Below are 112,612 nucleotides of genomic sequence, written 5' to 3'. Positions count from 1 at the left end.
CCGGTGCCGTCGCGCCGGTGCTCGCCGATCTGCTGCGCTCCGCTGTGGAGGCATCGGCGACCGGATCCGCGCGCGTGGTCGCGGAGGTGTGGACGGCGCTCTGGCGGATCGCCAACCTGTCGGCCGGGACGGATTTCGAGCGTGGCACCCACCCCGCCGTCGCCACGGCGATCGCCTACATCGAGGCCAACCTGGCCCGCCCGCTGACCGTCCCCGAGCTCGCCCGCGAGGCCGGCGTCTCGCACAACCACCTCACCCGGCTCTTCCACGCCGAAACTGGTACGACGGTGATCGCGTACCTGCGGCGCCGCCGGCTGACCCGCGCCCGGCACCTCCTGGTCGCCTCGACACTCTCGATCCCGGCCGTGGCCGCGTCGGTCGGCATCCCCGACCTGCAGGCCTTCAACAAGGCATGCCACCGCGAACTCGGCGGCTCACCCCGCGCCGTACGAAATGCAGTGGTCGCGAGCGGCGGCACGACCTAGCCTCGGCCGCATGCTGATCCCGGTCGCCGACGCTCCTGAACTCGACGAGGAGGCCTCGACGGTCTTCGCCGAGGGATGGCCGGAGTTCATCTTCCACGACGCAGTGGCCAAGCAGTACGCCGAGCGTCGGGACCGGTACTTCGCGGACTGGAACTTCTACTACGTCGCCGAGCCGCCTGCCGCCTCTCCTCGCGCTGGCTCTCCCGCTCTCGCCGCCGCTCCTCCCGCGGCGCAGCCGCGGTTGATCGCGGGGTGCTGGGGCGTTCCGCTGGCGTGGGACGGATCGATCCCCGACCTCCCCGGCGGCTACACCGACGCCCTGGCCCGGAGCGTCACGTCGTACGAGTCCGGCATCCAGCCCAACACCTTCGTCCTCATGGCCGCCGCCGTCCGCGCCGACCAGCAAGGCCAAGGCACCGCCGCCGCGCTCATCACCGCCGTCCGCGACCGAGCCGTCGCCCACGGCCTCACGCAAGTGATCGCGCCCCTCCGCCCCACCCTGAAGACCCGCTACCCCCTCACCGACATCGCGACGTACCAGACCTGGACCCGCCCCGACGGCCTCCCGCTCGACCCGTGGCTCCGCACCCACGTCCGCCTCGGCGCCACGATCCTGGCCCCGGCTCCGACCTCCCAGACCATCACCGGCTCGGTCGCCGACTGGGAGAAGTGGACCGGCATGCCGTTCCCCTCAGACGGGACCTACACCATCCCCGCCGGCCTCTCGACCCTCACCATCACCAACGGCGTCGGCACCTACACCGAGCCCAACATCTGGGTCCGCCACGCGTAGCAGCCCGCCTGGACCGAGAACGCCGCGCAGAATCTCCAGGGCCTGCTCGCGATCCGGGCCGGTGATGACCTGCTCGGCCCAGAGCCCGACCTCTTCCTGGACTCGGGCGCGCCGGTAGTACCGCAGGTTGACGCGATCCAGCTCGACCTCGCCGTACCCGGCGAAGAACGCGTCGAGCTGCACGGCCGTGGTCGGCCCGAGCGTGCCCATCCCGCCGAGGAGGAACATCAGATCCTGCTCGCGCGGCGCCAGTACGGCGTCGTCCCAGTCGATCAGCTGCACGCCGTCGCCGCCGACGATCACGTTGCCCAGATGCGGATCCGCGTGACAGATCACCGCTCGACCGCGCGGCTGGTCCACCGCCTCCAGCAACCTGAGAATCGCCTCACGATGCCCGAGCCAAAGCTCCGCCAGCTCAGCCTCGATCGCATCGGCCTCCCCGCGCCGCCCGGTCAGCCGCGCGTCCAGATCCCGCAGCAACCCGGGCATCCGCGCATTCACCGGATTCAACCGCGGCAACACCCGCCGCAACTCCTCGGACGGCTCCACCGAGTGCACGCCGGCCAGCAGTACGCCGTACGCCGCCCACTGCTCCTCACTCACCCCGACCGCGGCCGCCGACTCCCCATCCACCCAAGGCGCCACCGTCAGCCGCCGCCCACCCCGCACACTCCAGAGCCCACCCGCCCGAGTCCGCACCGGCCCGGCGACCCCAAGAACCCCCGCCAACTCCGCACTCACCAGCGGCCCGGCATCCGTCCCGCCACCGGACCACTTGACGGCGTACGAGCGAATGCCACCCCGACTCTGCGAATCCGCCCTCCACACCTCGGCCGCGAGGTCCGCACCCCCGTGAACCCGCGTGAGTTCGACCACACGGAGCCCGTAGTCCTCGAGCAGCCAGTCCCGCAGCGCCGGTGTGTTCACGGCGCTCAGGATGCCCGGCCAAGGGCGGTTCGGCGAGCGATTTGGCCGGGCGTCTCCCGCGCGCGATCAGCGGTAGTTGACGAACTGCACCGCGAAGTCGAGGTCCTGGCCCTTGATCAGCGACTGGACCGCCTGCAGGTCGTCGCGGCTCTTGCTGGAGACCCGCAGCTCGTCGCCCTGGATCTGCGCCTTGACGCCCTTCGGCCCCTCGTCGCGGATCAGCTTGGACAGCTTCTTCGCGTTCTCCTGCGTGATCCCCGCGCTGATCGTGGCGTTGATCTTGTAGATCTTGCCGGACAGCTTCGGCTCGTCGGCCTCCAGCCCCTTGAGCGAGATCTGCCGCTTGACCAGCTTGTCCTTGAGCACGTCCAGTACGGCGTTGACGCGCTCCTCGGTGTTGGCCTGCATGTCGATCGCCTCGCCGGACAGCTTGATCCCCGCGTCGACGTTCTTGAAGTCGAACCGCTGGCTGATCTCCTTCGCCGCCTGGTTCACGGCGTTGTCCACCTCCTGCTGGTCGACCTTGTTCACGATGTCGAAGGAGGACTCCGAAGCCATGGGCACTTCCCTTCCGATTTGCTGTGAGGGGCACTGTCTGTTGTATCGTCTCTCACGCCGCTCCTCGGAGCAGCACCACCCTGGCAGGTTGCCCGAGCGGCCAAAGGGAGCAGACTGTAAATCTGTCGGCTTATGCCTACGCAGGTTCGAACCCTGCACCTGCCACAGGGCAAGAAAGAGCCCCTGACCTGCGGAAACGCAGGCCAGGGGCTCTTTCGCTGTGTCCGGCCGTCACCGGCCGTCATTGGCGATCTACGGCTGTCCGTCCCGAATGCGTCCCAAACTCTCAGGCGGCCACCGCGGGCAGCGGCGCTAGGGCTGCCTCGATCCGCCGGCGGGCAGCTTCCTCCTGGCCGTCGATGCAACCGGCGTAGACGTCCAGCAGGACCTTCACGCTGTGTCCGGCCCATTGCGCCACCAGCGTCGCGGGAACCCCGGCGTTGAGCTGCAGGCTGACGCCGGCGTGCCGGAGGTCGTACGGCCTGCGAGCTAGTGGTGAGAGGAACTGTTGTTCGGTCAGCGCCTTCTTGCGAGCCTTCGCCCAGGTGCGCGAGAGCGTGTTCGGATGCACTGGGTTGCAGTACGCCTTCGGAGGGACGCGTCCGAAGCGACCGACGCGGGTCACGAACAAGCGACCACCCGGGCCGGGCCCATGGACTTCGAGGTGTCGCCTCAGCAGGGCAACCAGCTCGGGGCAGATCGGCACGCGCCGCGTGCTGTTCTCGGCTCGGTGCTTCAGCGGTCGTTCTTCCCGGACCTCTCCGGTGTCGCTCCAGGTCTGACCGGTCTGCTGCGTCGAACCGTCGAGCAACATTTCGCCCCAGCCTTCCTCGGGCAGGCTCAAGAGGTGTGATTCTGCGAGGTGGCGAACTTCTGCTGGACGCATCGCCGCGAGGTACATGCAGCCGTAGTACGCCTCCAGTGACGGATAAATCTCCCGGACTGCCGCCAGCAGGGAACGGACTTGTTCCGGATTCGCCAGCACGCGGGGATCGACCTTTTCGTCGTGCTGTGGTGCCTTCCAACTGACCGTGTCGAATGGATGCGTTTGGAGCAGCTTCAGTTCTACGGCGTACCGCAACGCGCCGTGCAGGGTCGCCCGGCGTCGGGTGATTGTGCTCGGTGCCGCCGCCTTGCCGTTCTGGCGAATGGCCAGTTTGTCGAGGACGTTCCGCACAATCTCGGCGTCCTCGAACTTCGACAGTTCCAGCGTGCCGGTCATTAACCAGTCGATCGTGCCCGCGAGGGCAGCGGGCGGCTGGGCGTGATCGAGCGACTGGCCGTCGCGTGCGGCTTTGCTGAATGCCCAACCGTGGAGTGCTTTGCGGATCTGCGCATCGGAGGGGCGATTCCGTTGGTCGGTGAGCAAGGCGAAGGTTGCCTGCGTCAGGGTCTCGGAGATTCCGCGCCGGTGGCCAGGGGAAACGTGCGGCCACTTGACGTCCACGTACTGGCAGGCGTGCTGGAACCAGGTCCGGCTGTACAGCTTCCGCGCCATCGGTGCGGGCAGCCCGCTCTTCTTGTCGAACGGAACGCCTTCCCGGGCTGCCGCGAGCAGTGAGGCTTCGAACGATTCGGCGAGCTTCTTGTGAGTGAAGCTCTCTCCGAATCGCTCGCCGGCGACGACCCAGCGAGGACGGTAGGTGGTCTTGGTCTTTCCCTTGTAGACCTCCATCTTGTGAAAGCGCACGTCGTAGGTGAGGTCCATCTTGTGGCCGCTGTTCATGCTGCCTCCTGCAAAGAATCGAGCCAGCTGTCGAGGTCGGTACGACGGACTCGCAGCTCACCGTTAGGGAGCTTGAAGCAGCGGGGAGCCTTCTTGGCGGCCCGCCAGTCGTAGAAAGTCGAGCGGGCTACGCCCAGCTCGGAACACACGTCGGCGATCGTCAGGTGTGCCCGCTGTATCGGGGTTGCCATCGTCACGCAGGTGTCTCCTTCGGAGTTGAGATGTGGCCTGACAGAACTGACAAAACTGACAAAACCGGTATCTGGTCAGGAGGTTGTGTGGGTGGCGGGGTGGACTTCGTAGGTGGTGCTAGGGCGGCCTCCTTTGCTGGTGGTCTGGGTCAGTCGGGGGCGGATGTGGCCGTGTTCGGTGAGCAGGGTGAGTGCGGGGTCGAGGTCTTTGGCGGTGGCGAATCGGTTGCCTTGGAGGCCGCGTAGTGCGTCGCGGCGGGTGAAGATGTCGAGGCCGCGTTTGCGGATCCAGTCGAGGACGGTGCGGGCATCGTCCAGGTCGGGGTCGGAGCGGCCCATGAGGTCGTAGACGGCCAGGGCGTGATCGAGGTAGTAGCGGCCGACGGCTTCAGCAGCGCGCATGGTGTCGTCGGTGATGGGCTGGGCGTAGCCGTGGTGGAAGGTGTGCGCGACGTGCAGGAGTGCGGAGAGGCGGACGGTCGCGCCGGCGAGCTTGGAGGCCCAGTCGGTGATGGGCGCGAGCTGTCCTGTGCGGGGGTCGAGTCGGGGTTCCAGCCAGTCTTGGAACTCGAGCAGGACCTGTCGGGCGTCGGGTGTCAGGTCCAGCTGGCGCGGGCCGTCGTCGGGGTTGCTGTACTGGTCGCCCGCGAGCACCAGGACGAGGGTCCGCAGGGCATCGGCGTAGGTGGTTTCCACGGCTTCGGAGACCGGTTCGGCCTGGTTGTTGCGCGAGCCGACGGTGTTGGCCGGGAGGCTGTACAGGATGCGTGCCAGCACGCCCCGGTCACGGAATCCGGGCATCGCCGCGAGACCGGCCAGGGTGCCGGGCTGGGTGGTGACTCCCAGCGTCAGCGCAGGCCGCTCGATCGTCTCGGCCGGGCGGCCCTTGCGGTCCACCTGGAGCTTGTCGCCGGCGTGGCCCTTGAGGAACACCCCGAGGTTGGGCGCGGCTGAGTAGCGGGTGCCGGTGAGGGTGGCGAACACGTCGCCCTCGGCCGACAGGACCGCCATCCGGCCGCCGTGCGCGGCGAGCAGGGAGATGCAGGACTCCGGGGTGACGTCGTCGGTCATCAGCCGGGGCAGCTCCGGTACGACGATGCCGGTGGCTTCCTTCGCGGCGGCGGTGGCGTCGGCCAGCGCCTCGGTCGGGTTGGCCTGCGCGACCTCGGCCTTCTTGGCGAGCTGTTCGGCGCGCGCCCAAGCGACCCGCGACGCCAGCTCGGCCTCGACGCGCTGCTCTGCGACCAGCTCGCGCAGGGCGTCTTCGGCGGCCGACAGCGGAGAGGTCATCGCCCGGAACACCGGCGACTTGCGCGAGCCGGGCGGCAGCGCGGTCACCGTGTACAGGTTGACCTGCTCGGTCCACGACCGATCGACCTTGACCAGGACCCGGCCACCGGCGGCGGTGGACAGGCACGCCAGCGCCACCGACGCGGCCAGGTCCAACGGCGTCTGGGTCGCCTCGGCCACCGCGGTCACCTGGTCGGCCAGCCAGCCGGGGAACACCTCGACCGGGAACGGGCGCAGCAACCGGTCGGTGCGCAGCGGCACCGGCGCACCGTCCCAGACCGGTCCGCCGGCCTCGGCCGGGGACGCCATTTGATCGTGATGCCTAGGTGTGTGCTGAGTTTTTCCGGGTCGGTGGAGTTGTACCGGTGCGGCCGGTTCAGGGGTCCAGGGGTCGTCTTCGGGCGGCTCGGTGATCGGGGGCAGCCAGTCGGGGAGTTCAGCGGCGCTCATGCGGCTTGGCCCTCCTGTGCGGCGTTCTGCGCGGCGTCGGCGGTCGGGTGGGGCTGGTAGTCGCCGGGGCGTGGTCTGCGGGCTTCTGCGACCCGTTGCGCCTCGGTCATCGACAGCCGCCTGCCGAGCTCGCGCATCGACGGGTCGAGCAGGCTGCGGACCATCCGCCGGGCCATCGCGGCGTGCTCGCCGGCATGGTCGCTTCGCCAGTGCTCCCACGCGGTCTGGTCGGCCGCGCGGTGGGCGTCCAGCTCGGCGGCCAGCCGGGCGGGCAGGTCGTCGCGGGCGGTGGCCCAGCATTCGGCCGCGACGATCGCGGCGGCGAGCTTGCGAGGGTCGGTGTCGGCCAGCCGCGCCCACGCAGGACTGCCGTAGCGCGGCCGGTCGTTGATGTGGGCAACCATCGTCTTCGCCCATGACGTGCGCTCGTGGGTGAGGGCCGGTTCGGTGGGGGTGAAGCGTGGGGGCAACATCGGTCGGACTCCTTCGCTCGCGTCGCGTACTGGCTTGGTGCTGGGTGCCGGGAGGGCATGACACAACTGACAGAACTGACACAACTGGGGGTTCTGTCGGTTTTGTCGGTTCTGTCAGGAGGTGCGCGGCCCTCCCGGCGGGGGCTGTGTCGGTTTTGTCAGTTGTGTCAGGGCGCGGCGTGCTAGGCGGCCTGGTCGCCGAACAGGTCGAGCTGGTCGGGGTCGATGGCGGTCTGGGCGTTGATCGCGGCGCGCCGGGTGGCGGTCTCGCAGCCTGCGCACAGCGCCACCAGGGCGGCGGTGGTGACGGCGGCGGTCAGGGTGACCGTGGGGTCGGCGGGGACGGCGGCGAGCCGGTGCGCGGCACCGTGGACGGTCCCGCAGCGGCCTTCGGTCTTGCGATGGGGCTTGCCGCACCGGCCGGTGCATTCGCAGCGCCATCCCGCGCCGGACAGCACGGTCTGCCAGGTCGCAGCGCCGATCATCGGCGGACGGAACGGGTCGAAGCTCACCGCGCCGACGCCGGTCATGCGGCGGCCTCGTGGACGTAGTGCACGGGCTTGCCAGTGCGGTGGGCGTGCTCGATCTCGCGGCGGGTGGATGTGCCGATGTAGCCGCCGGGGTTGACGATCAGGACCCAGCAGGCGAGGTCGATCTTGGTCAGGTGCAGCGCGTCGAGGCGCTGCTTGTCGTCGTCGGTCATGGCGTCGCCGGCGTGGGCGAACACGCCGGGCGCGAGCACGATGTTCCCGGCCAGGGTCAGCTCACGGTTCGCGGCGGCGATCTGGTCACGGAAGCGGGTGGACCCGCAGATGGTCACCACGTGCGGCTGGGTGGTGGGGGTGTTCATGGCTGGGTTCTCCTTGCGGTTCAGTGGTTGTCGCGGTGGTCGAGGAGGCGGCGGCCGATGCGCTTGCGTCGGCCGGTGCCTTTGCAGCGGGGGCAGTTGCGGAACTTCTTGCCTGACGGGGAGCGGGACTTGCCCGCGCCGTCGCAGCGTCCGCAGTTGGCGTATGGCCAGACGGCGCAGGCCAGCAGGTACAGGCCCCCGACGATCAGCGCGGCGACGGCCAGGACCGCGACCTGTTCGGGGCGGCTGAGCGCTTCGGTCGCGTCGGCGGCGGTCGTCGCGGCGAGCATCAGGCCGGAGCTGGCGAGCAGTACGGCGTGAACGGGATCAGTCACGATCATCACTCTCTGTAGCATCGGGTGGGCGTGGTTAGGGGAGGCGATCGCCTGCTGGCGGGCCGCCGGGTCGGTTGGTCTGGGTTGGTTAGCTGGCGGTGACCGGGTTAGGTCTCTAACCCGGAGCCGTTTCGGCGGTTAATCCGCCTCTGACCTGCGGTTAGTTAGCGAGTGAGGTGGGTTAACCGGAGGCCGGAAACCGCTGGTGGGAGCCGGTTCGGAGCGGTTGGCGGCCCCCGGTTGCCGAGCTAACTGGCGATCGGGTCGGCGTCGTCTTCGGTGTCGTCGGCCGCGCCGGCGTCGCGCTCCCGCAGCACGATCGCGTCACGCACGGTAGCGGGATCGAGCGGGTAGCGGTTCCCGGTCGAGGGCACCTTGATCCCGTGCTCGGCCGCGAGGATCTCCCGCAGGGCCTTGCCGGTCAGGCTCTGGTAAGGCGTCCAGGTCGGCGCGAGCCGCTTGAGCAGGGCGGGCACGTCGGCGATCGCGACAGGATTGGTGTCGAGGACCTCGTCCAGGTCGGCGAGCAGGTCGCGGCTCTCGATCTCGGGGCGTCGGGCCTCGCTCGGCGCGGGCAGCTTGCGCTTGGCGATCGCGGCCAGAGCACGGTCGATGATCGGCGTGATCTGGTCGTTGCCCTCGGCACCGTCCAGGAAGTACCACTGCAACGTCTCGTACTTCGCGGCGCTGAAGCCCTTCACGATCGCCGTGCCGCGGTTCTCACCGGGGATGAGGTCGGTGGCCCGTACGCCCTGCTTGAAGGCGCCCTGGCCCAGCAGGCCGTCGTTGGCGACGTAGTCCTGCACGTAGAACGCGCAGTTGTTGGTGACGTTGCGGGTCACGTCCTTGGGGAGTGAGGTCGCGGTCGGGGCCTGGGTCGAGACCCGGAAGTGCATGCCGCGCTTGCGGCCGAGCTTCACCAGACCGATGGCGTACTTGGCGATGTCCGCGCCGTACTCCTCGTGCTGGAACGCCACGTGCGCCTCTTCGAGCAGACCCACCAGCGGGTGCAGGCCGACGTTCTTGTCCGCGAGTTCGCGGGTGACGTGCTCGACCTGGTAGGTCTTGAGCAGCTCACCGCGCCGCTCCATCTCCTCGAACATCTCCTTGAGGTCGTCGCGGATCTGGCGGATCGACTCGTCGTCAGCGCCCATGACGTAGCGCGAGCAGCGGCGCTTGAACCGCTCGAAGTCGAAGTTCTGGTCCGGCACCCAGATCCGCATCTCGACGGTCGGGTCCAGCGCGCAGCCGGCCATGAACGTCTTCGACGCCGACGACTTGCCCTGTCCCGGCGCGCCACCCACGATCGAGTTGCGGCCCATCACCGGTTCGCGCAGATCGTCGCCGCGCAGCGTCTTGCCCGCCGGGACGCCCTTGAACACGTCCACCAGGCCCTCGGTCAGCAGCGGGTAGCTACCGGGACCACCGGCGAGCGCGCCCTTGTCGGCAACCCACAGGTCCAAGATCCCGGCCTCGTCACCGGTGGTCGGCCACACCTCGGAGCCGGCGCGGTGCAGGCTGGTCGCCAGCGCGACGCGACGCTTGGAGATCTCCTCTGCGGGCACGCCGCCAGGCAGCCGGATCAGCGCGTGCGTGCCACGGCCCTGCTGGCGTGCCGGGGTGATGAACTGGAGCTTGTAGCCCTGCTTCAGGTAGCGGGTGATGTTCGGGATGCGCAGCGAGTCCAGCGCCTGCGCGATGGTGGACTCATCGATCGCCATGTCCAGCTCGGTGTCGGCCGTGGTGACCATCCACGCGGGCGGTTCAGCGATGCGCTTGCCCTCGCGGAACAGCGCGATCACGACCAGCACCGGCAGCGCGAACGTGAGCACCGTCCACGCCACCCCACCAACCGCGATCACGAGACCGATGAGCGCGAAGAATCCGGCCCACACGCCGCTGAACGACCCCGACCCGGTGAGCTTGGCGAACACCGCGATCACGAACACGATCACCGGCGTCGCGAGCGTCGCACCGACCGCGACCTTCAGCACACCCCACGCGAGCTTGGGAGCGTCCATCAGCCGGTTGTGGCGGCGCTCGGTGGCCAGCTCCTTAGCGGCGGTCCACTCCTTCAGCGCCTCGCGGTCACCAGCGGCCTCAGCGGCCTTGATCTGACGCCGGTAGACGCCCATCGTCCCCGCGTCCCATGCCCGCTTGGCGTAGGACTCGCCACCCTTGACGACCGTGTACGCAGCCCGCGCGGTGACCTTGCCCGTCGTCTTGGTCCGGTCGTGGGTCGCGACCCGCTTGGCGACCTGCCCGGTACTCACCGCGCGCCGGACCAGCGCCCCGCGGCTGGCCAGTCGCTGGTCGAGCGCGGCCGACTCCTCCTCGCTCAGCACCTCGCCTTCGATCACCTCGGCGTCCACGACTTCGTGAACGTCGCCGTGAATGTCGGTCGTGTCGATGCGCTCGGAGGTTTCGTGAACGATGCCCTGGTCGGTGTCGTGAACGTCGCCGTGAACGGGCTCGTGAACCTCGGCGTGAAGCCGGTGCACGTTGTCGCGGCCGGTGTCGTCGTGACTGGTCATGCGTTCCTCCGGTCGGTGTCCGGGGTGGTCTGCGAGTTGGCCGGCCGGGCGATCAGGTAGACCCGGATCGCCGTCGTACGGCGGTTGCGGAAGGGACGCGACGGCATCGAGACGATCTCGACTCCGGCGGCGGTCAGGTCGGCCAGGACGGCGGCCACGTCGGTGGCCTGTCCGATCAGCCGGACCCCGACCGTGCCGCTGGCCGGTGCGCCGTTGATGGTGCGGTGGCTGGTCATGCCGCGCTCCGCTCTGTCAGCTCAGCGGTGCCGTCCCAGCCGCCCAGATCGTGGCCGACGCACACGGCGGTGGAGGCGACCAGGTCGCGGGCGTTCGGCGGGCAGACGGCGTTGCCGATCATGCGGGCCTGCTCGCGCTTGGTGCCGAGCACGACGTAGCCGGGCGTGAACGCCATCCCGGCGGCCTGCTCGCGCGGCTCCAGCATCCGCAGCTCGCAGTCCTCGACGTTCGGGGTGCCGTACTCGAGAACCGACTGATGCCCGGCGGTGGTCAGCGTGCGCAGCGGCTCGTTCACCGGCGTGCTCATTTCCGATCCGTCGCCCCGGCTGGAGTTGTTCCGCATCACCAGCGCGAACCGGTCGCGGGTGGTGAACGTGCCGTGCGGCTCGTCGGTGGTCCGGGCGGTCGCGTTGCCGTAGTACGGCACCAGCAGCGCGTGATGGTTGCCCGAGGCAGCGAAGGTGTCGAACACCTGCCCGGTCGTCTTCGCGGTGTTGTTGGCCCGCAGCGGCACCACCAGCGCCTCGGATTCGGTCGTGGTGCGGGTCCGCATCACGTCCAGCACCGAGCTGGCGTCGTTGTTCCAGGTGCCCCCGGCCGGGACCAGCAGCGCGTTCTCGTTGCGCGTCGTCTGGGTCCGCAGGACCGCAGTGACCGGGAACGGGCGCTTGCCGTCGCGGCCCTCCATCGGGATCACCATCGGCACGCCACCGCGCGCCTGCTTCTCCAGCGCGGCCACGATGCGTTGCATGGTCTTGGCGGCCAGCGGGCGCGTCCGGTCACCGATCCGCGTCCCCCGCAGGCTCCAGTCGATCGCCGACCCGGCAGGCAGCCAGCCCGGCTCCACGACCGCGTTGCGGCAGGTGACGCGCGGGCAGCGCCACACGTACTGGGCGCGGTAGCGGCCCCACGCCTTGGCGGGGTTCTTCCAGGCCTGCATGGCCCGCACGACCTCGTCGCAGCCGGGGCAGTAGGCCAGCGGGCGGGTCCACCGGTCCAGGTCCGGGTGCGGGGTGCCGCGCTGGTGGCACACGACGTACACGCGGTCCCTGGACTGCGGGGCGGGCAGCCCGCCGGCCTGGGCGTGCATCGAGTTCTGGTAGACGACGTGCAGGCAGTAGTCGATGGCCTCCATCGAGTTGCGCCACGTGCCCCACAGCACCCACTTGGCCACGTCCACGACGTTCTCGACGATCACGACCGGGTAGCGGTGGAACTCGGCGAACCGCACCACGTCCCACATCGTCGCCCGCGACCGCTCAGCGGCCTCGTCCGGCAGGACCTCGCCGAACAGGTCCGGCGTCCGGTCGACGTTGCGCTTGCGGGCCTTGGCGATCGAGTGGTTCGTGCACTCCGGGGAGAACCACGCCGCCATCGTGCGGGGGTAGCGGCGCGGATCGACCTGCGACAGGTCGGCGCAGTCGTGGTCGGTGGTCGGGTGATTGGTGTTGTGGGTCTCGACCGCGAGCCGCCAGTGGTTCGCGGCCATCACGATCTCCACACCGGGAACCTTCTTGGCGCCCGAGCTGGTACCGCCGGAGCCACAGAAGAAGTCAGTCCAGTCGTACATGGGTCAGGCCTCCAGAGCGCGCAGGTCGAGGTCGTTGAGCAGGTCGAACAACTGGCCGGGCTCGACGGCGATCAGCCCGCGGTACAGGCCGTCTTCGGGATCGAACGTCGGCCGCGCGGTGATGCCGAAGTCGGCGAGCTTGCGGCAGGCGCGCAGCGCGTAGTCGCGGGTCGCCTGGTCGTCGTCGTCCTGGCCGGCGGGCCACGTGGCGCGGTCATCGGGGTTGGGGTACGGGGTCGGCATCACGCGGCCTTCCTCTCGATCGACTCCGGCGCGTTGGAGTCCTTCCATGTGCGGTGTTCGGTCGCCATCTCCAGGATTTGGCGGACCTGTGCGGCGACCTTGGGCGACAGGCCAGCCGAGCAGCCGGTGGCCTTGCGCGCCCACGCCGGCGTGATGGTGCTCGAGTCGGTCTCGCCGTCGAGTGCGAACACGGCGTCCTTGACGTAGTCGCCCAGCAGCTTGCGGCCGGGCTTCGCCGTTGCCTTCTTGCGCGGCTTCGCCGACGCCTTCCGTGGCACATGACCAGCAGTGGCCGTACCGCTGGTGGTCTGCCCTGTCGCGGGCGGCTGCGCGGTGATCTGAGCGGTTCCTCCGACCGCGAGAGCCGTCAGTGCTTCCGGGGCGCTGACGATCGGCTCAGCGGCCTTCTGCGGGTCGGCCAGAGCTGCCGCCTGCTCGGCCCGCAGGACGGCTTCGGTGAGCCGGTCGCGCAGCACCGGCGCGGTCTCGGCCGCGCAGAACACCAGCAGCGGCGGGACCGAGTGCAGCACGATCCCGGCCAGGTCGCGGGTCGCGAAGGAGTGCCAGGTGTTCATCACGAACGTCGCGCCGAACGCGAACCGCTTCGTCCGCGAGATCCACTTGCCGGTGTCGCTGACCTGGTACCGGGCGGTGATCTGCTCAGCCCGAAGAACCGCGATCAGCACCAGCGACACCATCGGATCCAGCAGCCAAGCCGCGACCCACGGCAGCGACCCGACCGGGGCACCGTCGGCGGCGAACGCCTGAACATTGACCATCGTGAACGCCAGACCGAGCACGATCCCGACCCACATCAACACGTCCACCTGCGTGCGGATCGACTCCACCCGCAGCGCCACGACGTCGGGATGGGTGGACAGCGCCCTGACCTGCGACGCCTCGGCGGCCGCGGTGCGCAGCCGCGCAACGCTCGACTTCTGCTCGGCCTGCTCCACCGCGGCCGGCGCGGTCACAGCAACGTCGGTGCTCATCGGGTGACCTCCTGCGTCATCGCCGTACGGGCATCGGCCAGGAACCCGGCCAGCACCCACAGGTCGCCGTGCGCGGTCGCGGCCTCGGCCGACACCGCACCAGGGCGCGGCATCTCACCGGTCAGCACGAACCGCGTCAGGTGCTCGAACCGTGCGGCCAACTCCTGGGCCACGTCGGCGGTGGCGTCTATCCCCAGCCGCGCGGCCCAGGCCTCGGGGAGGCTCACGGTGCGGCGGCTCATCGCTTGCCCGCCTTGCTGGCGTGGGTGTTCGAGCGGTTCGTGTGCAGGTGCGGGCAGCAAACCGGTGACCCACAGAACCGGTAGTGCTTCGGGCTGCACCACGCGGCGCAACCGGTACGGACCCCGGTGTTGCGCGGCTTGCTCGGCTTCCTCATCACGCCGCACCGTCCTCGACCTGGTCGGCGGTCAGCTCGCGGCGGGCGGCCAGGGCGCGGCGCTCGGCGCGGCGTACCCGGCGGCGGTCCAGCGCCGACGCGGCCGGCCCGGCGGTGATCAGCGCAATCTCGGCGTCCAGTACGTCCAGCTCGGCCGCGATGACCGGCCATTCGGCGTCGATCGCCGCCAGGTCCGCCGCGCTCGGCTCGTCGTTCGGGACGGCCTGAAGGTGGATGATGTTCACGGGTTGTGCTCCTGTCTCAAGCAGATGTGTGCGACCCAGACGCCTCGGCGGTAGCCGCCGCCGGGGCGTCATAACAACTCAGTTGCGAAACTGTGTTGCGCAACAAACTAGCGGATAGATTCAGGGTTGCGCAAGTGGGGCGCGGTACTCTTGTTGCGTGGCTGATCTACGAGATGACCTGTCGGCGGCTACACGCCGCTATCGCGAGACCGAGGCTGCGCACGAGGAGGCCCGGCAGGAGGTACTGGCCGCGGTTCTGGCCTCTCTACGAGCTGGCGTGACGCCGACTGAAGTCGAGCGGCTGTCGCCCTTCACGGCGGCCTACATTCGGAAGGTCGCGCGAGCTGAGGGAGTTCCGCCCGCGCCGCCTGGTCCGAAGCGGGCCGCGGTGGGGGAGTCGGGGCGTTCATGACCTCAGCGTCGGGCCGATTTTGGGGAGCGGGGCGCACTCGCCAGGCTGCGTACTTTTGTGCGCAATGGCCTGGCCTTCAGGGGGTTCACTAGAGGAACCACGCGAGCTGAGGGGAAGTGCAGATGCACGTAGGAGAGCGGATCGGGGCTTACCGCAAGCGACGCGGTATGTCCCAAGACGCCTTGGCCGGCCTCATCGGAATGTCGCGGTCCTGGCTGTCGCAGGTCGAGCGCGGTATCCGGGGCGTTGACCGACTGTCCACCCTGAACGACCTAGCCACCGTCCTGCGCATCGACGTCGCCGACCTCATCGGTCGTGACTGGGTGCTCGCTCCAGATGCCTCGGAGCAGGTCGGGGCCGTGGATGCCGTCCGCAGCCAACTTGCGGGCTACCACCACCTGCTGGGGGAGCGGGCAACTCCCTGGCCGCTCCCGCAGCTCCGCACCGGTGCGGTGCAGGTGAACCAGGCCTACCAGGCGGCGAAGTACCAGTCCGCGACGGCGATGCTCCCCGACCTCATCCAAGCGGCCGACGCGTACGACGGCTACCAAGGCCGCGACGGCCGTGAGACCCACCTCGCGCGCTGCTCTGTCTACTCCGCAGCGGCAAAGCTTCTGACCAAGGTGGGGGAGCATCAGCTCGGCTGGCTTGCTGCGGACCGAGCAACTCACGCTGCCATGGCAGCCGAGTCGAAGACCGCTCAAGGGATGGCGGCCTACCAGGTCGTCTGCGCCCTCCTGCGCAGCCAGCGGACCGACGACGCCGAACGGATCGCGGTCCGGTCGGCCGAGGGGCTCATGTCGATGACCGGTTCCGACGCGCCAGACGCAGTCTCGCTCGCTGGGTCGCTTTGGCTGATCTCGTCAGTCATCGCCGCCCGCCGTTCTGACCGGGCGACCTCAACCGAACGCCTAGCGACGGCTGACCAGCTTGCCGGTCTACTCGCTCACGACGGCAACCACTGGTGGACCGCCTTCGGGCCGACCAACGTCATGATCCACAGGGCGTCCGTCGCCTCGGAGTTCGGCGATCCGTCCGGAGTGCTGCGCGTCGCAGCCGAGATCGACACCGATTCGCTCCCGGCGGGTCTGCAAGGTCGCCGCTCGCGCCTCCACATCGACCTCGCGTGGGCGCAAGCGCAAGCCAAGAACGACATGGAAGCGATTCTGCATCTCAAGCAGGCCGAGCGAGTTGCTCCCGAGTCGATTCGCTATCACACCATCGCGCGCGAACTGGTCCGCGAACTCCTCAAGCGCTCTCGCAGACCCACGCCAGCCCTAACCGCCATCGCTACCCGCGCAGGAGTTCTTTCGTGACCCGACGCACCCTGTACCTCGTTACCTGCGGGGCACCCTTGGCAAGTCGAATCGGAGACGGTGTGCGCGCCGCCCGAGACCAGGGCTGGGATCCTTACGTCATCCCCACAGATGCCGCCCTTCCATGGCTTGAAGGTCAAGACCTCGATGGGGTTCGAGTTTTGACCGACAATCGCAAGCCCGGCGAGCCGAAGCGTGCCCCAGCGGCGGATGCGGTAGCCGTGGTCCCCGCCACCTTCAACACTCTTAATGCGTGGGCCAACGGCAACGCAAACACCTACCCGCTAACTACTCTGTGCGCTGCCCTCGGTGCTCGGACGCGCACTGTCGCGGTTCCTTTTGCCAAGCATGATCTCGCCGGCCATCCGGCATGGCTGGCCTCGATCGCTGTTTTGCGATATGCGGGAGTTCGACTAGTTGATGCCCACGACGGTTCGGTCGCATCGCTCGAACCTATCTCGTCTGGCACAGGAGATCGTGTTGCCGAAGACTTTCGTTGGGACTGGGTCCTTGACCGACTCGGCATCAGCGCCGAGTAAGGAGCCGGGTCGATAATGCGGTAGCAGCCCGTCATGCGCCGTTCCCTGATTGACGAGATGTGTAAGGAGCTTGCTGTCAGTCTCGTTCCTGCTCGGCGTGCAGGGGATAGGCGACACCTGATGACGCCAGGTCGTTCCGCCAGCAGCGAGCGGTCCGCTAGGGCAGTGGGACCGCCCTGGGTCTAAGTCGCGCCGGCCGCACGGCGAGCTGCAACGGAAGATCGGATGGATCTATAAGCCTGATACGCGTTGGGGTTGAGGGACTTGTCTCCGGTGGTTCGGTTGCTCTCGATGTCACCGGTCGACTTGAATAGCTCCCACAAAGCTGTAAACGAGGAAGCATCATCAGACCAAGAGCCGGACATGTGGTTCTGATCTAGCCATTCCCGGAGAATGTTCTCAAAAAGGGTCTGATTAAATGATCGCAATGTCGCGACAATGACGCTGGTGATGTCGTAGATTGCCTGTGGAGACCCGAATGATATCCACGTGTTCGGTGGCACCTTGAGGACCCTTGCGTTCCTTGTCGACACTTGCCCACCCGCATGCATGGCTGCGTGGCGAATATGGCAAATACGCTCGAACTCATCAAGAAGCCGCAGTAAGGATCGAGAATCCTTAAACGCGGTTCCAGCTATCTTCTTCGCCCATCCCGTAACGTTCTCCTTGCTGGACAGGCTTGACGTATCCAGAAGTCCCCGAACGGCCTCGGCTACTGAACCCGAAAATACAAATTCCATCCGGGTTTCCAAAGGTTCAACCCGCTGCGCACAATACTCGCAGACGTTGACGATCTCAGTCAGGATGGTACGAAAGTAGTCTTCGGCCGCGGCTACCGCTGAGGAGCTCAAAATGAGGCCATGCTGAGATTTCCATTTAGGGGTCAGATCGAAAGTGAGTTGAGTCACGACGAGTAGTGAATCAAAGGCATTATCGATCGGAGATCTTCCGGCTGAGCCGTGTCGAACCGATGAAATCGAGTTGTTCGCCAATTGTGCAATACTCGTCCCACCCAAGGCGGATGTCGAGGCAAGGCAAACCTGTGGGAATGAGTGCGGCATTCTACAGTGTCACAAACTCTTCGGCGCGAGTCTTAATTCGGGCAGACCAGGTCTTCCCGATACTCGGAACGGTTCGTAATTGGCTACCAGATTCGTCCAGGATGATATCCTGGACGGTCTTCATGTTGGTGAACTCAAGAATTCTTTCGGTCTTGACGGTTGTGAGGTTGAGTCTTTCGATGGAAGATGACAAGAGTTCCAGATAGACAGACTGCTCTTGCAGTGCATGCCCGCATTTATAACAGAAGACAGCATCGTCAGAGATGCGCGGCGTGCCACATTTGGGGCATGGGGAGAGATTCAACTGGCATCGTTCTGCCTGATGTTCCGAGAGTATGCGGCGTGGTTGCCGGCGAACAAAGTCGTCGGCGTTTTGTCGATGCAATGCGGCATTGAACTGCGCTGCGGAAGGCGTTTGGGCGAGCCCCAATGCGTTCTCGGATATGAGTAGCGAAGTGTGGATTTGGACTTTCTCATACCGATCGCTTCCTCGTGATACTGGTCCAATCCTGCGCACAACTCCGGCGTACTCGAGCAAAGAAATGACCTGCGTGAGATCCGAGTCCCATGGCTGCGCTACTGCCACGCCGATATACTTCGCGCCGCCTACCTCTCGGTTGCGATTGGTCGTTCTGATTTCGGAAATCATTGAACTTTGGACTTCAAGACCAACCTGAATGAAGTTCTCGTACCGTGGAAGCTTCCTAGATATCTCCTCAAAGAGTGCCCTGACGCGTCGCGCATTCTGGGTTACTGCGTCCCTCATCATTCGTAGAGTTGGTGCCGTCGGGACGAGCGCACCGTCATCTTCCTCCGCGTCTCCGAGAGAGTCCGACAGGATATTGAGAAAGTTTCGCGGCAAGCCGAATGCGGCTTGTGCTGCGATGTCCACATGCGATGGGCGCATTTTTTCCTGGAGATTGACCGGGAATCTAGCCGTGAAAATTGCCCGCATGGCCTTAAGATATTCGGTATTATCAGGTCGAATCCAAACCTCAATCTCCTCAGCCTCGTGTCCCACGTTGAAGAATGGACTGTAGGAGGTCACGCCAGGGTAAATAGCCGCTTTGCATGCGACGGTGCGCGATCGAAGCGCTCGGAAAACTTCAAAGAATTCTCGCTGTTGCTGCTGCATAAATGCGTGCGCGGCGTCATCCATGAGGAGGACGGCTCTAGTTCGGCCAAGTTGCTCGCACCAGCCTTCGATGCGCGACAACAGTTCTGCAGGAGCTATAGGAGGGGGCGTGGACGTGGGCGTCCTGCCGATCGAGGTCTGCAGCTCGTTTACGAATTTCGTGCCAGCGTCCGCGAGCTGGCGCATATCCTTCGGGCAGTCCGCGCCGAGACTTTCTGCAAGCCCTAGGATGATCTTGTATACGAGCCACTGTCGAAAGTGCTCCAGCGCCCGCTCGGATCGGAGCATCAGTGGTTCGAGCGCCAGATGCTGCGAGTAGTTGATGTAGGCGACTAGCACGTTGTCGCGCTCAAGGAGCTTGTAGTAGGCGCGCTTCAGGTAGTTGGACTTTCCGGATCCCCGCGGGCCTTTGAGCAACTTCGGCCCAGGCCCCATCAGCCGGCGCAGCACAGACTCATCGCCAGGAACGGTCGCGGTGAGGCGTTCGAGATCCTCCTGGGTAAGGTCTTCGGCTCTGAGGGTATATAGCGCTTCGAGGTCTAAGCCCTCTGCCTTGGCTTGCATAACCGGACAGGTTACTGGACGTTCCCTGGTCTCGACAGCACCCAGACCGTTGTCGTCGCCGATGCGCCGTCGCTTTCGCCGTGCTGAACGAGGCCAGATGGCCGCTACTTCAGTGTGATCGCCACCTGGCTTGCTGGAACGATGACGGTTGACCGGCCATCTCGGAAGACTGCTGCACCGTTCGCCGTTCCGAGGCATCGAAGCTGTGGCGATCTCAACCCGGCAGGCCGAGTGTTCGGGCTACCTAGCCATTCAACAGCGCACGGCTCGGATTTGATGTCGAGGACTCGGATTCCAACGAATGTCAACGGAGTGACCGACCGGCCCTCCTCGGCGGCATCAGCTGCCCTCTCGACCCGCGCCCACCCAGCCGTGAGGGCGATCGTTAGCCCGATGCCCCCGACCATCGCCCATCTGAGAGCGAAGTCCAACCTGCTGGGCCAGGGATAGCGGCTCAACCCAAGGACGGCCGGAATCAACAGGGTCAAAGGGAAGACCGATATCGAGCGATCGAATCGCTCGATCCACTCGCGACCCCGCACTTGGCTCCACTCGTCTTCCCAAAGTTTGCCGAGCTGCACGCGCTGGTGCTGGGGTAGCCACGAGCGGTAGAGCCAGACGATAACCCAGGCTACGAACAGGCCGATAAGACTGAGGAAAACGATGGCTAGCGACACAACGACAATGAGGCCCAGCAGGATCACAACGCCAGCAACAGCGCGAGAAACGATCGCGGTCCGGTCCAGGCCTACGTCACTTGGTTCGATGCCGAGCCGCGAATAGTACTTCTCGTAGTAGAGCGACAGAACGAGGTAGAGCACCAGGGCAGCTGTGCCTCCAAGTTGCAGCAGCAACTGGAGGTTGACCTCAGTCGTGGTTGACGGTTTCGCGCGGCGCGCTGCGCGACGCTCTGCGATGGTCGACTGTGACCTACCCGCGAGGCCGCGTCCTCTCGGCTCACTTACTTTCACAAAGCTATTAGATCCGATCGTCACATCGTTGGGGGCCTTTCGCGGCGCGCTCTTTCAGTCGCGGCGGCGCTTTGGCAGCTGACCCTGCGAGGAAGCTCTCCCCACCGGCCTCCCAAAGCTCGGACAGTCGATCGTGTTTCCGCAGGTCAGGCGCGGGTGCGGATCTCGACTGTAAATCTGTCGGCTTATGCCTACGCAGGTTCGAACCCTGCACCTGCCACAGGGCTGAAAGCGCCCCTGACCCACGGGTCAGGGGCGCTTCTCGTTCTCCAGGGTTCGGCGGGGTGCCGGCGGCCCCTGCCGCGGCTAGCGTCGTCCGTGACGAAGGGGTTGGGGATGACGGTCGAGGACGAGGTGCGGGCGGTGTCGGCGGCGTTCGACGCGGCGCTGGTGGGGAACGACGCGGAGGCGGTCGGGCGGTTCATGACCGACGACTGGGTGTACGTCGGGCCGTTCGGCGCGACTCCCCGGAAGGACATCCTCGGCTGGATCGCGTCCGGGCACCTGGTCCACGACACCATGCGCGTCGTCGGCGCCGAGCGGCTCGCCCGCGTCGGCGACGCCGTCGTACTGACCGCCCGCAAGGCCAGCTCGGGATCCTGGGCCGGCACGCCCTACACGGCAGACGAGTGGATCAGCGAGGTCTATGTCCGTGTCGACGGCAGCTGGCAATGCGCCTTCAGTCAGAAGACCGACGCTTCCGGCTGAGACGCGTTCACCAGAGGAACGTCAGCTCCGCCAGTACGACGTGCGGCCGCGCGGCCAGCCAGGGGTCGAGGCAGGCGCGGAGGTCGGCCTCGGAGCCGGCCAAGCCGAGGATCGTCGCGTCGGATGCGGCCGGGGCGTGATCGTGGGCGCTGCCGGGGGAGCCGTGGGAGCAGTCGGCGCACAGGAGTCGGACGCCGGACCAGTCGTCGAGGCCCAGGCCGGCGGGTCCGAAGGTGTCGGCGAGGGTCACGAGATCGCCAGGGGTGGCGCCGGTGAGTTGGGCCTGCCAGGTCGGCAGGTCTGACGACTCCAACCGGGCGAGCTCGTCGAAGACCGAGATCTCCTGCTCGCCGTACCGGCGGGTGCCCTTCGGCTCACCGTCGTGCAGGACGACGTCGCGGAAGCGGTGGCCCGAGGCGGGGAACGGGACGTTCGAGATCACCGCGTGGGCGGGGCTGCGGCGCCAGCACCAGACGACCTCGGTGTCGCCGAAGTCGGGGACCACCTGGTGCGGCAGGCTCGGGCGGTCCGGGTTGACGCGGATCGGCACGGAACCGAAGTCCAGGTCGATCGGCTCGGAGCCGGCGTCGATGCCGTCGATCCCGTACGCCGTCCACGCGCGCCGCGCGGTCGCCCAGTCACCGAGGGCGGTCGCGGCGATGCCGAGGTTCCACGCGGCCGGGTTCACGCCGTCGAAGGCGGCCGCGTTCTCCGGGGTGAACAGCTCGACCGCGCGCTGGTTCCGCGCTGCCGACTCGGCCCAGTCGGCCCGGGCCTTGGAGTGCATCCCGGCCTCGAACCAGATCTCGAAGAACCCGGGCACCAGTTCGAGCATCTCCGCCGCCGCCCGGCTCGCCGCCGCGGCGTCCCCGGCCTCGTCGGCCTGCTTCCACTCGGCCCAGACCGTCCCCGCCGTCCGGCCGTTCGACGTACCATCCCCCTGCGCAGTCATGCCGCGCATCCTGCCGCACGATCCCGGGGAATAGGCGGCGGCCGGACCGGAGTTGCTGGTTGTGGAAGACCCATGAAGTGATCGAGGAGAAGAGCGGGCGATGAAACCCACCGAGTTCGTCAAGGTGAACACTCAGTTCTGGGGCGAGCACCTGAAGAGTGTCAGCGAGCACCTGCCCGTCAGCCACTCCCGCGAACTGCCCGGCCCGCTGCTCTACCCGCGGCTGATGATCCTGACCGAGACCCCCGACTGGAACATCCTGGAGCTGGCCGGCGTCAGCCGCGAGTACCGCTCCCTGGAGGTCCGCCGGCAGAAGGCCGCCGGGATCGACGAGTACTTCGGTACGACGCCCGGCGCGAACGCCGTCGTCGCGCTGCCGAACGAGAGCGTCGTCAAGGACGCCACGATCGCCAGCGAGCGCGGCAAGAACGCGCTGTCGGACTCCTTCCCCGCGACGCAGGGCCTGCTCGGCAACGAGATGGTCGGCCCGAGCGACCGCCTGCTGGAGTTCCAGCCCGGCAACTACGCCGTACTGGACCGCGTGCTGCTGGCTCAGTCGGCCGGCCTGGCGGTCCGGCTGAAGTGGAACTTCTTCACGATCGCGATCCACCGCTCCGAGCCCGCGGACAAGTACCGCGACTTCCTGCAGCGCCTGGTCAGCAACTCCGAGCACCTCGACCCGGTCGGCACCTTCGCCGTACCGCGGGGCGAGGGCGTCGAGAAGGCCCTGAAGGCGGACCAGTTCGCCAGCACGTACCTGCACGGCATCGCGAAGCTGACCACGGCCGAGTTCCTCGCCAAGCACGAGGACGTCCTGCTCAGCGCGTTCGATGCGACCCGCCTGATCGTCCAGCCGTCGCTGGAGTCGCCGGAAGGCGCGGTCACCCCTGACTTCATCCTCGAGCGCGAGGACGGCACGCACGTCGTCGGCGATCTCGCGCTCCCGCTCCGCGAGACGGGCCAGAAGCACCGCCGCTCCCTCGACCTTGCGTCCGGCGCGACCCGGTTGGCGGCGTACCAGAAGTACTTCACCACCGCGGAGAACCAGGCCTTCGCCAAGACCAAGTACGACGTCGAGATCACCGACGCCCGCACGGTCCTGGTCGTCGGCACGCAAGACCCGGCCGCCGATTTCCCGGAGGCCGCGAAGACGGCGTCCTCGCTCGAGGTCGTCGACTACGACACCCTCCTGCGCCTCCACCTCGCGTCGAAGTCCGCCACCCCGGCAACTCCGGCGGACTCCGGTCCGACCACGATCGCCCGGATGCCGTAGGTCTCAGATGTCGCTGCGGACCTTCTCGAGCGCCAACGCGAGAAGGTCCCCGGCGAGATCCAGCGCCCCCGGCAGACCGAGCGAGCTGTTGACCCCGTACACGGGGTTGGCGAGCACGCCCACCGCGGGGTTCTCGGTCAGGTCCGTCGCCTGGAGGGCGAAGTCGATCCGCCCGGTCCAGTGCACGTACGCCACCACCCGGGTCGGCTCTCCGACAAGCGCGTCAGGCAGCGCCGTACGTGGTGAGGAACCCTCGCAGTTTCTGCACGTCCCAGGGGGCGTACACCGCGCCAGGGCTCAGGGGTGAGTGGCTGACAGGTCCAAGCTGCGCGGCGTCAGGTACAGGACCAACCCCGCGACGGTCAGCAGCAGAAGCCCTCCGGCCAGGCCGAACCACGTCAAGGAGTCGGCGAAGGCGGTCTGGGCGGCGCCGGACAAGGCCGGGTTGTCGAGGGTCAGCGCACCGGCGAGGGACTCGCGGGCCTGGGCGGGTGCGTCCGCGGGGAGCCCGGCTCGGTAGACCGCGGCGGCGAGGCTGCCGAGGACTGTGATGCCGAGGGCGGCGCCGATTTCGTAGCTCGACTCCTCGATGGCGGCGGCGCTGCCGGCCTGGGACACCGGAGCGCCGGCCATGATGACGGCGGAGGCGACGGCCAGGGGAGCGGTGCCGATGCCGATCAGGGTCAGCGACGCGGCGATTCCGGCGTACGACAACGGCTGGGGTAGCACGAACAGCAGCAGGAAGCCCGCCGCGCCGACGGCCAGGCCGGCGACCAGGACCGTGCGGGGACCGATGCGCTGGGCAACGATCGGGGCGAGCGGCGAGCCGACGAGACCGCCGACGGCCATCGGCAGCAGCGCGACGCCGGAGGCGAGCGGCGACCAGCCCTGGACGAGTTGCAGCCACTGGGCCATCAGCAGCAGCGCGGCGACCATCGCGAAGCTGGTGATGAGCGCGGTCAGTACGCCGGCGGTGAAGCCGCGGCCGCGGAACAACCGGATCTCGAGCATCGGCTCGGCCGCGCGCAGGCAGCGCAGTACGAAGCCCGCGAGCAGCGCGGCGCTCAGCAGACCGATGACCAGCACCTCCAGGGAGATGCCGTCCTTGCCGAGCTCCTTGATCGCGTAGACCAGCCCGACCATTCCCACGATCGACAGCCCGGTCGCGAGCGGGTCGAGCCGTCCCGGCCGGTCCGACCGGCTCTCCGGCAGCAGCACCAGCGCGGCGACAACGGCGACCACCATCACCGGCACGTTGAACAGGAACGCCGAGTGCCAGCTGAAGTTCTGCAGCAACGCACCGCCGACGATCGGCCCGAGCGCGCCACCCACAGCAGCGGTCGCGCCCCAGATCCCCAGCGCCGTCGCGCGCTCCCGTGCATCCGGGAACAGCGACCGGATCAACGACAGCGTCGACGGCATGATCATCGCGCCACCAACCCCGAGCAGCACCCGGATCGCGATCACGGCCCCAGGACTGTCCGCCAGCAGTACGCCGAGCGAAGCCGCTCCGAAGATCACGAACCCGGTGACCAGCATCCGCCGCCGTCCGAGCCGATCGCCGAGCGCGCTGGCCGTGACCAGCAACCCGGCGAGCACCAGCGAGTAGATGTCGACGATCCACAGCTGCTCCACCGAGCTCGGCCGCAGGTCCTCGGCCATCGCGGGCAGGGCGAGGTTGAGGATCGTCATGTCCATCACGACCACCAGCAGGCTGGCGGACAGCACCGCCAGCCCGGCCCAACGCCGCCGCGTGCTCGGCGTCGAAGGCGGCGAGTACGTCGTACCGGCGGTCATCGCGAGTCTCCGGTGCCGACGAGCAGGGTCGAGAAGACCAGCGCGTCAAGATCGCGCCGGGCCACGTCGCCGCGGCGCAGCGCCTCGCGGGCCGCGATCATCAGCCCGTACACGGTGTGCTCGATCCAGCGGGCCGGCAGATCGGACCGCAGTACGCCGGCCCGCTGCGCGCACGCGTAGAACTCGACCTCGCGGTCGATCAGCTCGTTGGTCCGCGCCATCAGTTCCGGCATCGCTTCCATCCGGTTGTTGGCCAGCGCGTACGCGAACTCGTCGGCGTTCTCGACGAACCACGTGGTCAGCTCGCGCAGGCAGTTCCGGATCCGCTCCGGGTCCCCGGACTCGCCGGCCGCGACCATCCCGGTCTCGTCCTGCGACCGGGACCAGTGGTCGAGGGCACGTTCGCCGATCTCGCGCAGCAGCGCGTCCCGGGAGGCGAAGTGCCGGTTCAGCGTCGCCCGCCCGATCCCGATCGCGGCCGCGAGGTCGGCCATCGAGGTGGTCGGGTCGGAGTTCAACCGCCGCAGGGCGGCGTCGAGCACCTGGGAACGAGTCAGCATACTCCCAGTAGACACGAATGTCCCAGATGAGACAAGTTTGCCTCAGTCGAGACGGCTATGCCCCGACGATCACGCCTACGGCCGAGACGACGGCCTTCCGCTGGGTCGCCGGGAGAGCCGCCGTCAGTTCGGCGATCCGGTCCGTGTACGTCGTGTGCGCCTGGTCGGCGAGCTTCGTCCCCGCCGCGCTCAGCCCGATCCGGCAGGCTCGCCGGTCCGCGGGGTCGGGCAGGCGCTCGACCAGTTCCCGCCGTTCCAGCCGGTCGACCATGCTGGTCAGGCTCGACCGTTCGATGCTCATGATCCGGCTCAGCTCGGTCATCCCGAACGGCCCGGCGAGCAGCACGCAGAGCAGGTGCGCCTGCTGCGGTGTCAGTCCGAGCGGCCGGCTCGACTCGGCGTACAGGTCCTGCAGTTTGTGCATCAGCTGGACGAGCGAGCCGACCAACTCCGTGTCCTGTGCGGCCATGGAGCCATCGTAGTCCGTCCTTCGGATTGTCAGCAGGCCGAATAGTTCGGTGTACTACTATTTAGATCTACGAACTACTTGGGAGGATCCGCGATGACCGTCAGATTCGGAATCGGCGCCCCGTCGGCGCTGCCCGAGCTGCTCCACACCGCCGAGCAGGCCGATCGGGACGGGCTCGACCATCTCTCGATCGCCGATCACCCGTACGGCGCGCACGCGCTCGACGCGTACGCCGCGATCGCGTTCGTGCTCGCGCGCACCGAGCGGATCAGCGCGCTGGTCAACGTGACCAACCTGCCGTTGCGCCCGGCACCGATCCTGGCGCGGACGGCGTCCACGCTGGCGACGGCGTCCGGCGACCGGTTCGTGCTCGGCCTCGGAGCCGGTGGTGCGCCGGACCGGATCACCGCGATGGGCGGCCGGCAGCAGACGCCGCGCGAGGCCGTCGACGCGTTCGAGGAAGCGATGGTGCTGATCCGGGCGCTGACCACGCCGGGTCCGGCGGTGACGTCGGCGGGGCCGCACTACCCGGTGAAGGGCATCCCGCCGGTCGCGGCGCCTGGACTGCAGATCTGGACCGGCTCCAACGGCCCGCGATCGCTCGCGGCGACCGGACGCCAGGCGGACGGCTGGATCCCCGGCCACGCGGCCGACTGGCTCAACGCGGTCTACCAGAAGTCGCGGCCGATCATCGACGCGGCCGCTCTCGAGGTCGGCCGCAAGCCGTCCGACGTCGCGACGATCTACAACTTCCCGGGCGCGATCACCGACCGCCCGCTGGATCGCACTCGCGACGACGAGGGGCGGTGGATCGGTGGGTCGGTCGGCCAGTGGGTCGAGGAGCTGACCGGCGCGGTGCTCGAGCACGGCGCCGCGGGGTTCACCTACTTCCCCCGCGGCGACGCGTCGTACGAGAGCTCGCTCAGCCGCTGGTCCCAGGAGATCGCACCGGCGGTCCGGAAGAGGATCCAGCGACCCTGATAGCCGCGGACGCGGACCTGCACCACTCACCAACCCCGCTCAGCGGGGCCGGCTCACGCTCACGCACTCGCCGATGCGGCGGAGAGCGGGTGGTTGGTGAGTGGTGGAGATCCGGCTGCTCAGCTCAGCTCGGCGAGTTCCTCCGGCGACAGCTCGATCGCGCCGGCGGCGATGTTCTCCTCCAGGTGGGCCGGGTTGCCCGTGCCGGGGATCGCGAGCACGTGCGGGCCCTGGTGCAGCGTCCACGCGAGCCGGATCTGCTGTTCCGACACGCCCTTCGCCGCAGCGATCCGGCGTACGGCGTCGGAGGGCTCGGTCGTTGCCGTGCCCTCACGGGCGGTCCCGGCGATCGCGAAGAACGGGACGTACGCCATTCCGCGCTCGCCGCAGACCGGCACGAACGAATCGTCGTCGCGATGCGTGTCGAGCGCGTACGAGTTCTGCACGCAGACCACCGGCGCGATCGGCTGCGCCTCGTCCAGGTGGTCGACCCGGATGTTGGACAGCCCGAGATGCCGGATCAGCCCGGCGTCGACCAGGTCGGCGAGTGCGCCGAAGCGGTCGGCGATCGAGTCCGCGCCGGGCTTCTTGATGATGCGCAGGTTGACCACGTCGAGCACGTCCTTGCCGAGCTGGCGCAGGTTGAGCTCGACCTGCTCGCGCAGCTCGGCAGCGGTCGCCGCGTTGTAAAAGTTGCCGGAGGCATCGACTCCGGGCCCGACCTTGGTCGTGATCACCAGGTCCTCCGGGTACGGCGACAAGGCCTCGCGGATCAGCTCGTTGGCGTACCGGATCGGCCCGTCGCCGACCTGAAGCGTCCCGCCCGGCGACGCGTAGAAGGCGGCGGTGTCGATGTGGTTGACGCCGAGCTCGACCGCCCGGCGCAGCACGCGGATCGCGACCGAGCGATCCGGGTTCGGGGTCGTGCGCATCGCGCCGAACCCGAGTCGGTTGATGGTGAAGTCGCCCAGCTTCCAGGTACCCGCGGCAGCCGCGGAAAGGTTTTCAGGCATCCACCCACGTTATTCCTCGATCGCACCGCTCTTGGCTCGCAAGTGCGCCCGGAAGGTCAGCTCCGGGTTCGCGGCCCGCGCCGCCAGGTACTCGTCGAACCCGACCTGCTCGCGCAACGACGTACCGGCTGCGATCAGCGCGGACTGCCGCCGCTCGGTGTCGCGGATCGACTCCGCCAGCGCGAACAGCTCCTCGACCTGCGCGGCCGGGACGAAGATGATGCCGTCGTCATCAGCCAGTACGACGTCCTCGTTGCTCACGGCCCATTCGCCGACCGTTGCCGTGGTCAACGCGTCGGCCGGCAACGGATCGAGCCGCAACGGTCCGGTCGGCAACGATCCGAGGCTGTAGACCGGCAGCCCGATCGCGCGGATGTCGGCCGTGTCGCGGTGCAGTCCCCACACCACGAGTCCGGCCAGCCCGGCGGTCTTCGCCTCCAGTACGACGAGGTCGCCGACGCAGGCCTCGTCCAGCCGGCCGCCGTTGTCGGCCACCAGCACGTCGCCCGGCTCGGCCTGGCCGAACGCCTCCAGGAAGATGTCGACGCTGCCGACGTGCTGCGCCGGCAGCACCCTCCCGGCCAGCCGACCGGGCAGCGCGGCTTTCAGTCCCACGCATCGCACCGGCACCTTCGCGCGGACGCACGCGTCGGCGACGTGGGCCGTGGTCAGTTCGGCGAACCGTGCGGTCAACTCGTCCGGCTTCATCAAGCGCCTCCCCTGGGTCGAGCCCCGACCCTAATCAGCCGATCGATACGCCGCCAGACATCCGCCGTACTCAACGCGCCAGACTCCAGCGGCCCAGACTCACCGGTCCGGACTCAGCGGGCCAGGAAGGCCAGGATCTCCGGCACTGCGGGGGAGTAGCCGTCGCTCGTGTCGACGGTGAGGGTCGGGACCGGCAGCGTGATCGGGTCGAAGGACTCGTGCACGGTACGACGCCGCTGCTCGTCGTACTGGCTGTCCTCGTGCGCCGCCCGCGACGGCGTGCTGCCGGACCGGTCGGTGATCCGGCCGAAGGCGACGTCGGCCGGGACCGTGCAGTGCACGATCCGGATCTCGGCCTGGCCGATGAGCGGGGTCAGTCCGGGCCGCCAGAGCCGGTCCTGGAAGGCGGCCTCGCCGACGACCGACGAGCCGCGGCCGATCAGCAGTCCGAGGACGTCGAAGAACGTCGCCAGCGTGCGCATCGTCAGGGGATCGGCCGGGCCGGGCACGAAGTCGGGGGTGGCGTGCGCCATCCCCTCCTTGATCTCGTCGCGGCAGATCGCCGGGCAGCCGACGCCGGCCGCGATCCGGTGCGCGAGCGTCGTCTTGCCGGTTCCCGGCGGTCCACTCACCACGATCAGCATCGGCAGCACAGGCACCGCGGCACCCTAGCGGCTCCGCGCCGGTCCTGCTGGTTGTCCGAGGCAAATACCGTCTCGTTATTCAAGACATATGGTCTCAATCGGCAAGATGAAGAGCTAGTCTGAGGCTGAGACAAAGGAGTCCGCGATGAACAACGTCTACACCCACGGCCATCACGAATCCGTCCTGCGGTCACACCGTTGGCGCACCGCCGCGAACTCGGCCGGCTACCTGCTGCCGCACCTGCGTCCCGGGCTGAGCCTGCTCGACGTCGGCGCCGGCCCCGGCACGATCACCGCCGAGCTGGCCGCGCTGGTCGCGCCCGGCCGGACCACGGCGCTCGAGGCGAACGAGTCCGCGCTCGCCATCACCCGCGCGACCTTCGCCGAGCGCGGGATCGTGCCGAGCTCCGCCGCTGCGGGCGTCGACGGGCCGGGCTCCGACGGGCCGGCGATCGAGGTCGACTTCGTCGTCGGCGACGTGCACCGCCTCGACCTCCCCGACGACTCGTACGACGTCGTCCACGCCCATCAAGTCCTGCAGCACGTGGCCGATCCGGTCCAGGCGTTGCGCGAGATGCGCCGGGTTTGCAAACCGGGCGGGATCGTCGCGGCACGCGACTCCGACTACCACGCGTTCACCTGGTACCCGGAGTTGCCGGAGCTCGACGAGTGGATGGACCTGTACCAGCGGCTGGCCCGCGCCAACCAGGGCGAGCCGGACGCGGGCCGCCGGCTGCTGTCGTGGGCGCGCGAGGCCGGGTTCGAGCAGATCGAGGCGACGGCGAGCAACTGGACGTTCGCGAACGCCGAGGACCGCGACTGGTGGGGCGGGATGTGGGCCGACCGGGTGCTGCAGTCGGCGATGGCCGACCAGGCGCGGGCGTCCGGCGTACCGGAGGCCGCGCTGGAGCGGATCTCGGCCGCGTGGCGGGCCTGGGCCGCGGCGCCGGACGGCTTCCTGAGCCTGCTGCACGGCGAGATCGTCGCCATCGCGTGATCATGACGAAACGTGATGCGGGTGTCCGCTGGGAAGAAATCCGCTCACTGGTTGTAACGATCAACTCGGATCTTCGATAGAGGGGTGTTGGCGGTACGCCGGCCGGGGGCCCTGGGGAGGGAAGGGCCGGCGTAAGGGCCGCCTCTGAGTGTCCGAGGGGGACGACTTCATGCGTTACAGATCCGCAGCTCTGGGGCTGGCGGTGGCGGCACTCGCTGCCGTCGGTCTCACCGCACCGGCCGCAGCCCGGCCGGCGCAGAACACGGCGAGCACGGCGGTCGCCGCGACCAAGGTGGTCACGTCGGCCATCCCGTGGGGACAGAACGGCGACGTCGCCGTACCGCGCTCGTACGTCGGCGACAGCCGGCTCGAGCTCGCCGTCTTCCGGCCGAGCAACGGCACCTGGTACATCCGCGGCTGGACGAACATCAAGTTCGGCCAGGCCGGCGACATCCCGGTGCCGGCCGACTACAACGGCGACGGTCGCGCCGAGCTCGCCGTGTTCCGTCCGTCCAACGGGTACTGGTACATCCGCGGCGTCGGCCAGTTCGTCTGGGGCCAGTCCGGCGACGTACCGGCCGCGTCGAACTACGTCGGCGACAGCCGCGCCGAGGCCGCCGTCTGGCGCCCGTCGCTGGGGCGCTGGTTCATCCGGGGAGCCGCTCAGATCTCCTGGGGTGCGAACGGCGACATCCCGGTGCCCGCCGACTACGTGGGCGACAGCCACAGCGACCTCGCGGTCTTCCGGCCGTCGCTCGGCCGGTGGTTCATTCGCGGCGCCGCGCAGATCACCTGGGGTGTGAACGGCGACGTCCCCGTTCCCGCCAACTTCGTCGGCAACACCAAGGCGGAGCTGACGGTCTTCCGCCGCGGCGCTTGGTACATCCGCGGCGCGGGCACGGTCACGTGGGGCCAGAACCTCGATCGCCCGTACCCCGGCAACTACGCCGGCACCTCGGCCACCGATCAGGCGGTGTGGCGCCCGTCGAACGGGACTTGGTACCTGCGGTACCAGGTCAACGTGACGCCGCCCCCGCCTCCGCCGCCCCCGCCGCCGAACTGCGACCCGTCGTACCCGACGGTCTGCATCGCGCCGCCTCCGCCGGACCTCGACTGCTCCGACATCCCCTACCGCAACTTCACGGTGATCGGGACTGACCCGCACGGCTTTGACGGCAACAACGACGGGATCGGCTGCGAAAGCTGATCCTTGCCCCAGGCAACCGGCCCCCGAGTAGCAGATCGGGGGCCGGTTTTACTTGCCCGCGAACACCACCAGATACCCGTCCGGATCCCGCACCCACAGTTCCCGGTGCCCGGCGTTCGGGTTCTCGTGCACTGCGGTCTGAACGTCCTCAGCCGCAACCCGCCCAGCCAGGCCATCCAGATCATCAACCTCGAACCACACCGCAAACCCGTTCCCCAACGGCTTCTCCGGATCACCGAAGACCCCGTGATGATGCCCGACGTCCAGCTTGTGCAGCTGCAGCACCAGTTGCCCGTCGACGTTCACCCGCTCGTACTCAACCCCGCCGTGCGCACTCACGCCGCCCAGGACCCCGCAGTACCAAGCACTGCTCTTCTCCACATCGCGCACCGCCAGCAAGGGCTGCGGTCTCACCGAAAGCGTCATACCAACGACGCTAGACCGCCCCGCCCGCGGAAGTCTTGGACGAATGGGCACGCTGCCGCGACGCCTCGTACAGCACCGCCGTCGCCGCGTTCGCGGCATTCAGCGAACTAGCAGCCCCGCCCATCGGGATCCGCACCAGCTCGTCAGCCAACTCTTTCCACGCCGCCGAAAGCCCCGACGTCTCGTTCCCGACCAGCAGCAACGTCGGCTGCGTGAAGTCGAAGTCGTACACGTCCACCGACCCGTGCTCATCGGTGCCCACCACAACAATCGGCACGCCGCCCGCCCGCTGCTCAGCGACCCACTCCATCACCTCGCGCTGCGACGGCACCCGCACAGATGGCAACGCGAACAGCGACCCCGTACTGGCCCGCACCGCCTTCGGGTCGTAGATGTCGGCCGCATGCCCGGTCACGATGAAACCGTCGGCACCGAACGCGTCTGCCGACCGGATGATCGACCCGATGTTCCCTGGCCCGGTCGGCCGGTCGAACACCACACCCAGGAAGTCCCGCTCGACCGTGATCCGCGACAACTCGTCCGGCGGCATCGCCACCACCGCGACCAGCTCCGCCTCGGACTTCTCCGTCAGCTCCGCGAGCAGTTCCGGCTCCATCAGCACCCGCTCGGCCTGACGCTGGCTCTGCAGCAGTTCCCGCGCCCACTGCGACGGCACCCGCGACGCGTCCTGGATCAGCGCGTTGATCGTCCACCCGTGCTCGACCGCCAAGCTGATCGGCCGCACGCCCTGAACGAGGAACTCGCCGGCGCGCTGCCGCTTGTTCCGATTGCCGAGCAACGCCTGCCACACCTGAAACCGAGCATTCCGACTACTGACCCGCGTCGCCATAGTGCCCAACAGTACGAGGACTCAGCCCACAGACTCGATCAGCCCGAGGTTGTTGCCGTCGGGATCCTGTACGACGGCCAGCCGCTGCCGCCCGCCGGACACGATCTGCGGATCGCGCGACTCGATGCTCTGCTCCGACAACCGTCGCAGCGTGCCGTCCAGGTCGTCGACCGTCAGGTTCACCGCCGTCCGCCCGGCCCGTTCCGGATCCTCGAAGACCTGCACGACGCCGAGTTCGCTCAGGTGCCACTCCGCGAGCGAGTCCATCGGCCGGGTGTCGGCGTCGCGCCCGAAGAATCCCGAGTACCACTCGATCGCCTTGTCGATCTCCTGCACCGGCACCACGGCCAGAACCGCACGCATCGTCACGCTGCCTCCTCGGTCGGTTCCCGACCTGGTGCCCAGCCGAAAACCTCAGGTCCCGAGCGTCGACTCCCGCGGCACGAGCTCGGTCGGCAGCGAGACCACGCCCGAGGGCGCGGCGCCGCCGATCATCTCGAGCAGCAACCGCGCCGTACGCCGTCCCAGCTCCTCCAGCCGCAGGTCCACCGTCGTCAGCGGCGGCCGGCTCGCCAGCGCCATCACGCTCCAGTTGTCGAACCCGGTCACCGCGACGTCGTCCGGCACCGCACGCCCCAACTCCCGCAGTCGATCGCACACCCCGCGCGCGATCTGGTCGCTCCCGCACGAGATCGCGTCCACGTCACCGGTCCGTACCAGTACGTCGACCGCGTGCCGCCCCCAGCGCTCACTCCACTCGCCGTGCAGCGGCTCACCGATCAGCGCGTCGCCCGCCGCGGCAGCAGTCGCCGCAGCGCGAACCACCGCACTACGATGCGTCGCCGGCCCGGTCACGTGCGCGATCCGCCGCCGCCCCAGCGACAGCAGATGCCGTACGGCGGACGTCGCACCGCCGTACTCGTCCATCACGACGGAGGTGTCGGCCGGATCCGTCGACGGGCTGAACGCGTAGACCACCGGCATCGGTACGTCGATCGGCGCCCGCGGCTCGGTCCGTCGCCCGGTGACGATGATCCCGTCGACCCGCCGGGCCACCAGCGACCTCAGGTAGTGCGACTCGCGCAGCGCGTCGTCCCGGGTGTCGCACAGGACGAGCGCCATCTCGCCCGCGCTCAACGCGTCCTCGGCGCCTTGCATGATCGGGATGCTGAACCGCCCCGAGCTGTCGGTCGTGATCAGCCCGACCGTGTAGCTGCGCCCCGACGACAGCGCCCGGCCGCGACCGTCCGGGGTGAACCCGAGCTGCTCGGCCGCACGCCGTACGCGCTCGCGGGTCTCCTCGCGGAGCTGACCGGTGTCGTTGAGCGCCTTGGACGCCGTACTGGTCGAGACGCCGGCCAGGGCGGCGACGTCGGTGATCCGCGGCACGACCGGTCCCCGTGACGCCATCGGCCCTCCCAGCAGTTCCGGAATTTCCGTCAGGGTAGCTGATGATCGCCGGACAATGGCTTGACGCCGCGTAGGTGGGTGCCTACGGTCTTTAGGAAAACGTGTTCCGTCTGTTTCCGCGAGGAGCCGCTCGATGCCGAAGGACCAGCTCTCCCCAGCCGCGACCACCCGCGCGGTCCTGCAGCCGATCGGCCTCGGCCGGGCCCGGATCACCGGCGGTTTCTGGGCGCCGCGCCAGCAGCGCAACGCCGAGAACGCGATCCCGTCAGGCCAGGACCAGCTCGAAGCGGCGGGCAACCTGCACAACCTGAGGCTCGCCGCCGGCATCGGCGAGGGCGAGGCGATCGGGCCGGTCTTCGCCGACTCCGACGTCTACAAGTGGCTCGAGGCCGTCGCCTGGGAGTACGGCCGCAACCCGTCCGAGGACCTGCTCCGCCGCCAGCGCGAACTGACCGCGGTGGTTGCCGCCGCCCAGCGCGATGACGGCTACCTCGACTCGGTCGTCCAGTTGCGTGACGGTGACGAGGGTCGGTATCAGAAGCTGGTCTGGAGCCACGAGCACTACTGCGCCGGGCACCTGATCCAGGCCGCCGTCGCGCAGGTCCGGTGCACGGGGGACACGGCCCTGCTCGACGTCGCGGTGAAGCTTGCCGACCACCTGGTCGCCACGTTCGGCGAGACCGCCGACGGCAAGATCCGCGACGTCGACGGTCACCCGGTGATCGAGATGGCCCTGGTCGAGCTCTACCGCGAGACCGGTACGACGGCGTACCTGGACCTCGCGCGCTGGTTCGTCGAGGCGCGCGGCCGCGGGATCATCGCCGACCACGGGCACGAGCCGACGTACTTCTCCGACCGCCGTCCGGTGCGTGAGGCAACGACCGTCGAAGGGCACGCCGTACGGGCCGTGTACCTGGCCGCCGGCGCGACCGACGTCGCGGTCGAGACCGGCGACACTTCATTGCTCGATGCGCTCAAGGGGCAGTTCGCGCACATGTGGGCGACGAAGACCTACGTCACCGGCGGGCTCGGCGCGCGCTGGGACGGCGAGGCGTTCGGCGACGAGTACGAGCTGCCGCCGGACCGCGCGTACGCCGAGACGTGCGCGGCGATCGGCGGCATCCAGTGGGCCCATCGGATGCTGCTGGCAACGAACGACCCCTTCTACGCGGACGCCGTCGAGCGGATGCTCTACAACGGCTTCCTCGCCGGCGTGTCGCTCAAGGGCAGCGAGTATTTCTACGTGAATCCCTTGCAGCACAGGGGAAACGCGCACGCCGACAACAACAGCAGCCCCGCCCACGGCCGGCGCGGGTGGTTCGACTGTGCGTGCTGCCCGCCCAACATCATGCGAACCCTCGCCAGCCTCGACGGCTACCTCGCCACCACCTCCGAGGATGCCGTGCAGCTCCACCAGTACGCCGAGTCGACGATCACCACCGACTCGACCGAACTCCACGTCGAGACCAACTACCCCTGGGACGGCGCCATCCGCATCACTGTCGCCAAGACCCCGTCAACGCCCTGGGCCCTCGCCCTCCGCATCCCCGCGTGGGCGGACGGCGCCACCGTCAACGGCAAGCCCGTCGACCCCGGCCAGTACGCCCGCGTCGAGCAGACCTGGACCCCCGGCGACACCGTCGACCTCCACCTTCCCCTCACCGCCCGCACCGTCACCGCGGCCCCCCGCGTCGACGCCGTACGAGGCTGCGTCGCCCTGGAACGAGGCCCCCTCGTCTACGCCGTAGAGCAAGCCGACCACGAAGCGAACGTCGACGACCTCCACCTCGTCGACGCCCCCATCACAGCCCACCACGACCCGAACCTCCTCGACGGCGTCACCGTCCTCACCACCCAAGGCCGCGTCGACACACCCACCGAAATCAAAGCCATCCCGTACTACGCCTGGGCCAACCGAGGCATCGGCGCCATGCGAGTCTGGCTCCCACGCGCCTGACTTCTCCCCACGCGGCGCTACGCCCGCTCCTTCGTCGCGTGCTACGCGCCCACCCGGTCAGCCGTGCGCGTGCTGACGCTGAATAAGCGACAAGCACGTGCCGAGCGCGGCATCGCGGGCCGAGCCGTGCTGTCGAACGAAGCGCGCCAGCGCGTACTGAAGCGGGCGGCAGCACGCGCACCCAACAAAGGGCGTGTCGGAGCAGCCCGCGTGCGAGCGCCGGCGAGCTGAGCAGCCCGCGGGGGTGTGCTCAGGAGTGGGACATCGGCGCGGGATCAGGCCCCAGGACGTCGTCGCCGGGGTGTTGCCCGCTGGCGATGGCTGCGTCGTGGCTCAACGACGCCCGGCCGCACAGTTCGAGGAGTTCGGGCTCGTTCTTGACGATCTGTTTCGCCTTCGGGCCGAGCTTGATGATGTGGTCGCGGGACTCGATCAGGCGTCGGTAGATGCGTTCGCGTTCGACCGGGTCGTCGGTGTACTCGGAGTCCAGGTACGCCGTGGCGTCGCGGCGGGCGTTGGCCATGGCGGTCTGGGTGCGGCCTCGGGTGCTGAGGAGGGAGGCCAGGACGGTGACGACGAGGACGACGAGGATGACCAGCAGGGACAGGCCGGTGCTGATCTCGGCGACCTCGATGTGGTTGCCGCCGTTGATGAACGGGACGTTGTTCTCGTGCAGGGCGTGCAGGACGAGTTTGACGCCGATGAATCCGAGGATGGCGGCCAGGCCGAAGGACAGGTAGATCAGGCGGTCGAGCAGGCCGTCGAGGAGGAAGTAGAGCTGGCGCAGGCCGAGGAGACTGAAGGCCGTGGCGGTGAAGACGACGTAGACGTTCTGGGTCAGGCCGAAGATCGCCGGGATCGAGTCCAGTGCGAACATCAGGTCGGTGCCGCCGATGGCGACCATCACCAGCAGCATCGGGGTCATCGCGCGCTTGCCGTCGACGACGGTGAACAGCCTGTCGCCGTCGTAGTACTCGGTGGTCCGGAACAGCCGCCGGCTCAGCCGGACGACGATGTTCTGCGCGGAGTGCGACTCCTCGGTCGACGGCCGGAGCATGTTGCCGGCCGTCAGCAGCAGGGCGAGGCCGAACAGGTAGAAGACCCACGCGAACGTGTTGATCAGCGCCGACCCGAGCAGGATGAAGCCGGTCCGCGCGACCAGCGAGAACATGATGCCGAACAGCAGCACCTTCTGCTGGTCCTCCCGCGGCACCCGGAAGCTGGTCATGATGATCAGGAACACGAACAGGTTGTCGACCGACAGCGCCTTCTCGGTGACGTACCCGGCGAAGTACTCCGAGCCCATCGCGGTCCCGCCGAAGACGAACGTGCCGACGCCGAACAGCAGCGCGATCCCGACGTACACGCTGGACCAGACCGCGGCCTCGCGCAGCTGCGGCACGTGCGCGCGCCGGACGTGGAAGAAGTAGTCGAAGGCAAGCAGCCCCAGGATGCCGGCGATGGTCAGGATCCAGACCAGCGGTGAAACCTCCATGGACGTACTCAACCACGACCGGCCCCCGGTCAGGAACGAGTCTTGACAAGTGCCACGAGATAGCGGCAGACAGCGGTCGAAGGATTGTGGAACGTGGTCGGCGACGGTACGCCGAGCTCGATGCAGTCGCCGGCGTCCAGGTCGTGCGCGAGCTCCCCCTCGTGGAAGCGCAGCCGGCCGGACAGGACCCACAGCTGCTGGGTCTTGAAGATGTACGCGTCGGCCGGGTACGAGACCGAGGCGCCCGGCGGCAGTTCGACCTCGACCAGTTCCAGCGGCGAGTCGGTGCCGGGCGAGACGGCGCGGCGCCGGTAGCCGGTCGCCGGGTCGGTCCAGACCGGCTGATCGGCGGTACGACGTACGCGACCTTCGTCGCCGTCGGACCGCTCGGCGCGGGCGACCAGCTCCGACAGGGTCATGCCGAGCGCGCCGGACAGCCGCCCGAGCAGTACGGCGGTCGGCTGCGCCTCGCCGCGCTCGATCTTGCCGATCATCGCGCGCGAGACGCCGGAGCGCTCGGCCAGCGCGTTCACCGACAGGTCCCGGTCGTGCCGGGCGGCCTGCAGGGTCGCGGCCAGGGAAGCGGAGAGCTGATCCATGCTTGCCACTATAGCGGCAGCTGTGGCTACTATGGTGGCATGAAGATCAGGGATGCGGTGCCGGGACAGGACGCGGCCGCCTGTGCGGCGATCTATGCGCCGTACGTCCGCGAGACGGCGATCACCTTCGAGGTCGAGCCGCCGAGCGAGGCGGAGGTGGCGGAGCGGATCATCGTCGCGCAGAAGAGCCACGCCTGGCTGGTGCTGGAGGACGACGGCGGGCGGGTCGTCGGGTACGCGTACAGCCGGCCGATGAAGGAGCGGGCGGCGTACCGGTGGTCGTGCGAGGTGAGCATCTACCTCGAGCTCGGCCGGCGTCGTACCGGTGGTGGCCGCGCCTTGTACGAAGCCCTCTTCGAGCGCCTGACCGAGCGCGGATTCCGGACGGCGGTCGCCGGGATGACCCTGCCGAACGACGCGAGCGTCGGCCTGCACACCGCGCTCGGCTTCGATCCGATCGGCACCTACCGGAAGATCGGCTGGAAGAACGGCGCCTGGCACGACGTCGCCTGGGCGCAACGGTCGCTCGCGACCGGAGAGGATCCGCCTCGGGAAACCGTCTGACCTCTCAGTATCCGAAGATGGCGAGGTGAGCGACCATCGTGTGACTGTTCGCCGAGCGGTGGCGGACGACGAAGCCGCCCTGCTCGAGATCGAGCTGACCGCCTGGGACGCGAGCTCCGGATTCCCGTCGTTGACGGCAGGGGAGCGGACCACGTTCTTCGCCGAGCGCTGGGGGCCTGACGCGTTCCTGGTCGCCGAGCTCGATGGGCGGGTGATCGGCTACGTCCGCCTGCAGGACAAGTACCCGTTCCCCGAAGGCGCGGGCGTGCTCTCGATCAATGGGCTCGCGGTCGCCGTCGACGCGCGGGGGCAGGGCGTCGGCTCGGTCCTGATGGAGGCCGTCGCCGCCGAGGGGAGACGCCGCGGCGCCCGCAAGATCGCCTTGCACGTGCACGGTGTGAACACCGTCGCAAGGCGTCTGTACGAGCGCCACGGTTACGTCGTCGAAGGAACTCACCCACGAGAGTTCCTGATCGACGGCCAGTACGTCGACAGTCTCGACCTGGCCCTGATGCTCTAGGGGTCTCTAGGGGTTGACCCCGTGGTCCCGCAGCCACGGCTCCGGGTCGATCTGCTCGGTGCCGCCGAGCAGGACCTCGAAGTGCACGTGCGGGCCGGTCGTGTTGCCGGACATCCCGATCGAACCGACCTGGGTGCCGGCCGCGACGACGTCGCCGACGTTCACGGTGAACTCCGACATGTGCCCGTACGACGTGACGGTGCCGTCGGCGTGACGGACCTTCACCTGACGCCCGTAGGCGCCCGCGAACTCCGCCTGGATGACCTCGCCCGGCAGCACCGAGCGCACCGGCGTACCGATCGGGGCGGCGAAGTCGAGGCCGGTGTGGTTGCTGGCCCAGCGGCTGCCGCCCTGCCCGAAGCGCGCGGTCAGGTGGTACCCGGTGGTCGGCAGCACGATCCGCTTGGCGGCGGCGGCGCGCTCCGTCGCCTCGGCCGCGGCCTTGGCGGCAGCAGCGGCCTGGGTCGCGGCCGCGGCCTTCTTCGCGGCGGTCGCCTTGGCGGCCGCCAGCGCGAGCGCACGGCGCTCGGTGAGCGTCGCGTTCGCGGCGAGCTGGGCGGCGCGAGCCTTGGCGACCTGCGCCGCCTTCGCCTCCTGCGCCGCCTTCTGCGTCGAGGCCAGCGAGAGCTCGAAGCGCGACAGGTCACGCGAGCCCAGGTCGCGCCGCTCGACGCGGGCGGTGGTCAGGGCCTCGGCCTGGGCCGAGCTGAGGGTGGTTCCGGCCGAGGCCGAGGTGGACGGGGTCGCGAAACCCGCGGCGGCCGTACCGGCCGCGGCGGCCAGGGCGGCCGTCAGGCCGACCAGCTGCAGGCCGCGAACCTGACTTCGCCGGGCGGAACGGTGCTTGGCCACCCGACGGGGAGCGACCGGGCGACGAAGTGCCGGCCGTTCTGCTTCCGGCACGTCATGGCGAGGGGACACGGGGAGGGGCCTTCCAAGTCGAGTCGCCGCCACGGAGACCCGCAGCAGCTTGCCGCCACGGATTCCCCGCAGCGGCTCAACGACCATAACGACGAGATCACGGTCCCCTCAAACGCGCAGTGCGACCGGAACGGCGAAAACCGCTACTCGCTGTCACTGGCAATTGCCTCCGCGTCGCCTCTGAGCGTGAATCCGACCGCCGGGTAATTGAAAATCGTAGTGACCAGCATCACGGGCGTCATGGCACCGAGCAGCCCTCTGCATCGGCTATAGGCCGTCCATCATTTGAGAAGTTAGTCAACCGACTTACTTCACATTCGATACTGGTCTGACGAAGCCGACGATCTCCACGGCGTCCTCTCACAGGGGACGTCTGCCGCGCTGTGTCCGCAAACCGGGCGCGCGCCCGCTGCCTGCCCACCGCCCTGGAGTAGACCGTGTCCCTGAGTTCCTTGACGTCGGCCCGCGCGGCCGATCCGCCTGATTCCGCCTTTCTGGCCGACGCGGACCTGCCGGTGGTGGGTCATCGGCACCCGTGGCGCTGGGTCGGCGTCGCCGTCGTCCTGACCCTGCTGGCGATGTTCGTGCACGGCCTGATCACCAATCCCGGGTGGGACTGGCCGACGTTCTTCGCGTTCTTCACCACCCGGACGGTGCTGTCCGCGCTGTGGGTGACGATCCAGCTCACCGTGTACGGCACGGTGCTGGGTTTCGCGCTCGGCGGCGTGGTCGCCGCGATGCGGCTGTCCGGCAGCCCGTTCCTGCAAGTAGTTGCCTGGGGCTACATCTGGGCGTTCCGCTCGATCCCGCTGATCGTCCAGCTGCTGTTCTGGTTCAACCTGGCCTACCTCTACAACGAGCTCAGCCTGGGCATCCCGTTCGGCCCGGAGTTCGTGCGCTTCAGCACCAACAACCTGTTCGGTCCGCTCGGAGCCGCCGTCCTGGGACTCGCGCTGCACCAGGCGGCGTACGCCGCGGAGATCATCCGTGGCGGCATCGTGTCGGTCGACCAGGGCCAGACCGAGGCGGCGGCCGCGCTGGGCATCCCCAGGTTGCGGCAGTTCTTCCGGATCGTGCTGCCGCAGGCGATGCGGGCGATCCTGCCGAACGGCGCGAACGAGGTGATCAGCCTGTTCAAGGGCACGTCGATCGTCTCGGTGATGGCGATCCCCGAGCTCTTCTACCAGGTCCAGGTGATCTACGGCCGGAACAGCCGGGTGGTGCCTTTGCTGATGGTGGCAACGGTCTGGTACATCGTGCTGACCACGCTGCTGTCGGTCGTCCAGTTCTACGTCGAGCGGCACTTCGCCCGCGGGACGACGCGTGAGCTCCCGCCGACCCCGCTGCAGCGCGTACGGCGTACATGGCAGAGCTGGACCGCGAAGGCGGGTGCGCGATGACGGTGATGGTGGATCTCAAGGGCGTGCACAAGTCGTTCGGCACGCTGGAGGTGCTGAAGGGCGTCGACCTGGAGGTGAAGGCCGGCACCGTCACGGTGATCCTCGGACCGTCCGGCTCCGGCAAGTCGACGCTGCTGCGGTCGATCAACCACCTGGAGAAGGTGGACCGCGGCCTGGTCCGGATCGACGGCGAGCTGATCGGCTACCGCCGCCGCGGCAACAAGCTGCACGAGCTGCGTGAGCGCGAGATCCTGCACCAGCGCTCCCAGGTCGGCTTCGTGTTCCAGAACTTCAACCTGTTCGGGCACCTGACCGCGCTGCAGAACGTGGTCGAGGCGCCGGTCGCGGCCCAGCGCCGCAAGCGCCGCGACGTCGAGCCCGAAGCGCGCAAGCTGCTCGAACGCGTCGGCGTCGGTGACAAGGCCGACGTCTATCCCCGCCAGCTGTCCGGCGGGCAGCAGCAACGGGTCGCGATCGCCCGCGCGCTGGCGCTGCGGCCGAAGGTGCTGCTGTTCGACGAGCCGACCAGCGCGCTCGACCCGGAGCTGGTCGGCGAGGTCCTCGACGTGATCAAGGAGCTCGCCCGCGACGGCTCGACGATGGTCGTGGTCACCCACGAGATCGGTTTCGCCCGGGAGATCGCCGACACCGTCGTGTTCATCGACGGCGGCGTGATCGTCGAGTCCGGCCCGCCGTACGACGTCCTGGACAACCCCACCCACGAGCGCACCCGCGCCTTCATCTCCAAGGTCCTGTGATGAGACTCCTGCTCGCGGCCGTCGCCGCCACCGTCCTGGTCGCCGGCTGCGGCGCCGATCCGCAGACCGAGAACGCCGCCGTCTCCGGAGTGAACACCTCGGTCGACCAGCAGCGCGTCACCACCACCAAGAACGAGGCGGCAGCCGCGCTGCTCCCGGCGAAGATCCGGGAGCGCGGCACGCTGATCGTCGGGGCGGGGTTCGGCAGCGGCAACCCGCCGCTCGGGTTCCTGGCCGACGACAACAAGACCCCGATCGGGATCGAGGTCGACATCGCGCACCTGGTCGCGGGCGCGCTCGGGCTGACGCCGGAGATCCAGGTGACCAGCTGGGAGAACCTGTTCGTCGGCCTGGACTCCGCGAAGTACGACGCGGGTTTCTCCAACATCACCGTGACCGAGAAGCGCAAGCAGAAGTACGACTTCGCGACGTACCGCAAGGACGACATCGCGTTCGAGGCGAAGAAGGGCGGCGACTGGAAGGTCGCCTCGGGCAAGGACATTGCAGGGAAGACGATCGCGGTCGGGTCCGGCACGAACCAGGAGAAGATCCTGGTCGACTGGAACGAGGCGAATGTGAAGGCCGGGTTGCCCGCGGCCACGATCAAGTACTTCAACAACCAGCCCGACACCTACCTGGCGCTGAGCTCCGGGCGGATCGACGCGTTCCTCGGGCCGAACCCGTCGATCGCGTACCACGTGAAGACCGGCGGGCAGACCGAGACGATCGGCAAGTTCTCCGGCGCCGGGCCGTCGTTGCAAGGGCTGATCGCGGCGACGACGAAGAAGGACAGTGGCCTCGCGCCGGCGTACCAGGCGGCGCTGAACGCCGTGATCGCCGACGGCAGCTACGCCAAGGTCCTCGAGCGCTGGAACGTGTCGACCGAGGCGGTCGACCGCTCCGAGCTCAATCCGCCCGGCCTCCCGTTGACGAGCTGAGGAACCTGTCATGAAGAAGACATTCGTTGCTCTGGTGGCATTGCTGGCGCTGGCCGGCTGCGCGGACCCGGTCACCGAGCCGGCCGCCGGACCGCCCGCCGCGGGCGGCGCCGCGCCGGTCACGTTCGACACCTCGGCCGACCAGGAGCGCCCGACGCCCGCGAAGGTGGACAGCATCGCCGCGGAACTGCCGGCCGCGATCCGCGAGAGCGGCAAGCTCGTGGTCGGCAGCGGATCGGCCGGCGGTGGACTGCCGCCGTTGGGGTTCACGGCCGACGACAACAAGACACCGATCGGTGTCGACATCGACATCGCGCACCTGGTCGCGAGCGTGCTCGGGCTGCGGGTCGAGGTGCAGACGACGAGCTGGGAGAACCTGTTCCTCGGGATCGACTCCGGCAAGTACGCCGTCGGGATCTCGAACATCGGGGTCTCGGAGCTGCGCAAGGAGAAGTACGACTTCGCGACGTACCGGCTGGGCCTGCACGCCTTCGAGGCGAAGAAGGGCTCCGGGCTGACCGTCAAGGGCCCGGCGGACATCGCGGGCCGGACGATCGCGGTCAGCTCCGGCACGCTGCAGGAGGCGATCCTGCTCGACTGGAACAAGCAGAACGTCGCCGCCGGGCTGAAGCCCGCGACCCCGAAGTACTACCAGTCGGCGACCGACTACTACCTCGCCCTGGAGTCGGGCCGGATCGATCTGTACCTCGGGCCGAACCCGACCTCCACGTATCACGTGGCCACCGCGGGCAAGACCGAGATCGTCGGCACGGTCTCGTCGAGCTACCCGGTGCAGGGGCTGGTCGGAGTCACCAGCAAGAAGGGCTCCGGGCTGGCCAAGCCGGTCGCCGACGCCCTGAACGCGGCGATCGCCGACGGCAGCTACACCAAGGTGCTGACCAAGTGGGGCCTGCAGGCCGAGGCCGTGCAGAAGTCGCTCGTGAATCCGCCCGGGCTGCCCAAGGACAAGCAGAAGTAGAAGGGCTTTTTGATGGCGACCATTGCAACCATTTCGAGCAGTCCCTCCGAGGTTTCCCGCACCGACGCGGTGCTGTCGTACGTGACCAAGCGGCTGCTCAGCCACGGGCACGTGGTGACGCCGATCGTGCTGCGCGATCTCCCGGCCGAGCCGCTGCTGCGCGGACGCGCCGACGACCCGGAGATCCGGGCGGCGATCGACGTACTGGCCGCGGCCGACGCCGTGGTGGTGACGACGCCGGTGTACAAGGCGGCGTACGCGGGGTTGCTGAAGGTGTTCCTGGACCTGCTGCCGCAGTACGCGTTGCGGGGCAAGACGGTGTTGCCGATAGCAACGGGCGGGACGCCGGCGCACGTGCTGGTGATCGACTACGCGCTCCGGCCGGTGCTGACCAGCCTGGGCGCGGGAGCGATCGGGCAGGGCTGGTTCGTGCTGTCGTCGCACGTGCGCCTGTACGACGGCGGCGGGCTGCTGCTGGACCAGGCGGCGTCGGGACCGCTCTACCAGGTGACCGAGGCGTTCCTGTCCACGGTCGAAGGATCGGCGGTCGTGGACAGCGCGCCGATCCAGACCGCCGCGCTGGAGGCCGTGCTCGCGCGGCCCGAGGATCCCGAGGCGGCGCCGCTGCTGGCGGATCTGGTCGTCGAGTACAGCACGCGGTACGGGCGGACGAACGAGAACACGCAGCTCACGGAGGTCCCGGCATCGGACTTCCACCGTGAGCAGGGCGGTGCGTTCGTGCTGCTGCGGCACGACGGCGAGACCGTCGCGGGTGGGGCGATTCGCCGGTACGACGAGGAGACCGCGGAGGTGAAGCGGATGTGGACGTCGCAGCTGCATCGGCGGCAGGGGCTGGGGCGGCGGGTGCTGGCCGAGTTGGAGCGAGCGGCAGGAGAGCTCGGGTACCGGAAGCTGTACCTGACGACCGGGCCGCGGCAGCCTGAGGCGGCGGCGCTGTATCTGTCGGTGGGGTTTGAGCCGCAGTTCGACGTCGAGGCCGACCCGGAGTCGATCGGGCCGTTGCCGTTCGTGAAGGATCTGGGCGTCCGGCTGCAGGTGGCCTCATGAGCCGGGGAGTGCGGCGGCCGGACGCCGCGGACCGGGCGCGTCGTACCGGGTTGATCACGGCGCTGGAGATCGACGGTGCCGGCGGGCATCCCGGCGCTTGGCGGGGTGCTGAGGTGGATCCTTCGGCGATTCTCACCGGGGAGCTGGCGCTGCGAGCCGTGCAGCGGGCCGAGGCGGCGGGAGTGGATCTCGCGACGTTCGCCGACGCGTTGGAGGCGCCGGCGGATGTGCCGGAGCGGGTGAGTGCGCGGCTGGACGCGTTGGGGCTGGCGGCGCGGATCGCGCCGGCGACCGAGCGGATCGGGCTGGTGCCGACGATCACGGTGACACACACCGAGCCGTTCCACGTCCAGGCGTCCGTGGCGACGCTCGACTGGGTGTCGGCCGGGCGCGCCGGGTGGCTGGTCGACGTGTCGTCGTCGGCCGAGGCGGCCGCGGTGATCGGGCGGCGGTCGCCTGCGCCTGAGGCGGATACCTGGCGGGAGGCCCGGTACGTCGTCGACGTGAGCCGGCGGCTGTGGGACTCGTGGGAGGACGACGCGATCATCCGGGACGCGCCGAGCGGACGGTTCGTGGACCGGGAACGGATCCACTACGTCGACTTCGAGAGCCCGTCGTTCTCGGTGAAGGGGCCGTCGATCGTGCCGCGGCCGCCGCAGGGGCATCCGGTGACGGCGCTGCGGGTTTCATCACCTGAGGCCGTCCAGGCCGCGGGGGACGTGGACCTGGTGTTGTTGCCAGGGGCAACTGATGTCGAGGCGCGGGTGGCCGCCGTACGGGCTGCTGGGGCAGGGCGGGTGTTGTTGTCGATCAGCGTGCTGCTGGACGACGACACGGCGACCGCCGTACGGCGTGCTGACGGGGCCGAGGAGCTGGACCATATCGGCGGGGTGGCGCGGCTGGCGGACCTGATCGAGGAGTGGGCCGCTGCGGGGATCGACGGTGTGCATCTCCGGCCGGCGTCGTTGGAGCTGGACGTGCCGTTGATCGCCGACCGGTTGCTGCCGTTGCTGCGGGACCGGACGTTGGTCGGGGCCGCACGGCCGGGGAGTCTGCGGAGCCGGCTGGGGCTTTCGCGGCCGGCCAACCGTTACGAGGGGAGCCGGCGATGACGAAGCAGATCCATCTGGCGGCGCACTTTCCGGGCGTGAACAACACGACGGTCTGGTCGGACCCGGAGTCGGGATCGCAGATCGACTTCGCATCGTTCCGGCATTTGGCGGAGACGGCCGAGCGCGGGACGTTCGACTTCTTCTTCCTGGCCGAGGGGCTGCGGCTGCGGGAGGTGAAGGGGCGGATCCACGACCTCGACGTGGTCGGGCGGCCGGAGTCGCTGACCGTGCTGAGCGCGCTGGCCGCTGTCACGACGCATCTCGGGCTGGCGGCGACGGTGAACTCGACGTTCAACGAGCCATACGAACTGGCCAAGCGGCTGGCGACGCTGGACCACCTGTCCGGCGGGCGCGCGGCGTGGAACGTGGTGACCTCGTGGGACGCGTTCACCGGGGAGAACTTCCGGCGCGGCGGGTATCTCGACAAGGCCGACCGGTACGTCCGGGCCGAGGAGTCACTGCGCATCGTCCGCTCGCTGTGGGACGCGTGGACCGACGACGACCTGGTGCTCGCGCAGGCCGCCGGGGTGTTCGCCCGTGCGGGTGCCGGGACCTTCGCGGACGACGGTGACCACTTCACCATCGAGGGTCGCTTCGGGTTGCCTCGTTCCCCGCAGGGCCACCCGGTCGTCATCCAAGCCGGCGACAGCGACCAGGGCCGCGACTTCGCCGCCGCTGGTGCGGATGTGATCTTCAGCCGGCACGGCTCCTTCGAGGCCGGCCAGACCTTCTACAAGGACGTCAAGTCCCGCCTGCCACGCCACGGCCGCGCCGAGGACTCCCTGAAGATCATGCCCGCCGTCACGGTCGTCGTCGCCGACACAGATGCCGAGGCCGTCGACAAGGCCCACCACATCCGCGAGCAACAGGTCTCCGGTCCCACCGCGATCGTGCTGGCGGAGCTGCTGTGGGGGCGGGACCTCTCGTCGTACGACCCCGACGGTCCGCTGCCCGCCGAGGACCCGGTCGTCGGCTCGACCGTCACCCAAGGCCGGGTCGGCTACAACGATCCGGGCCCCATCGTCGCCGAATGGAGAGCCCAGGCCGCGGCGAACGGTTGGTCGCTGCGCCAGACAGTCATCAACCAGCAGAATCGCCAGACCTTCATCGGCAGCCCCACCACGGTCGCCGAAGCGATGAACCACCACGTCCAGGAGGACGCCGCCGACGGCTTCGTCCTCGTCCCGCATTTGACGCCTGGTGGGCTGGACGACTTCGTGGACCGGGTGGTCCCGCTGCTGAGGGAGCGCGGGGTCTTCCGTACGGAGTACTCGGGTACGACGCTGCGGGGTCACCTGGGGTTGAGCCGATGACGACGACGGTGCCCGGTCGTGCGCTCCACGCCCAGCCACCCACCGAGGCGGGCGAAGCCCGCGAGCGCGAGTCTCCGGCGACTGTGGTTTTTGTTGGGGGTGGGCCTCGGACGGTGGGGGTGTTGGAGCGGTTTGCGGCCAGTGCGGCCGCGTTGTTGGGGGATCGGCCGGTGCGGGTGCATGTGGTGGATCCGTATCCGGCGGGTGGGGGGAGGATCTGGCGGCGGGAGCAGTCGCGGTTGTTGTGGATGAACTCGATGGCTTCGGACGTCACGATCTTCACCGACGAGTCGGTGGAGTGTGAGGGGCCTGTGGTGGCCGGACCGGCGTTGGATCAGTGGGTGGTGGGGGCGGGTGCCACCGTGCTGGAGGAGGCGGGGATCGAGCCGCCGGGGGCGATGGACTTTCCGCCGCGGCTGGTGCAGGCGGAGTACCTGGCGTGGGTGTGGGACCGCGTCGTGGGCTCGCTGCCGGCGAACGTGGTGGTGGAGACGCACCTCGAGCGCGCTGTGCAACTCACCGAAGAGAAGAAGGTGCGGCTGGAGTCCGGCCGTGAGATTCAGGCGGATCTGGTGGTGCTTGCGCTGGGGTACCTGGATCGCGAGCTGACCGCAGAGGAAGTTGCCTGGGGCAACGCTGCCGAGAAGTACGGCCTGACCTACCTTCCGCCGGGCTACACCGCCGACGTCGACCTGTCCGGCCTGCGCGCGGGCGAGAACGTCATCGTCCGCGGCCTCGGGCAGGCGTTCATCGACCTCATGGTGCTGCTGACGGAGGGCCGCGGCGGCTGGTACGACGAGTGCTCCGGCCTGCTCACCTACCACCCCAGCGGCGACGAACCGATCCTGTACGCCGGCTCGCGTCGCGGCGTCCCGTACCACGCGAAACTCGGCTACACCGTCGCCGGCACCACCCCGGTCCCCACGCGTTACCTCACCAAGGAGGCCCTCGAGCAGCTCGGCGACGGCCTTCTCGACTACGAGAAACAGCTCCGTCCGCTCATCGACAAGGAGCTGACCTACGCGCACTACCGCCAACTCTTCACCGCCCATCCCGAGCGAACCACCTGGACCTGGGACGAGTTCTTCACCGTCCTCGACAACACCTTTCCCACCGATGCCAAGTTCCGTACGGCGGCAGCTCGAGCCGTCCCGAGCGAGGACGACCACTTCGACCTCGCCGCCGTCGACCGTCCCCTCGCCGGCGTCGGCTTCACCGACCGCGCGCACCTCGACCAAACCGTCGTACAGCTGATCGAGAACGACCTGCTCCGCCGAGCCGATCCGCAGCACTCGCCGGATCTCGCCGTCTTCAACGCCCTGCTCAGCGTGTACAGCGTCCTCTCGGTCGCGATCACCGAAGGCAGGTTGTCCGACGAGGACCGCGTTCGCCACGTCGAGACCGAGTGGCACGGCTTCTTCTCGTTCGTCGCCAGCGGTCCGCCGCCGCGCCGGCTCGAAGAGCTGCTCGCCCTCCATCGCGCCGGCCTGATCCACTTCACCGGCCCCGGCCTGACAGTTGCCCTCGACAACAACGAGTTCGTCGGCACCAGCCCGGCCGTCCCCGGCGAGATCCGCGCCCGCGCCTTCGTCGAGGCACGACTCCCGCGCCCCGACGTACTGGCCACCACCGATCCACTGCTGAAAGGCCTGCTGGACAACGGCCTGCTCGCGGCGGACGAGCTGATCGCCGGAGACGGTACGAGCCTCGGCGGCGGCCAGCTCAAGGCCGACAGCCACTGCCGCGCGATCCGCGCCGACGGAACGGTCCACCCGGAACTGTTCCTGCTCGGCCCGTCCGTGTCCGGATCGGCCGGTTCCAGCGGTTTCTCCCGCCCGTACTTCAACGGCCCCGGCTTCCGCCAGAACGACGCGGTCGCCCGGCGCCTGCTCCAGCTCCTGACCACCTCGACGAAAGCAGGTCACCATGGCAGTTGAGTTCCTCGGCATCGCCGGTACGAACCCGGCCAGCGAGGTCACCCCGCGGACCGGCGGCCCGCTCGACCTCGAGTACACGAGCAAGCTGGCCCGGGCCCACGAGGACAACGGCTGGGACCGGATCCTGTTCGCCTACCACTCCGGCTCGCCCGACCCGTCGACCGTCGCGGCGTACGTCGCGACCCGGACCGAGCGGATCAACCTGGTCGTCGCCCATCGGCCGAACGTCGCCTACCCGACGCTGACCGCGAAGACGTTCGCCACTCTGGACCACATCAGCGACGGCCGGTTCGAGGTGCATGTGATCACCGGCGGCTCGACCGCGGACCAGGCCGCCGAGGGCGACTTCCTGGCCAAGGACGACCGGTACGGACGCACGCGCGAGTTCATCCAGATCCTCAAGCAGGCCTGGACGTCGGACGAGCGGTTCGACTTCGCCGGTCAGCACTACCAGTTCGAGCAGTCCGTGGCGGACATCAAGCCGCTGCAGCAGCCACGCCCGCGGATCTCCTTCGGTGGTTCGTCGGCCGCGGCGTACGCCGTCGGGGCCGCGGAAGCGGACATCTTCGCGCTCTGGGGCGAGCCGCTGGCCGGCACCAAGGAGCAACTGGCCACGATCGACGCCGAGGCGGCGAAGGCCGGACGGTCCGATCGCCCCACGATCCAGATCGCGTTCCGTCCGATCCTCGCGCCGACCGAGGAGCTGGCCTGGGCGAAGGCGGAGTCGATCCTGGGCCGGATCAAGGACGCCCAGGCGGGCGGTCCGGGCAAGGGACGCTTCCGGGATCCGAGCAAGACTCCCGAGAACGCCGGCTCGCGTCGGCTGCTGGCAGCGGTCGAGGCCGGCGAGCGGCACGACCGCGCGCTGTGGACCGCACCGACCGGCCTGACCGGCGGAGGCGGCAACTCGACCGCACTGGTCGGTACGCCGGAGACGGTGGCCGCCGCGCTGCTCGACTACTACGACCTCGGCGTCCGGATCTTCTCCGCCCGCGGCTACGACATCTACGACGACGCCATCGACTTCGGCCGCTACGTGATCCCGCTGGTCAGAGAAGAAGTAGTCCGCCGTGAAGCCCACAACCGTCAGGAGCTGGCCTCATGACCGTCACGACTCAAGAGGACTGGCACACCACCCGCGAGCAGGAGCTCGCCACCAAGTACGGCTGGCTCACCGTCTCCGCCTTCGACTGGCTGACCGACACACCTGCCCGCGTTCCCGGTCTGCCCGGCACCTGGTGGACGGCCGACGGCCAAGCCCACGTCCGCGCAGGAGGCGAGCTGACTCTGCACGGCGAACCGCTGGTCGGTACGACGTCAGCCGGCGTACCGGAGGGCGCATCACTCAGCTGGCTCCTGTACGGCGAGGTCCTGGTCGAGCTGCTCGTCAGGGACGGCCGGTACGCCCTCCGCCAGCGGGACCCGTCAGCAGCGACCAGGACAGGCTTCACCGGAGTACCGACGTACCCAGTCGATCCGGCCTGGGTGGTCACCGGCCACTACACGCCGTACAACCAGGCCGAGCGGACCGTGGTGGACACAGCCCGGCCGGACCTGCGCGCCCAGCTCAAGCTGGTTGGGGCGGTTCACCTGGCTCTGGGCGGTACGGCGTACGAGCTGGCGGTGACCGCGGGTGGGGACGGCAGGCTCAACCTGGCCTTCCACGACAAGACGAACGGCGACGAGACCGCCCGCTGGCGCACTCTCACGGCAGGCGAGCTGCAGCGCGACGGGTCGGTCCAGCTGGACTTCAACCGAGCGATCAACCCGCCGTCGGCCTTCACCGCCCACGGCATCTGCCCCGCACCCCCAGCAGGCAACCGACTCGCCCTCCCCGTCACCGCAGGCGAGAAGAGGCCCCGGTGAAGTTCTGCACGTACACCCTGATCGACAACTCACCCGACCCGATCACCGGGCACCAGCACACGCCGTACGAGCGGTTCCAGCACGTGGTGAAGCAGGCGCAGTGGGCCGAGGAGCTGGGCGCAACAGAGAGAAGTACGAGTTGCTCCGGCGGCTGCCATCCCGATCTGGCACGGCTCGGCCAGCTCGACGGAGTCCACCGAGCTGGCGGCCAAGTGGGGCGAGCCGCTGTTCTCCGCGAACGGCTTCCACCCAATGGAGAAGTACGCCGGGCTGATCCGGCACTACCGGGAGCGCTGGGTGGCGTACGGACACGACCCGGCCGACGCGGTGGTCGGGGCCGGGTTCAACGGGCTCTACGTCCGGAAGAACTCGCAGGACGCGGTCGAGGGGTACCGGCCGGTCTTCGACGCGTTCATGGACTCGCCGGGGGCCAAGCACAACCAGTTGCCGTTCCGGACGCTGGAGGAGTTCCTGGCCGGCGGGTCGGTGCTGGTCGGGTCGCCGGAGGAGGTGATCGACAAGTTCGGCCGGTACCAGGAGGCGTTCGGCCACGAGCTGTCCGGCGTCTCGCTGGAGGTCCCGGGCTTGCCGGACGCGGAGAACCGGGCGTCGGTCGAGAGCTTCGTCACAGACGTCCTGCCGGTCCTGCGGGCGACGTACCCGAGCCGGGTCTGGAGCTGACGAAATCGACCCTTGATTTGGTCGGAAGCACTCCCTCGGACCCGGTATGCTTCTCTGGTCGGACAGAGGGGGAAGTACCCGTCCGGGGCTCGATTTCACATCGGAGCCACGGACCGTGTAATCTCTCTCCTCGGCCCGCCCCTTTAGCTCAGTCGGCAGAGCGTCTCCATGGTAAGGAGAAGGTCTACGGTTCGATTCCGTAAAGGGGCTCTGAGAAACGCTGCACCACCCGGTCCGCCGGGTGGAGTGACGGACTCTCTGGCGGGGTAGCTCAGGTGGTTAGAGCACACGGCTCATAATCGTGGTGTCGCGGGTTCGACTCCCGCCCCCGCTACCCACCAAACGGCAATGTGTGAGCGCGACCCGACCGGGACGCGCTCCTGAGAAGAAGAGGCAGCAGTGGCCAAGTCAACGGACATCCGCCCGAAGATCACGCTGGCGTGCACCGTCTGCAAAGAGCGCAACTACATCACCAAGAAGAACCGGCGCAACGACCCGGACCGCCTGGAGATGAAGAAGTACTGCGCTCGTTGCAACGACCACACCGACCACCGCGAGACCCGCTGACCTTCAGCAGACTTCGCGTCGGGGCCGCTCTGGACACCAGAGCGGCCCCTTCGCTGTGCCCGGAAGGCGCGGTGCTGTGCCAGGCCCCGGCACGCCTGGCCGAGCTGGCCGGTGGACCGGCCGGGCACACGGCACGCCGAACGGTTGCATCGTTGTAGAACCGGTGGTCAGACTGGCGCGAACGAGCCAGGGAGGTCCCCGATGAGCACCAACGACCACGAGCCGCTGACCGGCGAGCAGTGCGCCGAGGCGGTCGAGCAGATCCGCACCGACGGCATCGTCGGGTTCAAGGGCGCGTTCACTCGCGAGTGGGTGCGGCAGCTCGGCGAGGACGTCGACGTGGCGTTCCAGGAAGCGCTGGCCCGGCCAGGGGGAGCCGTCGGGCGGGGACCGCAGCGGTACTACGTCGAGATCCACCCCGAGCAGCTGCGCGGTTTCGCCGAGCTGGCGGGGCATCCGTGGATCACCGGCGTGGCCGAGGCCGTGCTCGGCCCGGAGTACGAGATCGTCGAGGTCGGGTTCGACGTACCGCTGCCGGGCGCGCAGTACCAGCCGTGGCACCGCGACTTCCCGATGCCGGAGGAGACGAAGACCCAGCAGCGGCTCACCTCGCTGGCGATCAACGTGACGACGGTCGACACCGTCGACGAGATGGGACCGTTCGAGATCGCGCCGGGCACGCAGTGGGAGCACGGTGACGACTTCGAGCACCAAATGTTCCCGCCCAAGTCGGAGTACGACCGGTACCGCGCGCTCGCCGTCCGCAAGTACCCGCAGATGGGGGACCTCTCGATCCGGTCGGCGCTGACCATCCACCGCGGCACCGAGAACCGTTCGCAGTTGTCCCGGCCGGTCCTGGTGCTCGGCCTGGACGCCCCCGGCGCCGGCAACGCCGAGCGCCACGACCTGGCCGTCACCTCGGCGTACCGGGAGACGCTGCCGGCGGCAGTGCTGGACCACCTGCACTGTCCGGTCGTCGACGAGCTGACGCCGATCACCCAGAAGCACACGATCGAAGGCCTCGTGATGGGCGACGCCGATTCGTGACGCGTGCCACTTCGGGCGCACTCAGGAATACTTAGCCCCTAAGAATTCCTTATCACCTTGCGTAGACGGCCCATCCCGGGCCGGCACGCGAGAGGAGCAGTTGTGGCTGTGCTCAAGATCGTCATCGCCAGCACCCGTCCGGGGCGGGTCGGCCTGCCCGTCGCGCAGTGGGTCGAGCAGGTCGCGGTGGCGCACGGAGGGTTCGATCGGGTCGAGCTGGTGGACCTGGCCGAGATCAACCTGCCGTTCATGGACGAGCCGAACCACCCGCGCCTGCGGCAGTACACCCACCAGCACACGCTGGACTGGAGCCGGACGGTCGACGAGGCGGATGCGTTCGTCTTCGTGATGCCGGAGTACAACTTCGGCTTCAACGCCGTGCTGAAGAACGCGATCGACTACCTGCACGCCGAGTGGCAGTACAAGCCGGTCGGGCTGGTCAGCTACGGCGGCGTCTCGGGCGGTGTCCGCGCTGCGCAGATGATCAAGCAGGTGCTGACCACGCTGAAGATGACGCCGGTCGGCGAGGCAGTGGCGATTCCTTTCGTCCACAAGCTGCTGGACGACGCCGGCACCCTGGTCCCGACCGAACCGCTGACCGCATCGGCCGACGCGATGCTAGGCGAGCTGGTCCGGATGTCCGAGGCTCTGCGCCCGTTGCGTGGCGCGCTGGTGGGGAGCTGACGAGGCCGTGACGGAGGACGTGCACCGGATCTGCCCGCGGTACCACAGCGCGATCGAGCTGATCGGTGCTCGCTGGACCGGCGCGATCCTGGTCGCCCTGATGGAGGGCAACGACCGCTACGGACAGATCAAGGCCGCCGTCCCCGGGCTGAGTGACACCATGCTGGCGGACCGGTTGCGGACGCTGGAGGACGAGGGCATCGTCGAGCGCCGGGTCGTGGCGTCCACGCCGGTCCGGGTGAGTTACCACCTGACCGACAAAGGCCGCGACCTGGAGCAGGTGGTCGAGGCGGTCCGCAGCTGGTCCCATCGCTGGATCCCGGTCCCCGGTGAGGAGCCGGTCACACGGTGACGATCGGGCGGCCGGCTTCGTACGCCGCCAGGCGGTCCTCGCGTGGCGTCAAGCAGCACGAGCCGCACAAGCTGTCGGAGCCTTTGTCGCTCGTGTAGTACAGACAGCACGTGTTGCGCAGATACACGAGCTTGCCGCCGGCTTCGGTGACCTCCCCGAGCCTGGCCAGCTCACCCGGCGCCTTCGCGACGAACGTCTGCCACCGCTCCAGCAGAAACCCGGGCGACACCGTCTCCTGCTCCCGCGTCGCCGCGCAGAATCCCATCGCGCAGCCGGCTGCGACCCCGCCGTGCAGCTGTCGCAGTCCGGCCCGCGTACGGCGGTGCAGCTCGGCCGAGAGCGGGAGCAGGTGCTGTGTCAGCACCACGTCGTACAGGGTCTGCAGGCCGCCGGGCAGGAAGCGGGCCTCGCGGATCGCGACCTCGGCCAGGCCGTGGCCGTCGTGCGGGCGGACCCAGAGGTTCTCCGGCCGGATGTCGAGCACGCGGCCCTCGAGCGCCCACAGCAGCAGCGCGGTCGCCGGCGCGCGGCCGGCGTAGAAGGACATCAGGCTGAGCGCGTTCGCGTGCGCGGATCTGTGCCCGCTGGCGTCGTGGTCGCGTTTCAGCAGCTCGGTCAGCTCGGGGCTGTCCGGCTCGAGGACGTGGTCCACCCGCAACCACTCCGACCCGCTCGGCACCCCGATCCGGAGCGCGTAGCGGGGTGCGTACCGGCTCAAAGCCGCCACTGCCGTCACAGTCGTGCCCTTCCTGCGTCCGATCCCCAGTGATCTCGGCGGAGTGGGTGGCGGCACCCGCGCGCCCATACTGCCAGTAGGGTTACTGGACATGACGATCGACGCCACGATGGTCGGCCGGAGCTACACGGCCGCCGAGACCTACCAGGTCGGCCGGGAGAAGATCCGGGAGTTCGCCGCAGCGATCGGGGACACCAACCCGGCGTACGCGGGGGACGACGCGGTGGCACCGCCGACGTTCGCGTTCGTGCTGAGTGCGCCCGCCCTCGACCTGCTGCTCGCGGACCCCGACCTCGGACTGCGGCTGGACCGGATCGTGCACGGCGCGCAGAAGTTCAACTACGTCCGCCCGATCAAGGCCGGCGACGAGGTGGGCGCCACGGCGACCATCACCACGGTCCGCAAGGCCGGTGACGTCGAGGTGATCATGTACGAGACCGTCCTGACCAGCGGCGACGGCGAGCAGCTCGCCACGTCGACCGCCACCGTGACGCACAACCGGGCGGACGCATGAGCAGCGTCGAGGTCGGTTTCGAGCTGCCGCCGCTGACCGTCACCTTCCGGCGTGAGGACCTGGTCCGGTACGCCGGGGCGAGCGGCGACTTCAACCCGATCCACTGGAACGACCGGATGGCGGCCGCGCTCGGCCTGCCCGGCGTGATCGCGCACGGCATGCTGACGATGGCCTCGGCCGCGCGGGTCGTGACGGACTGGCTGGACGACCCGGCCGACCTGGTCGAGTACGGCGTCCGCTTCACCAAGCCGGTCGTCGTACCGGACGACGACAAGGGCGCCACGGTGACGTTCTCGGCGAAGGTCGACAAGGTCGCGGACGGCCTCGCGGAGATCGACATCACCGCGCTGGCCGGCGAGGAAAAAGTCCTCGGTCGAGCCCGAGCGGTCGTGCGCGTCCGGTGAACACTCAACAGACGACGGATCTGCGGCTGGCCGAGCTGACCACGCTGCGGATCGGCGGTCCGGCCGACAAGCTGGTCGAGGTGACGACGGAGGCCGAGCTGGTCGACGTCGTCCGGACGGCGGACGCGGCCAAGGAGCCCGTCCTGCTGCTCAGCGGCGGCAGCAACGTGGTGATCGGCGACGAGGGCTTCCGCGGCACGGTCGTGAAGATCGCGACCAAGGGCATCAAGATCGACGCGGACGCGTGCTCCGGCGCGATGATCCACCTGCAGGCCGGCGAGGACTGGGACGCCGTCGTCCAGCGGGCGATCGCCGAGGAGTGGGTCGGACTGGAGTCGATGTCCGGCATCCCCGGCCTGACCGGGTCGACGCCGGTGCAGAACGTCGGCGCGTACGGCCACGAGGTCGCCGAGTCGATCGCCTCGGTCCGCGTCTGGGACCGCGTCGAGAACAGGCTCCGCACGATCTTCGCCGCCGACTGCGGCTTCGCGTACCGGACCTCGCGCTTCAAGGAGGACCCGAGCCGGTACGTCGTACTGGAGGTCGCCTTCCAGCTGAGGCTCGGCAACCTGTCCGCGCCGATCGAGTACGCCGAGCTGGCGCGCGTCCTCGGCGTGGAGCCCGGTTCGCGCGCGCCGATGACGGAGGTCCGCGAGGCCGTCCTCGGCCTGCGCCGCAGCAAGGGCATGGTCCTCGACGCCGAGGACCACGACACCTGGAGTGCGGGCTCGTTCTTCACGAACCCGCTGCTCGACGCGACTGCCGACGTACCGGCCGGTGCGCCGCAGTGGCCGCAGCCCGACGGCCGAGTCAAAACCAGTGCCGCCTGGTTGATCGAGCACGCCGGCATCTCCAAGGGCTTCGCGATCGGCAACGCGGCGGTCTCCTCCAAGCACACCCTCGCCCTCACCAACCAGGGCAACGCCACCGCCAAGGAGCTGCTCGCCCTCGCCGCCCACGTCCGCGCGCAGGTCCAGCACGCGTTCAACATCACCCTCGTCAACGAGCCGGTCCTGGTGAACTGCTCGCTCTGACCGACGCCCGCGCGACTACGAGCCCGAGGTGATGCGCTCGGGAGTCAGCGCGAGCACGACCCGATCGGGGTCGACCGGCCGGTCGCCGGGATCCTGGCCGGGCAGGTAGCGGGCGAACAGCCGCTGCGACAGCTCCGCGTGACCGCCTTCCTCGTGCGCCTCGCCGGTCGCGACGACGTACGTGAGCGTCTCCGGGTCGTTGACGAGCAGCGACAGTTGCGGGTTCGCGCTGAACAACCGGTACTTCAGCCGGGTCCGCAGCGTGGACATCCGGAACGTCGTACCGTCCCACTCGAACCACACGACGCTCAGCTGTGGCGGCTTCCCCTGCCGGTTGAACCCCAGCACCGCGTGCAGCGGCTTGGCGAGCGTGGCTTCGATCTCAGGTGTCATCCCTGGACGCTAAACCCTGACATCGGTGTGAGGTCAAAGATGTCCGGCTTTGAAAAAGATTTGCACAAAGGGTTGGCAACAGGAGGTGATCTGGATAATGTCTTGCAGCAATCCACGGTGAGGGGTTGGTGTGAGGATGCGGAACGAGTTGTCCCGGCGTGGGTTCCTGGCCGGGGTGGGTGCGGTGGCGGCGGCTGCGGCGGGGTGCTCGTCGTCGAGCTCGTCGAAGTCCAGCGTGCTGCAGGTGTGGGGTGGGGTGCCGGCGGCGTCGGGGCCGCAGAAAGTGGTCGACGCGTTCCAGGCGAAGTTCCCGCAGTACAAGGTGAACTACACGCGGTTCGTGAACGACGACCGGGGCAATCTCAAGCTCGACACCGCCTTGCAGGGCGGGATCGACATCGACGTGTACTTCACCTACGCGCAGGAGAATCTCGCGCTGCGGGCCGGGTCCGGACTGGCGGCGGACCTGACCGACCGGGTGCGGGCCGACCCCGAGCTGAAGGTGTTCCTGGACACCGACCAGCCGCGGGCGTTCCTCGACAACGGGCGGATCAAGGCGCTCGCGACCGCGCGGGAGCCGTACTTCGTGCTGTTCAACGAGAAGCTCCGCGAGCAGGCCGGCGTCGAGCTTCCGCAGGCCTGGACGATCGAGGACTACCGCGCGACCGCGAAGAAGCTGACCACCGCGCAGACCTACGGCTGCTACACGATCCCGGACGTCCCGCGGATCAAGCTCGGCCCGAACTACTGGTACGACGGCGACCGCTCGAACTTCGGCGACCCGCACTTCGAGCAGGCGTTCGCGCTGGGCCGGGAGATGATCGAGGAGGGGTCGGCCTTCCCCTGGCGGGAGGTGCTCGCCCGCCACCTCGCGGCGTACCAGCAGAACTCGTTCCTGCAGCAGGAGTTCCACCTCTGGTCGACCGCGCCGTTCAACCTGCGCTACCTGTACGACGCGAAGAAGTACCCGCACGACTTCAAGGTCGCCTTCGCGCCGCCGCCCACCGTCGACGGCGGTGACTGGAACGGCGGCTCGTACAACAACTTCGTGATGGTCAACCCGAAGTCACCGAAGGCCGACGCGGCCTGGGAGTTCGTGAAGTTCTGGCTGACCGAGGGCTCCGGCCCGATGCTGGCCGGCGGCAAGCTGCCGACGCTCGGCAACGTCACCGACGACCAGGTGATCACCGGCGTGCTCGGCAAGGAGCCGGACAAGTACTTCGACGTCGACTCGTTCCGCCGGGTCGTGCTCGGCGCCGAGCCGAAGCTGGCCACCGACACCCGGCTGGCCGGCTTCCCCGAGATCAACCTCGCGTTCGGCCAGCAGCGCGACCTGTGCTGGCTGGGCGAGAAGGACCCCGGCCCCGCGATCCGCGACGTCCGGCGGCTGGCCGACGCCGCGATCGCCCGTACCGAGAGGAGGTCGTGATGACCACGGCCACTGTCGCCGCGGCGCCCGCGGTCCGGACCGAGAAGGCGCCGGGGATCAGCCCGCGCGGCTGGATCGGCTTCCTGTTCATCGCCCCGAACCTGCTCGGGGTGGTCGCGTTCACGCTGATCCCGTTGATCAGCGTGATCCTGCTCGCCTTCACCGACTGGAACCTGGTCTCCGGTTTCGGCGGCATCAGCTTCGCCGGCCTGGACAACTTCGTGGCCATCGCCAAGGATCCCGGCTTCTGGAATGCCGTCGGCCTGACGCTGGTGTACGTCGGGGTGAGCGTGCCGCTGACCGTCGTACTGGGCCTGGCGCTCGGCATCGCGCTCAACCGGCCGCTGCCCGGTCGCGCGATCCTGCGGGCGATCTTCTTCCTGCCGTACATCGTCAACACGGTCGCGATCGGTATGACCTGGCTGATGCTGATGAACCCGAACGCCGGCCTGGTCAACCAGGTGCTCGGTGTCTTCGGCCTCGAGCCCGGCTGGTTCGCCTCGTCGCACTGGGCGCTGCCGGCGCTGATCGTGATGGCCGTCTGGGGCGGCGTCGGCTACTGCTCGCTGATCTACCTGTCCGCGCTGCAGGACGCACCGAAGCAGCTGTACGAGGCAGCCGACATCGACGGCGCCGGAGTGTGGGCGAAGTTCCGTACGATCACCTGGCCGTCGTTGCTGCCGACAACGATCTTCCTGCTGGTCACGCTGATCATCGGGGCGTCGCAGGGGTTCGGCCTGATCGCGCTGATCACCGCCGGCGGTCCGGGCGACTCGACCACCACGATCTCGTACTACATGTACCAGACCGGCTTCCAGTTCTACCGGTTCGGCTACGCCTCGGCGATCGGCCTGGTGACGTTCGCCGGCGTACTGGTGCTGACGCTGCTGACCTGGCGCGCTCAGCGAGGGAGGGCTCTGCATGAGTAAGAAGTGGATGTGGGGGATCCCGCTGTGGATCCTGGCGCTGGCCTTCCTGGCGCCGTTCGCGTGGATGATCTCGACCGCGCTCAAGGCCGACATCGACGCGTACAAGATCCCGATGCAGTGGATCCCGGACCCGTTCCAGTGGGACAACTTCAAGACCGTGCTGGTCGGCGAGTCCTCGGTCCTGCCGGCGTTCGGCCGCTCGGTCTTCGTCGCCGTACTGCGGGTCGCGGGTGAACTGCTGACCGCGACGATGGCCGGCTACGCCTTCGCCCGGATGACGTTCAGGGGCCGGGACAAGCTGTTCCTGCTCTACCTCGCGACGGCGATCATCCCGGCCCAGTTGTTGCTCGTGCCGCGGTTCATCTACTTCCAGAAGCTCGGCCTGTACGACACGCTGTGGGCGCTGATCCTGCCCGGCATGTTCACCGTGCTCGGCACGTTCCTGATGCGCCAGTTCTTCGTCGCGCAGCCGGCCGAGTTCGCCGAGGCGGCCCGGATGGACGGCGCGAACGAGTGGCAGATCTTCCGCCGGATCTACCTGCCGCTGGCCACGCCGGTGCTCAGCGCGCTCGGCATCCTCGCGTTCGTCTGGTCCTGGAACGACTACGAGACGCCGCTGGTGCTGATCAGCAGCCCGGAGAACTACACCCTTCCGCTCGGGCTGACGGACTTCGTCGACGAGCAGGGCGCGATCGCGCCCGGCCTGACGATGGCCGCCTCGGTGGTCTCGATCGTGCCGGTGCTGCTGGTCTTCGTCCTGCTGCAACGCCGCTTCATCGCCGCGATGACCCACACCGGAATCAAGTAGGCGCGCGGACCCCGCACAGCGTCAAGTAAGGAGTTCGACTGTGAACGTCTCAGGTGTCTTCCCGGACCTCGCGCAGGTCGGCGACTTCGGCCCGCCGCGCAGCGAGCTCGGCGTCGGTTCGCTGATGCCGTGGAACGGGAAGCTCTACGTCCAGAACTACAACTCGCACAAGGCGCACAGCGGGTCCGGGGTGAGCCTGCGCCGGATCGACGCGGACCTGTCGATGGAGATCGTGCCCGAGACGCTCGGCGTCGACGGCACCTACACGAACCGGTTCGTGCACTTCCCGACGTCGCAGCTGGTGCTCGGCCCGCACGTGATCGACCGCGAGCACAAGATCACCACGATCCCCGAGCTGACGCCGCACCGGGTCTGCGGGACGTCGCGGCACCTGACCAAGCCCGACACGCACGTGTACGTGCTGGCGATGGAGGGCGAGGTCTTCGAGCTCGACCTCACGACGTACGAGTGTGTGCAGGTCTTCGACCTGAACGACGAGCTCGGCACCGACGGCGAGATGAAGGTGCACTACAAGGACTGCTACACCAGCTTCGGCCGGCTCGTGGTCTGCTCGAACGAGTACGAGGAGGCCGACTGGGACGGGCGGCAGGCCCGCGGCCGGCTGGCGGAGTACGACGGCAGCGAGTGGCGGATCCTGGCCCGCAAGCCGTTCACCGCGATCGGCGGGCGGCACGAGTTCGGCGGCACGATCTTCGCCTCCGGCTGGGACCAGGCCTCGGCGATCCTCGAGGTGTTCACCGAGGTGGACCAGAAGTGGACCCGGTACCGGCTGCCGAAGGCCTCGCACACCTTCGACCACAAGTGGCAGACCGAGTGGCCGCGGATCCGCGAGGTCGAGCACGAGCGGCTGATGCTCGACCACCACGGGATGTTCTACGAGCTGTCGCCCTGGGCGTACGGCGGCCGGATCTGGGGCGTGCGGCCGATCTCGACGCATCTGTGGGTACTCGGCGACTTCTGCTCGTGGCGCGGGATGTTCGTCGCCGGCGCCGACAACGCGTCGCCGAGTCACGGGCTGAACCCGACGACCGCCGAGCCGCAGTCGGGACTGTGGTTCGGCAAGACCGACGACCTGTGGAACTTCGGCAAACCCGCGGGCTGGGGCGGTCCTTGGTGGGAGACGCCGGTCGCTGCCGGGGTGCCGTCGGATCCGTACCTGATGACCGGGTTCGACAACAAGTGCCTGCATGTGGAGAACCTCGGGGAGGCTTCCATGACAGTGACCCTGGAGATCGACTTCCACGGGCACGGGCGGTTCGGCGCGTCGTCCTCGTTCACCGTCGAGCCGGGGGCTGTGCACACCCACGTGTTCCCGGTGGGGTTCAGCGCGCACTGGGTGCGTGTCGTCAGCGACACCGACGGGATCGCGAGTGCCCAGTTCGTCTATACGTGATGATCGCGGGATGGGAAACGACGTGGACAGAGCTGGTACCCCGAGCCCGTTGCAACTGGCCAAGCGCGCACTGCCGGACCTGAACGGCGCGATGCTGCGAGTCGCCGAGCAGATCCTGGCGAACCCGGACGACGTCGCGCGCGGGTCGATCACCAAGCTGGCCGAGGCCGCGCAGACCTCGGCCGCGACGGTGACGCGCCTGTCCACCCACCTCGGGTTCGCCGGTTACCCGGCGCTGCGGGCCGCGCTCGCGATGGAGGTCGGGCGCGGTCTGGAGGCCGGCTGGGCCAGCGACATCGGGCTCGCGATCGGCCCGGCGGACCCGCCCGAGCAGGTGCTCAACGTGCTGGCCTCGACGCAGGCCAACGCGCTGCGCAACGCGCTCGCGTCGATCGACCTGAACGCCGCCACCCGGGTCGCGGACGCGATCGCGGGCGCCCGGCGTACGCACATCTACGGCGAGTGGGGCGACGCCATCCCTGCGCGGGAGCTGTACATCCGGTTGCTGCGGATCGGCATCCCGGTCTGGTTCTTCGACGGCCCGCAGTCGGCGCAGATCGCCGGCGGGCTGCTCGGTCCCGGGGACGTCGCGCTGGTCGTCACGCGGTCAGGGACCGACTCGACGACGCTGGACTTCGTCCGGCGGTCGTCCGCGCAGGGCGCGCTGTCGGTCGCGATCACCGGCGTCGTCTCCTCACCGGTCGGCGAGCTCGCCGACGTCACCTTCGACACCGGTACGCCGGTCGGCGGCACCTGGACGGAGTTCTTCGCCGGGCGGGCCAGCGACACGTTGACCGCGGGGTTGCTGTTCGTCCTGGTCGCGCAGCGCGTCCCCGACCACCTCACCGCCAACCACCCGAACGGGCCCGGCCAACCCGTCGTACATCCTGATACCTGAGAGGTTCCTGCATGCAGCAGCTTGACGTTCGTACCGATCTGACCGTCGTCGGCGGCGGGCTCGCCGGAGTCTGTGCCGCGATCGGCGCCGCCCGGCAAGGCCGTACGGTCGCGCTGGTGCAGAACCGGCCGGTCCTCGGCGGCAACTCCTCCAGCGAGGTGCGGGTCTGGGTCTGCGGCGCCACCGCGCACGGCGTCCAGCACTTCGCGCGCGAGACCGGGATCATGGGCGAGCTGTTCGTCGAGAACCAGTACCGCAACCCGCAGGGCAACCCGTACTACTGGGACCTGGTCGTCCTCGAAGCCGTCCGGGCCGAGCCGAACATCCAGCTGTGGCTCAACACCGACGTCCGCACCGTCGACGCCGCCGACGGCGAGATCCGTTCGGTGACCGGCTGGCAGATGGGCTCGGAGAAGGAGATCACCTTCCACAGCCCGGCGTACGCCGACTGCTCGGGCGACGGACTGATCGGTTTCCTGGCCGGAGCCGAGTTCCGCACGGGCCGCGAGTCGCGGTCGGCGTACGGCGAATCGTGGGCGCCGGAGGTGCCCGACGACAACACGCTCGGCAGCACGATCCTCTTCTACACCAAGGACGCCGGCGAGCCCGTGCGGTTCGTGCCGCCGTCGTTCGCCCGCGACATCACGAAGACGTCGATCCCGGAGCGGCGGATCATTCGGACCGACGCTTACGGGTGCGCGTACTGGTGGATCGAGTGGGGTGGTTCGCTGGATGTCGTCGACGACAACGAGGCGATCCGCGACGAGCTGCAGGCCGCGGTGTACGGGATCTGGGACTACATCAAGAACTCGGGGCGTTTTGATGCCGACAACCTGACGCTGGAGTGGATCGGCGCGGTGCCGGGGAAGCGGGAGTACCGGCGGTTCGTCGGGGACCACGTGCTGACGCAGCACGACGTACTTGAGCAGCGTCTGTTTGACGACCGGGTCGCCTTCGGTGGTTGGTCGATCGACCTGCACCCGCCCGGGGGGATGTACGCGACCGAGCGCGGGTCGAAGCACTGGCATCCGGACGGGAACTACCACATCCCGTTGCGCTCGCTGTACTCGCGCAACGTGCGGAACCTGTGGATGGCCGGCCGCAACATCTCCGCCAGCCACGTAGCGTTCGGAACGACTCGGGTGATGGCGACGTGCGCCGTCCTCGGCGAAGCGGTCGGGGTTTCCGCGGCCGTTGCCCTGGACAACGACCTGACGCCGCGATCGCTGGCCCTCGAGCACTTCGACCTGGTCCGCAACGCCCTGCACCGCGCCGACGCGTCGGTCCTCGGCGTTGCTGACACGGACCCGGCCAACCTCGCTTTGTCGGCCACCGCTTCGGCCTCGTCCACGCTGCAGCGCTTGGCCGTCGAGGTCTCCGACGGCTCGCTCCCTCTCTCCTCTGACCTCGCTATGGTCTTCCCGGTCGATCCTGCTGTCGACGGCCTGGAGTTCTTGGTGGATGCCGCTGAAGCCACCACCCTCACCGTCGAACTCCACGACCCCCTGAAGCCGCAGAACTACCTACCCCTTTTACTTCTCGCCTCGTGCGACGTCTCCGTCCCCGCCGGCGAGAAACGCTGGGTCTCCGTCCCACTCTCCTGGCATCCTTCGGCGCCCAGCAATGCGGTCGTAGTCCTCAAGGCCAATCCGGCTGTTGCCGTCCACACCGCGGCCACCGCGCTTCCCGGCACCATCTGCTTCACCCACCGAGACCCGGAGCCTGACGAGCAGTACACCGAGCAGTTCCGCTCCTGGAAACACATCCTTCCGCGGGGCGGGCTGTGCTACCGCGCGGGCGATTCCGACGCGTACTCCGCCGCGAAGGTCATCGGCGGCTATTCCCGCCCGTACGGCGGGCCCAACCTCTGGTCCTCCGAAGACCTGGCCTGGGATGCGACACCGACCTTGACCCTCACCTGGCCGTCGCCGGTGGAGGTCTCTGAGGTAGTAGTCCTCCTCGACGACGACGTGGAAGAGGACCTCATCAACCTCCACCACCACCGCACGCCGTTCGAGGTGCTCCCCACGCTGCTGCGTGAGTACTCCCTCGAGTACTGCTCTAGCGACGGCACCTGGCATCCCTTGACCACAGTCGAGTCCAACCGCCACCGGCTCAACCGCCACATGCTGTCGGGCCGCACCTCGCTGACAGCCCTCCGCCTAACCGCCACAGCCACCAACGGCGCTCCTCGGGCGCATGTGAACTCAATCCGGGCGTACTAACAGACAGTTGGGCGGTCCGCGTAGTGCCTGCACCTCAACGGGTCCGACAGCAGTTGGGCGCCGGCGTCCCCGCGCTCGCCTCACCCCCCGCGCGGCCCGCACCACCCGCTGCCTGACCCTGCCGTCAAGAAGCCTGTTGCTTGCCGCCAACGTCGTCGTCAGGCGCTGACGAATGCGTACCTGCAACACTCACCAACCCACGGTGCCGGTCTCACGCACGCCTCACCACGGCGGGCGCGCTCCGGTGAACGGGCGGTTGGTGAGTGCTGAATGTCCGCCTCGCCGTCGTACTCACTGACGGCGAGCTAGTCCGAGGAGCGGTTCGCTCCCGGTGCGGCCGGACAACAGCAGAGGCAGCGAACCCGACGCATGGGGCGTGGCATGCGGCGTGATCTGCGCCAGTGAGGCCGGAGGGTCGCTCGGCTCGCTCGGCACGCGAGGAGCGCGCCCACTGGCGCGGGCCGAGATCGCCGTGACGTGCTCGGCGAGCGCGCCTACCTGCCGAGCACCTGTGGCGGAGCAGACGCCGAGCTGCGGTCCTATGCCGCGCCACCGCAACGCGACCGAGCCGTCGGTGAACACGCATCCCTCGGCGACCACGCCGGTCCGCCGGCCTCCAGCCGGACTCGTCGAAAACCTCGGCTCACGTCTAAGCCTGCGGCGCGGCCGCACTGGTCCTCGACCAAAGGACGAACCAGCTCGGCCAGCTCGGCGGCACGGATGCAGGTACACGTTCGGGCGGCAAGCGGCCGGGTGCTTCCGCCTGACCGGCCTCGCGCCTGAGCTGGATCGGCGTCGCGGCGGCGTGAGAGTGGTGGGCTGGGTGAGACCGCCCGATGCCGAGCACCTGTTTGGGGACCGCGATGGCAATCGGCGGTGCCGGACCGGGGGTGTCCGGCGGCGCACGTTCAACCGGCTCGAGGTGATCGACGGACATCCGCGGACGAGAAGGCGTGGCGGGTCAAGCCGGGAGCGCCGACCTGTCCGAGCGGCAGTGGACGCGACCTGCGGGGCTGAGCGCGACGATCAGGTGGTGGTGGGGTCCTGCGCGCTGTGACGCGTCGCCTGGGAGAGGGAAGGTCAGCGCGGTCGCGGCGGTGTGGAGGTGTGACGGGCTGGGCGAGAGTGCCGACCGGGCTGAGCAGTTGCGGGTGGGAGACGACCTGCGGTGCTGCAACGAGACGATTCACCGGGAGCCGGGAGCCGGGAGCCGGGAGCCGGGAGCCGGGAGCCGGGAGCCGGGAGCCGGTCCTTCGGCGGTGTCGCGGCGTACGGGTCTTTCACGTGCTGGGCCAGCGGCGAGAGCGGAGAGTCGAGTGTTAGCGGAGAGCTGAGTGTTGGGAGCGGGCGCCAACCGGGGGGTGCGGCGATGCGGCCAGGAGCGGAGCGCGGCTGGCTCAGGCGGTGTCGGCTAGCTCAGTGGGGTCGGGGCTTGGGCTGGGGCGGGGGCGTTTAGGGAGGCGGAGGAAGGTTCGGGTGGCTACGTGGATCTGGGCGGCGAGGGGTTCGCCGGTGTAGCGGTCGGTGCGGGTCATGGCGCTGATTTCGCCGATGCGGTGGATGAGGGGGCGGACGCGGAACTCGGCGGGGGTGTCGAGGATGGGGGTGAGGGACTCGAGGGCGCCGTCGAGTTGGCCTAGTTCCAGGTGGGCTTTGACTTGCTGGAGGCGGATCATGCGTTCGGCCCCGGCGTTGCGTTTGGATTCGGGGGCGCGCTCGAAGAGGGCCGTGCTGTGTTCGGCGCAGGCCAGGGTTTCGCGGGCCTGGCCCAGGGCCAGGTGGGCGTCCGACCAGAGGCCTTCGGCGCGTGCGGGGGTGCAGAGGAGGAAACCGAAGAGTTCCTGGCCGCCGGGCGGGATGGAGAGGCGCTGGGCGTCGGCGAGCGCCGTACGGGCTTGGTCGATGCGCCCGGCGCGGGCCAGGTCGACCGCGAGGGCGCTGGACAGGAACAGCTTGGAGGACCCGACGGCGTGCCGCAGGCCGGATTCGGCGTACTCGGCGGCGCGGGTGAAGTCGTCCTGCCAGAACGCGGCGGTGTGCTGGGTGGCGCGCACCCACGCGCGCAGGTCGCCGTGGTCGGCGGCCTCGGCGCAGGCCCACGCCGTACGGGTGTGGTTCTCGGCGAGGTCGGGGCGGCCGAGGTCGACCGACATCCAGCCGAGGATGGTGAGCGCCCAGCCGGCCGCGGTGTAGAGGTCGCGGGTCTGCGCCGGTGACTGGCGTCCGGCCAGCAGTTCGAAGGCGCGGTCGCGGATCGCGCGGGTGCGCAGGAACAGGTCCTTGGTCGGTACGCGCAGGTACTGCCGGCAGACCCGCTCGATGTCCGCGTGCAGCTGCTCGACGGTCAGCTCGCCGACGTTTGACGTCTCCGCCAGCGGCAGGATCGAGACCGACTCGTCGGCCGTCTTCACCATCTCGTCGTCCAGCCCGACCATCGACGAGATGCTCGCGTCGAGCTCACCGAGCCCCGGCCGGCTGCCCGGCGAGAAACCCAGCTCGTTGTCCGTAGCAACATTGAGGATCTGCCGCAGCCCGGCCCGGTACGCCGCACCCGGCCAGCGCACCACCCCGCGTTCGAGCTTCGCGATGTAGTGCCCGTCCAGGTCGTACTCGATCCCGGTCGTCTCCCACAACCATCCGCAGACCGCCTCGGCGAGCTCGCCCCTGGACATGTACTCACCCGGCGCCCGCCGCGACGGCGTCCGCTCGCGGGCATCCCGCAACAATCCGTTCACCTCCGACATGCCCGCAACTGTAGGAGCGCGACCACGCTCGGTGACCACAAAAACCACGCCTGTGGACGAACTGCCCCACGATGCCCCGACCTGCCCCGCCCATCTGCCCCAACCTGCCCCGAACACCTGCCCTACAAGCCGATCAGGAGGCCCGGCGCGGCAGACGCACCAGCCACAAGCCAGCACGCACTCCAGCCGGCGCCGGGGACATCGACGGCATCTTCGGCGGCTCCCCCACCAGCTACGTGCGCGACCTGCAGTGGAAGGCGTTCACGCCGGCGCTGATGACGATGTCGGGCTGGGCCACAGCAGCAAGCACTCCAGCCGCACGCCCGCAGGCACTCCAGCCGAAGCCAGCGGGCACTTCAGTCGCAAGCCCCACCGGGCATGCCGTCCGTACCCCGGGGCAAGCTCACAGGTGGCAGCCCCCGGCGCACACACCAGCTGCACCACCACGAGCAGCACGGGCGGCGAGCACGCCAGACGCGCAGCAGGCGAGCCCACACCGGCGACGAGCAAGCCGCGCCAGCACGGCGGAGCAGGCCCGCCACGCCAGGAGGTGGAGAACGCCCACCACGCCAGCCTGGTGGAGCACGCCTGCCACACCAGCGCGCGAGGCCGCCGACCCGCACCAGCGGCAAGCACTCCGGTCCACACCAGCGTGGGGAGCACGCCAGTGGTGAGGACGTCAGCCCACGTCAGCGCGGCAAGCGCGCCAGCCCACACTCCGGTGAGGACGCCAGCCCATGCCAGCGGGAGCGCGCTGGCCCGCACCAGAGGCAAGCACGCCAGACGCGGAGCAGGCCATCCCACACCGGCGACGAGCAAGCCAGCCGCACCAGCACGGCGGAGCAGGCCCGCCACACGAGGTAGTGGAGAACGCCCGCCACACAAGCCTGGCGAAGCACGCCCGCCAGACCAGCGCGCGAGCGCGTCAGCCCACGCCAGCACGCCAGCCACACCTACGGGTGAGCAGGCCGGTCCGCACCCTCGGTGAGAACGGCCAGTCCGACATGAGCGGGGGAAGGTTCCAGCACACCACCGACAAGCATGGGCACTCCGCGCCAGCGCGGTGCAGGCGTCGGCCACACCGGCGCGAGGCGCGGCCAGCTCACACGAGGGGTGAGAACGCCAACCAGCGCCAGCGGGGGACGGAAGGCCATACTGGCGGCCGGGCATGTTTGTCACTGCCCCAGAGCACTTGGCAACAGCCCCCTGCGGGTACGACAACCGCGGGTGCCGCCGGGACCGGGCGCTGGAGCCGCGCGATCGGCAACGGCACGTCCGGGGCCACCGGGTACAGGTCTGCTCGGCTTGTTAAATGCGGCTAGGGATGCGAGGTGTCAGCTGCTGCAGCTATCTGACGAGACGTTGGTGAACGACGCCGCCCGGACCGCTGCTGCGGACAGCCTCGCCAGGTGCCTGCCGTAGCCCCCGCCGCGGGTTGGGGCAGCTCATTGCCTGCCCCGGTATGCCCTGGGATGCCCCGATCTGCCCGCGACGTAGGGCAGGTGGGGCGGGGGTGCGACCAGGCCGCGCAGGCGAGAGTGGGGCAAGGACCGCCAGGCCGTCCTAGCGGGGACCAGCCCCGCCGGTGGTGGGGGTAGGACCGTCTGCCTCGGGTGTTTCGGATGCTGCGGCGGGGCGGGGTGGGTTACTTGGGGTGGTCTTTGTCGGGTTTGAGGGTGTGGTTGGGGTCGCCGGGGGTGCGGCGGTCTCGTTTCATTTCGGCTTCTCGGAGGTGGCGGACGCCTTGGCAGAAGGTGTCTCGGGCTTCTTGTTCCAGGTCGGTGAACAGGGCGTAGTAGCCGGTGTCGTAGTCGTCGACGATCTGGAAGGTCCAGCGGTCGTCGATGACGTTGCGGCCGAGGAGGTCGCGTTCGAGTTTGGCGGCGAACTCGTCGTGGCCGGCGTCGCGGAAGAGTTGGAGGACCTCGTCCAGTTCGTTGTCGGCGCGGCCGGTGAGTTCGTGGAAGCCGTAGAGGTAGCCGCGGGCGCGGTTGACCGTTTCCAGGGCGTGGGTGAGGCGGCCGACGGCCAGGACGGTCTGGTCGTCGACTCCTTCCGGTCTCGGCCGCGGGGATGCCTGTGCGTCGTCGCTCATGAGTACGCGGTACCCGCCCGATAAGCTGAGCAACGTGCCGGAGGAAGCGATCACGACGCTGCGGGCTGAGTTGAACGGGTTCGGGCGGGCTGAGATCGGGTTCGCTCTGCTGGAGACCTTTCTGCAGGTGGCGGGCGCCTGGGGTGTCGAGGCGGTGCTGGATCCTCGGCGGTTGTTGCTGCCGGACGAGATGACCGACGATCGGGCTCTGGTGCAGGGGTTGATCGAGGAGTCGGCGCAGTGGCCGGTGGTGAAGTGGGGACCGTTCACCGTGCACGAGCGGCGGTTCGCGCTGGAGGACGATCAGGCGCGATGGGACTACACGCGGCTGGCCTACTGCTCGTCGGCCGCGACGGTGTGGAGCCGAGGGCGGAGTACGACGTACTTCGAGGTCGTGGATCACCACCGGGCGACGTACTGGTTGCCGGACTCTCTGAAAGAGCAGTACTTCGCGACGCTGGAGGCGAAGCGCTGGGAGATTCCGGAGAGCTGGTTGACCGCGGTCCCGAAGCAGCCGAAGCCTTGGTGGAAGCGCGGCCGTTGACCTTCTCCCGCGCGGGTCAGGGATGGCCGCGCGGGAGATTCGGTGTCAGTTCACGGCGGGGAGCTTCTCAAGAGCGGCGGCGACCGAGGCCTGCAGGTCGGCGTCGTCCCAGGCGCGGTCGGTGATCGCGCCGGACAGGTAGGCGTCGTACGCCGCAAGGTCCAGGTGGCCGTGGCCGCAGAGGGCGGTCAGGATGACCTTCTCCTCGCCGGACTCCTTGCAGCGTTGGGCTTCCTCGATCGCGGCGGCCAGGGCGTGGGTCGGCTCGGGCGCGGGGACGATGCCCTCGGTCCGGGCGAACAGGACGCCGGCGGCGAAGCACTCCGACTGCGGCTTGGCGATCGCCTCGATCTCGCCGGTCTCGTACAGGTGGCTGATCAGCGGACTCATCCCGTGGTACCGCAGACCGCCGGCGTGGATCGGGTCCGGGACGAAGTCGTGGCCGAGCGTGTGCATCTTCATCAGCGGCGTCATCCCCAGCGTGTCGCCGAAGTCGTACGCGTAGGTGCCCTGGGTCAGCGACGGGCAGGCTTCGGGCTCGACCGCGCGGATCACCGGGGACTGCCGGCCGGCCCACTTCTCCCGCAGGAACGGGAACGCGAGGCCGCCGAAGTTCGAGCCGCCGCCGGTGCAGCCGACGATCACGTCCGGCGTCTCGCCGACCATCGCGAGCTGCATCAGCGCTTCCTCGCCGATGATCGTCTGGTGCAGCAGCACGTGGTTCAGCACGGAACCGAGCGCGTAGTGCACGGACTCGTCCTGCACGGCCATCTCGACGGCCTCGCTGATCGCGATCCCGAGCGAACCGGTCGACTCCGGGTCCTCGGCGAGGATCTTGCGCCCGGCCTCGGTCAGGTCGGACGGGCTCGGGTGCACGGTCGCCCCGAACACCTTCATCATCGCCCGCCGATACGGCTTCTGGTCGTACGACGCTCGGACCTGCCAGACCTCGCATTCCAGCCCGTACTGCGCGCAGGCGAAGGCCAGCGCGGTGCCCCACTGGCCGGCGCCGGTCTCGGTGGTCAGCTTCCGGATCCCGGCCTTGGCGTTGTAGTACGCCTGCGGGACGGCCGTGTTCGGCTTGTGGCTACCGGCCGGGGAGACGCCTTCGTACTTGTAGTAGATCCGGGCCGGGGTGTCGAGTGCCTTCTCCAGGCGATGCGCGCGGTAGAGCGGGCTTGGTCGCCAGAGGCGGTAGACGTCGAGGACCTCGCCGGGGATGTCGATGTACTGCTCCTGGGAGACCTCCTGCAGGATCAGGTCCATCGGGAACAACGGCGCCAGATCCTCCGGGCCGACCGGTTGCCCGGTGCCCGGATGCAGCACGGCCGGTGGCGGCGTCGGCAGGTCGTGGAGCACGTTGTACCACCGGGTCGGCAGCTCGTCCTCGGGCAACAGGATCTTCGTCGGCGTCGTCATGCAGCAAAGTGTCGCCTGCGCGAGGGACCGCGGACAATGCACCGAACCGGCCTTCTGTGCGCACTTTTCAGGCACTTCTCCGGACGCGGACGAGGGCTCCTGGCATCAACAGCTCGGGCGCTGCAACCAGCGGCCGACCCGGCTGGCGATAGGCCAAGGGCCTGCGTCAGGTCGACCGGTCGCTGAGTCGGTCGCGCAGCCGGTCCACGAGGCCCACGCCCGGGCCGACGAGCTTGTGGAACAGCGCGGAGTTCGGTGCGCCCGGGTGCGGGCGGGTCGGGGCTGCGTTCTTGGCTGCTTCCACCTTCTCCTTCAGGCTGATCAGCCGATCCGCGGGGATGTTGGCCCGCAGCAACGGGAACTGCTCGCCCTCCTCGTCCTGGACGTGGTCGCGCAGTACGTCCCGGAGTTCCGCGATGGTTTCCATGAACTGCGGGTCCGCGGCGTCGAGGCCTTCCAGGCGCTTCATCAGTACTTCGAGCTCGTGGTGCTCCTGCTTGTCGTGCTCGACCGCCTCTTCGCCGTTGGGCAGGTGCTCGCGCATGGCGGGGTAGACGAACATCTCTTCTGCCACGGCGTGCCTGACCAGTTCGGCGATCAGCTGGTCGGCTGTGTCCCGCCGCTCTGCTGGATCGGCGGTGGCGGTGATCTGCGCGACGAGCTGCTCGAACTCGCGGTGATCCGAGGTCAGGACGTCGATCACGTCCTGGGTGGTGCCGGTCTGGCTGGCCTCCATCGTCGTACTCCTTGTGGTGTGGCGATTGGAGGCCTTCGGTACCCAGCCGAGGCGCAGTTACTCGGGACTCTTCAGGACGTTGATCGTCCCGTCGGGGCGCACCACGTAGACCACGTCGGAGGGCTGGTGGCGAGCCAGGGCTTCGGCTGGGGTCAGGCCGACTAGTTGCTTGGCCAGCATGCGTCCGATCATCTCGTGGGAGACGAGCAGTGGGTGGCGTGATCCGGCGTGGGCGACGAGTTTCAGGGCTCGTTCGGCGCGGAGGTCGGCAGCTGCGTAGCTCTCGCCGCCGGGGAACGTGAAGGTGTACTTCGTCTGGTCGCGCTCGGCACGTCGGCCCGGCCAGGCGGTGTCGATCTCTGCCGAGGTGAGGCCGGACCACTCGCCGTGGTCTACCTCGGCGAGGTCTTCGAGCCTGTGGACCGGCAGGCCGATGGCGGTCGCGAGGATTTCGGCGGTGCGGCGGGCTCGGGGGAGTGGGCTGGTGAAGATCGCGTCGATGGGGTGGGGGCGGAGGAGGGCGGCGTTTTGGTGGGCCTGGCGGAGGCCCAGCTGGGTGAGGGGTGAGTCCAGCCGGCCTTGGCGGCGGCCGGTGGTGTTCCACTCTGTTTGGCTGTGGCGGGCCAGGTAGACGGACTCGAAGGGCACTAGTACGTCGGGGTGGGGGCGGGCAGGTCGGCGCCTAGCCAGGTGTCGATGTCGGCGAGTAGGGCCTTTTGGGTCTCGGCGGGGGCTGTGGAGGCGAGGACCGAGCCTCGGGCCAGGTCGGCCAGCTCGTGGTCGGTGAAGGCGTGGACGGTGCGGGCTGTTTCGTACTGCTCGGCCAGGCGGGAGCCGAAGAGGAGAGGGTCATCCGCGCCCAGGGCTATGCGGGCGCCCGCTTCGTACAGCTGCCTCAGGGGGACGTCTTCGGGGCGTTGGTAGACGCCGAGGGAGACGTTGGAGGCGGGGCAGACTTCCAGGGCTACCTGGGCGTCGACGATGCGCTTCAGGAGGTCGGGGTCTTCCACCGAGCGGACGCCGTGGCCGATGCGGCCGGCGCCCAGCTCGTCGAGGCAGGTGCGGACGGTGCTCGGGCCGCAGAGCTCGCCGCCGTGCGGGGCGGCCAGGAGGCCGGCGTTGCGGGCGATGCGGAAGGCGGGGGCGAACTCGGACGTGGTGCCGCGGCGTTCGTCGTTCGAGAGGCCGAAGCCGACGACGCCTCGGCCGACGTACTGGGAGGCCAGGCGCGCCAGGGTACGGGCGTCGAGGGGGTGGCGGGTGCGGTTGGCGGCGATCACGACCTGGACGTCGATGCCGGTCGTCGCGGCGGCGTCTCGGGCGGCGTCGAGGACCAGGTCGGTGAACTCGGTGATGCCGTGGAAGCGGTTCGCGTAGCCGGACGGGTCGACCTGGATCTCCAGCCAGCGGGAGCCGTCGGCGGCGTCGTCCTCGGCGGCCTCGCGGACCAGGCGGCGGACGTCGTCCTCGGTCCGGAGCACCGACCGGGCGATGTCGTACAGGCGCTGGAAGCGGAACCAGCCGCGCTCGTCGGCGGCCGACAGGTCCGGCGGCCAGTCGGTGCGCAGCGCGTCGGGGAGCCGGACGCCGTGCTTGTCGGCCAGCTCGACCAGGGTGAGGTGACGCATCGACCCGGAGAAGTGCAGATGCAGATGGGTTTTCGGCAGCAGCCGAAGGTCGCGTGGCGCCATCACAGAAGGTTACCGACAGCTCGCGGAATCCAGGAAACCGGGCGGTCCCGAGACGGCTAACGATGGGCTGGAGGCGAGGGCCGGCGGGTGATGCGGCCGGGGAGGTTGGTGGGGGCTGAGGTCGCGGCGGCCGGGTGAAGAGGGGTGTGGGTCGGGTGGGGTTGGGCGCTCTGGAGAGGGGTCGGCGGTGATGCGGCCGGGGAGGTTGGCGCGGGCTGAGGCGGCGGCGGCCGGGTGAGGAGCAGTGTGGTTGGTCAGCGGGAGGGGCGCTGGGTGCGGCGGTGGGAGGGGGCGCTGGGTGGATGGTGCGGTGGTGGGAGGGGGCGCTGCGTGGGAGGTGCAGCGGCGGGATGAAGGCGGCGGGGAGGGGCGCCGGTTGGCCCAGCAGGAGTAGCGCGCAGCACGTGGAGGTGTGGGCGGGTCACCTGTTCAGGGCGGCGTGGCGCGGAACGCGAACGGCCCGTCGGACGTGGGGTCCGGCGGGCCGTCGTGCGAGTTGGGATCAGCTGAGGAGCTTGGTGATTCGGGAGACGCCTTCGGTCAGGTCGTCGTCGCCGAGGGCGTACGAGAGGCGCAGGTAGCCGGGGGCGCCGAAGGCTTCGCCCGGTACGACGGCGACCTCGGCCTCGTCGAGGATGATCTCGGCCAGCTCCGCCGAGGTGGTCGGGGTGCGGCCGGCGATCTCCTTGCCGAGGACGCCCTTGACCGACGGGTAGGCGTAGAACGCGCCGGTCGGTTCGGGGCACTCGACGCCGGGGATCTCGTTCAGCATCGAGACCATCAGCTTGCGGCGGCGGTCGAACGCGACCTTCATCTCGTCGACGGCGGACAGGTCGCCGGTGAGCGCGGCGATCGCGGCGCGCTGGGCGACGTTGTTCACGTTCGAGGTCTGGTGCGACTGCAGGTTGGTCGCGGCCTTGATGACGTCCTTCGGGCCGATCATCCAGCCGACCCGCCAGCCGGTCATCGCGTACGTCTTGGCGACGCCGTTCAGGACCACGGTCTGGTCGGCGAGCTCGGGCACCGCGACCGGCAGCGAGGTGAACTTGGTGTCGCCGTAGGTCAGGTGCTCGTAGATCTCGTCGGTGATCACCCAGATGCCGTGCTCGAGCGCCCAGCGGCCGATCGCCTCGATCGCCTCGGGGGTGTCCACCGCGCCGGTCGGGTTCGACGGGGAGCAGAACAGCAGCGCCTTGGTCTTCTCGGTCCGGGCCGCCTCCAGCTGCTCGACGGTAACCAGGTAGTTCTGGCTCTCGTCGGCCAGCACCTCGACCGGGACGCCCCCGGCCAGCTGGATGGTCTCCGGGTACGTCGTCCAGTACGGCGCCGGCAGCAGCACCTCGTCGCCCGGGTCGAGCAGCGTCGCGAAGGTGTTGTAGACCGCGTGCTTGCCGCCGTTGGTCACCAGGACCTGGGCCGCCTCGACCTCGTAGCCGGAGTCCCGCTTGGTCTTCTCGACGATCGCCTGCTTGAGCTCGGGCAGACCACCGGCCGGGCTGTAGCGGTGGTTCTTCGGATCGCGGGCGGCCACGACGGCGGCCTCGACGATGTAGTCGGGCGTCGGGAAGTCCGGTTCGCCGGCGCCGAAGCCGATCACCGGACGACCGGCCGCCTTGAGCGCCTTCGCCTTGGCATCGACCGCCAGCGTGGCCGACTCGGAGATTGCACCAATCCGTGCAGAGATGCGGGAAGCCATGCCCCCATCCTGGCACCACTGCCGCCGCGGTGACATCTCGGTATCGGTTGGTGACACCTCGAGCCGCCGGGAGGCCGGGAACGATCGTGGGGTGGGTGGCGTTTGTACCCGGTGAAGGCTGTATGGTTCTGCTCGCGGTACGGCGCCCGGTGGGGTCGTGGCGGGGCAGGCCTCAGTTCGACCAGGTGGCTTCCACCCCGTACACTCTTCTAGTCCGGGCGTAGATGGCCCTGATCCGGCATGCCCGAGATCAGGTCAGCGGCGTCCGGGAGAGATTGCAGAGGGCACTAGCTCAACTGGCAGAGCATCGGTCTCCAAAACCGAAGGTTGGGGGTTCAAGTCCCTCGTGCCCTGCAACTCCTGACCGGCGCAGGGCCGGTCAGGCCGCCGCTAGCGAAAGAGGTAGGTCGTGACGGAGACGCGCACCCCGGCACCGTCCGGCGCCGGCAAGCCTGCGGAGAGCAAGTCGGGAAACCGGCTGCTGCGCTTCTACCGCCAGGTGGTCGCCGAGCTCCGCAAGGTCGTCTGGCCGACGCGCAAGCAGCTCTCCACCTACTTCGTGGTCGTGCTGACCTTCGTGGTGTTCGTCATCGCGATCGTGTCCGTGCTCGACCTCGCCTTCGGCTGGGCGATGTTCAAGATCTTCGGCTGACCGCCCTCGCCGTAGCGATCCACCGGCCGTACGGTCCCGCACCGAGCCGACCGCCCCAGGCCCGCAGACAACACCCGATGCAGAGATGACGGAGTACAACGTGTCCGAGCGTGACGACGAGGTCCTCGACTTCGAGGACGACTTCGACGTGTCCGCTGTGGCCGACGACGATGACGACGTCGAGCTGGATCTGGATCTCGACCTGGACCTCGACGACGACGATGACGACGTCGAGCTGGCCGATGACGACGACGACCCGTTCGCGGACGTCGACGACAAGGCCGAGGCCGAGTACGTCGCCGACGACGACGCCGAGGACGGCGACGCCGACGCGGACGACTCCGACGACGAGCCGGTCGTGATCGTGGCGGCGGCCAACGCCGCCGAGGACGACGAGGTGGTCACCGCCGCCGACGTCGAGGACGCGACCGACGAGCTGGCCGCCGAGACCGCCGAGACCGCGCCGGACGACACCGACGAGCAGGTCGAGGACGACGAGATCGTCTTCTCCGACGGTGGCGACTCCGACGACGATGACGAGGACGACGACGCCGAGGCCGCCGTACCGGCTGCCGCCGCGGACGACGCCGGCACCGACGACGAGGCCGAGGAAGAGGCCGAGCCGGAGGAGCCGGGCGACCCGCTGGAGGAGCTGCGCGCCACGCTGCGCTCGCAGATCGGCGACTGGTACGTGGTGCACACGTACTCGGGGATGGAGAACCGGGTCAAGTCGAACCTGGAGAACCGGATCACCTCCCTGAACATGGAGGACTACATCTTCGAGATCGTCGTGCCGACCGAAGAGGTCGCCGAGATCAAGAACGGGCAGCGCCGGATGGTGAAGCGCACCGTGCTCCCCGGCTACGTGCTGGTCCGGATGGACCTGACCGACGAGTCCTGGTCGACCGTGCGGCACACGCCGTCGGTGACCGGCTTCGTCGGCAACAGCCAGAAGCCCGTACCGCTCAGCCTCGAAGAGGTCGAGAAGATGCTCGCTCCGGCCGTCGTGGCGGCGGCCGAGGCGGCGGCTGCCGAGACCGGTGCCGCACCCACCAAGACCGCGGCCAAGAAGAAGGTCGAGGTCGCCGACTTCGGTGTGGGCGACTCGGTCATGGTCGTCGACGGGCCGTTCGCGACCCTGCACGCCACGATCACGGAGATCAATGCCGACGCCCAGCGGATCAAGGCGCTGGTGGAGATCTTCGGCCGGGAAACCCCGGTGGAACTCAGCTTCAGCCAGATCCAGAAAGTCTAAGGACCCGAAATGCCTCCCAAGAAGAAGATCGCTGCCCTGGTCAAGGTGCAGCTGCAAGCCGGTGCCGCGACGCCGGCACCGCCGGTCGGTACCGCTCTCGGTCCGCACGGCGTCAACATCATGGAGTTCTGCAAGGCGTACAACGCCCAGACAGAGTCCATGCGTGGCAACGTCGTCCCGGTCGAGATCACGATCTACGAAGACCGGTCCTTCACCTTCGTCACCAAGACGCCGCCGGCGCCGGAGATGATCAAGAAGGCGGCAGGCCTGCAGAAGGGCTCGCCGGTCCCGCACAAGGACAAGGTCGGCAAGATCACCAAGGACCAGGTCCGCGAGATCGCCACCACCAAGATGCCGGACCTGAACGCCCGCGACATCGACGCCGCGATGAAGATCATCGAGGGCACCGCCCGCTCGATGGGCGTCACCGTCGACAAGTGAGCCGTCCGGCTCATCCGTAGTACCCCCAGCAGTTGTGGAAGGACGACGAAGGTCGTCCGCCACCACCACAACGGACGCGAGCAGAAGCGTCCGCACACAGGAGACAAGTAATGGCACAGCGCAGCAAGGCTTACCGCAGCATCGCGGAGAAGATCGACTTCGATCACCTGTACAGCCCGCTCGAGGCGATCAAGCTCGCCAAGGAAGCGGCCGGCAGCAAGAAGTTCAACTCGACGCTCGACGTCGCGATGCGCCTCGGGGTCGACCCCCGCAAGGCCGACCAGATGGTGCGCGGCACCGTCAACCTTCCGCACGGCACCGGCAAGACGGCACGGGTCCTCGTCTTCGCCACCGGTGAGAAGGCCGAGGCCGCCAAGGCCGCCGGCGCCGACTACGTCGGCGACGACGACATGATCAAGAAGGTGACCGACGGCTGGCTGGACTTCGACGCCGTCGTCGCCACCCCCGACCTGATGGGCAAGGTCGGCCGGCTGGGCCGCGTGCTCGGCCCGCGTGGTCTGATGCCGAACCCGAAGACCGGAACGGTCACCCCGGACGTGACGAAGGCTGTCACCGACATCAAAGGCGGCAAGATCGAGTTCCGGGTCGACCGGCACGCGAACCTGCACTTCATCATCGGCAAGGCGTCGTTCGACGAGGCCCAGCTGGTGGAGAACTACAGCGCCGCGCTGGAGGAGATTCTCCGGCTGAAGCCCTCCAGCTCGAAGGGCCGCTACATCAAGAAGACCGTCATCTCGACCACGATGGGTCCGGGCGTCCAGGTGGACCCCAACATCACCCGCAACATGCTGGGCGAGGACGACGCCTGAGCCTCGGCTCACCCGTAGCACCCGAAAGGCCCCGGTCAGTCGACCGGGGCCTTTCGCCGTTTCCAGCAGGTCAGCTGCGTGCGGCAGTCAATCGGAGCGCGGCGTCGGCGGTCCGGACGGTGAAGCCGTCCGGGTGCGAGGCCACGACACTCCCCGGCTTCCCGGCCGCGGCCTCGGCGGGATCGGTCCGGGCGACCAGGTACTCGGCGCCGTCGAGCAGGACCCGTGCCCGCACCGCGGTGATGTTGAGCGCCGCGGCCTTCCGCCGTACGACGGCCGCGGGCTCGGTCAGGTCGAGGACGTGCTCCTCGGGCGTGAACGCCGGAGCCTCCGTCACCTTCGACGGGTCCTGGAGATCGCCGCGATCGCCGGCGACCGCGCGCGGAACGGCTTCGTCCAGGCAGGCGGTGAGCAGGGTCCGCCACGACTCCATCAGCGGGCCGCCGTTGAGATCGGCGGGCAGCGGCATCGAGCGCTGTGCGAGGACCGCGCCGGTGTCGAAACCGGGCTCGGTGCGGTGGACGCTCGCCGCGACCTCGTCGGCTCCCTCGTAGATCAGGCGCTGCGGGTTCGGACCGCGGCCGGCCGGGAGCGGTGAGGGGTGGCAGTTCAGGGCGCCGTACCGCGGGATCTTCAGCACCTCGTCGGGGATCAGCCGGGGGAACGCCGCGGAGATGATCAGGTCCGGCTCCAACGCCTCGATCACCGGCGCGGCGACGCCGCGCAGCTTCTTCGTCACCAGGACGTCGAGCTCCGGCGGCACGCTCGCGACCAGCGGGGGCGCCGTCGCATCGTACCGCTCACCGCCGGACGGCAGCGTGACGAGCAGGACGAGCTCGTGACCGTTGCTTGCGGCCCATTCCGAGACGACGCGGTACCCGGCCTGGAAGGTGTTCAGCGTGACGATGCGCAGCATGCTCACCATGGTTGCACCGTCAGCGGGCATCTCCGGTGGCCCGGCGAGTACTTGCCTCGGTGACGAGGTCGGACGTGAGCTGGTCGGCGCCGGGCACGCCGACCAGGGCGAGCGCGTGGGCGAATTCGGCGTACAGATCGGTGAGCAGGCGGGTGACGCCGGGGGAGCTGCCGACGGTGAGGGCCCAGAGGGCCGGGCGGCCGACGAAGACGGCGCGAGCGCCGAGGGCGAGGGCCGCGAGGACGTGCTCGCCGCGGCGGATGCCGCCGTCGACGTACACCTCGGCGTTGGTCCCGGCGACGGCCTGCACGACCTCGGGCAACGCATGGGCCGTGGCGATCGCGCCGTCGAGCTGGCGGCCGCCGTGGTTGGACACGATCAGGCCGGCCGCGCCCGCGTCGACGCAGCGGCGGGCATCGTCGCCACGCAGGACGCCCTTCACCACCACCGGCAGCCCTGTGGACGAGCCGAGCCACTCGATCACGTCCGGGGTCAGGTCGTCGGCCTTGGCCAGGTCGTCGTCGGAGTACGCCGACTCGTCGATGTTCACGCGCAGATCTCCTGGCCGGACCACCTCCCACACGGTCGGTCCGTCGTCCTCCTTGCGTCCGACGACCGGCGTGTCAGCAGTCAGTACGACGGCCCGCGCGCCCGCCGCCACCGCCGCGTCGAGCATCCGCCGCGTGTAGTCGCGGTTCCGCGTCACGTAGATCTGCAGCCACCACGGCGCTCCCGCCGCGGCGATCTCGGCGTACGTCGTACCGGCGTTGCTCGAGACCCCGAGCACCGATCCGGCGGCCGCGACGCCCGCCGACATCGCGGCCTCGCCGTCGGGATCGGCCTGACGCTGCAGCGTCGTCGGCGCGACCAGGACCGGCCCGGCGACGGGCGTCCCGAGCACCGTCGTGGCGGTGCTGATCGTGGACACGTCGGTCAGCACCCGCGGGCGGAACCGGTACGACGACCAGGCGTCGACCGCCTCGCCGACGCTCACCCCGCCGGCCGAGCCCTGGCGGAAGTAGCGGTGCACCGCCTCCGGCAACTTCTCGGCCGCGGCCGCTTCCAAGGTGTCGATCCATCGCATGGCCTCGATCCTCGCATGCTGGGGATATCCGCGGGCGGCATTTCGCCGGCCCCGGTAAAGTAGAGGCATGCAGCAGCACGGGCAGCGATTTCCGCGCCCCGGCCGGCACAGCGGTGCCGACGGGGTGGGCCGCTGCTGCGTTCTCTCCCTGAGGTGACCGCGGCCGGTCGGGGTGTGCGTTTTCCCCGGACCTGCTCACCTCAGGAGAAACTCTCATGGCTGTTCTGACCACCTCCGAACTGCACGCTGCCCTCGCGCTGCGCGACCTCACCGATCCCGCCCAGGGCCCGCACGCGCTCCAGCTGATCGTCGACTCGATCCGTACGGCGCTCAACGGCGCCTGGCCGTACACCGAGACCTGGACCCGGCGCGACCACCCGGTCGTGCCGCTCGCCGACAACTACGACAACCTCGGGTACGCCGCCGACGCGGTGACCCGGGACGCTCGCTACACGCGCTACGCCTCGGACGGCGAGGTCCTGCGCAGCCACACCTCGGCGATGATCCCGCCGGCGCTGCGTGAGCTGGCGCGTTCCGATTCGACCGACGTGCTGATGATCTGCGCCGGGATCTGCTACCGGCGGGACTCGGTCGACTGGCAGCACACCGGTACGCCGCACCAGCTGGATCTGTGGCGGATCAGCCGGGACGTGCCGTTGGGTGAGCCCGAGCTCGAAGCGATGATCGAGCGGCTCGTCACGACGGTCCTGCCCGGTCAGACGTACCGGACCGTCCCTGCCGTTCATCCGTACACGACGCACGGGCGGCAGATCGACGTCCTGCTCGACGACCAGTGGATCGAGGTCGGCGAGTGCGGGGTCGCGGCGCCTGCCGTGCTGCGGCGAGCCGGCCTCGACGAGCGTTGGACCGGGCTTGCGATGGGACCTGGGCTCGACCGGTTGATGATGCTGCGCAAGGGGATCCGCGACATCCGCCTGCTCCGGTCGACGGATCCGCGGGTGGCCGGTCAGATGCTGGATCTCCTGCCCTACAAGGCGGTCTCGGCGATGCCTGCCGTCCGCCGGGATCTGTCGGTGGTGGTCGGGGCGGACACCGATCTGTCTCCTGAGCTGCTGGGGGATCGGGTGCGCGCGGCGCTGGGCGAGGCGGCCGATGCGGCTGAGTCGGTGGAGGTGCTGAGCGAGACGTCGTACGAGCAGTTGCCGGAGGCGGCGAGGGCTCGGCTTCAGATCGCGCCGGGGCAGCGGAACGTGCTGGTCCGGTTGGTGTTGCGCCCGGTCGACCACACGTTGACCGATGCCGAGGCCAACCAACTGCGGGACCAGGTGTACGAGGAGCTGCACGAGGGGCCGGTGGTGGAGCTGATCGGGTAGTTCGTGCAGTTCCGTTGACAGCGGAGCGGTGGGTCGCGCAGGGTCGATGGTTCTGCCGTCATGCGTCAGGAGGATCGCCGGATGTCCGCACCGCAGCATCCGGCGATCCCACTGACGCCGTACGTCTACGGCGGCATCATCGGCGTCTACACCGGCCGCGAACTGCTGGCCTCGGTCATGGCTCCGCTGTCCCGGGAGATCGGGCTGAGCACGTTCCAGGTCGGGCTGATCCTGTCGACGTCCGCGCTGACGATCATCCTGATCAGCCCGTTCTGGGGCCGCATGGTGACCGGGTGGGGGCATCGCCGGGTGCTGATCTCGTCGATCTTCGGGGCGTCGTCGGGGTTGCTCGGGTTCGCTGTGGTCGCGCACCTCGGGCTGCTCGGGATTTTGCCTGCGGTGGTGACGTTCGCGCTCGCGTTGCTGCTGAGGGGGGTGCTGTATGGGGCCGCCAGTGCTGCGACGCCGATTGCCACGCAGTCGTACGTCGTTGCGGTGACGACGGATCGACGGTCGCGGGTCCGGGCGTTCGCGATGATCGGGGCGTCGTTCGGGATCGCGGGGGTGGTCGGGCCTTCGCTCGGTGGGCTGCTTGCTCTACGGGGGCTGTTGGTGCCGCTCTATGTTCCGCCGGTTCTGCTGGCCGCGATCGGGTGTCTGTTGTGGTTCAAGCTGCGGGTGACGACGCCGGCGATCGCGACTCCGGACGTCAGGGCTGGCCGGTTGAGTCCGTTGGATCCGCGGATCCGGGCGTTTCTCGCGATCGGGTTCGTGCTTTTCTCGACGCTGAGCATTCAGGGCGTGCTGCTGGGGTTCGTCCTGCAGGACCGGCTCGGGCTGAGTGCGGAGGCGACCGCGCGGCTGAGCGGTCTCGCGTTTCTCGGCTCGGGCATTGCCTCGCTGGTTGGGCAGGTGTTCTTCGTACGGCGGCTGGCGTGGCCGCCGGCATGGTTGCTGCGGTGTGGGCTGCCGTTGGTGCTGATCGGGTTCGTGGTGCTGGCGTTCGCCGGGAACTTCGGCGTGATCGTGGCGGCGACCGCGCTGGTCGGGTTCGGGTACGCGTTCGCGATTCCCGGGTACTCGGCCGGGCCGACCCTGCTCGTGCGCGATCACGAGCAGGGCGGCGTCGCCGGGCTGACGAACGCGTTCAACGGGGTGGCGTCGATCGTCGGACCGACCGCCGCCACCGCGCTGTACGGCGTACGGGCGTCTGCTCCTTACCTCGTCGGTGCTGTGCTGCTCGCTGGGGCACTGGCTGTTGCTGCGAGCAAGCGACTGCCGATCAGATGATGGCCCAGAGCAACGCGGCCATGCCGAAGCCGACCAGAGACAGGACGGTTTCCAGCACCGACCAGGTCAGCAGGGTCTCCTTGACCGTCATGTTGAAGTACTTGGCGACGATCCAGAAGCCGCCGTCGTTGACGTGGCTCAGGATGATCGACCCGGCGCAGATGGCGGCGGCGATCAGGGCCAGGTGGGCCTGCGAGTAGCCGTCCGCGGTGAGCAGCGGGCCGACGATGCCGCCGGTCGTGACGATGGCGACCGTTGCCGAGCCCTGAGCGATGCGGAGGCCGCAGGAGATGACGTACGCCAGCAGCAGGACTGGAAGGCCCGCGCTGGACAGGCTCTTGGCGAGCGCCGCTCCGACTCCCGTCGCCGAGATGACCGCGCCAAAGAAGGCGCCGGCGCCGACGACGAGCAGGATCATGCCGACCGGCTTGAGCGAGTTGCTGCTCAGTTCGCTGAACTCCGCGTTCGTCATGCCGCGCCGTACGCCGAGCAGGTAGTAGGCGAGCAGTACGGCCATGAGCAGCGCGACGGCCGGGTTGCCGAGGAAGGTGAGGACGCTGAGCAGGTCGCGGTCCGGATCGAGGATCAGCGTGCCGAAGGTGGCGCCGAGGATCAGGACCAGCGGGAGCAGGATGACGCTCATGACCAGGGCCAGCGAGGGCTCGGGGCGGGACTCCTCTTCCTCCACGACGTAGTCGGCGGGGACGCTGACGGGGACGCGCGGGGCGATGTAGAGCGGCCAGAGGACGCCGGCGACGGCGAACGCGGGCAGGCCGCAGGCGAGACCGATGATGATCAGCCAGCCCATGTCGACGTGCAGCAGTCCGGCGACCGCGGTCGGGCCGGGGTGCGGTGGGAGGAACGCGTGGGTCATCGAGAGGCCGGCGAGCACCGGGAGCGCGTACAGGACGAGTGACTTGCCGCCGCGCTTCGCCGCGACGTACACGAGCGGGGCGAGCACGAAGATGCCGATGTCGAAGAAGACGGGGATGCCGAAGATCAGGCCTACCAGGCCCATCGCGACCGGCGTACCCTTCGGCCCGAACAGCTTGAGGAGGCGCCGGCTCAGGACGTCGGCGCCGCCGGAGCGTTCGAGCAGCGCGCCGAGGACCGTGCCGAGACCGATGATCACGGCGATGTGGCCGAGGATGCCGCCGAACCCCTTCTCCAGCAGCGATTCGTTGGACTTGAGCGCCGTACCGACGATCATGCGGACGTTCAGGCCGGCCGCCAGCGCCAGGAACAGGCTGGTGGCGAGCAGTGAGATGAACGGTTCGAGCTTGACCTTGATGATCAGGAACAGCAGCAGCGCGATCGCTACCACGCACAGCAGCAGCAACCCGGGGGTGCTGGTGTGCAGCCAGTCGACGGCTCCGGACATGGGGGACTCCGAGGGGTGGGAGGGGACCGCGGTCGGGACTACCGCGGTACAAGGTGGTGCGGTGGATCAGTTCAGGGCGGCGCAGAAGGCTTTCGCCTTGTCGGTGATGTCAGACCAGTTGCCCGCGGCAACATCGGCGGGCGAGACGACGTCGGTGCCGGCGCTGACGGCCAGGGCGCCGGCATCGAGGAACGCGCGGGCGTTGCTCGCGTTCACCCCGCCGGACGGGACCAGGGCGACGCCGGGGAAGGGGCCGCTCAGATCCTTCAGGTACTTCGGGCCGAACTGGTGGGCGGGAAAGATCTTCACCGCGTCCGCGCCGAGGGCGACGGCGGTCATCACCTCCGAGGGGGTGAGGGCGCCGAGCACGATCGGTACGCCGGCCTCCTGGGCGGCGGCGACGATGGCCGCGGCCTCGGGCCCCTGGCCGGGGGTGACGAGGAACTGGGCGCCGGCCTCCACTGCCGTCCTCGCCTGCGCTGCGGTCTGGACGGTGCCGGCGCCGACGACCGCGCCGGTGTCGCCGGAGGCCGCGCGCTCGAGGTGCTTCGGGAGGTCGGGGGTGGTGAAGGTCAGCTCGATCACGTGGATGCCGCCGGCGACGAGCGCCGAGCAGAGGTCGCGGGCGTCGCCGATCTCGGGGGCGCGGACGACGCTCAGCACGCGGTCGGCGCGGAGCAGGTCGAGGGTGGTCATGCGGTGGGGTCCTTTCGTGGGGGCGGATTCAAGAGTTGGGTTCAGGCCGTACGGCGTACTGCTCGGCCGGGAAGGGCGTCTGTCCGTACGCCGTTCGCGATGACCGGTTCTCCGGCGACGAAGACCCACGGGATGCCTTCGGCCTGCTGACGGGGATTGGCGAAGGTGGCGGTGTCCTTGACGGTTTCGGGGTCGAAGAGGACGAGGTCGGCGTGGTAGCCCTCGCGGATCAGGCCGCGGTCGGTGAGGCCGAGGCGGCGGGCCGGACGTCCGGTGAGGTGGTGGACGCAGTCGGCGAGCTCGAGGACGCCGAGCTCGCGGACGTAGTGGGCGAGGTAGCGCGGGAACGTGCCCCAGGCGCGCGGGTGCGGTTTGCCGCCGACGAGGATCGCGTCCGAACCGCCCGTGTGGGTCGGGTGCTGCATGATCGCCTGGACGTTCTCCTCGTGGCCGACGTGCTGGAGGATCGTGGTGGCGAGGTTGTCGCGGACGAGCAGGTCGAAGTAGACCCAGGACGGCGGCTTGCCGATCCCCGCGGCGATCTCGGCGATCGTGTTGCCGACGGCACCGGAGAGCTGCGGGTTCTTCACGCCGCCGATCTCGATGGTGTTCCAGTCGGTCACGCAGCCGTGGCAGCCGTCGGTGCCGACCTGCTCGAGCTCGTGGGTGATGCGTTCGCGGTCCTGCGGATCCTGCAGGCGGGCGAGCAGCGCGTCCGGGCCGCCCTCGGCGGTCCAGCTCGGGAGGATCGCGGCGAGAGTTGTTGCTCCGGGCAAGTACGGGTAGGTGTCGGTGGTGATGTCGACGCCTTGGGCCAGGCCGTCGTCGATGATCCGGAGCAGGTCGACGCCGCGGCCGCGGTTGGGTTCGAAGTTCATCGTCGCGTGGGTGAGGTGGAGGGCGCAGCCCGAGCGCTGGGCGACGTCGATCATCTCGGCGTACGCGTCGAGGGCGTTCTTGCCGTACGAGCGCTGGTGCGGGCTGTAGTAGCCGCCGTACTCGGCGACGACCGTGCACAGCTCGACCAGTTCGTCGGTGGTCGCGAACATGCCGGGGGTGTAGGTCAGGCCGCTGCTCATGCCGACCGCGCCCTGCTGCAGGCCCTCGGCGAGCAGGCGCTTCATCTCCTCCAGCTCGGCCGTGGTCGCGGGGCGGTTCTCGGTGCCGACGACCATCATGCGGAGGGTGCCCTGGGGGACCAGGTACGCCGCGTTGCAGGCGATGCCTTGGTCGAGCCGGGCGAGGTAGCCCTCGACGGAGTCCCAGGAGAAGTCGAAGTCGTCGGGCTCGCCGTTCCAGCCCGCGATCTGGCGTCGTACGGCCGCGCGGGTCGGGTCGTCGATGGGGGCGAAGGACAGGCCGTCCTGGCCGAGGACCTCCAACGTCACGCCTTGGCTGACCTTCGCGGTGTGGTCGGGGTTGGCGAGGATCTGCAGGTCGGAGTGCGCGTGCATGTCGATGAACCCGGGCGAGAGGACGAGCCCGGAAGCATCAACTGTTTTTTCAGTAGGTGCTGCTGTTCCGATGACGGCTATGCGGCCGTCGTCGATGGTGACGTCCGACTGGTACGCCGGGGCGCCGGTGCCGTCGAGGACGGTGGCGTTGGTGATCCGGAGCATCAGAAGAACGTCCTCACCAGGTCCACGACGACCGGGTCCGCGGCGTCGGGGTCGTCGATGACGGGGATCAGGCCCCACTTGTCGAAAGCCGTGCAGGGGTGCGAGAGGCCGACTCGCAGCTCGTCGCCGATGACGACCGGGGGCTCGCCTTCGGGGAAGCGGAGGAAGCCGTGCTGGTCGTTGAGCTTGGAGACGGCCAGGCCGGTCAGGGGAGTGGGGGACTCGCCTTCGCGACGGGGGCGGAGGAGTTGCGGCTCGGGCATGCCCTCGTCGAAGGGGAGGTCGCGTTTGCCGGCGTCGAAGATGGCGAGGCCCGGTTCGGGCTGGGAGGTGATGCGGACCCAGCCGTGCATGGACGGGATCAGGCGGTCTCCGTCGGTGCGGGGCGCTGAGCCGAGCGGCGAGATCTCTCGGTAGTAGCCGTCGTCGTGGGCGATGTAGGCGCCGGACCGCAGGACGACGCGAGCGCCGGTCGACGCCAGCGGACCGAGGACCTTGGCGACCTGTTCGAAGTACGCGCTGCCGCCGGCGCTGACGACCGGGGTCACGTCCGCGGGGTACAGGTCGGCGAGCTGGGTGTGGACGTCGGCAAGGGACTGCAGGTACGCGCGGACGTGCTCGAGGCCGGCCTCGTCGGCACCGTGGGCGATGGCGCCTTCGTAGCCGGCGACGCCCGCCAGACGGAGAGTCGGTGCAGCGGCGATGGCTTGGGCGACGGCGAGAGCGGTCTCCACGTCACGGGCGCCGGTCCGACCGTGGGCGCCGCCCATCTCGACCAGTACGTCGAGCGGTCGCGCGTCCGCGCCGACGTGGGCCGACCGCGCCGCCTCCATCTGCTCGACCGTCCGCACCGAGTCGGCCCAGACCAGCACTTCGAACGACGGATCCGCAGCGAGCTGGTCGGCGATCCAGCGGAGCTGCAGCGGGGAGATCACCGCGTTGGCGACCATCACCCGCCGTACGCCGAATGCACGGGCGACGCCGAGCTGGAACGCGTTGGCGAGCGTGATCGCCCAGGCCCCGGCGTCGAGCTGCGCGGCCCAGAGAGCGGGCGCCATCGTGGTCTTGCCGTGCGGGGCCAGCTCGACGCCGTGCTCGGTGCACCACCGGGCCAGCGTCGCGAGGTTGTGCTCCATCCCAGGGCCCGACAGCGTCAGCAACGGGGTCGGCAGCTGGGACAGGCGCGGCCGGTCGGCGAGGATCTCCCGCACGGTCCGGCCCCACCACGCCGGGGGCAGCGCCTTGTCCTGCCAGCTCACCGGCTGGTCCGCCAGGGCTGCGACCGCGGCTGCGTCGTAGGAAGCTGACATCGGCTGGTTCCTCCAGGAGTCCGGGGGCTGTGCGCTTGCGTCCGAAGAAGGTCGACGCGTCCGAACAACCCGAGGTCATAGCGCTCAGTTCTTCGGACGCGTGCCGCACCTTCGGACGCTCGAGACGTGGACGATTGCGCGTGATGCAACGAGCGTTGCGCATTCTGACCACTCGGTTGTAGCATCGCGCCAGAACTCCCGTCAACGGACTGCGAGAGAGGACACCCGATGGCCGACCTGGTGCCCCGCGCGGTCTGCCTCGGCGAGGCGATGATCATGCTCGCCGCCGATACCGGTGCCCCGCTGGAAGAGGTCGAGACGTTCCGCCGCTCGGTCGGCGGGGCCGAGTGCAACGTCGCCGGAGGGCTGGCCGCGCTCGGTGTCCCGACCGGCTGGATCTCCCGCCTCGGTGCTGACGGCTTCGGTCGGCACGTGCTGCAGGATCTGCGCGAGCGCGGGGTCGAGGTCGGCGGCGTCGAGGACGACGCGACCAGGCCGACAGGCTTGTACGTGAAGCACACGCTCGGCGGGCGTACCCGGATGCACTACTACCGCTCGGGCTCGGCGGCGTCGGCTATGGATGCCGACTTCCTGGACCGGCCCGCGGTGCGCAACCGGTTGGTCGGTGCCGAGCTCGTCCACACGACCGGGATCACGGCCGCGCTGTCCGAGGACACCGCGGCGATGCTCGATCGGCTGGCGGCGCTGAGGGATTCGCTCGGCTTCGTGCTGAGTGTCGATCTCAACTGGCGACCCGCGCTCTGGCGCGACAAGGACCCGGCGCCGCTGTGGCGGTTGCTGCGGGCGGCGGACGTCGTACTGATCGGTGCGGACGAGGCGATGCTGTTCGCCGGGACTAGCGACCCGCCCGAGCTGCGCCGGCTGTTGGGGCCCAGGGCAACGATCGTCGTGAAGTCGGACGCGCACGCCGCGCTCGCGCTCGAGCCGGCCGGGCAGGGCGCGTTGGTCGCCGACGGCGCGGACCGTCGTACGGAAGTCCCCGCGCTCACGGTCGACGTCGTCGAGCCCGTCGGCGCAGGCGACGCCTTCGCTGCCGGCTTCCTCGCCGCGACGCTGGAAGGCCTGCCGATGGAGCAGCGGCTGCGCTCGGGTCATCTGAGCGCAGCGGCCGTGCTGACCGTGCCGGACGACCACGCCGAGCCGCCGGAACCGTCCCTGCGGCAGGCGTTGCTGCAGTGCCCGGCCGAGGAGTGGGCGCAGACTCGATTCGGCCCGATGGGGGTGATGGTGTGAGTCAGAGTCTGGGGCGTGCCCTGCAGATCCTGGTCAGCCTCGGGGAGGGCGACCGCTCGCTCGACCAGCTGGCGACCGAGCTCGACGTGCACAAGACGACCGTGCTCCGCCTGCTGCGCACGATGGAGGCCGAGCGGTTCGTACGCCGCGACGAAGCGCACCGCTACCGCCTCGGCTCCCGGCTGTTCGCGCTGGCCGACGCGTCCCGCGAGCAGCACGTAGTACGGGACGTCGCCGCGCCGCACCTGCGCAAGCTGAACCAGCGGACCGGTCAGACCGTGCACCTGGCGGCGTACGAGAACGGGCAGGTCATCTACATCGACAAGCTCGACAGCGTGCAGTCGGTGCGGATGTACTCGCAGGTCGGCGTCCCGGCGGCGCTGCACTGCACGGCGGTCGGCAAGGTGCTGCTCGCGGCCCAGCCGAAGCGGCAGCGCGAGGCGTTGCTGACCACGATCGAGTACCACCAGTTCACGCCGAACACGATCACCGGGCCGGACCAACTGCGCGACGAGCTGGACAAGGTCCGTGCCCAGGGCTGGTCGCACGACCGGGCCGAGCACGAGTCCTTCATCAACTGCATCGGCGCCCCGATCACCGAACGCTCCGGCCGCGTCGTCGGCGCGGTCTCGATCTCGGTGCCGGACGTGCTGCTCAACTACGACCAGGTCCTGGAGCTCCTGCCGGACCTGCTCGCGACCACTGCCGCCATCGGTAACGACTACCACTAGAGAGGCCTTCACCTGATGTCCGACAAGACCGTCGTCTCCACCACCGACGCACCCGCCCCGATGCCCGTGTTCTCCCAGGGGGTGCGCAAGGGCAACATCCTGCAGGTGTCCGGCCAGGGCTCGGTCGACCCGGCGACCGGTGCGTTCGTCCACGAGGGCGACGTGAAGGCGCAGACCACCCGCGTGCTGCAGAACATCGAGGCGATCCTCAAGGCCGGTGGCGCGAGCATGGACGACGTCGTGATGCTGCGCGTCTACCTGACCTCGCGCGACCTGTTCGTGCCGATGAACGAGGCGTACGCCGAGTTCGTCGGCGCGCGCACCCCGAGCGGCGTACTGCCGTCGCGGACCACCGTCTTCACCGGCCTCCCGCTCGAGCAGATGCTGGTCGAGATCGACGCCCTCGCCGTCCTGTAATTTATTTGAAGATGAAATAATCAGCGGGATGGCCGATCCCGTGAGTCTGTGGAAGATCGCCCCCTCGGTGTACCTGCCGGCGCTGCTGTACGGCATCGGCCAGGGGGCGATCGCTCCCGTGGTCGCTCTCTCGGCGCGGGACCTCGGGGCGTCGTTCGCGGTCGCCGGTCTGGTCGTCGCGGCCGCGGGCGTCGGCCAGGTGATCGGCGACATCCCCGCCGGCACGCTGACCACCAGGATCGGCGAACGCCGCGCGATGCTGCTCGCGACCGTGCTCGTCTCGGTCGCACTCGTGGCCTGCCTTGTCGTACCGAACGTCTGGGGTCTCGCGCTCGCGATCGGCGCCACCGGTCTGGCCGGCTCGGTCTGGGGACTGGCCCGGCAGGCCTACCTGAGCGAAGCCGTCCCGCTGGAGCTCAGGGCCCGGGCGCTGTCGACGCTGGGTGGCGTCCAGCGGATCGGATCGTTCATCGGGCCGTTCCTCGGCGCGTTCGTGATGCGCTTCCTCGGGACCGACGGCGCCTACTGGGTCCACCTCGTCGCCGCGGCGCTGGCGTGCGTCGTACTGCTGAGCCTTCCCGACATCGAGTCCGTACGCCGTAACCGCCTGGCCCGGCCTGTCGTCGTCCAGTCCACGCGGGCCGTGATCCGTGAGCACTTGCCGGTACTGCGGACGCTCGGCGTCGGCGCGCTGCTCGTCGGTGCGGTCCGGGCTTCACGGCAGGTGGTGATCCCGCTCTGGGCCGAGCACATCGGCCTCGACCCGCAGACCACCAGCCTGATCTTCGGCGTCTCCGGTGCCGTCGACATGTTGCTGTTCTATCCGGCGGGCTCGGTGATGGACCGCTTCGGGCGCAAGTGGGTCGCCGTACCGTCGATGACCGTGCTCGGCGTCGCGCACCTGTTGCTGCCGCTGACGCACTCGGCGGGGGCGCTCACCGCCGTCGCGCTGCTGATGGGGGTCGGCAACGGGCTGGGAGCCGGAGTGATCATGACGCTCGGCGCGGACGCGTCGCCGCCGGTCGGGCGGGCGCAGTTCCTCGGGGCGTTCCGGTTGTTCGCGGACTCGGGCAGTGCGGGCGGCCCGTTCCTGCTCGCGGCCGTGACGGCACTGACCGCTCTGGCCCCGGCGATCGTGGTGATGGGCCTGACCGGAGGGGCAGCGGCGCTGGCGATGAAGCGCTGGATCCCACCCCGCCCACAGCCCTCCGAGTAACCGATTTGGTGGGACACGCCCAGCCGGTTACTCTTGACACTGCCGAAGACCGCTGGTTGTCGCTCCCGAGCGACTGAAGGTCCCACGAAGGTGGGCGGCCCGCGCAGGTTGACTTGGAAGTGTGACAGTTTCGTATGTTCACGCCCTTGCGCCTGCGCAAGGGCGTTTTTCTTTGTGGGTCGGCGGTGTGGCAGACAAGTCCAACTCTGTCGGAAGACAGAGCGGAAGGAGACCCATGGCGAGGCCGGACAAGGCCGCCGACGTCGCAGAGCTCACTGAGAACTTCAAGAGCTCCAACGGCGCCGTGCTGACCGAGTACCGCGGACTCACCGTGGCGCAGCTGCGGCAGCTCCGCACTACGCTCGGTGACGACGTGAACTACGCCGTGGTGAAGAACACGCTGACCAAGATCGCGGCCAAGGACGCCGGGGTGGAGTCGTTCGACTCGCTCCTGCAGGGTCCGTCGGCCATCGCCTTCATCAAGGGCGACCCGGTGGTCGCGGCCAAGGGGCTGCGTGACTTCGCCAAGGCCAATCCCCTTCTCGTCATCAAGGGCGGTGTGCTGGACGGTAAGGCACTCGGCTCCGACGAGATCAACAAGCTCGCTGACCTGGAGTCGCGTGAGGTCCTCCTCGCGAAGCTCGCAGGTGCGATGAAGGCGGCCCCGCAGCAAGCGGTGTCGCTGTTCGCTGCTCCGCTGTCGCAGGCCGCGCGCCTGTTCGCGGCGCTGCAGGACAAGCTGCCGGCCGAGGACGCCCCCGTGGCGGACGAGGCTCCGGCTGCCGAAGCGGTGCAGGACGCACCCGCCGACGCACCTGCCGAGGCGAGCACCGAGGAGACCGCGTCAGCTGACAGCTGACCCGTTCGAATCACGCAACACCCCATTCAGTGATCACCCCGTTAGACGTTTAGGAAGGACCGCCACCATGGCGAAGCTCAGCACCGAAGAGCTGCTCGGCCAGTTCAAGGAACTGACCCTGCTGGAGCTCTCGGAGTTCGTAAAGGCGTTCGAGGACGAGTTCGGCGTCACCGCCGCCGCTCCGGTCGTCGCCGCTGCTGCCCCGGGTGCCCCGGGCGCCCCGGTCGAAGAGGCCGCGGAGCAGGACGAGTTCGACGTCGTTCTCGAGTCGGCCGGCGACAAGAAGATCCAGGTCATCAAGGAGGTGCGTGGCCTCACGAGCCTCGGCCTGAAGGAGGCCAAGGACCTCGTCGAGAGCGCGCCGAAGGCCATCCTGGAGAAGGTCGACAAGGCTGCCGCGGAGAAGGCCAAGGAGGCCCTCGAGGGCGCCGGGGCCACCGTCACCCTCAAGTGACCTGTGCGGCCTAGGCCGCACACCCAGCAGTACGCCGAAGGGCGGTTCCCGCGAGGGAGCCGCCCTTCGTCATGCCCGAACTCCGACTTTGAGCACCGCTCAGCCACAAATCGCGGCGATTTGTGGCTGAGCGGTGCTCAAAGTCGGGCGGTGCGGCGGGCGAGATCGAGGATTGCGCGGCGTGCCGGTACGCCGACGTACCGGTGGGCGCCCTCGGCGGTCAGGACGACCAGGCCGATCCAGCACAGCGCGAGCAGCGCGTTCGAGATCGTGCCGGCGTGGACCGGGCCGAAGCCGTGCAGGACCAGGGTCTGCAGCAGGAAGAGCGGATAGCCGATCACGCCGAGCCGGACCAGGAACGGGTGCGCCAGCCAGGGGAGCGATGGCATGCGGCGAACGGTCCTGTCGAAGACGAAGGCCAGCGGCCGGTTGAGCAGTGGAAACGCCAGGTAGAAGAGGACGAGCGCACCGACGAACCTGGTCTGGTCGGTCCACACGGCGCGGACCCAGTCACCGCCGTTCAGCCTGCCGAGCAGCAGGACGACGAGTCCGACCACCAGGTACAGCGGAACGATCCGAGCCGCCCGCGCCCCGGCGTACCGGCCGATGACGCGCCGGCCGGAGGTGTAGGACAGGCCCGGATAGTTGTAGGTGAGCACGAAGGCCGACAGCAGGAAGAAGAACAGCACCCCGGCCCAGGCCACCGCCGTGACCAGGTCCTGCAGATACCCCGGCGCCCCGCGCCAGACACCGACCGTCGACGCGACGACCGCGAGCCCGGCCAGACCGCGCAGGCCCGTGACGGCCAGCAGTTCGGGCCGGGGGTGCGAGAGCGCGGCGCCTTCGGTGACCGATGTGAGACCGCTCACGCCGACACCTCCGACGTCGTACGCTCAGTGACCGCCGGACGCGGCCGCGGGACCAGCCGGAGAACGAGGCGCCGAGCCGGCACCTCGATCAGCCGGTGCGCGCCTTCACCGATCAGCAGGCACAACGCGGCGACCACCAGAACGCCGGCGTACGCCGCCCACGTGGCCGGGTGGTCGAGCATGCTCCCGCGGTCCTTCCCGAGGAACGACAGCAACGGCCGATGGGTCAGGTAGACGGCGTAGCTGGCAGTACCGAGCGTTACCAGAGCCCGTGTCGCGAAGAACCGCGACAGCCAAGCACCCGGCGCCGCCGCCAGCGCCAGCAGCAGTACGGCGAACGGCAGCGTCCACATCGCACCGTAGAACGCGGGCAGCATCCACTTCGCGTGCGCTGGCCCGGCGGCGGCCACGACGAGCACCACCACGACGCACAGCGCCTGCACCCCTCCGGCCACCCGCGTCCGCAGCTTGAATCCCCGCAGCAGCAGGAACGCCAGCGACACCCCGATCACGAACTCCGACAGCCGCGGCAACGGGTTCCGGTAGAGCCAGCGATGCCCGGACGACGGATCCTTCACCGACAGGAACGCCCAGCCCTCGGCCGTGAACAGCGCGACCAGGAAGACCTGGACGGCGAACGCGAAACCGATCAGCCCGAGCAGCCCGGCCACCCCGAACCGCTTGGACAGCAAGGCAACCAGCGGCACGGCGAACGGGAACACGGCGTACAGGAAGAGCTCGACGCAGATCGACCAGCCGGGCGGGTTGTAGCTGGCCTGGCCGATCGCGTAGTCGCCCGACCAGGCCTGGATCGCGAGCAGGTGCCGCCACAACGACTCCTGCGGTACGCCGTGCGCCGCGCGCTGCAGCACCAGGTAGATCAGCACGACCCAGTACAGCGGCATCACGCGCGCGATGCGCGCGACGTAGAACCGCCAGAGCCGGCTGGGCGACGAGATCGTCAGCGTCGAGTAGTTCCAGGCCAGGACGAGCCCGGACAGCATGAAGAACAAGGGGACGCCGATGTACCCGGACTGCACGAGGTTGCGTAACGCAACGGGTGCCGAAGCTGGTAACCCGATGTGATGAAGCACGACGGCGAGTGCTGCCGCGGCCCGGACACCGGTCAGGGCTAGGATCTCGGAGCGCGGATGGGGCAGCTGGTCACCGTGCTGCGGCGAGGTGAGACCTTGCGGCGGCCTGCGCCGCAGCCGGTCCAACCAGGTAGCTGACCGCGGCACACGTTCCTCCGGCATCGGACTCGACGTCGCCTCGAAGGGCGACGCCAGGACTGTACCCGACCACAGTGGTCCGGTCCGGATGGCGCAGCGTCACGACCGTACCCGGTGTGACCAGAGCGTTACGGCCCGATGTGCAGCGGTTGGGTAAACAGGGGTTACGGAAAAAGGTACTCGTGCGTAACCTAGGGCACCGCGCCCTCGTTGAGCCGATGGAACGTCGTCGGTCGGGGGCCAACATTTCCCGTGAGGAGGACCGGTGGGCGTAGAAGTCCGCGTCGAAGGACTCACGAAATCCTTCGGAAAGCAGCTGATCTGGGGCGACGTGTCCCTGACGCTGCCGGCCGGTGAGATCTGCGTGATGCTGGGCCCTTCCGGAACGGGTAAGTCCGTATTCCTCAAGACGCTGATCGGTCTGCTGAAGCCCGACCAGGGCCACGTGCACATCGAGGGCGTCGACATCGCCACCTGCCGCGAGCGCGACCTGTACGAGATCCGGAAGCTGTTCGGCGTGCTGTTCCAGGACGGCGCGATGTTCGGCTCGATGAACCTGTACGACAACGTCGCCTTCCCGCTGCGCGAGCACACCCGCAAGTCCGAGTCCGAGATCCGCTCCATCGTGATGGAGAAGATGGAGATGGTCGGTCTGGTCGGGGCGGAGAAGAAGCTGCCCGGCGAGATCTCCGGCGGGATGCGCAAGCGGGCCGGGCTGGCCCGCGCGCTGGTGCTGGAGCCCGAGATCCTGCTCTTCGACGAGCCCGACTCCGGCCTCGACCCGGTCCGGACGGCGTTCCTGAACCAGCTGATCATCGACCTGAACGAGATGACCCAGGCCACCTGCCTGATCGTCACCCACGACATCAACACCGCCCGGACGGTGCCCGACAACATCGGGCTGCTCTACCACCGGCACCTGGCCATGTTCGGCCCGCGCGAGATGCTGCTGTCCAGCGAGGAGCCGGTGGTCCGCCAGTTCCTGAACGCGCAGCGCGTCGGCCCGATCGGCATGTCCGAGGAGAAGGACGCCGACGAGCTGGCCCGCGAGGCCGACCAGGAGCTGCCGCCGCTGCCGCCGATCCCGCTGCAGCAGCTGCCGAGCAGCGGCGTGATCCGGCCGACCCAGCGTCCGCCGGGTGAGTGGTGCGACCAGAACGGAGTGACTCCGCCGCCGGGCTCCTTCGCCTCCGACGTGGTGGGCGCGACGTGACAGTGTCCGCCACCGCGCCGCTGAAGCACGCCGGCTCGCTGTTCGCCTTCGCCCTGGACACGGCGCGGGCGTCGGTCCGGCGTCCGTTCCAGCTGCGCGAGTTCCTGCAGCAGGCCTGGTTCGTGGCCAGCGTGACGATCATCCCGACCGCGCTGGTGGCGATCCCGTTCGGTGCGGTGATCGCGCTGCAGGTCGGCGGGCTGATCAAGCAGTTCGGCGCCCAGGCGTTCACCGGTTCGGCCGCTGTCCTGGCCGTGGTCCGGGAGGCCTCGCCGATCGCGACCGCGCTGCTGATCGCGGGCGCCGGCGGTTCGGCGATCTGCGCGGACCTCGGCTCGCGGAAGATCCGCGAAGAGCTGGACGCGATGATGGTGCTCGGCATCGACCCGATCCAGCGGCTCGTCGTACCGCGCGTGCTGGCGACGATGCTGGTCGCCTTCTTCCTCAACGGGTTCGTCAGCGTGGTCGGCGTGATGGGCGGTTACGTGTTCAACGTCGTCCTGCAGGACGGGACGCCAGGCTCCTACATCGCGAGCTTCACCGCGCTCGCTCACCTGCCCGACCTGTGGCAGGGCCAGGCCAAGGCGCTGGTGTTCGGCTTCATCGCGGCCGTCGTCGCGTCGTACAAGGGTGTGAACGCCGGTGGCGGGCCGAAGGGCGTCGGGGACGCGGTGAACCAGTCGGTCGTGATCACGTTCATGCTGCTGTTCGTCGCGAACTTCTCGATGACCGCGATCTACTTCCAGCTCGTCCCGCCGAAGGGGGCGTGACGTGACCGCCCTCGACGTCCTGATCAAGAAGCCGCTGAACTCGCTCGACCGGCTCGGCGAGCAGCTCGCCTTCTACCTCAAGGCGCTGGCCTGGTCCGGCAAGTCGATCACCCGGTACCGCAAGGAGATCCTGCGGCTGCTGGCCGAGGTGACGCTCGGCACCGGCGCGCTCGCGGTGATCGGCGGCACCGTCGGCGTGATCACGTTCCTGGCCTTCTTCACCGGCACCGAGGTCGGCCTCCAGGGCTACTCGGCGCTGAACCAGATCGGCACCTCGGCGTTCGCCGGGTTCGTCAGCGCCTACATCAACACCCGCGAGATCGGCCCGCTGATCGCCGGCATCGCGCTGGCCGCGACGGTCGGCTGCGGCTTCACCGCGCAGCTCGGCGCGATGCGGATCAGCGAGGAGATCGACGCGCTCGAGGTGATGGCGATCCCGTCGCTGCCGTTCCTGGTCACCACCCGGATCATCGCGGGGCTGATCGCCGTCGTGCCCTTGTACGTCGTCGGCCTGCTCTCGTCGTACTTCGCCACCCGGCTCACGGTGACCACCTTCTACGGACAGAGTACGGGGACGTACGACCACTACTTCCATCTGTTCCTGCCACCCGGCGACGTGCTCTGGTCGTTCGGCAAGGTGCTCGTGTTCGCCGTACTGGTGATCCTGGTGCACTGCTACCACGGGTACCACGCGACCGGCGGCCCGGCCGGCGTCGGCGTCGCGGTCGGCCGCGCGGTCCGGACCTCGATCGTGGTGATCAACGTGGTCGACCTGCTGCTGTCGATGGCGATCTGGGGAACGACGACCACGGTGAGGCTGGCGGGATGACCAGACGAGTGCTCGGCGTCGCGTTCATCGGCGTGCTCTGCTTCCTGCTCTGGCTGACCTACGCCTTCTACGCCAAGGTGTTCACCGACACCGTCGAGGTCCAGCTGAAGACCAGCCACATCGGCCTGCAGCTGAACACGCACGCCGACGTGAAGCTGCGCGGCATCATCGTCGGCGAGGTCCGCTCGGTCTCGACCGACGGCGACGAGGCGACGGTGAACCTGTCGCTCAAGCCCGACCAGGTCCAGGAGATCTCCAGCGCGGTCAGCGCCCGGATCCTGCCCAAGACGCTGTTCGGCGAGAAGTACGTCGCGCTGGTGCCGCCGCCGGGCCGCGAGAACACCCGGCACATCAAGGCCGGTGACGTGATCGCCCGGGACAAGACCGCGGTCGGCATCGAGATCGAGAAGGTCCTGAACGACGCGCTCCCGCTGCTCCAGGCGGTCGACCCGGCCGACCTGAACGCCACCCTGAACACGCTGGCCACCGCGCTCGAGGGCCGTGGCACCGAGATCGCCGAGACGCTGACCCAGCTCGACGGGTACCTGAAGAAGCTGAACCCGAGCGTCCCGAAGCTGATGGAGGCGCTGACCAAGCTGACCCAGGTCTCCCAACTGTACGGCGACGTGACGCCCGACCTGGTCCGCGCCCTGCGCAACCTGACCATCACCGGCAACACCGTGGTGGAGAAGGAGCAGCAGCTGCAGAAGTTCTTCACCGACGTGCAGACCCTGTCCGGGACGGCGAACGGCTTCCTGCGCGAGAACGAGGACCGCGTGATCCGCCTCGGCGAGGTGAGCCGGCCGGTGCTCGACCTGCTCGAGCGGTACTCGCCGGAGTTCCCGTGCTTCCTCAAGGTGATGACCGACACCGCCCCGATCCTGAACGACACGTTCCGCGACGGCGCGCTGCACATCAACCTGGAGCTGATCACCAACCAGCCCACGCCGTACCAGCCGGACGAGCTGCCGAAGTACCTGGACAAGCGCGGGCCGACCTGCGTGGGCAAGAACTACAGCCATCCGGGCGCGAAGCCGGGTCCGTACACCCAGGACAACCCGGCGCCGTACATCACCGGTGAGGACGGCGTGATCGGCGACCACAACAAGAACGAGCGCTTCCCGCTGAACCTGCAGCTGAACCGGTCCGCCCCCGGGTTCCTGCTGGACACCGGCGGCGCCGGTACGCCGGCCGAGCAGAGGGTCGTCAACTCCTTCGCCGGCCCGGCGATGGGCGTCCCGGCGGGCGACGTACCGGATCTGACCACGCTGATGATCGGGCCCCTCGTGCGCGGAGGGCAGGTGAACCTGAAATGAAGCTGCTCGACAAGAAGACCTCGATCGACAGCGTCCGGCTGGCGATCTTCGTGGTCGTGACGACCGTCGCGACCGCGCTGCTGGCGGTGACGATCGGCAACATCAGCTTCACGCCGACCACGAAGTACAAGGCGGTCTTCACCGACGTGGTCGGCCTGAACAAGGGCGACGACATCCGGATCGCCGGCGTCCGGGTCGGGCAGGTGGACAAGATCGCGCTCAAGGACGACTCGCTCGCGCTGATCACCTTCAGCGTCGACTCCAAGCAGGTGCTCGACACCGGCACCCGGGCGACGCTGCGCTACCGCAACCTGGTCGGCAACCGCTACATCGCGCTGACCGAGGGCGTCGGCGGCGGGCAGCGGATGAAGGAGAACGACACCATCGACAAGGACCGGACCGCTCCGGCCCTGGACCTGTCGGTGCTGTTCAACGGGTTCAAGCCGCTGTTCACCGCGCTCACCCCGGCCGACGTGAACCAGTTCGCCTTCGAGGTGATCAAGGTCCTGCAGGGCGAGGGCGGCACGATCGAGAGCCTGCTGGCCCGGACGGCGTCGCTGACCACCACGCTGGCCGACGCCGACCAGGTGGTCGGCGACCTGATCACCAACCTGACCTCGACGCTGCAGATCGTCTCGCAGCGGCAGCAGAACTTCTCCCAGCTGCTGGTCAACCTGCAGCAGTTCATCACCGGCCTGAGCAAGGACATCCAGCCGATCCTCGGCTCGCTCGGCTCGATCAACTCGCTGAACACCAAGACGGCCGGCCTGCTGCAGCAGACCCGGGTGCCGATCAAGGCCGACCTCGACCGGCTGCGGCAGGTGTCCACCACGCTGGACGACACCCAGGCGATCTGGGTCAAGACGCTGCAGAAGATGCCGAGCAAGCTGAACACGATGACCCGGACCGCGTCGTACGGCTCGTGGTTCAACTTCTTCCTCTGCGGCTTCGACGGCAACGTCACGCTGCCGCTCGGGACCCGCATCCCGGTCTCGTACGACAACAACTCGGCGAGGTGTGATCACCGATGAAGCCGTTCCGCGAGCAGAACCAGGTGACCATCGGCGTGGTCGGCCTGACCGTGATCGGGCTGATCATGCTGGCCGCGTTCAAGGCGCAGGACCTGCCGCTGATCGGTGGCGGGACGAAGTACTCCGCGCAGTTCTCCGAGGCCGGTGGGCTGAAGAAGAACGACGAGATCCGGGTGGCCGGCGTACGGGTCGGGCAGGTGCGTGGGGTCGAGCTCGAGGGCACCCACGTCCGGGTCGACTTCGTCGTCGACCGCGGCGTGAAGCTCGGCGACCAGACCGGCGCCGAGATGAAGATCAAGACGCTGCTCGGCCAGAAGTACCTCAAGCTCAACCCGGCCGGCGCCGGGGAGCTGAAGGAAGGCTCCGAGATCCCGCTCGCGCGGACGGTTGCGGCGTACGACGTGGTGGACGCGTTCACCGACCTGGCCAACACGACCGAGCGGATCGACACCGCCCAGCTGGCGCGGGCCCTCGACACCTTGTCGACCACCTTCAAGAACACGCCGGAGGAGGTGAAGGCGTCGCTGAACGGCCTGTCCCGGCTGTCGCGGAACGTGGCCAAGCGGGACGAGGAGCTGAAGACGCTGCTCAAGCACTCCGACACCGTCACCAAGGTCCTGGCCGACCGGAACCAGCAGCTGATCAAGCTGATGAAGGACGGCAACACCGTGTTCCAGGCGGTGCAGGCCCGGCGCGCGCTGATCCACCAGTTGCTGGTCTCGACGCAGAAGCTGTCCGCGCAGGTGACCGCGCTGGTCCGGGAGAACCGCAAGGACCTGGCGCCGACCCTGCAGAAGGTGAACGCGGTGCTCGCGATCCTGCTGAAGAACCAGAACGCCCTGGACGCCAGCATCAAGGGCCTGGCGCCGTACGCGCGGGTCTTCACCAACACGCTGGGCACCGGGCCGTGGTTCGACACCTACGTGCAGAACCTGGCGCCGGTCCCGGAGATCCCGCTGCCGCCGCTCATCCCGGGGCTGCCGCCGATCCTGGGCGGTGGTGGGCGATGAAGCTCGCGTCGTTCTCCCGGCTGATCGCGATCGGCGTGGTCCTGGTGGTGCTCGCCGTCAGCGTCGTCTCGCTGTGGCCGCACCCGGAGCGGGTCAGCGCCACGGCGTACTTCCCGCGCGCGGTCAGCGTGTACCCAGGCTCCGACGTCCGGATCCTCGGCATCAAGGTCGGCGAGATCGAGAGCGTCACGCCGGCCGGGCGGACCGTCCGGGTGAAGTTCTGGTGGGAGGCCAAGCACAAGGTCCCGGCCGGCGCGAAGGCCGTCATCGCCTCGCCGTCGATCGTTGCCGACCGTTACATCCAGCTGACCCCGGCGTACTCCAAGGGCGAGGTGATGGCCGACGGGGCGCAGATCCCGCTCGAGCGCACCGCCGTACCGCTGGAGCTCGACCAGATCTACCAGAGCCTGAACGACCTCTCGGTCGCGCTCGGCCCGAAGGGCGCCAACGACCAGGGCGCGCTGTCGCGGCTGCTGGACGTCTCGGCCGCGAACCTGAACGGCCAGGGCGCCAAGCTCAACCAGACCATCACCGACGTGTCGAAGCTGTCGCAGACGCTGGCCGGCAACTCCAAGAGCCTGTTCGCGACCGTCCGGCAGTTGCAGACCTTCGTCTCCTCGCTGGCCGCGAACGACGCGCTGGTGAAGCAGTTCAACAGCAACTTCGCCGCCACCTCGACGACGCTGGCCGGCGAACGCAAGGACCTGACCGCGGCGCTGAACCTGCTGGCGACCGCGCTCGGCGAGGTCGCGTCGTTCGTCAAGGACAACCGGGCGCTGCTGAAGACGACGATTTCCGGCGCGACCGACATCTCGCAGATCCTGGTCAAGGAGAAGGCCGCGCTGGCCGAGATCATCGACACCGCGCCGCTCGGCCTGGGCAACCTGGCCCGCGTCTACAACCCGCAGTTCGGCACGTTGGACCAGCGGATCAACCTGGCCCAGCTGGACGACCCGGCGACCTTCATCTGCTCGCTGCTGATCCAGGCCAACCAGCCGCTGTCCGCGTGCTCGGCGCTCAAGCCGATCTTCGACGCGCTTCCGAAGCTGCCGCTACTCAGCCAGCTCACCGGTGGCGCTCCGGCCAGCGGCGGCCCGGCCGGTACGCCGTGGGCGCCGCCTCCGGCGCCGAAGCTGCCGACGCCCGACCCGGTCGACCCGTCGCTCGGCGGGCTGTTCCCCGGGGGTGCCAAGTGAGGCGTCGTACGGCGTTGGTGGCGGGCGTGGTCGCGATGGCGACCCTGCTGACCGGCTGCGACTTCAGCGTGTACTCGCTGCCGCTGCCCGGTGGCGCCAAGATCAAGGGGCCGTCGTACACGGTGACGGTGGAGTTCAGCGACGTGCTCGACCTGGTCCCGAAGTCGACGGTCAAGGTGGACGACGTCACCGTCGGCACGGTCGAGAAGGTCTGGCTGGACGGGTTCGTGGCGAAGGTCCGGATCAAGCTGCCGAAGAGTCTCGAGTTGCCCGACAACGCCCGCGCGACGATCCGCCAGACCAGCCTGCTGGGCGAGAAGTTCGTCTCGCTCGCGCCGCCCGGCGGCAGCGAGAAGCCGCGCGGCAAGCTGGAGAACGGCGAGCTGATCCCGCTGTCGCGGACCACCAGCAACGTCGAGGTCGAGGAAGTCCTGTCGGCGCTGTCGCTGCTGCTCAACGGCGGTGGCGTGGCCCAGCTGCAGATCATCACCCAGGAGCTGAACAAGGCCCTGACCGGCAACGAGCCGGCGATCCGCAGCGTGCTCACCCAGCTGAACACCTTCGTCGGCACCCTGGACACGAACCGGCAGAAGATCGTCACCGCGATCACCGCCGTCGACGCGCTGGCCAAGAAGCTGAACGCGCAGAAGGCGACGCTGGCCACGGCGATCGACTCGCTGCCGAAGTCGATCAAGACCCTCGACCAGCAGCGGGCCGCCCTGGTGAAGACGCTGCAGGCCCTGGCCAACCTGGGCAACACCGCGACCCGGGTGATCACCGCGTCCCAGAAGGACCTGGTCGCCAACCTGAAGTCGCTGTACCCGGTGCTGACCAAGCTGGCCGAGGCGGGGGAGAACCTGCCGAAGTCGCTGGAGCTCCTGCTCACGTACCCGTTCCCGGACGCCGCGGCGGACGCCGTACAGGGTGACTTCACGAACCTGGTGATCACGCTGGACGTCGACACCCAGAAGGCCCTGAAGGGTCTGCTCGGGCTGAACCTGCCGACCGTCGGCCCGACCGCGCTGCCGACGGCGAACCTGAGTCTCCCGTTCCGCAACTCGCCCAAGTTCCCGCCGAAGTCCGGCGGCCTGCCGCCGCTGCCGCTGCCGACCGGTACGGCGACCAGCTGCATCACGCTGCTCGGTCTCCCGGTCTGCACGCCGACGCTGAACCGGCCGGCCTTCGACCCCGAGCTGGCCAAGGTCCTGATGCCGGGGGTGGCCAAGTGATCTCCAAGACCGTCCGGATCCAGCTGATGGTGTTCCTGCTGATCACCGTCGTCGGCATCGCGTACGTCGGCGGCAAGTACGCCCAGGTCGACCAGCTGCTGTTCGACGACGACTACACGGTCAGCGCGAGCTTCGCCGAGTCCGGCGGCATCTTCACCGGCGCCGAGGTCACGTACCGCGGCCAGCCGGTCGGCCGGGTCGGCGAGCTGACGCTGCTCGACGACGGCGTCGAGGTCGACCTGGACATCGACAAGAAGCAGAAGATCCCGAACGACCTGGTCGCCGTGGTGGCCAACCGGTCCGCGATCGGCGAGCAGTACGTCGACCTGCAGCCGCGCCGCGACGGCGGCCCGTTCCTGCAGGACAACTCCAAGATCGCCCGGGCCGACACCGCGCTGCCGATCGACACCACCGAGCTGCTGCTGAACCTGGACCAGCTGGTGAACTCGGTCGACAAGACCAGCCTGAAGACCACAGTCAAGGAGCTCGGCGACGCGCTGCGCGGCAAGGGCAGCGACCTGCAGAAGATCATCGACAGCTCCGGGCTGCTGATCGACGACGCCGACGCGAACATCGCCCAGACGATCAAGCTGATCAACGACGGCAACACCGTGCTGGCCACCCAGGTCGCCAGCGGCGACGCGATCCGGACCTGGGCGAAGAACCTCGCCCTGCTGTCCGACACGCTGGTCAGCTCCGACTCCGACCTGCGGAAGGTGATCGACCAGGGCTCGGGCGCGTCGGAGCAGCTGACCGGGCTGATCTCGGAGAACCGCGCCAACATCGCCGTGCTGCTCGGTAACCTGCTGACGGTGAACCAACTGACCGCCGTCCGCCTGGACGCCGTCGAGCAGCTGCTGGTGGTCTATCCGGCGGTGTCGATGGGCGGGTACGTCGTACCGGCCAAGGACAAGGGGACCGGGCACTACGACGCGCACTTCGGTCTGGTGCTCGGCTTCTCACCACCGGCCTGCCGGGCGGGCTACAACGGGACGGACAAGCGGGTGCCGCAGGACACGACGGACAAGCCGGCCAACACCAAGGCCTCGTGCACGGCCGGGCCGAGCACCGGGCAGAACGTGCGCGGCTCGCAGAACAAGCCGTCGCCGTCGTCGCGCGAGGGACTGAACCGGCCCGGGTACGGCGTCGGCTACGACCCCGCGACCGGTGAAGCCGGCGGCAGCGGCGGGATGCCCGAGATGGTGCTCGGGTCGACCGGCGGGCAGGCCGAGTACCTGGGCTCGGACTCCTGGAAGGGCCTCATCCTCGGACCGGTGACCGCGAAGTGAAGTCGTCTCGGAAGGGTTCGCTGGTCCTGGCGTGGGCGCTGAGCGTGCTGCTGATCGTCGCCCTCGGCGCCGTGACCGTGTCCGTGCTGGCGCTGCGCAAGCAGGACGCCCGCGACGAGGACCGGGTGGGCGCGATGCGTGCCGCGCGGCAGTTGGCGCTGGACTTCACGACGTACAAGTACGACAGCTGGGACGCCGACGCGCAGCGCGTGCTGAACGACTCCACGGGGCAGTTCAAGGAGGAGTTCCAGGCCGGGTCGAACTCGGTGAAGACCGAGGTGGTGGCGAACAAGGCGACCTCCAAGGGCGACGTGAAGGAGGCCGCGGTGGTGTCGAACGACAAGGACTCCGCGCAGGTGCTGGTGATCGTGAACGCGGTGGTGACCAACACCGCCGCCAAGGACGGCGTCGAGCGCCGGTACCGGATCAAGCTGGACCTGGTGCGTGACGCCGACCGCTGGCTGACCGCGGACCTGCAGGTGGTCGGCTGATGCCCCGCAAGATCGCCGGCCAGCGGCGTCGCGAACGCCCGATCACTGCCAGTGAGAAGATCGAGCGCGAAGAAGTGGAAATCGAAGCAGAAGAAGAAGTTGCCGAGGCCGAAGAGGATGCGCCGGCACCTACTTCCCGGGGGCTGGGCTTCGTACTGACGGTGAGCTTGTCGGTGCTCATAGTTCTGGTGCTGGCTCTGGCCGGGGTGCTGGGCGTCAAGGCCTGGCGGGGGCAGCAGGCCGAGGACGCCCGCGGTCAGGCGGTCAACGCTGGGCGGCAGGCGGCCGAGACCGCGCTCAGCTACGACTACCGGACGCTGGACAAGAGCTTCGCGGCCGCGCGGGCGACGATGACACCGGAGTTCGCGGGTAAGTTCGACGAGACCGCGAAGGTGGCCGGCGAGCTGGCCACCAAGACCAAGGCGACGGTCCGCGCGGAGGTGCGCGAGGTCGGCGTCCGCGACGGTGACGCGAACCGCGTGACGCTGGTGATCTTCGTGAACCAGACCACCACCAGCACGATCACGCAGGGTAAACCCAGGGTCGATCTGAACCGGACCCGGTTCACGATGGTCCGAAACGGCTCGCGATGGCTGGTCCAGGAGATCGCCGGACTGTAGTCTGCTGGTGACTGAGGAACGGATTGACCGGATGGCTCGCGGGTGTCTTCCCGCTCGAGATCCCGGGTCGGTCCTTGACTCAGTGGGTGGTCCGACGGCATAGTGTTGGACCCCATTGGACAGTCTTGTCCAGATCGGGTAGCCTATTGCTTTGCGCTGCCTTTACTCCTCACCCTGGCTCAGGTCAAGACTTGACTAGGGGAGTTCGGCGTGCGCTCCCAGCACCGAAGTTTGCGAGCCCGTGGAAGGACGCCCCTTGGTCGCCTCGCGCAACCCCCAGTCCGACAGCATTACCGACGTTTCCGGCTCACCACGCCGCATCTCCTTCGCCAAGATCTCCGAGCCTCTCGAGGTGCCGGACCTTTTGGCGTTGCAGGTGGACAGTTTCGACTGGCTGGTCGGCAACGAAACCTGGCAAGGCCGTGTGGCCGCCGCCGAAGCCGAGGGACGGACCGAGCTGTCCGGCCCGTCCGGCCTGGAAGAGATCTTCGAGGAGATCTCCCCAATCGAGGACTTCAGCGGCACCATGTCGCTGTCGTTCCGCGACCACCGGTTCGAGCCGCCGAAGAACACCGTCGACGAGTGCAAGGAGCGCGACGTCACCTACTCGGCGCCGCTGTTCGTCACCGCCGAGTTCATGAACAACGAGACCGGCGAGATCAAGAGCCAGACCGTCTTCATGGGCGACTTCCCGCTGATGACGCGCAAGGGCACGTTCGTGATCAACGGCACCGAGCGTGTCGTCGTGTCCCAGCTGGTCCGCTCGCCCGGCGTGTACTTCGAGCGCACGCCGGACAAGACGTCCGACAAGGACATCTTCACGGCCAAGATCATCCCGTCGCGCGGTGCGTGGCTGGAGTTCGAGGTCGACAAGCGTGACCTGGTCGGTGTCCGGCTGGACCGCAAGCGCAAGCAGAACGTCACCGTCCTGCTCAAGGCGCTCGGCTGGACCGACGCGCAGATCCTCGAGGAGTTCGGCGAGTACGAGTCGATCCGCCTCACCCTGGAGAAGGACCACACCTCCGGGCAGGACGACGCGCTGCTGGACATCTACCGCAAGCTGCGCCCGGGTGAACCCCCGACGCGCGAGGCCGCGCAGGCGCTGCTGGACAACTACTACTTCAACGGCAAGCGCTACGACCTGGCCAAGGTCGGCCGGTACAAGATCAACAAGAAGCTCGGTCGCGACGAGCAGCACGACACCGCGGTACTGACGATCAACGACATCGTCGCCACGATCAAGTACCTGGTCGCGCTGCACGAGGGCAAGACCGAGCTGGACGCGCCGCAGGGCGAGATCGTCGTCGAAGAGGACGACATCGACCACTTCGGCAACCGCCGGCTGCGCACGGTCGGCGAACTGATCCAGAACCAGCTCCGCACCGGCCTGGCCCGGATGGAGCGCGTGGTCCGCGAGCGGATGACGACCCAGGACGTCGAGGCGATCACGCCGCAGACCCTGATCAACATCCGTCCCGTGGTGGCGGCGCTGAAGGAGTTCTTCGGAACCTCGCAGCTGTCGCAGTTCATGGACCAGACGAACCCGATCGCGGGCCTGACCCACAAGCGCCGCCTGTCGGCGCTGGGCCCGGGTGGTCTGTCGCGTGAGCGGGCCGGCTTCGAGGTCCGCGACGTGCACCCGTCCCACTACGGCCGGATGTGCCCGATCGAGACCCCGGAAGGCCCGAACATCGGCCTGATCGGCTCGCTCGCGACGTACGGCCGGGTGAACCCGTTCGGCTTCGTCGAGACGCCGTACCGCAAGGTCGTCGACGGCCGGGTCACCGACCAGGTCGACTACCTGACCGCGGACGAGGAGGACCGGTTCGTCATCGCTCAGGCCAACGCGGCACTGACCGACGACGACGCGTTCGCCGAGGACCGGGTGCTGGTCCGCCGGCGCCACGGTGAGGTCGAGCTCGTGCTGGTCGAGGACGTCGACTACATGGACGTCAGCCCGCGCCAGATGGTGTCGGTCGCGACCGCGATGATCCCGTTCCTCGAGCACGACGACGCCAACCGCGCCCTGATGGGCTCCAACATGCAGCGCCAGGCCGTTCCGCTGATCACCGCGGACGCCCCCCTGGTCGGTACCGGCATGGAGTTCCGCGGAGCGGTCGACGCCGGTGACGTGCTGGTGTCGGACAAGGCGGGTGTGGTCAAGGAGGTCTCGGCCGACCTGATCGAGATCGCCGCCGACGACGGCACCTACCAGACCTACCGGCTGGCGAAGTTCCGTCGTTCGAACCAGGGCACCTGCATCAACCAGCGTCCGCTGGTCGACGCGGGGCAGCGGGTCGAGGTCGGCTCGCCGCTGGCCGACGGTCCGTGCACCGACGAGGGCGAGATGGCCCTCGGCCGGAACCTGCTCGTGGCGTTCATGCCGTGGGAGGGTCACAACTACGAGGACGCGATCATCCTCAGCCAGCGCGTCGTGCAGCAGGACCTGCTGACCTCGATCCACATCGAGGAGCACGAGGTCGACGCCCGCGACACCAAGCTGGGCCCGGAGGAGATCACCCGGGACATCCCCAACGTCTCCGACGAGATGCTGGCGGACCTGGACGAGCGCGGCATCATCCGGATCGGCGCCGAGGTCACCACCGGTGACATCCTGGTCGGGAAGGTCACGCCCAAGGGCGAGACCGAACTGACCCCGGAGGAGCGGCTGCTGCGCGCGATCTTCGGTGAGAAGGCCCGCGAGGTGCGCGACACCTCGCTGAAGGTCCCGCACGGCGAGAACGGCACCGTCATCGGCGTCCGCGTCTTCGACCGCGACAACGGCGACGAGCTGCCGCCGGGCGTGAACCAGCTGGTCCGCGTGTACGTCGCGCAGAAGCGCAAGATCTCGGTCGGCGACAAGCTCGCCGGACGCCACGGCAACAAGGGCGTCATCTCCAAGATCCTGCCGGTCGAGGACATGCCGTTCATGGAGGACGGCACTCAGGTCGACATCATCCTGAACCCGCTGGGCGTGCCCGGCCGGATGAACGTCGGTCAGGTCCTCGAGACGCACCTGGGCTGGGTCGCCAGCCGCGGCTGGAAGGTCGACCCGGACAGCCCGGAGGAGTGGGCGCAGCGACTGATCAAGATCGGCGCCGGCGAGGCCGAGCCGATGACGAACGTCGCCACCCCGGTCTTCGACGGCGCGCGGGAGGAAGAGGTCACCGGCCTCCTCGGCTCCACGCTGCCGAACCGCGACGGCGACCGGATGGTCGACAGCACCGGCAAGGCCAACCTGTTCGACGGCCGCTCGGGTGAGCCTTTCCCGGCACCGGTCGGGGTCGGCTACATGTACATGCTGAAGCTGCACCACCTGGTGGACGACAAGATCCACGCCCGTTCGACCGGCCCGTACTCGATGATCACGCAGCAGCCGCTGGGTGGTAAGGCGCAGTTCGGTGGTCAGCGGTTCGGCGAGATGGAGGTGTGGGCCCTCGAGGCCTACGGTGCCGCCTTCGCGCTGCAGGAGCTGCTGACGATCAAGTCGGACGACGTGGTCGGCCGGGTCAAGGTGTACGAAGCGATCGTCAAGGGCGAGAACATCCCGGAGCCGGGTATCCCGGAGTCCTTCAAGGTTCTGGTCAAGGAAATGCAGTCCCTGTGTCTGAACGTTGAGGTGCTCTCGTCCGACGGAAGCCGGGTCGAGATGCGCGACAGCGAAGAGGATGTCTTCCGCGCGGCGGAGGAACTGGGGATCGACCTGTCCCGGCGTGAGCCGAACAGCGTCGAGGAGGTCTGAGCGGGTTGCCGCTTGAGATCAACAGCCAACTCACTCAGACCATTTTTACAATCGGGAGATAACACATCGTGCTCGACGTGAACTTCTTCGACGAGCTTCGGATCGGCCTGGCGACTGCGGATGAGATCCGCCAGTGGTCGCACGGCGAGGTCAAGAAGCCCGAGACGATCAACTACCGGACGCTCAAGCCGGAGCGTGACGGTCTGTTCTGCGAGAAGATCTTCGGTCCCACCCGGGACTGGGAGTGCTACTGCGGCAAGTACAAGCGCGTTCGGTTCAAGGGCATCATCTGTGAGCGGTGTGGCGTAGAGGTCACCCGTCAGAAGGTGCGCCGCGAGCGGATGGGCCACATCGAGCTGGCCGCGCCGGTCACCCACATCTGGTACTTCAAGGGTGTCCCGTCGCGACTGGGCTACCTGCTCGACCTCGCCCCGAAGGACCTGGAGAAGGTCATCTACTTCGCGGCGTACATGATCACCGACGTCGACGACGAGGCGCGGCACCGCGACCTCGCGTCGTTGGAGGGCCGGACCGACGTCGAGCGCAAGCAGCTCGAGAACCGGCGCGACAACGACATCGAGACCCGGATGAAGAAGCTGGAGGAGGACCTGGCGCAGCTCGAGGCCGAGGGCGCCAAGGCCGACGTCCGGCGCAAGGTCAAGGAAGGCGCCGAGCGTGAGGTCAAGCAGCTGCGCGACCGTGCGCAGCGCGAGATCGACCGCCTCGACGAGGTCTGGACCCGGTTCAAGAACCTGAAGGTCCAGGACCTCGAGGGCGACGAGATCCTCTACCGCGCCATGAAGGAGCGGTTCGGCAAGTACTTCGAGGGCGCGATGGGTGCGGCCGCGATCCAGCGCCGGCTGCAGACCTTCGACCTGAAGGCCGAGGCCGACAACCTGCGCGAGACGATCAAGACCGGCAAGGGCCAGCGCAAGACCCGCGCCCTGAAGCGGCTCAAGGTCGTCACCGCGTTCCTGGCCACCAACAACAGCCCGATGGGCATGGTCCTGGACTGCGTCCCGGTCATCCCGCCGGACCTGCGGCCGATGGTCCAGCTCGACGGTGGCCGGTTCGCCACCTCCGACCTGAACGACCTGTACCGCCGGGTGATCAACCGGAACAACCGGCTCAAGCGTCTGCTCGACCTGGGCGCTCCGGAGATCATCGTCAACAACGAGAAGCGGATGCTGCAGGAGGCCGTCGACGCGCTGTTCGACAACGGCCGTCGTGGCCGTCCGGTCACCGGCCCGGGCAACCGGCCGCTGAAGTCGCTGTCCGAC

At 68.8% G+C, this 112,612-nt stretch carries 112 protein-coding genes, 4 tRNA genes and 1 pseudogene (2 of these 117 cut by a window edge); 66 read left to right on the top strand and 51 right to left on the bottom strand.

Features of this window, described 5'->3' with window-relative positions; all coding sequences use genetic code 11:
• On the top strand, nt 1–485 hold the 3' portion of the coding sequence (locus ABD235_RS34145; RefSeq protein WP_344181766.1) for an AraC family transcriptional regulator. 301 nt of this gene lie to the left of the window's left edge; 485 of the gene's 786 nt are visible here — the last part of the coding sequence; the start codon falls outside the window, past its left edge; its stop codon occupies nt 483–485.
• Between the two features lie 10 nt (nt 486–495).
• Nucleotides 496–1,278 carry an N-acetyltransferase gene (locus tag ABD235_RS34140; protein ID WP_344181764.1) on the top strand — a complete coding sequence of 261 codons (783 nt, stop codon included), beginning with the start codon at nt 496–498 and terminating at the stop codon, nt 1,276–1,278.
• On the opposite strand, the gene ABD235_RS34135 is transcribed toward ABD235_RS34140, so the two are convergent.
• The gene (locus ABD235_RS34135) at nt 1,177–2,205 is read right to left on the bottom strand and encodes a phosphotransferase enzyme family protein (protein ID WP_344181763.1); all 1,029 of its coding nucleotides are present in this window, start codon (nt 2,203–2,205) and stop codon (nt 1,177–1,179) included. The genes ABD235_RS34140 and ABD235_RS34135 overlap by 102 nt on opposite strands.
• A 66-nt stretch (nt 2,206–2,271) precedes the next feature.
• The gene (locus ABD235_RS34130) at nt 2,272–2,763 is read right to left on the bottom strand and encodes a YajQ family cyclic di-GMP-binding protein (protein ID WP_344181761.1); all 492 of its coding nucleotides are present in this window, start codon (nt 2,761–2,763) and stop codon (nt 2,272–2,274) included.
• An 82-nt stretch (nt 2,764–2,845) separates the two neighbouring features.
• Here ABD235_RS34130 and ABD235_RS34125 point away from each other — a divergent pair.
• Nucleotides 2,846–2,928 (top strand) — tRNA-Tyr (locus tag ABD235_RS34125).
• Between the two features lie 121 nt (nt 2,929–3,049).
• Here ABD235_RS34125 and ABD235_RS34120 read toward each other — a convergent pair.
• The 14 genes from ABD235_RS34120 to ABD235_RS34055 all read right to left on the bottom strand — a co-directional run bounded on the left by ABD235_RS34120 (nt 3,050) and on the right by ABD235_RS34055 (nt 14,296).
• A complete protein-coding gene (locus ABD235_RS34120; protein ID WP_344181759.1) occupies nt 3,050–4,489 on the bottom strand; it encodes a tyrosine-type recombinase/integrase in 1,440 nt (479 codons plus the stop codon).
• Nucleotides 4,486–4,680 carry a helix-turn-helix transcriptional regulator gene (locus ABD235_RS34115; RefSeq protein ID WP_344181756.1) on the bottom strand — a complete coding sequence of 65 codons (195 nt, stop codon included), beginning with the start codon at nt 4,678–4,680 and terminating at the stop codon, nt 4,486–4,488. The genes ABD235_RS34120 and ABD235_RS34115 overlap by 4 nt, the downstream gene beginning before the upstream one ends.
• A gap of 75 nt (nt 4,681–4,755) precedes the next feature.
• Nucleotides 4,756–6,279: a YfjI family protein gene (locus tag ABD235_RS34110; RefSeq protein WP_344181754.1), complete on the bottom strand. Its 1,524-nt coding sequence runs from the start codon at nt 6,277–6,279 to the stop codon at nt 4,756–4,758.
• Nucleotides 6,280–6,416: 137 nt separating this feature from the next.
• Nucleotides 6,417–6,893 (bottom strand): DUF2742 domain-containing protein, encoded by a 477-nt coding sequence (locus ABD235_RS34105; protein ID WP_344181752.1) that lies wholly within the window; start codon nt 6,891–6,893, stop codon nt 6,417–6,419.
• Nucleotides 6,894–7,075: 182 nt separating this feature from the next.
• The gene (locus tag ABD235_RS34100; RefSeq protein WP_344181751.1) at nt 7,076–7,423 is read right to left on the bottom strand and encodes a hypothetical protein; all 348 of its coding nucleotides are present in this window, start codon (nt 7,421–7,423) and stop codon (nt 7,076–7,078) included.
• On the bottom strand, nt 7,420–7,743 hold the full coding sequence (locus ABD235_RS34095; protein ID WP_344181750.1) for a hypothetical protein: 324 nt from the start codon (nt 7,741–7,743) through the stop codon (nt 7,420–7,422). Before ABD235_RS34095 ends, ABD235_RS34100 begins: the two co-directional genes overlap by 4 nt.
• A 20-nt stretch (nt 7,744–7,763) precedes the next feature.
• The gene (locus tag ABD235_RS34090) at nt 7,764–8,078 is read right to left on the bottom strand and encodes a hypothetical protein (protein ID WP_344181748.1); all 315 of its coding nucleotides are present in this window, start codon (nt 8,076–8,078) and stop codon (nt 7,764–7,766) included.
• Nucleotides 8,079–8,326: 248 nt separating this feature from the next.
• On the bottom strand, nt 8,327–10,612 hold the full coding sequence (locus tag ABD235_RS34085) for an ATP-binding protein (protein ID WP_344181746.1): 2,286 nt from the start codon (nt 10,610–10,612) through the stop codon (nt 8,327–8,329).
• Complete coding sequence (locus tag ABD235_RS34080) at nt 10,609–10,848, bottom strand: VOC family protein (RefSeq protein WP_344181744.1); 240 nt, start codon at nt 10,846–10,848, stop codon at nt 10,609–10,611. The genes ABD235_RS34085 and ABD235_RS34080 overlap by 4 nt, the downstream gene beginning before the upstream one ends.
• A complete protein-coding gene (locus tag ABD235_RS34075) occupies nt 10,845–12,419 on the bottom strand; it encodes a DNA cytosine methyltransferase (protein ID WP_344181743.1) in 1,575 nt (524 codons plus the stop codon). The genes ABD235_RS34080 and ABD235_RS34075 overlap by 4 nt, the downstream gene beginning before the upstream one ends.
• A gap of 3 nt (nt 12,420–12,422) precedes the next feature.
• On the bottom strand, nt 12,423–12,662 hold the full coding sequence (locus ABD235_RS34070; protein WP_344181741.1) for a hypothetical protein: 240 nt from the start codon (nt 12,660–12,662) through the stop codon (nt 12,423–12,425).
• Nucleotides 12,662–13,654: a hypothetical protein gene (locus ABD235_RS34065; RefSeq protein ID WP_344181739.1), complete on the bottom strand. Its 993-nt coding sequence runs from the start codon at nt 13,652–13,654 to the stop codon at nt 12,662–12,664. The genes ABD235_RS34070 and ABD235_RS34065 overlap by 1 nt, the downstream gene beginning before the upstream one ends.
• Complete coding sequence (locus tag ABD235_RS34060) at nt 13,651–13,896, bottom strand: hypothetical protein (RefSeq protein ID WP_344181737.1); 246 nt, start codon at nt 13,894–13,896, stop codon at nt 13,651–13,653. The genes ABD235_RS34065 and ABD235_RS34060 overlap by 4 nt, the downstream gene beginning before the upstream one ends.
• Before the next feature lie 154 nt (nt 13,897–14,050).
• On the bottom strand, nt 14,051–14,296 hold the full coding sequence (locus ABD235_RS34055) for a DUF6284 family protein (RefSeq protein WP_344181735.1): 246 nt from the start codon (nt 14,294–14,296) through the stop codon (nt 14,051–14,053).
• Nucleotides 14,297–14,830: 534 nt separating this feature from the next.
• On the opposite strand from ABD235_RS34055, the gene ABD235_RS34050 reads away from it, so the two are divergent.
• Complete coding sequence (locus ABD235_RS34050) at nt 14,831–16,024, top strand: helix-turn-helix domain-containing protein (RefSeq protein ID WP_344182697.1); 1,194 nt, start codon at nt 14,831–14,833, stop codon at nt 16,022–16,024.
• Nucleotides 16,021–16,563 carry a flavoprotein gene (locus tag ABD235_RS34045; protein ID WP_344181733.1) on the top strand — a complete coding sequence of 181 codons (543 nt, stop codon included), beginning with the start codon at nt 16,021–16,023 and terminating at the stop codon, nt 16,561–16,563. The genes ABD235_RS34050 and ABD235_RS34045 overlap by 4 nt, the downstream gene beginning before the upstream one ends.
• Nucleotides 16,564–16,745: 182 nt before the next feature.
• Here the strand turns inward: ABD235_RS34045 and ABD235_RS34040 are convergent, their stop codons facing one another.
• From ABD235_RS34040 to ABD235_RS34030, 3 genes are all read right to left on the bottom strand, one after another.
• A complete protein-coding gene (locus tag ABD235_RS34040) occupies nt 16,746–17,471 on the bottom strand; it encodes a hypothetical protein (RefSeq protein ID WP_344181731.1) in 726 nt (241 codons plus the stop codon).
• A 154-nt stretch (nt 17,472–17,625) separates the two neighbouring features.
• Nucleotides 17,626–19,323, bottom strand: coding sequence for a hypothetical protein (locus ABD235_RS34035; protein ID WP_344181729.1), 1,698 nt, complete (start codon nt 19,321–19,323; stop codon nt 17,626–17,628).
• 104 nt (nt 19,324–19,427) lie between these two features.
• Nucleotides 19,428–20,144 carry a hypothetical protein gene (locus ABD235_RS34030; protein WP_344181727.1) on the bottom strand — a complete coding sequence of 239 codons (717 nt, stop codon included), beginning with the start codon at nt 20,142–20,144 and terminating at the stop codon, nt 19,428–19,430.
• Nucleotides 20,145–20,630: 486 nt separating this feature from the next.
• Between ABD235_RS34030 and ABD235_RS34025 the strand changes: the two genes are divergently transcribed.
• Nucleotides 20,631–21,002, top strand: a complete 372-nt coding sequence (locus ABD235_RS34025; RefSeq protein ID WP_344181725.1) for a nuclear transport factor 2 family protein — start codon at nt 20,631–20,633, stop codon at nt 21,000–21,002.
• 7 nt (nt 21,003–21,009) lie between these two features.
• Here ABD235_RS34025 and ABD235_RS34020 read toward each other — a convergent pair whose 3' ends face one another.
• Entirely contained in the window at nt 21,010–21,954 is a 945-nt protein-coding gene (locus tag ABD235_RS34020) for a tetratricopeptide repeat protein (protein WP_344181723.1), read from the bottom strand.
• Nucleotides 21,955–22,054: 100 nt separating this feature from the next.
• Between ABD235_RS34020 and ABD235_RS34015 the strand changes: the two genes are divergently transcribed.
• Nucleotides 22,055–23,227, top strand: coding sequence for a hypothetical protein (locus ABD235_RS34015; RefSeq protein ID WP_344181721.1), 1,173 nt, complete (start codon nt 22,055–22,057; stop codon nt 23,225–23,227).
• A gap of 3 nt (nt 23,228–23,230) precedes the next feature.
• Here the strand turns inward: ABD235_RS34015 and ABD235_RS34010 are convergent, their stop codons facing one another.
• The 4 genes from ABD235_RS34010 to ABD235_RS33995 all read right to left on the bottom strand — a co-directional run bounded on the left by ABD235_RS34010 (nt 23,231) and on the right by ABD235_RS33995 (nt 26,053).
• Nucleotides 23,231–23,413: a hypothetical protein gene (locus tag ABD235_RS34010; protein ID WP_344181718.1), complete on the bottom strand. Its 183-nt coding sequence runs from the start codon at nt 23,411–23,413 to the stop codon at nt 23,231–23,233.
• Nucleotides 23,414–23,524: 111 nt separating this feature from the next.
• Entirely contained in the window at nt 23,525–25,024 is a 1,500-nt protein-coding gene (locus ABD235_RS34005; protein WP_344181715.1) for an MFS transporter, read from the bottom strand.
• Entirely contained in the window at nt 25,021–25,584 is a 564-nt protein-coding gene (locus ABD235_RS34000) for a TetR/AcrR family transcriptional regulator (protein WP_344181713.1), read from the bottom strand. Before ABD235_RS34000 ends, ABD235_RS34005 begins: the two co-directional genes overlap by 4 nt.
• 55 nt (nt 25,585–25,639) lie before the next feature.
• Complete coding sequence (locus ABD235_RS33995; RefSeq protein WP_344181711.1) at nt 25,640–26,053, bottom strand: MarR family winged helix-turn-helix transcriptional regulator; 414 nt, start codon at nt 26,051–26,053, stop codon at nt 25,640–25,642.
• A 93-nt stretch (nt 26,054–26,146) separates the two neighbouring features.
• Between ABD235_RS33995 and ABD235_RS33990 the strand changes: the two genes are divergently transcribed.
• Nucleotides 26,147–27,034 carry an LLM class flavin-dependent oxidoreductase gene (locus ABD235_RS33990; RefSeq protein ID WP_344181709.1) on the top strand — a complete coding sequence of 296 codons (888 nt, stop codon included), beginning with the start codon at nt 26,147–26,149 and terminating at the stop codon, nt 27,032–27,034.
• 119 nt (nt 27,035–27,153) lie between these two features.
• Here ABD235_RS33990 and ABD235_RS33985 read toward each other — a convergent pair whose 3' ends face one another.
• The 3 genes from ABD235_RS33985 to ABD235_RS33975 form a co-directional block, all read right to left on the bottom strand.
• Nucleotides 27,154–28,047 carry an aldo/keto reductase gene (locus ABD235_RS33985; RefSeq protein WP_344181707.1) on the bottom strand — a complete coding sequence of 298 codons (894 nt, stop codon included), beginning with the start codon at nt 28,045–28,047 and terminating at the stop codon, nt 27,154–27,156.
• 9 nt (nt 28,048–28,056) lie between these two features.
• Nucleotides 28,057–28,755, bottom strand: coding sequence for an RraA family protein (locus tag ABD235_RS33980; protein WP_344181705.1), 699 nt, complete (start codon nt 28,753–28,755; stop codon nt 28,057–28,059).
• Between the two features lie 113 nt (nt 28,756–28,868).
• Complete coding sequence (locus ABD235_RS33975) at nt 28,869–29,414, bottom strand: P-loop nucleotide/nucleoside kinase family protein (protein ID WP_344181704.1); 546 nt, start codon at nt 29,412–29,414, stop codon at nt 28,869–28,871.
• 130 nt (nt 29,415–29,544) lie between these two features.
• Between ABD235_RS33975 and ABD235_RS33970 the strand changes: the two genes are divergently transcribed.
• Entirely contained in the window at nt 29,545–30,396 is an 852-nt protein-coding gene (locus ABD235_RS33970; RefSeq protein ID WP_344181702.1) for a class I SAM-dependent methyltransferase, read from the top strand.
• A 169-nt stretch (nt 30,397–30,565) separates the two neighbouring features.
• On the top strand, nt 30,566–31,603 hold the full coding sequence (locus ABD235_RS33965) for an FG-GAP repeat domain-containing protein (protein ID WP_344181700.1): 1,038 nt from the start codon (nt 30,566–30,568) through the stop codon (nt 31,601–31,603).
• 48 nt (nt 31,604–31,651) lie between these two features.
• Here ABD235_RS33965 and ABD235_RS33960 read toward each other — a convergent pair whose 3' ends face one another.
• From ABD235_RS33960 to ABD235_RS33945, 4 genes are read right to left on the bottom strand one after another with little or no spacing between them, the layout of a single operon-like run.
• Nucleotides 31,652–32,029: a VOC family protein gene (locus ABD235_RS33960; RefSeq protein WP_344181698.1), complete on the bottom strand. Its 378-nt coding sequence runs from the start codon at nt 32,027–32,029 to the stop codon at nt 31,652–31,654.
• Nucleotides 32,030–32,039: 10 nt separating this feature from the next.
• A complete protein-coding gene (locus tag ABD235_RS33955) occupies nt 32,040–32,879 on the bottom strand; it encodes a TrmH family RNA methyltransferase (protein ID WP_425553212.1) in 840 nt (279 codons plus the stop codon).
• A gap of 21 nt (nt 32,880–32,900) precedes the next feature.
• Nucleotides 32,901–33,248: a VOC family protein gene (locus ABD235_RS33950; RefSeq protein WP_344181694.1), complete on the bottom strand. Its 348-nt coding sequence runs from the start codon at nt 33,246–33,248 to the stop codon at nt 32,901–32,903.
• Between the two features lie 45 nt (nt 33,249–33,293).
• A complete protein-coding gene (locus ABD235_RS33945; protein ID WP_344181692.1) occupies nt 33,294–34,289 on the bottom strand; it encodes a LacI family DNA-binding transcriptional regulator in 996 nt (331 codons plus the stop codon).
• Between the two features lie 133 nt (nt 34,290–34,422).
• Between ABD235_RS33945 and ABD235_RS33940 the strand changes: the two genes are divergently transcribed.
• Nucleotides 34,423–36,246 carry a glycoside hydrolase family 127 protein gene (locus tag ABD235_RS33940; protein ID WP_344181690.1) on the top strand — a complete coding sequence of 608 codons (1,824 nt, stop codon included), beginning with the start codon at nt 34,423–34,425 and terminating at the stop codon, nt 36,244–36,246.
• A 250-nt stretch (nt 36,247–36,496) separates the two neighbouring features.
• Here the strand turns inward: ABD235_RS33940 and ABD235_RS33935 are convergent, their stop codons facing one another.
• Together ABD235_RS33935 and ABD235_RS33930 are read right to left on the bottom strand one after the other, a co-directional pair.
• Nucleotides 36,497–37,741 carry a TerC family protein gene (locus tag ABD235_RS33935; protein ID WP_344181688.1) on the bottom strand — a complete coding sequence of 415 codons (1,245 nt, stop codon included), beginning with the start codon at nt 37,739–37,741 and terminating at the stop codon, nt 36,497–36,499.
• A 29-nt stretch (nt 37,742–37,770) separates the two neighbouring features.
• Nucleotides 37,771–38,340, bottom strand: coding sequence for a helix-turn-helix domain-containing protein (locus tag ABD235_RS33930; protein ID WP_344181686.1), 570 nt, complete (start codon nt 38,338–38,340; stop codon nt 37,771–37,773).
• Nucleotides 38,341–38,379: 39 nt separating this feature from the next.
• On the opposite strand from ABD235_RS33930, the gene ABD235_RS33925 reads away from it, so the two are divergent.
• Nucleotides 38,380–38,904 (top strand): GNAT family N-acetyltransferase, encoded by a 525-nt coding sequence (locus ABD235_RS33925; RefSeq protein WP_344181684.1) that lies wholly within the window; start codon nt 38,380–38,382, stop codon nt 38,902–38,904.
• A gap of 25 nt (nt 38,905–38,929) precedes the next feature.
• Complete coding sequence (locus ABD235_RS33920) at nt 38,930–39,424, top strand: GNAT family N-acetyltransferase (RefSeq protein ID WP_344181682.1); 495 nt, start codon at nt 38,930–38,932, stop codon at nt 39,422–39,424.
• Between the two features lie 6 nt (nt 39,425–39,430).
• On the opposite strand, the gene ABD235_RS33915 is transcribed toward ABD235_RS33920, so the two are convergent.
• Nucleotides 39,431–40,276 carry a M23 family metallopeptidase gene (locus ABD235_RS33915; RefSeq protein ID WP_344181680.1) on the bottom strand — a complete coding sequence of 282 codons (846 nt, stop codon included), beginning with the start codon at nt 40,274–40,276 and terminating at the stop codon, nt 39,431–39,433.
• Between the two features lie 506 nt (nt 40,277–40,782).
• On the opposite strand from ABD235_RS33915, the gene ABD235_RS33910 reads away from it, so the two are divergent.
• From ABD235_RS33910 to ABD235_RS33830, 17 genes and pseudogenes are all read left to right on the top strand, one after another.
• Nucleotides 40,783–41,745, top strand: coding sequence for an amino acid ABC transporter permease (locus tag ABD235_RS33910; RefSeq protein WP_344181678.1), 963 nt, complete (start codon nt 40,783–40,785; stop codon nt 41,743–41,745).
• On the top strand, nt 41,709–42,503 hold the full coding sequence (locus ABD235_RS33905) for an amino acid ABC transporter ATP-binding protein (RefSeq protein ID WP_425553211.1): 795 nt from the start codon (nt 41,709–41,711) through the stop codon (nt 42,501–42,503). The genes ABD235_RS33910 and ABD235_RS33905 overlap by 37 nt, the downstream gene beginning before the upstream one ends.
• The gene (locus ABD235_RS33900) at nt 42,503–43,441 is read left to right on the top strand and encodes an ABC transporter substrate-binding protein (protein ID WP_344181676.1); all 939 of its coding nucleotides are present in this window, start codon (nt 42,503–42,505) and stop codon (nt 43,439–43,441) included. The genes ABD235_RS33905 and ABD235_RS33900 overlap by 1 nt, the downstream gene beginning before the upstream one ends.
• A gap of 10 nt (nt 43,442–43,451) precedes the next feature.
• Nucleotides 43,452–44,420, top strand: coding sequence for an ABC transporter substrate-binding protein (locus tag ABD235_RS33895; protein ID WP_344181674.1), 969 nt, complete (start codon nt 43,452–43,454; stop codon nt 44,418–44,420).
• A gap of 12 nt (nt 44,421–44,432) precedes the next feature.
• Complete coding sequence (gene ssuE, locus ABD235_RS33890; RefSeq protein WP_344181672.1) at nt 44,433–45,488, top strand: NADPH-dependent FMN reductase; 1,056 nt, start codon at nt 44,433–44,435, stop codon at nt 45,486–45,488.
• Nucleotides 45,485–46,600 (top strand): LLM class flavin-dependent oxidoreductase, encoded by a 1,116-nt coding sequence (locus ABD235_RS33885; protein WP_344181670.1) that lies wholly within the window; start codon nt 45,485–45,487, stop codon nt 46,598–46,600. Before ssuE ends, ABD235_RS33885 begins: the two co-directional genes overlap by 4 nt.
• Entirely contained in the window at nt 46,597–47,913 is a 1,317-nt protein-coding gene (locus tag ABD235_RS33880; RefSeq protein ID WP_344181668.1) for an NtaA/DmoA family FMN-dependent monooxygenase, read from the top strand. The genes ABD235_RS33885 and ABD235_RS33880 overlap by 4 nt, the downstream gene beginning before the upstream one ends.
• Nucleotides 47,910–49,850: an FAD/NAD(P)-binding protein gene (locus ABD235_RS33875; protein WP_344181666.1), complete on the top strand. Its 1,941-nt coding sequence runs from the start codon at nt 47,910–47,912 to the stop codon at nt 49,848–49,850. Before ABD235_RS33880 ends, ABD235_RS33875 begins: the two co-directional genes overlap by 4 nt.
• Nucleotides 49,840–50,955, top strand: coding sequence for an LLM class flavin-dependent oxidoreductase (locus ABD235_RS33870; RefSeq protein WP_344181665.1), 1,116 nt, complete (start codon nt 49,840–49,842; stop codon nt 50,953–50,955). Before ABD235_RS33875 ends, ABD235_RS33870 begins: the two co-directional genes overlap by 11 nt.
• On the top strand, nt 50,952–51,716 hold the full coding sequence (locus ABD235_RS33865; RefSeq protein WP_344181664.1) for a DUF1684 domain-containing protein: 765 nt from the start codon (nt 50,952–50,954) through the stop codon (nt 51,714–51,716). Before ABD235_RS33870 ends, ABD235_RS33865 begins: the two co-directional genes overlap by 4 nt.
• Nucleotides 51,717–51,854: 138 nt before the next feature.
• Nucleotides 51,855–52,397 (top strand): annotated as a pseudogene (locus ABD235_RS33860) (LLM class flavin-dependent oxidoreductase); the annotation flags it as partial.
• Between the two features lie 137 nt (nt 52,398–52,534).
• Nucleotides 52,535–52,607, top strand: a tRNA-Thr gene (locus ABD235_RS33855).
• 50 nt (nt 52,608–52,657) lie between these two features.
• A tRNA-Met gene (locus tag ABD235_RS33850) sits at nt 52,658–52,731 on the top strand.
• 65 nt (nt 52,732–52,796) lie between these two features.
• Nucleotides 52,797–52,964, top strand: coding sequence for a 50S ribosomal protein L33 (gene rpmG, locus ABD235_RS33845; protein ID WP_012923742.1), 168 nt, complete (start codon nt 52,797–52,799; stop codon nt 52,962–52,964).
• Nucleotides 52,965–53,165: 201 nt separating this feature from the next.
• The gene (locus ABD235_RS33840; RefSeq protein WP_344181662.1) at nt 53,166–54,011 is read left to right on the top strand and encodes a phytanoyl-CoA dioxygenase family protein; all 846 of its coding nucleotides are present in this window, start codon (nt 53,166–53,168) and stop codon (nt 54,009–54,011) included.
• Nucleotides 54,012–54,113: 102 nt separating this feature from the next.
• Nucleotides 54,114–54,695 (top strand): NADPH-dependent FMN reductase, encoded by a 582-nt coding sequence (locus ABD235_RS33835; protein ID WP_344181660.1) that lies wholly within the window; start codon nt 54,114–54,116, stop codon nt 54,693–54,695.
• Between the two features lie 7 nt (nt 54,696–54,702).
• The gene (locus ABD235_RS33830; protein ID WP_344181659.1) at nt 54,703–55,047 is read left to right on the top strand and encodes a winged helix-turn-helix transcriptional regulator; all 345 of its coding nucleotides are present in this window, start codon (nt 54,703–54,705) and stop codon (nt 55,045–55,047) included.
• Here the strand turns inward: ABD235_RS33830 and ABD235_RS33825 are convergent.
• On the bottom strand, nt 55,037–55,774 hold the full coding sequence (locus ABD235_RS33825) for a hypothetical protein (protein ID WP_344181658.1): 738 nt from the start codon (nt 55,772–55,774) through the stop codon (nt 55,037–55,039). The genes ABD235_RS33830 and ABD235_RS33825 overlap by 11 nt on opposite strands.
• A gap of 100 nt (nt 55,775–55,874) precedes the next feature.
• Between ABD235_RS33825 and ABD235_RS33820 the strand changes: the two genes are divergently transcribed.
• From ABD235_RS33820 to ABD235_RS33810, 3 genes are read left to right on the top strand one after another with little or no spacing between them, the layout of a single operon-like run.
• On the top strand, nt 55,875–56,297 hold the full coding sequence (locus ABD235_RS33820) for an FAS1-like dehydratase domain-containing protein (RefSeq protein WP_344181656.1): 423 nt from the start codon (nt 55,875–55,877) through the stop codon (nt 56,295–56,297).
• Complete coding sequence (locus ABD235_RS33815) at nt 56,294–56,701, top strand: MaoC family dehydratase (protein WP_344181654.1); 408 nt, start codon at nt 56,294–56,296, stop codon at nt 56,699–56,701. Before ABD235_RS33820 ends, ABD235_RS33815 begins: the two co-directional genes overlap by 4 nt.
• Complete coding sequence (locus ABD235_RS33810; protein ID WP_344181652.1) at nt 56,698–57,735, top strand: UDP-N-acetylmuramate dehydrogenase; 1,038 nt, start codon at nt 56,698–56,700, stop codon at nt 57,733–57,735. Before ABD235_RS33815 ends, ABD235_RS33810 begins: the two co-directional genes overlap by 4 nt.
• 15 nt (nt 57,736–57,750) lie before the next feature.
• Here ABD235_RS33810 and ABD235_RS33805 read toward each other — a convergent pair whose 3' ends face one another.
• Complete coding sequence (locus tag ABD235_RS33805) at nt 57,751–58,128, bottom strand: pyridoxamine 5'-phosphate oxidase family protein (RefSeq protein WP_344181650.1); 378 nt, start codon at nt 58,126–58,128, stop codon at nt 57,751–57,753.
• 136 nt (nt 58,129–58,264) lie between these two features.
• Here ABD235_RS33805 and ABD235_RS33800 point away from each other — a divergent pair, with 136 nt between their 5' ends.
• Genes ABD235_RS33800 through ABD235_RS33775 form a run of 6 tightly spaced genes read left to right on the top strand, consistent with a single transcriptional unit; the run spans nt 58,265 to nt 65,831 of the window.
• Nucleotides 58,265–59,557: an ABC transporter substrate-binding protein gene (locus tag ABD235_RS33800; protein ID WP_344181648.1), complete on the top strand. Its 1,293-nt coding sequence runs from the start codon at nt 58,265–58,267 to the stop codon at nt 59,555–59,557.
• Nucleotides 59,557–60,486, top strand: coding sequence for a carbohydrate ABC transporter permease (locus ABD235_RS33795; RefSeq protein ID WP_344181646.1), 930 nt, complete (start codon nt 59,557–59,559; stop codon nt 60,484–60,486). The genes ABD235_RS33800 and ABD235_RS33795 overlap by 1 nt, the downstream gene beginning before the upstream one ends.
• Nucleotides 60,479–61,294, top strand: a complete 816-nt coding sequence (locus ABD235_RS33790) for a carbohydrate ABC transporter permease (protein ID WP_344181644.1) — start codon at nt 60,479–60,481, stop codon at nt 61,292–61,294. Before ABD235_RS33795 ends, ABD235_RS33790 begins: the two co-directional genes overlap by 8 nt.
• Before the next feature lie 40 nt (nt 61,295–61,334).
• Nucleotides 61,335–62,708: a hypothetical protein gene (locus tag ABD235_RS33785; protein WP_344181643.1), complete on the top strand. Its 1,374-nt coding sequence runs from the start codon at nt 61,335–61,337 to the stop codon at nt 62,706–62,708.
• A gap of 22 nt (nt 62,709–62,730) precedes the next feature.
• Entirely contained in the window at nt 62,731–63,606 is an 876-nt protein-coding gene (locus ABD235_RS33780; protein WP_344181641.1) for a MurR/RpiR family transcriptional regulator, read from the top strand.
• Nucleotides 63,607–63,617: 11 nt separating this feature from the next.
• A complete protein-coding gene (locus ABD235_RS33775; RefSeq protein ID WP_344181639.1) occupies nt 63,618–65,831 on the top strand; it encodes an FAD-dependent oxidoreductase in 2,214 nt (737 codons plus the stop codon).
• 1,397 nt (nt 65,832–67,228) lie between these two features.
• Here the strand turns inward: ABD235_RS33775 and ABD235_RS33770 are convergent.
• Both ABD235_RS33770 and ABD235_RS33765 read right to left on the bottom strand, forming a co-directional pair.
• Nucleotides 67,229–68,575, bottom strand: a complete 1,347-nt coding sequence (locus tag ABD235_RS33770; RefSeq protein ID WP_344181637.1) for an NsdA family TPR-like regulatory protein — start codon at nt 68,573–68,575, stop codon at nt 67,229–67,231.
• A gap of 1,645 nt (nt 68,576–70,220) precedes the next feature.
• Nucleotides 70,221–70,670 carry a hypothetical protein gene (locus ABD235_RS33765; RefSeq protein WP_344181635.1) on the bottom strand — a complete coding sequence of 150 codons (450 nt, stop codon included), beginning with the start codon at nt 70,668–70,670 and terminating at the stop codon, nt 70,221–70,223.
• A gap of 34 nt (nt 70,671–70,704) precedes the next feature.
• Here ABD235_RS33765 and ABD235_RS33760 point away from each other — a divergent pair, with 34 nt between their 5' ends.
• Nucleotides 70,705–71,214 carry a hypothetical protein gene (locus ABD235_RS33760; RefSeq protein WP_344181633.1) on the top strand — a complete coding sequence of 170 codons (510 nt, stop codon included), beginning with the start codon at nt 70,705–70,707 and terminating at the stop codon, nt 71,212–71,214.
• A gap of 45 nt (nt 71,215–71,259) precedes the next feature.
• Here the strand turns inward: ABD235_RS33760 and ABD235_RS33755 are convergent, their stop codons facing one another.
• The 5 genes from ABD235_RS33755 to ABD235_RS33735 form a co-directional block, all read right to left on the bottom strand.
• A complete protein-coding gene (locus ABD235_RS33755; RefSeq protein ID WP_344181631.1) occupies nt 71,260–72,633 on the bottom strand; it encodes a TrpB-like pyridoxal phosphate-dependent enzyme in 1,374 nt (457 codons plus the stop codon).
• Between the two features lie 166 nt (nt 72,634–72,799).
• The gene (locus ABD235_RS33750; protein ID WP_344181629.1) at nt 72,800–73,369 is read right to left on the bottom strand and encodes a hemerythrin domain-containing protein; all 570 of its coding nucleotides are present in this window, start codon (nt 73,367–73,369) and stop codon (nt 72,800–72,802) included.
• A 57-nt stretch (nt 73,370–73,426) separates the two neighbouring features.
• Complete coding sequence (locus ABD235_RS33745; RefSeq protein ID WP_344181627.1) at nt 73,427–74,017, bottom strand: histidine phosphatase family protein; 591 nt, start codon at nt 74,015–74,017, stop codon at nt 73,427–73,429.
• Nucleotides 74,017–75,060: an adenosine deaminase gene (locus ABD235_RS33740; protein WP_344181625.1), complete on the bottom strand. Its 1,044-nt coding sequence runs from the start codon at nt 75,058–75,060 to the stop codon at nt 74,017–74,019. Before ABD235_RS33740 ends, ABD235_RS33745 begins: the two co-directional genes overlap by 1 nt.
• A 502-nt stretch (nt 75,061–75,562) precedes the next feature.
• Nucleotides 75,563–76,756 (bottom strand): pyridoxal phosphate-dependent aminotransferase, encoded by a 1,194-nt coding sequence (locus ABD235_RS33735; protein WP_344181623.1) that lies wholly within the window; start codon nt 76,754–76,756, stop codon nt 75,563–75,565.
• A 281-nt stretch (nt 76,757–77,037) separates the two neighbouring features.
• On the opposite strand from ABD235_RS33735, the gene ABD235_RS33730 reads away from it, so the two are divergent.
• From ABD235_RS33730 to rplA, 5 genes are all read left to right on the top strand, one after another.
• Nucleotides 77,038–77,110: transfer RNA gene (locus ABD235_RS33730), tRNA-Trp, on the top strand.
• Between the two features lie 55 nt (nt 77,111–77,165).
• Nucleotides 77,166–77,408: a preprotein translocase subunit SecE gene (secE, locus tag ABD235_RS33725; protein ID WP_020388149.1), complete on the top strand. Its 243-nt coding sequence runs from the start codon at nt 77,166–77,168 to the stop codon at nt 77,406–77,408.
• 397 nt (nt 77,409–77,805) lie between these two features.
• The gene (gene nusG / locus ABD235_RS33720) at nt 77,806–78,663 is read left to right on the top strand and encodes a transcription termination/antitermination protein NusG (protein ID WP_425553219.1); all 858 of its coding nucleotides are present in this window, start codon (nt 77,806–77,808) and stop codon (nt 78,661–78,663) included.
• Nucleotides 78,664–78,672: 9 nt separating this feature from the next.
• Nucleotides 78,673–79,104 (top strand): 50S ribosomal protein L11, encoded by a 432-nt coding sequence (gene rplK, locus ABD235_RS33715; RefSeq protein ID WP_077019194.1) that lies wholly within the window; start codon nt 78,673–78,675, stop codon nt 79,102–79,104.
• A gap of 110 nt (nt 79,105–79,214) precedes the next feature.
• Nucleotides 79,215–79,934: a 50S ribosomal protein L1 gene (gene rplA, locus ABD235_RS33710; protein ID WP_344181620.1), complete on the top strand. Its 720-nt coding sequence runs from the start codon at nt 79,215–79,217 to the stop codon at nt 79,932–79,934.
• 70 nt (nt 79,935–80,004) lie between these two features.
• Here the strand turns inward: rplA and ABD235_RS33705 are convergent, their stop codons facing one another.
• Together ABD235_RS33705 and ABD235_RS33700 are read right to left on the bottom strand one after the other, a co-directional pair.
• Nucleotides 80,005–80,859, bottom strand: coding sequence for a methionyl-tRNA formyltransferase (locus ABD235_RS33705; RefSeq protein WP_344181618.1), 855 nt, complete (start codon nt 80,857–80,859; stop codon nt 80,005–80,007).
• A 10-nt stretch (nt 80,860–80,869) separates the two neighbouring features.
• Nucleotides 80,870–81,934, bottom strand: a complete 1,065-nt coding sequence (locus tag ABD235_RS33700; RefSeq protein WP_344181616.1) for an alpha-hydroxy acid oxidase — start codon at nt 81,932–81,934, stop codon at nt 80,870–80,872.
• Between the two features lie 215 nt (nt 81,935–82,149).
• Between ABD235_RS33700 and srmL the strand changes: the two genes are divergently transcribed.
• On the top strand, nt 82,150–83,268 hold the full coding sequence (gene srmL / locus ABD235_RS33695) for a PheS-related mystery ligase SrmL (protein ID WP_344181614.1): 1,119 nt from the start codon (nt 82,150–82,152) through the stop codon (nt 83,266–83,268).
• Nucleotides 83,269–83,349: 81 nt separating this feature from the next.
• Nucleotides 83,350–84,558: an MFS transporter gene (locus ABD235_RS33690; RefSeq protein ID WP_344181612.1), complete on the top strand. Its 1,209-nt coding sequence runs from the start codon at nt 83,350–83,352 to the stop codon at nt 84,556–84,558.
• Here ABD235_RS33690 and ABD235_RS33685 read toward each other — a convergent pair.
• The 4 genes from ABD235_RS33685 to ABD235_RS33670 all read right to left on the bottom strand — a co-directional run bounded on the left by ABD235_RS33685 (nt 84,551) and on the right by ABD235_RS33670 (nt 89,564).
• A complete protein-coding gene (locus ABD235_RS33685) occupies nt 84,551–85,939 on the bottom strand; it encodes a GntP family permease (protein WP_344181610.1) in 1,389 nt (462 codons plus the stop codon). The two genes, ABD235_RS33690 and ABD235_RS33685, sit on opposite strands and share 8 nt — an antisense overlap.
• 66 nt (nt 85,940–86,005) lie before the next feature.
• On the bottom strand, nt 86,006–86,635 hold the full coding sequence (locus ABD235_RS33680) for a bifunctional 4-hydroxy-2-oxoglutarate aldolase/2-dehydro-3-deoxy-phosphogluconate aldolase (RefSeq protein WP_344181608.1): 630 nt from the start codon (nt 86,633–86,635) through the stop codon (nt 86,006–86,008).
• A gap of 41 nt (nt 86,636–86,676) precedes the next feature.
• Entirely contained in the window at nt 86,677–88,254 is a 1,578-nt protein-coding gene (locus ABD235_RS33675) for an N-acyl-D-amino-acid deacylase family protein (protein WP_344181606.1), read from the bottom strand.
• Nucleotides 88,254–89,564 (bottom strand): type III PLP-dependent enzyme domain-containing protein, encoded by a 1,311-nt coding sequence (locus tag ABD235_RS33670; RefSeq protein WP_344181604.1) that lies wholly within the window; start codon nt 89,562–89,564, stop codon nt 88,254–88,256. The genes ABD235_RS33675 and ABD235_RS33670 overlap by 1 nt, the downstream gene beginning before the upstream one ends.
• Before the next feature lie 228 nt (nt 89,565–89,792).
• Here ABD235_RS33670 and ABD235_RS33665 point away from each other — a divergent pair, with 228 nt between their 5' ends.
• From ABD235_RS33665 to rplL, 6 genes are all read left to right on the top strand, one after another.
• A complete protein-coding gene (locus ABD235_RS33665) occupies nt 89,793–90,818 on the top strand; it encodes a sugar kinase (protein WP_344181602.1) in 1,026 nt (341 codons plus the stop codon).
• Entirely contained in the window at nt 90,815–91,549 is a 735-nt protein-coding gene (locus ABD235_RS33660; protein ID WP_344181600.1) for an IclR family transcriptional regulator, read from the top strand. Before ABD235_RS33665 ends, ABD235_RS33660 begins: the two co-directional genes overlap by 4 nt.
• A 15-nt stretch (nt 91,550–91,564) precedes the next feature.
• Nucleotides 91,565–91,966, top strand: coding sequence for a RidA family protein (locus tag ABD235_RS33655; protein WP_344181598.1), 402 nt, complete (start codon nt 91,565–91,567; stop codon nt 91,964–91,966).
• A 28-nt stretch (nt 91,967–91,994) separates the two neighbouring features.
• Nucleotides 91,995–93,182 (top strand): MFS transporter, encoded by a 1,188-nt coding sequence (locus ABD235_RS33650; protein ID WP_344181596.1) that lies wholly within the window; start codon nt 91,995–91,997, stop codon nt 93,180–93,182.
• A gap of 235 nt (nt 93,183–93,417) precedes the next feature.
• Nucleotides 93,418–94,041, top strand: coding sequence for a 50S ribosomal protein L10 (gene rplJ, locus ABD235_RS33645; RefSeq protein ID WP_344181594.1), 624 nt, complete (start codon nt 93,418–93,420; stop codon nt 94,039–94,041).
• A gap of 67 nt (nt 94,042–94,108) precedes the next feature.
• Nucleotides 94,109–94,495, top strand: a complete 387-nt coding sequence (gene rplL / locus ABD235_RS33640) for a 50S ribosomal protein L7/L12 (protein WP_344181592.1) — start codon at nt 94,109–94,111, stop codon at nt 94,493–94,495.
• A 137-nt stretch (nt 94,496–94,632) separates the two neighbouring features.
• Here the strand turns inward: rplL and ABD235_RS33635 are convergent, their stop codons facing one another.
• Complete coding sequence (locus ABD235_RS33635; RefSeq protein ID WP_344181590.1) at nt 94,633–95,364, bottom strand: acyltransferase family protein; 732 nt, start codon at nt 95,362–95,364, stop codon at nt 94,633–94,635.
• Nucleotides 95,361–96,620, bottom strand: a complete 1,260-nt coding sequence (locus ABD235_RS33630) for an acyltransferase family protein (RefSeq protein ID WP_344181588.1) — start codon at nt 96,618–96,620, stop codon at nt 95,361–95,363. The genes ABD235_RS33635 and ABD235_RS33630 overlap by 4 nt, the downstream gene beginning before the upstream one ends.
• Nucleotides 96,621–96,861: 241 nt before the next feature.
• Here ABD235_RS33630 and ABD235_RS33625 point away from each other — a divergent pair, with 241 nt between their 5' ends.
• The 13 genes from ABD235_RS33625 to ABD235_RS33565 all read left to right on the top strand — a co-directional run.
• On the top strand, nt 96,862–97,809 hold the full coding sequence (locus ABD235_RS33625; RefSeq protein WP_344181586.1) for an ABC transporter ATP-binding protein: 948 nt from the start codon (nt 96,862–96,864) through the stop codon (nt 97,807–97,809).
• Entirely contained in the window at nt 97,806–98,579 is a 774-nt protein-coding gene (locus ABD235_RS33620) for an MlaE family ABC transporter permease (protein WP_077019212.1), read from the top strand. Before ABD235_RS33625 ends, ABD235_RS33620 begins: the two co-directional genes overlap by 4 nt.
• A 1-nt stretch (nt 98,580) precedes the next feature.
• Nucleotides 98,581–99,408 carry an MlaE family ABC transporter permease gene (locus ABD235_RS33615; RefSeq protein WP_344181583.1) on the top strand — a complete coding sequence of 276 codons (828 nt, stop codon included), beginning with the start codon at nt 98,581–98,583 and terminating at the stop codon, nt 99,406–99,408.
• Nucleotides 99,405–100,724 (top strand): MCE family protein, encoded by a 1,320-nt coding sequence (locus tag ABD235_RS33610; protein ID WP_344181581.1) that lies wholly within the window; start codon nt 99,405–99,407, stop codon nt 100,722–100,724. Before ABD235_RS33615 ends, ABD235_RS33610 begins: the two co-directional genes overlap by 4 nt.
• Nucleotides 100,721–101,755 (top strand): MCE family protein, encoded by a 1,035-nt coding sequence (locus ABD235_RS33605; protein ID WP_344181579.1) that lies wholly within the window; start codon nt 100,721–100,723, stop codon nt 101,753–101,755. Before ABD235_RS33610 ends, ABD235_RS33605 begins: the two co-directional genes overlap by 4 nt.
• Complete coding sequence (locus ABD235_RS33600; RefSeq protein WP_344181577.1) at nt 101,752–102,765, top strand: MCE family protein; 1,014 nt, start codon at nt 101,752–101,754, stop codon at nt 102,763–102,765. Before ABD235_RS33605 ends, ABD235_RS33600 begins: the two co-directional genes overlap by 4 nt.
• Nucleotides 102,762–103,961: an MCE family protein gene (locus ABD235_RS33595; RefSeq protein WP_344181575.1), complete on the top strand. Its 1,200-nt coding sequence runs from the start codon at nt 102,762–102,764 to the stop codon at nt 103,959–103,961. Before ABD235_RS33600 ends, ABD235_RS33595 begins: the two co-directional genes overlap by 4 nt.
• Nucleotides 103,958–105,190: an MCE family protein gene (locus ABD235_RS33590; protein ID WP_344181573.1), complete on the top strand. Its 1,233-nt coding sequence runs from the start codon at nt 103,958–103,960 to the stop codon at nt 105,188–105,190. The genes ABD235_RS33595 and ABD235_RS33590 overlap by 4 nt, the downstream gene beginning before the upstream one ends.
• A complete protein-coding gene (locus ABD235_RS33585; RefSeq protein ID WP_344181571.1) occupies nt 105,187–106,479 on the top strand; it encodes an MCE family protein in 1,293 nt (430 codons plus the stop codon). The genes ABD235_RS33590 and ABD235_RS33585 overlap by 4 nt, the downstream gene beginning before the upstream one ends.
• Nucleotides 106,476–106,970: a hypothetical protein gene (locus ABD235_RS33580; protein WP_344181569.1), complete on the top strand. Its 495-nt coding sequence runs from the start codon at nt 106,476–106,478 to the stop codon at nt 106,968–106,970. The genes ABD235_RS33585 and ABD235_RS33580 overlap by 4 nt, the downstream gene beginning before the upstream one ends.
• Nucleotides 106,970–107,590 (top strand): hypothetical protein, encoded by a 621-nt coding sequence (locus tag ABD235_RS33575; protein ID WP_344181567.1) that lies wholly within the window; start codon nt 106,970–106,972, stop codon nt 107,588–107,590. The genes ABD235_RS33580 and ABD235_RS33575 overlap by 1 nt, the downstream gene beginning before the upstream one ends.
• Nucleotides 107,591–107,846: 256 nt before the next feature.
• The gene (gene rpoB / locus ABD235_RS33570; RefSeq protein WP_344181565.1) at nt 107,847–111,332 is read left to right on the top strand and encodes a DNA-directed RNA polymerase subunit beta; all 3,486 of its coding nucleotides are present in this window, start codon (nt 107,847–107,849) and stop codon (nt 111,330–111,332) included.
• Nucleotides 111,333–111,400: 68 nt separating this feature from the next.
• On the top strand, nt 111,401–112,612 hold the beginning of the coding sequence (locus ABD235_RS33565) for a DNA-directed RNA polymerase subunit beta' (RefSeq protein WP_344181563.1). It continues 2,649 nt past the right edge of the window; 1,212 of the gene's 3,861 nt are visible here — the first part of the coding sequence; its start codon is at nt 111,401–111,403; its stop codon lies beyond the right edge, outside the window.

The sequence above is a fragment of the Kribbella lupini genome, assembly GCF_039529595.1.
Classification (GTDB): Bacteria; Actinomycetota; Actinomycetes; order Propionibacteriales; family Kribbellaceae; genus Kribbella; species Kribbella lupini.
The sequence above is the reverse complement of the archived record's forward strand: the minus strand, read 5'-3'. Positions and strand labels throughout refer to the sequence as shown.

Coding starts and splice junctions, on each gene's coding strand:
- ABD235_RS34140 (WP_344181764.1), top strand. CDS start 496: ATGCTGATCCCGGTCGCCGACGCTCCTGAACTCGACGAGGAGGCCTCG.
- ABD235_RS34130 (WP_344181761.1), bottom strand. CDS start 2,763: ATGGCTTCGGAGTCCTCCTTCGACATCGTGAACAAGGTCGACCAGCAG.
- ABD235_RS34120 (WP_344181759.1), bottom strand. CDS start 4,489: ATGAACAGCGGCCACAAGATGGACCTCACCTACGACGTGCGCTTTCAC.
- ABD235_RS34115 (WP_344181756.1), bottom strand. CDS start 4,680: ATGGCAACCCCGATACAGCGGGCACACCTGACGATCGCCGACGTGTGT.
- ABD235_RS34110 (WP_344181754.1), bottom strand. CDS start 6,279: ATGGCGTCCCCGGCCGAGGCCGGCGGACCGGTCTGGGACGGTGCGCCG.
- ABD235_RS34105 (WP_344181752.1), bottom strand. CDS start 6,893: ATGTTGCCCCCACGCTTCACCCCCACCGAACCGGCCCTCACCCACGAG.
- ABD235_RS34100 (WP_344181751.1), bottom strand. CDS start 7,423: ATGACCGGCGTCGGCGCGGTGAGCTTCGACCCGTTCCGTCCGCCGATG.
- ABD235_RS34095 (WP_344181750.1), bottom strand. CDS start 7,743: ATGAACACCCCCACCACCCAGCCGCACGTGGTGACCATCTGCGGGTCC.
- ABD235_RS34085 (WP_344181746.1), bottom strand. CDS start 10,612: ATGACCAGTCACGACGACACCGGCCGCGACAACGTGCACCGGCTTCAC.
- ABD235_RS34080 (WP_344181744.1), bottom strand. CDS start 10,848: ATGACCAGCCACCGCACCATCAACGGCGCACCGGCCAGCGGCACGGTC.
- ABD235_RS34075 (WP_344181743.1), bottom strand. CDS start 12,419: ATGTACGACTGGACTGACTTCTTCTGTGGCTCCGGCGGTACCAGCTCG.
- ABD235_RS34070 (WP_344181741.1), bottom strand. CDS start 12,662: ATGCCGACCCCGTACCCCAACCCCGATGACCGCGCCACGTGGCCCGCC.
- ABD235_RS34065 (WP_344181739.1), bottom strand. CDS start 13,654: ATGAGCACCGACGTTGCTGTGACCGCGCCGGCCGCGGTGGAGCAGGCC.
- ABD235_RS34060 (WP_344181737.1), bottom strand. CDS start 13,896: ATGAGCCGCCGCACCGTGAGCCTCCCCGAGGCCTGGGCCGCGCGGCTG.
- ABD235_RS34050 (WP_344182697.1), top strand. CDS start 14,831: ATGCACGTAGGAGAGCGGATCGGGGCTTACCGCAAGCGACGCGGTATG.
- ABD235_RS34035 (WP_344181729.1), bottom strand. CDS start 19,323: ATGCAAGCCAAGGCAGAGGGCTTAGACCTCGAAGCGCTATATACCCTC.
- ABD235_RS34025 (WP_344181725.1), top strand. CDS start 20,631: ATGACGGTCGAGGACGAGGTGCGGGCGGTGTCGGCGGCGTTCGACGCG.
- ABD235_RS34020 (WP_344181723.1), bottom strand. CDS start 21,954: ATGACTGCGCAGGGGGATGGTACGTCGAACGGCCGGACGGCGGGGACG.
- ABD235_RS34015 (WP_344181721.1), top strand. CDS start 22,055: ATGAAACCCACCGAGTTCGTCAAGGTGAACACTCAGTTCTGGGGCGAG.
- ABD235_RS34005 (WP_344181715.1), bottom strand. CDS start 25,024: ATGACCGCCGGTACGACGTACTCGCCGCCTTCGACGCCGAGCACGCGG.
- ABD235_RS34000 (WP_344181713.1), bottom strand. CDS start 25,584: ATGCTGACTCGTTCCCAGGTGCTCGACGCCGCCCTGCGGCGGTTGAAC.
- ABD235_RS33995 (WP_344181711.1), bottom strand. CDS start 26,053: ATGGCCGCACAGGACACGGAGTTGGTCGGCTCGCTCGTCCAGCTGATG.
- ABD235_RS33990 (WP_344181709.1), top strand. CDS start 26,147: ATGACCGTCAGATTCGGAATCGGCGCCCCGTCGGCGCTGCCCGAGCTG.
- ABD235_RS33985 (WP_344181707.1), bottom strand. CDS start 28,047: ATGCCTGAAAACCTTTCCGCGGCTGCCGCGGGTACCTGGAAGCTGGGC.
- ABD235_RS33980 (WP_344181705.1), bottom strand. CDS start 28,755: ATGAAGCCGGACGAGTTGACCGCACGGTTCGCCGAACTGACCACGGCC.
- ABD235_RS33970 (WP_344181702.1), top strand. CDS start 29,545: ATGAACAACGTCTACACCCACGGCCATCACGAATCCGTCCTGCGGTCA.
- ABD235_RS33965 (WP_344181700.1), top strand. CDS start 30,566: ATGCGTTACAGATCCGCAGCTCTGGGGCTGGCGGTGGCGGCACTCGCT.
- ABD235_RS33960 (WP_344181698.1), bottom strand. CDS start 32,029: ATGACGCTTTCGGTGAGACCGCAGCCCTTGCTGGCGGTGCGCGATGTG.
- ABD235_RS33955 (WP_425553212.1), bottom strand. CDS start 32,879: ATGGCGACGCGGGTCAGTAGTCGGAATGCTCGGTTTCAGGTGTGGCAG.
- ABD235_RS33945 (WP_344181692.1), bottom strand. CDS start 34,289: ATGGCGTCACGGGGACCGGTCGTGCCGCGGATCACCGACGTCGCCGCC.
- ABD235_RS33940 (WP_344181690.1), top strand. CDS start 34,423: ATGCCGAAGGACCAGCTCTCCCCAGCCGCGACCACCCGCGCGGTCCTG.
- ABD235_RS33935 (WP_344181688.1), bottom strand. CDS start 37,741: ATGGAGGTTTCACCGCTGGTCTGGATCCTGACCATCGCCGGCATCCTG.
- ABD235_RS33930 (WP_344181686.1), bottom strand. CDS start 38,340: ATGGATCAGCTCTCCGCTTCCCTGGCCGCGACCCTGCAGGCCGCCCGG.
- ABD235_RS33925 (WP_344181684.1), top strand. CDS start 38,380: ATGAAGATCAGGGATGCGGTGCCGGGACAGGACGCGGCCGCCTGTGCG.
- ABD235_RS33905 (WP_425553211.1), top strand. CDS start 41,709: ATGGCAGAGCTGGACCGCGAAGGCGGGTGCGCGATGACGGTGATGGTG.
- ABD235_RS33900 (WP_344181676.1), top strand. CDS start 42,503: ATGAGACTCCTGCTCGCGGCCGTCGCCGCCACCGTCCTGGTCGCCGGC.
- ABD235_RS33895 (WP_344181674.1), top strand. CDS start 43,452: ATGAAGAAGACATTCGTTGCTCTGGTGGCATTGCTGGCGCTGGCCGGC.
- ssuE (WP_344181672.1), top strand. CDS start 44,433: ATGGCGACCATTGCAACCATTTCGAGCAGTCCCTCCGAGGTTTCCCGC.
- ABD235_RS33885 (WP_344181670.1), top strand. CDS start 45,485: ATGAGCCGGGGAGTGCGGCGGCCGGACGCCGCGGACCGGGCGCGTCGT.
- ABD235_RS33880 (WP_344181668.1), top strand. CDS start 46,597: ATGACGAAGCAGATCCATCTGGCGGCGCACTTTCCGGGCGTGAACAAC.
- ABD235_RS33875 (WP_344181666.1), top strand. CDS start 47,910: ATGACGACGACGGTGCCCGGTCGTGCGCTCCACGCCCAGCCACCCACC.
- ABD235_RS33870 (WP_344181665.1), top strand. CDS start 49,840: ATGGCAGTTGAGTTCCTCGGCATCGCCGGTACGAACCCGGCCAGCGAG.
- ABD235_RS33865 (WP_344181664.1), top strand. CDS start 50,952: ATGACCGTCACGACTCAAGAGGACTGGCACACCACCCGCGAGCAGGAG.
- ABD235_RS33840 (WP_344181662.1), top strand. CDS start 53,166: ATGAGCACCAACGACCACGAGCCGCTGACCGGCGAGCAGTGCGCCGAG.
- ABD235_RS33820 (WP_344181656.1), top strand. CDS start 55,875: ATGACGATCGACGCCACGATGGTCGGCCGGAGCTACACGGCCGCCGAG.
- ABD235_RS33815 (WP_344181654.1), top strand. CDS start 56,294: ATGAGCAGCGTCGAGGTCGGTTTCGAGCTGCCGCCGCTGACCGTCACC.
- ABD235_RS33805 (WP_344181650.1), bottom strand. CDS start 58,128: ATGACACCTGAGATCGAAGCCACGCTCGCCAAGCCGCTGCACGCGGTG.
- ABD235_RS33800 (WP_344181648.1), top strand. CDS start 58,265: ATGCGGAACGAGTTGTCCCGGCGTGGGTTCCTGGCCGGGGTGGGTGCG.
- ABD235_RS33795 (WP_344181646.1), top strand. CDS start 59,557: ATGACCACGGCCACTGTCGCCGCGGCGCCCGCGGTCCGGACCGAGAAG.
- ABD235_RS33790 (WP_344181644.1), top strand. CDS start 60,479: ATGAGTAAGAAGTGGATGTGGGGGATCCCGCTGTGGATCCTGGCGCTG.
- ABD235_RS33775 (WP_344181639.1), top strand. CDS start 63,618: ATGCAGCAGCTTGACGTTCGTACCGATCTGACCGTCGTCGGCGGCGGG.
- ABD235_RS33770 (WP_344181637.1), bottom strand. CDS start 68,575: ATGTCGGAGGTGAACGGATTGTTGCGGGATGCCCGCGAGCGGACGCCG.
- ABD235_RS33765 (WP_344181635.1), bottom strand. CDS start 70,670: ATGAGCGACGACGCACAGGCATCCCCGCGGCCGAGACCGGAAGGAGTC.
- ABD235_RS33755 (WP_344181631.1), bottom strand. CDS start 72,633: ATGACGACGCCGACGAAGATCCTGTTGCCCGAGGACGAGCTGCCGACC.
- ABD235_RS33750 (WP_344181629.1), bottom strand. CDS start 73,369: ATGGAGGCCAGCCAGACCGGCACCACCCAGGACGTGATCGACGTCCTG.
- ABD235_RS33740 (WP_344181625.1), bottom strand. CDS start 75,060: ATGGCGCCACGCGACCTTCGGCTGCTGCCGAAAACCCATCTGCATCTG.
- ABD235_RS33735 (WP_344181623.1), bottom strand. CDS start 76,756: ATGGCTTCCCGCATCTCTGCACGGATTGGTGCAATCTCCGAGTCGGCC.
- rplK (WP_077019194.1), top strand. CDS start 78,673: ATGCCTCCCAAGAAGAAGATCGCTGCCCTGGTCAAGGTGCAGCTGCAA.
- rplA (WP_344181620.1), top strand. CDS start 79,215: ATGGCACAGCGCAGCAAGGCTTACCGCAGCATCGCGGAGAAGATCGAC.
- ABD235_RS33705 (WP_344181618.1), bottom strand. CDS start 80,859: ATGGTGAGCATGCTGCGCATCGTCACGCTGAACACCTTCCAGGCCGGG.
- ABD235_RS33700 (WP_344181616.1), bottom strand. CDS start 81,934: ATGCGATGGATCGACACCTTGGAAGCGGCCGCGGCCGAGAAGTTGCCG.
- srmL (WP_344181614.1), top strand. CDS start 82,150: ATGGCTGTTCTGACCACCTCCGAACTGCACGCTGCCCTCGCGCTGCGC.
- ABD235_RS33690 (WP_344181612.1), top strand. CDS start 83,350: ATGTCCGCACCGCAGCATCCGGCGATCCCACTGACGCCGTACGTCTAC.
- ABD235_RS33685 (WP_344181610.1), bottom strand. CDS start 85,939: ATGTCCGGAGCCGTCGACTGGCTGCACACCAGCACCCCCGGGTTGCTG.
- ABD235_RS33680 (WP_344181608.1), bottom strand. CDS start 86,635: ATGACCACCCTCGACCTGCTCCGCGCCGACCGCGTGCTGAGCGTCGTC.
- ABD235_RS33675 (WP_344181606.1), bottom strand. CDS start 88,254: ATGCTCCGGATCACCAACGCCACCGTCCTCGACGGCACCGGCGCCCCG.
- ABD235_RS33670 (WP_344181604.1), bottom strand. CDS start 89,564: ATGTCAGCTTCCTACGACGCAGCCGCGGTCGCAGCCCTGGCGGACCAG.
- ABD235_RS33665 (WP_344181602.1), top strand. CDS start 89,793: ATGGCCGACCTGGTGCCCCGCGCGGTCTGCCTCGGCGAGGCGATGATC.
- ABD235_RS33655 (WP_344181598.1), top strand. CDS start 91,565: ATGTCCGACAAGACCGTCGTCTCCACCACCGACGCACCCGCCCCGATG.
- ABD235_RS33650 (WP_344181596.1), top strand. CDS start 91,995: ATGGCCGATCCCGTGAGTCTGTGGAAGATCGCCCCCTCGGTGTACCTG.
- rplJ (WP_344181594.1), top strand. CDS start 93,418: ATGGCGAGGCCGGACAAGGCCGCCGACGTCGCAGAGCTCACTGAGAAC.
- rplL (WP_344181592.1), top strand. CDS start 94,109: ATGGCGAAGCTCAGCACCGAAGAGCTGCTCGGCCAGTTCAAGGAACTG.
- ABD235_RS33630 (WP_344181588.1), bottom strand. CDS start 96,620: ATGCCGGAGGAACGTGTGCCGCGGTCAGCTACCTGGTTGGACCGGCTG.
- ABD235_RS33610 (WP_344181581.1), top strand. CDS start 99,405: ATGACCAGACGAGTGCTCGGCGTCGCGTTCATCGGCGTGCTCTGCTTC.
- ABD235_RS33605 (WP_344181579.1), top strand. CDS start 100,721: ATGAAGCTGCTCGACAAGAAGACCTCGATCGACAGCGTCCGGCTGGCG.
- ABD235_RS33600 (WP_344181577.1), top strand. CDS start 101,752: ATGAAGCCGTTCCGCGAGCAGAACCAGGTGACCATCGGCGTGGTCGGC.
- ABD235_RS33595 (WP_344181575.1), top strand. CDS start 102,762: ATGAAGCTCGCGTCGTTCTCCCGGCTGATCGCGATCGGCGTGGTCCTG.
- ABD235_RS33575 (WP_344181567.1), top strand. CDS start 106,970: ATGCCCCGCAAGATCGCCGGCCAGCGGCGTCGCGAACGCCCGATCACT.